The sequence below is a fragment of the Mucilaginibacter sp. P25 genome, from assembly GCF_050859465.1.
Taxonomy (GTDB): domain Bacteria; phylum Bacteroidota; class Bacteroidia; order Sphingobacteriales; family Sphingobacteriaceae; genus Mucilaginibacter; species Mucilaginibacter gossypii.
The window spans coordinates 3565437-3678661 of the sequence record NZ_CP193937.1 but is presented as its reverse complement, the minus strand read 5'-3'; the positions used below and the strand labels follow the sequence as shown (position 1 = coordinate 3678661).

Annotated in this window: 118 protein-coding genes and 10 pseudogenes (2 of these 128 cut by a window edge); 39 read left to right on the top strand and 89 right to left on the bottom strand. The window is 42.8% G+C overall.

Translation table 11 applies throughout. The features are described 5' to 3' along the window. Positions 1–903, bottom strand: a pseudogene (mgrA, locus tag ACRQ5D_RS18615) (L-glyceraldehyde 3-phosphate reductase) (it extends 92 nt beyond the left edge of the window). Positions 904–1033: 130 nt separating this feature from the next. On the opposite strand from mgrA, the gene ACRQ5D_RS18610 reads away from it, so the two are divergent. Next, positions 1034–1612, top strand: a complete 579-nt coding sequence (locus ACRQ5D_RS18610) for a Crp/Fnr family transcriptional regulator (RefSeq protein WP_091171000.1) — start codon at positions 1034–1036, stop codon at positions 1610–1612. Positions 1613–2037: 425 nt separating this feature from the next. Continuing rightward, complete coding sequence (locus ACRQ5D_RS18605; protein WP_431199432.1) at positions 2038–3336, top strand: IS110 family transposase; 1299 nt, start codon at positions 2038–2040, stop codon at positions 3334–3336. A 295-nt stretch (positions 3337–3631) separates the two neighbouring features. Here ACRQ5D_RS18605 and ACRQ5D_RS18600 read toward each other — a convergent pair whose 3' ends face one another. The 4 genes from ACRQ5D_RS18600 to ACRQ5D_RS18585 form a co-directional block, all read right to left on the bottom strand. Then, the gene (locus tag ACRQ5D_RS18600) at positions 3632–4492 is read right to left on the bottom strand and encodes a hypothetical protein (RefSeq protein ID WP_432326186.1); all 861 of its coding nucleotides are present in this window, start codon (positions 4490–4492) and stop codon (positions 3632–3634) included. 109 nt (positions 4493–4601) lie between these two features. After that, positions 4602–6188, bottom strand: coding sequence for a M56 family metallopeptidase (locus ACRQ5D_RS18595; protein WP_091163329.1), 1587 nt, complete (start codon positions 6186–6188; stop codon positions 4602–4604). A 15-nt stretch (positions 6189–6203) separates the two neighbouring features. After that, on the bottom strand, positions 6204–6605 hold the full coding sequence (locus tag ACRQ5D_RS18590) for a BlaI/MecI/CopY family transcriptional regulator (protein ID WP_091163328.1): 402 nt from the start codon (positions 6603–6605) through the stop codon (positions 6204–6206). A 130-nt stretch (positions 6606–6735) separates the two neighbouring features. Then, positions 6736–7542 (bottom strand): phosphatase PAP2 family protein, encoded by an 807-nt coding sequence (locus tag ACRQ5D_RS18585; RefSeq protein WP_091163327.1) that lies wholly within the window; start codon positions 7540–7542, stop codon positions 6736–6738. Between the two features lie 263 nt (positions 7543–7805). Between ACRQ5D_RS18585 and ACRQ5D_RS18580 the strand changes: the two genes are divergently transcribed. After that, positions 7806–9485 carry a GH39 family glycosyl hydrolase gene (locus ACRQ5D_RS18580; RefSeq protein WP_431200162.1) on the top strand — a complete coding sequence of 560 codons (1680 nt, stop codon included), beginning with the start codon at positions 7806–7808 and terminating at the stop codon, positions 9483–9485. Positions 9486–9596: 111 nt separating this feature from the next. Here the strand turns inward: ACRQ5D_RS18580 and ACRQ5D_RS18575 are convergent, their stop codons facing one another. From ACRQ5D_RS18575 to ACRQ5D_RS18530, 10 genes are all read right to left on the bottom strand, one after another. Continuing rightward, the gene (locus tag ACRQ5D_RS18575) at positions 9597–10739 is read right to left on the bottom strand and encodes a VWA domain-containing protein (protein ID WP_091163325.1); all 1143 of its coding nucleotides are present in this window, start codon (positions 10737–10739) and stop codon (positions 9597–9599) included. Further along, positions 10729–11940 (bottom strand): DUF5682 family protein, encoded by a 1212-nt coding sequence (locus ACRQ5D_RS18570; protein WP_432326183.1) that lies wholly within the window; start codon positions 11938–11940, stop codon positions 10729–10731. The genes ACRQ5D_RS18575 and ACRQ5D_RS18570 overlap by 11 nt, the downstream gene beginning before the upstream one ends. Then, the gene (locus ACRQ5D_RS18565) at positions 11894–12994 is read right to left on the bottom strand and encodes a DUF5682 family protein (protein ID WP_432326181.1); all 1101 of its coding nucleotides are present in this window, start codon (positions 12992–12994) and stop codon (positions 11894–11896) included. The genes ACRQ5D_RS18570 and ACRQ5D_RS18565 overlap by 47 nt, the downstream gene beginning before the upstream one ends. An 18-nt stretch (positions 12995–13012) precedes the next feature. After that, complete coding sequence (locus ACRQ5D_RS18560; RefSeq protein ID WP_091163323.1) at positions 13013–14089, bottom strand: ATP-binding protein; 1077 nt, start codon at positions 14087–14089, stop codon at positions 13013–13015. Between the two features lie 10 nt (positions 14090–14099). After that, the gene (locus tag ACRQ5D_RS18555; protein WP_091163322.1) at positions 14100–15581 is read right to left on the bottom strand and encodes a DUF5691 domain-containing protein; all 1482 of its coding nucleotides are present in this window, start codon (positions 15579–15581) and stop codon (positions 14100–14102) included. Continuing rightward, complete coding sequence (locus ACRQ5D_RS18550) at positions 15581–16585, bottom strand: SWIM zinc finger family protein (RefSeq protein WP_432326179.1); 1005 nt, start codon at positions 16583–16585, stop codon at positions 15581–15583. The genes ACRQ5D_RS18555 and ACRQ5D_RS18550 overlap by 1 nt, the downstream gene beginning before the upstream one ends. Beyond that, complete coding sequence (locus tag ACRQ5D_RS18545; RefSeq protein WP_432326177.1) at positions 16522–16890, bottom strand: SWIM zinc finger family protein; 369 nt, start codon at positions 16888–16890, stop codon at positions 16522–16524. The genes ACRQ5D_RS18550 and ACRQ5D_RS18545 overlap by 64 nt, the downstream gene beginning before the upstream one ends. A 310-nt stretch (positions 16891–17200) precedes the next feature. Next, a complete protein-coding gene (locus tag ACRQ5D_RS18540; protein WP_432326175.1) occupies positions 17201–17623 on the bottom strand; it encodes a hypothetical protein in 423 nt (140 codons plus the stop codon). A 102-nt stretch (positions 17624–17725) separates the two neighbouring features. Continuing rightward, positions 17726–18286, bottom strand: a complete 561-nt coding sequence (locus tag ACRQ5D_RS18535; RefSeq protein WP_091163540.1) for a dihydrofolate reductase family protein — start codon at positions 18284–18286, stop codon at positions 17726–17728. 148 nt (positions 18287–18434) lie between these two features. Next, positions 18435–19478 (bottom strand): NAD(P)-dependent alcohol dehydrogenase, encoded by a 1044-nt coding sequence (locus ACRQ5D_RS18530; protein WP_091163319.1) that lies wholly within the window; start codon positions 19476–19478, stop codon positions 18435–18437. 189 nt (positions 19479–19667) lie between these two features. Here ACRQ5D_RS18530 and ACRQ5D_RS18525 point away from each other — a divergent pair, with 189 nt between their 5' ends. Beyond that, positions 19668–20459 carry a carbon-nitrogen hydrolase family protein gene (locus ACRQ5D_RS18525; RefSeq protein ID WP_091163318.1) on the top strand — a complete coding sequence of 264 codons (792 nt, stop codon included), beginning with the start codon at positions 19668–19670 and terminating at the stop codon, positions 20457–20459. 104 nt (positions 20460–20563) lie between these two features. Beyond that, positions 20564–21328, top strand: coding sequence for an SDR family NAD(P)-dependent oxidoreductase (locus ACRQ5D_RS18520; RefSeq protein ID WP_091163317.1), 765 nt, complete (start codon positions 20564–20566; stop codon positions 21326–21328). Between the two features lie 115 nt (positions 21329–21443). On the opposite strand, the gene ACRQ5D_RS18515 is transcribed toward ACRQ5D_RS18520, so the two are convergent. The 3 genes from ACRQ5D_RS18515 to ACRQ5D_RS18505 all read right to left on the bottom strand — a co-directional run bounded on the left by ACRQ5D_RS18515 (position 21444) and on the right by ACRQ5D_RS18505 (position 23461). Next, positions 21444–22145 carry a hypothetical protein gene (locus tag ACRQ5D_RS18515; protein ID WP_091163316.1) on the bottom strand — a complete coding sequence of 234 codons (702 nt, stop codon included), beginning with the start codon at positions 22143–22145 and terminating at the stop codon, positions 21444–21446. A gap of 1 nt (position 22146) precedes the next feature. Continuing rightward, on the bottom strand, positions 22147–22668 hold the full coding sequence (locus tag ACRQ5D_RS18510; protein ID WP_091163315.1) for a hypothetical protein: 522 nt from the start codon (positions 22666–22668) through the stop codon (positions 22147–22149). A gap of 64 nt (positions 22669–22732) precedes the next feature. Beyond that, a complete protein-coding gene (locus ACRQ5D_RS18505) occupies positions 22733–23461 on the bottom strand; it encodes an intradiol ring-cleavage dioxygenase (RefSeq protein ID WP_091163314.1) in 729 nt (242 codons plus the stop codon). Positions 23462–23682: 221 nt separating this feature from the next. Between ACRQ5D_RS18505 and ACRQ5D_RS18500 the strand changes: the two genes are divergently transcribed. Together ACRQ5D_RS18500 and ACRQ5D_RS18495 are read left to right on the top strand one after the other, a co-directional pair. Continuing rightward, positions 23683–24681, top strand: coding sequence for a beta-ketoacyl-ACP synthase III (locus tag ACRQ5D_RS18500; RefSeq protein WP_091163313.1), 999 nt, complete (start codon positions 23683–23685; stop codon positions 24679–24681). 51 nt (positions 24682–24732) lie between these two features. Continuing rightward, entirely contained in the window at positions 24733–25116 is a 384-nt protein-coding gene (locus ACRQ5D_RS18495) for an acyl-CoA thioesterase (protein ID WP_091163312.1), read from the top strand. Between the two features lie 106 nt (positions 25117–25222). Here ACRQ5D_RS18495 and ACRQ5D_RS18490 read toward each other — a convergent pair whose 3' ends face one another. The 5 genes and pseudogenes from ACRQ5D_RS18490 to ACRQ5D_RS18470 form a co-directional block, all read right to left on the bottom strand. Continuing rightward, a complete protein-coding gene (locus ACRQ5D_RS18490) occupies positions 25223–26083 on the bottom strand; it encodes a YitT family protein (RefSeq protein WP_091163311.1) in 861 nt (286 codons plus the stop codon). A 78-nt stretch (positions 26084–26161) separates the two neighbouring features. Beyond that, positions 26162–27418, bottom strand: a complete 1257-nt coding sequence (locus ACRQ5D_RS18485; protein ID WP_091163310.1) for an aspartate kinase — start codon at positions 27416–27418, stop codon at positions 26162–26164. Next, the gene (locus ACRQ5D_RS18480) at positions 27419–28216 is read right to left on the bottom strand and encodes a DUF3298 and DUF4163 domain-containing protein (protein ID WP_091163309.1); all 798 of its coding nucleotides are present in this window, start codon (positions 28214–28216) and stop codon (positions 27419–27421) included. 10 nt (positions 28217–28226) lie between these two features. Beyond that, on the bottom strand, positions 28227–28745 hold the full coding sequence (locus ACRQ5D_RS18475) for a GNAT family N-acetyltransferase (RefSeq protein ID WP_091163308.1): 519 nt from the start codon (positions 28743–28745) through the stop codon (positions 28227–28229). Between the two features lie 392 nt (positions 28746–29137). Then, a pseudogene (locus ACRQ5D_RS18470) lies at positions 29138–29828 on the bottom strand (YggS family pyridoxal phosphate-dependent enzyme). A gap of 43 nt (positions 29829–29871) precedes the next feature. On the opposite strand from ACRQ5D_RS18470, the gene ACRQ5D_RS18465 reads away from it, so the two are divergent. The 4 genes and pseudogenes from ACRQ5D_RS18465 to ACRQ5D_RS18450 all read left to right on the top strand — a co-directional run bounded on the left by ACRQ5D_RS18465 (position 29872) and on the right by ACRQ5D_RS18450 (position 34700). Next, positions 29872–30447, top strand: coding sequence for a DUF4296 domain-containing protein (locus tag ACRQ5D_RS18465; protein ID WP_090523992.1), 576 nt, complete (start codon positions 29872–29874; stop codon positions 30445–30447). A 4-nt stretch (positions 30448–30451) separates the two neighbouring features. Continuing rightward, positions 30452–32814 (top strand): annotated as a pseudogene (locus ACRQ5D_RS18460) (endonuclease MutS2). Between the two features lie 160 nt (positions 32815–32974). Continuing rightward, positions 32975–33337: a VOC family protein gene (locus tag ACRQ5D_RS18455; RefSeq protein WP_208102442.1), complete on the top strand. Its 363-nt coding sequence runs from the start codon at positions 32975–32977 to the stop codon at positions 33335–33337. Positions 33338–33614: 277 nt separating this feature from the next. Beyond that, positions 33615–34700 (top strand): SGNH/GDSL hydrolase family protein, encoded by a 1086-nt coding sequence (locus ACRQ5D_RS18450; protein WP_091163305.1) that lies wholly within the window; start codon positions 33615–33617, stop codon positions 34698–34700. 146 nt (positions 34701–34846) lie between these two features. On the opposite strand, the gene ACRQ5D_RS18445 is transcribed toward ACRQ5D_RS18450, so the two are convergent. Continuing rightward, a complete protein-coding gene (locus ACRQ5D_RS18445) occupies positions 34847–35404 on the bottom strand; it encodes a hypothetical protein (RefSeq protein ID WP_091163304.1) in 558 nt (185 codons plus the stop codon). Between the two features lie 168 nt (positions 35405–35572). On the opposite strand from ACRQ5D_RS18445, the gene ACRQ5D_RS18440 reads away from it, so the two are divergent. The 4 genes and pseudogenes from ACRQ5D_RS18440 (at position 35573) to ACRQ5D_RS18425 (ending at position 38198) form a co-directional block, all read left to right on the top strand. Then, a complete protein-coding gene (locus ACRQ5D_RS18440) occupies positions 35573–35749 on the top strand; it encodes a hypothetical protein (RefSeq protein ID WP_218134365.1) in 177 nt (58 codons plus the stop codon). A 118-nt stretch (positions 35750–35867) separates the two neighbouring features. Beyond that, positions 35868–36565: pseudogene (locus ACRQ5D_RS18435) on the top strand (CoA transferase subunit A). A 227-nt stretch (positions 36566–36792) separates the two neighbouring features. After that, positions 36793–37449, top strand: a complete 657-nt coding sequence (locus ACRQ5D_RS18430) for a 3-oxoacid CoA-transferase subunit B (RefSeq protein WP_090523970.1) — start codon at positions 36793–36795, stop codon at positions 37447–37449. Positions 37450–37859: 410 nt separating this feature from the next. Further along, positions 37860–38198, top strand: a complete 339-nt coding sequence (locus ACRQ5D_RS18425; RefSeq protein WP_091163302.1) for a superinfection immunity protein — start codon at positions 37860–37862, stop codon at positions 38196–38198. Here the strand turns inward: ACRQ5D_RS18425 and ACRQ5D_RS18420 are convergent. From ACRQ5D_RS18420 to ACRQ5D_RS18405, 4 genes are all read right to left on the bottom strand, one after another. Further along, on the bottom strand, positions 38195–38731 hold the full coding sequence (locus ACRQ5D_RS18420; protein WP_431200154.1) for a uridine kinase family protein: 537 nt from the start codon (positions 38729–38731) through the stop codon (positions 38195–38197). The genes ACRQ5D_RS18425 and ACRQ5D_RS18420 overlap by 4 nt on opposite strands. 87 nt (positions 38732–38818) lie before the next feature. Next, a complete protein-coding gene (locus ACRQ5D_RS18415) occupies positions 38819–38980 on the bottom strand; it encodes a hypothetical protein (protein ID WP_431200153.1) in 162 nt (53 codons plus the stop codon). Positions 38981–39006: 26 nt separating this feature from the next. Then, a complete protein-coding gene (locus ACRQ5D_RS18410; RefSeq protein WP_431200152.1) occupies positions 39007–39831 on the bottom strand; it encodes a LysM peptidoglycan-binding domain-containing protein in 825 nt (274 codons plus the stop codon). Positions 39832–39852: 21 nt separating this feature from the next. Beyond that, entirely contained in the window at positions 39853–40638 is a 786-nt protein-coding gene (locus ACRQ5D_RS18405; protein WP_091163300.1) for a DUF4905 domain-containing protein, read from the bottom strand. A gap of 74 nt (positions 40639–40712) precedes the next feature. Between ACRQ5D_RS18405 and ACRQ5D_RS18400 the strand changes: the two are divergent. After that, positions 40713–41191: pseudogene (locus ACRQ5D_RS18400) on the top strand (Dps family protein). Positions 41192–41589: 398 nt separating this feature from the next. Here the strand turns inward: ACRQ5D_RS18400 and ACRQ5D_RS18395 are convergent. The 15 genes from ACRQ5D_RS18395 to ACRQ5D_RS18325 all read right to left on the bottom strand — a co-directional run bounded on the left by ACRQ5D_RS18395 (position 41590) and on the right by ACRQ5D_RS18325 (position 54416). After that, positions 41590–41874: a hypothetical protein gene (locus ACRQ5D_RS18395; protein ID WP_091163298.1), complete on the bottom strand. Its 285-nt coding sequence runs from the start codon at positions 41872–41874 to the stop codon at positions 41590–41592. A gap of 224 nt (positions 41875–42098) precedes the next feature. Beyond that, on the bottom strand, positions 42099–43046 hold the full coding sequence (locus ACRQ5D_RS18390; RefSeq protein ID WP_091163297.1) for a BT_3987 domain-containing protein: 948 nt from the start codon (positions 43044–43046) through the stop codon (positions 42099–42101). Positions 43047–43153: 107 nt separating this feature from the next. Then, positions 43154–43753 (bottom strand): hypothetical protein, encoded by a 600-nt coding sequence (locus ACRQ5D_RS18385; RefSeq protein ID WP_432326166.1) that lies wholly within the window; start codon positions 43751–43753, stop codon positions 43154–43156. A gap of 450 nt (positions 43754–44203) precedes the next feature. Further along, a complete protein-coding gene (locus ACRQ5D_RS18380) occupies positions 44204–44941 on the bottom strand; it encodes a RagB/SusD family nutrient uptake outer membrane protein (protein ID WP_432326165.1) in 738 nt (245 codons plus the stop codon). Continuing rightward, complete coding sequence (locus ACRQ5D_RS18375; RefSeq protein ID WP_432326163.1) at positions 44827–45969, bottom strand: RagB/SusD family nutrient uptake outer membrane protein; 1143 nt, start codon at positions 45967–45969, stop codon at positions 44827–44829. The genes ACRQ5D_RS18380 and ACRQ5D_RS18375 overlap by 115 nt, the downstream gene beginning before the upstream one ends. 426 nt (positions 45970–46395) lie before the next feature. Next, on the bottom strand, positions 46396–47265 hold the full coding sequence (locus tag ACRQ5D_RS18370) for a hypothetical protein (RefSeq protein WP_432326161.1): 870 nt from the start codon (positions 47263–47265) through the stop codon (positions 46396–46398). 62 nt (positions 47266–47327) lie between these two features. Continuing rightward, on the bottom strand, positions 47328–48977 hold the full coding sequence (locus tag ACRQ5D_RS18365; protein WP_431200817.1) for a SusC/RagA family TonB-linked outer membrane protein: 1650 nt from the start codon (positions 48975–48977) through the stop codon (positions 47328–47330). Further along, a complete protein-coding gene (locus ACRQ5D_RS18360) occupies positions 48929–49159 on the bottom strand; it encodes a hypothetical protein (protein ID WP_431200145.1) in 231 nt (76 codons plus the stop codon). Before ACRQ5D_RS18360 ends, ACRQ5D_RS18365 begins: the two co-directional genes overlap by 49 nt. 411 nt (positions 49160–49570) lie before the next feature. Further along, a complete protein-coding gene (locus ACRQ5D_RS18355; RefSeq protein WP_431200144.1) occupies positions 49571–50038 on the bottom strand; it encodes a FecR family protein in 468 nt (155 codons plus the stop codon). 26 nt (positions 50039–50064) lie between these two features. Next, positions 50065–50538 (bottom strand): FecR domain-containing protein, encoded by a 474-nt coding sequence (locus tag ACRQ5D_RS18350; protein WP_432326159.1) that lies wholly within the window; start codon positions 50536–50538, stop codon positions 50065–50067. A 141-nt stretch (positions 50539–50679) separates the two neighbouring features. Continuing rightward, complete coding sequence (locus tag ACRQ5D_RS18345) at positions 50680–51252, bottom strand: RNA polymerase sigma-70 factor (protein WP_091163292.1); 573 nt, start codon at positions 51250–51252, stop codon at positions 50680–50682. Between the two features lie 285 nt (positions 51253–51537). Next, a complete protein-coding gene (locus tag ACRQ5D_RS18340; RefSeq protein WP_091163291.1) occupies positions 51538–51870 on the bottom strand; it encodes a nuclear transport factor 2 family protein in 333 nt (110 codons plus the stop codon). An 11-nt stretch (positions 51871–51881) separates the two neighbouring features. After that, the gene (locus ACRQ5D_RS18335) at positions 51882–52799 is read right to left on the bottom strand and encodes a helix-turn-helix domain-containing protein (protein ID WP_091163290.1); all 918 of its coding nucleotides are present in this window, start codon (positions 52797–52799) and stop codon (positions 51882–51884) included. A 4-nt stretch (positions 52800–52803) separates the two neighbouring features. After that, positions 52804–53613, bottom strand: a complete 810-nt coding sequence (locus ACRQ5D_RS18330; RefSeq protein ID WP_091163289.1) for an SDR family oxidoreductase — start codon at positions 53611–53613, stop codon at positions 52804–52806. 467 nt (positions 53614–54080) lie between these two features. Next, positions 54081–54416 carry a winged helix-turn-helix transcriptional regulator gene (locus ACRQ5D_RS18325; RefSeq protein WP_431200142.1) on the bottom strand — a complete coding sequence of 112 codons (336 nt, stop codon included), beginning with the start codon at positions 54414–54416 and terminating at the stop codon, positions 54081–54083. Positions 54417–54618: 202 nt separating this feature from the next. Between ACRQ5D_RS18325 and ACRQ5D_RS18320 the strand changes: the two genes are divergently transcribed. Then, positions 54619–55341, top strand: coding sequence for a hypothetical protein (locus ACRQ5D_RS18320; RefSeq protein WP_091163287.1), 723 nt, complete (start codon positions 54619–54621; stop codon positions 55339–55341). Positions 55342–55662: 321 nt separating this feature from the next. Next, positions 55663–55842, top strand: a complete 180-nt coding sequence (locus ACRQ5D_RS18315) for a hypothetical protein (protein ID WP_432326156.1) — start codon at positions 55663–55665, stop codon at positions 55840–55842. Positions 55843–56027: 185 nt separating this feature from the next. Here ACRQ5D_RS18315 and ACRQ5D_RS18310 read toward each other — a convergent pair whose 3' ends face one another. From ACRQ5D_RS18310 to ACRQ5D_RS18255, 12 genes and pseudogenes are all read right to left on the bottom strand, one after another. Beyond that, on the bottom strand, positions 56028–56939 hold the full coding sequence (locus ACRQ5D_RS18310) for an SDR family oxidoreductase (RefSeq protein WP_256337348.1): 912 nt from the start codon (positions 56937–56939) through the stop codon (positions 56028–56030). Positions 56940–56945: 6 nt separating this feature from the next. Next, positions 56946–57637, bottom strand: a pseudogene (locus ACRQ5D_RS18305) (enoyl-CoA hydratase/isomerase family protein). A gap of 87 nt (positions 57638–57724) precedes the next feature. Continuing rightward, entirely contained in the window at positions 57725–59539 is a 1815-nt protein-coding gene (locus tag ACRQ5D_RS18300; protein WP_091163285.1) for an AMP-dependent synthetase/ligase, read from the bottom strand. 30 nt (positions 59540–59569) lie between these two features. Beyond that, positions 59570–60745 carry an acetyl-CoA C-acyltransferase gene (locus ACRQ5D_RS18295; RefSeq protein ID WP_091163284.1) on the bottom strand — a complete coding sequence of 392 codons (1176 nt, stop codon included), beginning with the start codon at positions 60743–60745 and terminating at the stop codon, positions 59570–59572. 27 nt (positions 60746–60772) lie between these two features. Then, positions 60773–63151, bottom strand: coding sequence for a 3-hydroxyacyl-CoA dehydrogenase/enoyl-CoA hydratase family protein (locus ACRQ5D_RS18290; protein WP_091163283.1), 2379 nt, complete (start codon positions 63149–63151; stop codon positions 60773–60775). A gap of 39 nt (positions 63152–63190) precedes the next feature. Beyond that, positions 63191–63643: a DUF2147 domain-containing protein gene (locus ACRQ5D_RS18285; RefSeq protein WP_091163282.1), complete on the bottom strand. Its 453-nt coding sequence runs from the start codon at positions 63641–63643 to the stop codon at positions 63191–63193. Positions 63644–63963: 320 nt separating this feature from the next. Further along, entirely contained in the window at positions 63964–64233 is a 270-nt protein-coding gene (locus ACRQ5D_RS18280) for an acyl-CoA-binding protein (protein WP_090523886.1), read from the bottom strand. A gap of 79 nt (positions 64234–64312) precedes the next feature. After that, positions 64313–64756 (bottom strand): acyl-CoA thioesterase, encoded by a 444-nt coding sequence (locus ACRQ5D_RS18275; RefSeq protein ID WP_208102441.1) that lies wholly within the window; start codon positions 64754–64756, stop codon positions 64313–64315. A gap of 12 nt (positions 64757–64768) precedes the next feature. Further along, positions 64769–65746 carry an electron transfer flavoprotein subunit alpha/FixB family protein gene (locus ACRQ5D_RS18270; protein ID WP_091163281.1) on the bottom strand — a complete coding sequence of 326 codons (978 nt, stop codon included), beginning with the start codon at positions 65744–65746 and terminating at the stop codon, positions 64769–64771. Positions 65747–65920: 174 nt separating this feature from the next. Beyond that, a complete protein-coding gene (locus tag ACRQ5D_RS18265; RefSeq protein ID WP_091163280.1) occupies positions 65921–66664 on the bottom strand; it encodes an electron transfer flavoprotein subunit beta/FixA family protein in 744 nt (247 codons plus the stop codon). 315 nt (positions 66665–66979) lie between these two features. After that, positions 66980–68776: an acyl-CoA dehydrogenase family protein gene (locus ACRQ5D_RS18260; protein ID WP_091163279.1), complete on the bottom strand. Its 1797-nt coding sequence runs from the start codon at positions 68774–68776 to the stop codon at positions 66980–66982. A 517-nt stretch (positions 68777–69293) separates the two neighbouring features. Then, positions 69294–70181: a helix-turn-helix domain-containing protein gene (locus ACRQ5D_RS18255; RefSeq protein ID WP_090523879.1), complete on the bottom strand. Its 888-nt coding sequence runs from the start codon at positions 70179–70181 to the stop codon at positions 69294–69296. Positions 70182–70490: 309 nt separating this feature from the next. Between ACRQ5D_RS18255 and ACRQ5D_RS18250 the strand changes: the two genes are divergently transcribed. Further along, positions 70491–71618 (top strand): OmpP1/FadL family transporter, encoded by a 1128-nt coding sequence (locus ACRQ5D_RS18250; protein WP_431200137.1) that lies wholly within the window; start codon positions 70491–70493, stop codon positions 71616–71618. A gap of 19 nt (positions 71619–71637) precedes the next feature. Then, positions 71638–72957, top strand: coding sequence for an SGNH/GDSL hydrolase family protein (locus ACRQ5D_RS18245; RefSeq protein WP_091163277.1), 1320 nt, complete (start codon positions 71638–71640; stop codon positions 72955–72957). A gap of 102 nt (positions 72958–73059) precedes the next feature. Here ACRQ5D_RS18245 and ACRQ5D_RS18240 read toward each other — a convergent pair whose 3' ends face one another. Both ACRQ5D_RS18240 and ACRQ5D_RS18235 read right to left on the bottom strand, forming a co-directional pair. Then, positions 73060–73464, bottom strand: coding sequence for a VOC family protein (locus tag ACRQ5D_RS18240; protein ID WP_091163276.1), 405 nt, complete (start codon positions 73462–73464; stop codon positions 73060–73062). A gap of 51 nt (positions 73465–73515) precedes the next feature. Further along, positions 73516–74235 carry a patatin-like phospholipase family protein gene (locus tag ACRQ5D_RS18235; RefSeq protein WP_431200136.1) on the bottom strand — a complete coding sequence of 240 codons (720 nt, stop codon included), beginning with the start codon at positions 74233–74235 and terminating at the stop codon, positions 73516–73518. A 312-nt stretch (positions 74236–74547) separates the two neighbouring features. On the opposite strand from ACRQ5D_RS18235, the gene ACRQ5D_RS18230 reads away from it, so the two are divergent. Further along, a complete protein-coding gene (locus ACRQ5D_RS18230) occupies positions 74548–75276 on the top strand; it encodes a DUF6896 domain-containing protein (RefSeq protein WP_431200135.1) in 729 nt (242 codons plus the stop codon). Positions 75277–75504: 228 nt separating this feature from the next. On the opposite strand, the gene ACRQ5D_RS18225 is transcribed toward ACRQ5D_RS18230, so the two are convergent. The 4 genes and pseudogenes from ACRQ5D_RS18225 to ACRQ5D_RS18210 form a co-directional block, all read right to left on the bottom strand. Beyond that, positions 75505–76161 (bottom strand): phosphatase PAP2 family protein, encoded by a 657-nt coding sequence (locus ACRQ5D_RS18225; RefSeq protein WP_256337347.1) that lies wholly within the window; start codon positions 76159–76161, stop codon positions 75505–75507. A gap of 213 nt (positions 76162–76374) precedes the next feature. Continuing rightward, positions 76375–76850: pseudogene (locus tag ACRQ5D_RS18220) on the bottom strand (cysteine hydrolase). A gap of 242 nt (positions 76851–77092) precedes the next feature. Further along, entirely contained in the window at positions 77093–78214 is a 1122-nt protein-coding gene (locus ACRQ5D_RS18215) for an MFS transporter (RefSeq protein ID WP_431200133.1), read from the bottom strand. Positions 78215–78241: 27 nt separating this feature from the next. Then, positions 78242–78679 carry a MarR family winged helix-turn-helix transcriptional regulator gene (locus tag ACRQ5D_RS18210; protein ID WP_091163271.1) on the bottom strand — a complete coding sequence of 146 codons (438 nt, stop codon included), beginning with the start codon at positions 78677–78679 and terminating at the stop codon, positions 78242–78244. A gap of 223 nt (positions 78680–78902) precedes the next feature. Between ACRQ5D_RS18210 and ACRQ5D_RS18205 the strand changes: the two genes are divergently transcribed. Next, positions 78903–79778 (top strand): glycoside hydrolase family 25 protein, encoded by an 876-nt coding sequence (locus tag ACRQ5D_RS18205; RefSeq protein WP_091163270.1) that lies wholly within the window; start codon positions 78903–78905, stop codon positions 79776–79778. Positions 79779–79950: 172 nt separating this feature from the next. Next, positions 79951–80136 (top strand): hypothetical protein, encoded by a 186-nt coding sequence (locus tag ACRQ5D_RS18200; protein ID WP_091163269.1) that lies wholly within the window; start codon positions 79951–79953, stop codon positions 80134–80136. Between the two features lie 14 nt (positions 80137–80150). Here ACRQ5D_RS18200 and ACRQ5D_RS18195 read toward each other — a convergent pair whose 3' ends face one another. Next, positions 80151–80510, bottom strand: coding sequence for a DoxX family protein (locus ACRQ5D_RS18195; RefSeq protein WP_091163268.1), 360 nt, complete (start codon positions 80508–80510; stop codon positions 80151–80153). A gap of 92 nt (positions 80511–80602) precedes the next feature. Here ACRQ5D_RS18195 and ACRQ5D_RS18190 point away from each other — a divergent pair, with 92 nt between their 5' ends. After that, on the top strand, positions 80603–81004 hold the full coding sequence (locus tag ACRQ5D_RS18190) for a winged helix-turn-helix transcriptional regulator (RefSeq protein ID WP_090523849.1): 402 nt from the start codon (positions 80603–80605) through the stop codon (positions 81002–81004). Between the two features lie 80 nt (positions 81005–81084). On the opposite strand, the gene ACRQ5D_RS18185 is transcribed toward ACRQ5D_RS18190, so the two are convergent. Together ACRQ5D_RS18185 and ACRQ5D_RS18180 are read right to left on the bottom strand one after the other, a co-directional pair. Then, on the bottom strand, positions 81085–81261 hold the full coding sequence (locus ACRQ5D_RS18185; protein WP_176844378.1) for a hypothetical protein: 177 nt from the start codon (positions 81259–81261) through the stop codon (positions 81085–81087). Positions 81262–81272: 11 nt separating this feature from the next. After that, positions 81273–82058, bottom strand: coding sequence for a mechanosensitive ion channel family protein (locus ACRQ5D_RS18180; RefSeq protein WP_091163267.1), 786 nt, complete (start codon positions 82056–82058; stop codon positions 81273–81275). A 197-nt stretch (positions 82059–82255) separates the two neighbouring features. On the opposite strand from ACRQ5D_RS18180, the gene ACRQ5D_RS18175 reads away from it, so the two are divergent. Beyond that, positions 82256–85291: a glycosyltransferase family 117 protein gene (locus ACRQ5D_RS18175; protein WP_091163266.1), complete on the top strand. Its 3036-nt coding sequence runs from the start codon at positions 82256–82258 to the stop codon at positions 85289–85291. A 62-nt stretch (positions 85292–85353) separates the two neighbouring features. Here ACRQ5D_RS18175 and ACRQ5D_RS18170 read toward each other — a convergent pair whose 3' ends face one another. From ACRQ5D_RS18170 to ACRQ5D_RS18155, 4 genes are all read right to left on the bottom strand, one after another. Then, positions 85354–86256 carry a metallophosphoesterase family protein gene (locus tag ACRQ5D_RS18170; protein WP_091163265.1) on the bottom strand — a complete coding sequence of 301 codons (903 nt, stop codon included), beginning with the start codon at positions 86254–86256 and terminating at the stop codon, positions 85354–85356. A gap of 211 nt (positions 86257–86467) precedes the next feature. Further along, the gene (locus tag ACRQ5D_RS18165; RefSeq protein WP_432329803.1) at positions 86468–89203 is read right to left on the bottom strand and encodes a thiopeptide-type bacteriocin biosynthesis protein; all 2736 of its coding nucleotides are present in this window, start codon (positions 89201–89203) and stop codon (positions 86468–86470) included. A gap of 26 nt (positions 89204–89229) precedes the next feature. Then, entirely contained in the window at positions 89230–89580 is a 351-nt protein-coding gene (locus ACRQ5D_RS18160; protein WP_432326148.1) for a lantibiotic dehydratase, read from the bottom strand. An 83-nt stretch (positions 89581–89663) separates the two neighbouring features. Further along, positions 89664–89831 carry a hypothetical protein gene (locus tag ACRQ5D_RS18155; RefSeq protein WP_176844377.1) on the bottom strand — a complete coding sequence of 56 codons (168 nt, stop codon included), beginning with the start codon at positions 89829–89831 and terminating at the stop codon, positions 89664–89666. 145 nt (positions 89832–89976) lie between these two features. On the opposite strand from ACRQ5D_RS18155, the gene ACRQ5D_RS18150 reads away from it, so the two are divergent. The 3 genes from ACRQ5D_RS18150 to ACRQ5D_RS18140 are packed head-to-tail and all read left to right on the top strand — an operon-like array spanning position 89977 to position 91791. Further along, complete coding sequence (locus ACRQ5D_RS18150; RefSeq protein ID WP_431200132.1) at positions 89977–90726, top strand: histidine kinase; 750 nt, start codon at positions 89977–89979, stop codon at positions 90724–90726. Beyond that, positions 90723–91067: a hypothetical protein gene (locus tag ACRQ5D_RS18145; RefSeq protein WP_431200131.1), complete on the top strand. Its 345-nt coding sequence runs from the start codon at positions 90723–90725 to the stop codon at positions 91065–91067. Before ACRQ5D_RS18150 ends, ACRQ5D_RS18145 begins: the two co-directional genes overlap by 4 nt. Further along, complete coding sequence (locus tag ACRQ5D_RS18140) at positions 91054–91791, top strand: LytR/AlgR family response regulator transcription factor (protein WP_090523820.1); 738 nt, start codon at positions 91054–91056, stop codon at positions 91789–91791. The genes ACRQ5D_RS18145 and ACRQ5D_RS18140 overlap by 14 nt, the downstream gene beginning before the upstream one ends. Position 91792: 1 nt before the next feature. On the opposite strand, the gene ACRQ5D_RS18135 is transcribed toward ACRQ5D_RS18140, so the two are convergent. The 5 genes and pseudogenes from ACRQ5D_RS18135 to ACRQ5D_RS18115 form a co-directional block, all read right to left on the bottom strand. Further along, positions 91793–92518, bottom strand: coding sequence for a thiopeptide-type bacteriocin biosynthesis protein (locus tag ACRQ5D_RS18135; RefSeq protein ID WP_431200130.1), 726 nt, complete (start codon positions 92516–92518; stop codon positions 91793–91795). A 2-nt stretch (positions 92519–92520) separates the two neighbouring features. Continuing rightward, positions 92521–93602 (bottom strand): annotated as a pseudogene (locus tag ACRQ5D_RS18130) (lantibiotic dehydratase). A gap of 8 nt (positions 93603–93610) precedes the next feature. Beyond that, positions 93611–94696, bottom strand: coding sequence for a lantibiotic dehydratase (locus tag ACRQ5D_RS18125; protein ID WP_431200129.1), 1086 nt, complete (start codon positions 94694–94696; stop codon positions 93611–93613). A 467-nt stretch (positions 94697–95163) separates the two neighbouring features. Continuing rightward, positions 95164–95861: pseudogene (locus ACRQ5D_RS18120) on the bottom strand (DUF2130 domain-containing protein). Positions 95862–96160: 299 nt separating this feature from the next. Further along, complete coding sequence (locus ACRQ5D_RS18115) at positions 96161–96412, bottom strand: hypothetical protein (RefSeq protein ID WP_432326145.1); 252 nt, start codon at positions 96410–96412, stop codon at positions 96161–96163. A 238-nt stretch (positions 96413–96650) separates the two neighbouring features. Here ACRQ5D_RS18115 and ACRQ5D_RS18110 point away from each other — a divergent pair, with 238 nt between their 5' ends. Next, positions 96651–97049: a hypothetical protein gene (locus ACRQ5D_RS18110; protein ID WP_129568859.1), complete on the top strand. Its 399-nt coding sequence runs from the start codon at positions 96651–96653 to the stop codon at positions 97047–97049. A 469-nt stretch (positions 97050–97518) separates the two neighbouring features. Here ACRQ5D_RS18110 and ACRQ5D_RS18105 read toward each other — a convergent pair whose 3' ends face one another. The 4 genes from ACRQ5D_RS18105 to ACRQ5D_RS18090 form a co-directional block, all read right to left on the bottom strand. Continuing rightward, complete coding sequence (locus ACRQ5D_RS18105; protein ID WP_090523809.1) at positions 97519–98094, bottom strand: YceI family protein; 576 nt, start codon at positions 98092–98094, stop codon at positions 97519–97521. 170 nt (positions 98095–98264) lie between these two features. Beyond that, a complete protein-coding gene (locus ACRQ5D_RS18100; protein WP_091163259.1) occupies positions 98265–98486 on the bottom strand; it encodes a YdeI/OmpD-associated family protein in 222 nt (73 codons plus the stop codon). 415 nt (positions 98487–98901) lie between these two features. Beyond that, a complete protein-coding gene (locus ACRQ5D_RS18095; protein ID WP_431200816.1) occupies positions 98902–99480 on the bottom strand; it encodes an alpha/beta fold hydrolase in 579 nt (192 codons plus the stop codon). Next, a complete protein-coding gene (locus tag ACRQ5D_RS18090; RefSeq protein WP_431200128.1) occupies positions 99480–99722 on the bottom strand; it encodes an alpha/beta fold hydrolase in 243 nt (80 codons plus the stop codon). Before ACRQ5D_RS18090 ends, ACRQ5D_RS18095 begins: the two co-directional genes overlap by 1 nt. Before the next feature lie 223 nt (positions 99723–99945). On the opposite strand from ACRQ5D_RS18090, the gene ACRQ5D_RS18085 reads away from it, so the two are divergent. Both ACRQ5D_RS18085 and ACRQ5D_RS18080 read left to right on the top strand, forming a co-directional pair. After that, a complete protein-coding gene (locus ACRQ5D_RS18085) occupies positions 99946–100866 on the top strand; it encodes an N-acetylmuramoyl-L-alanine amidase family protein (RefSeq protein ID WP_432326142.1) in 921 nt (306 codons plus the stop codon). 138 nt (positions 100867–101004) lie between these two features. Then, a complete protein-coding gene (locus ACRQ5D_RS18080; protein ID WP_091163256.1) occupies positions 101005–101652 on the top strand; it encodes an outer membrane beta-barrel protein in 648 nt (215 codons plus the stop codon). 53 nt (positions 101653–101705) lie between these two features. Here ACRQ5D_RS18080 and ACRQ5D_RS18075 read toward each other — a convergent pair whose 3' ends face one another. The 8 genes and pseudogenes from ACRQ5D_RS18075 to ACRQ5D_RS18040 form a co-directional block, all read right to left on the bottom strand. Beyond that, the gene (locus ACRQ5D_RS18075; RefSeq protein ID WP_091163255.1) at positions 101706–102104 is read right to left on the bottom strand and encodes a GNAT family N-acetyltransferase; all 399 of its coding nucleotides are present in this window, start codon (positions 102102–102104) and stop codon (positions 101706–101708) included. A 167-nt stretch (positions 102105–102271) separates the two neighbouring features. Beyond that, positions 102272–102594: pseudogene (locus ACRQ5D_RS18070) on the bottom strand (DMT family protein). A 207-nt stretch (positions 102595–102801) separates the two neighbouring features. Beyond that, positions 102802–103353 (bottom strand): hypothetical protein, encoded by a 552-nt coding sequence (locus ACRQ5D_RS18065; protein ID WP_431200127.1) that lies wholly within the window; start codon positions 103351–103353, stop codon positions 102802–102804. Positions 103354–103661: 308 nt separating this feature from the next. After that, the gene (locus tag ACRQ5D_RS18060) at positions 103662–103877 is read right to left on the bottom strand and encodes a hypothetical protein (protein ID WP_090523794.1); all 216 of its coding nucleotides are present in this window, start codon (positions 103875–103877) and stop codon (positions 103662–103664) included. Between the two features lie 126 nt (positions 103878–104003). Next, complete coding sequence (locus ACRQ5D_RS18055) at positions 104004–104219, bottom strand: hypothetical protein (protein WP_091163252.1); 216 nt, start codon at positions 104217–104219, stop codon at positions 104004–104006. A 108-nt stretch (positions 104220–104327) separates the two neighbouring features. Continuing rightward, positions 104328–104552, bottom strand: a complete 225-nt coding sequence (locus ACRQ5D_RS18050; RefSeq protein WP_431200814.1) for a YciI family protein — start codon at positions 104550–104552, stop codon at positions 104328–104330. A 95-nt stretch (positions 104553–104647) separates the two neighbouring features. Beyond that, positions 104648–105031, bottom strand: a complete 384-nt coding sequence (locus ACRQ5D_RS18045) for a VOC family protein (protein ID WP_229701616.1) — start codon at positions 105029–105031, stop codon at positions 104648–104650. Between the two features lie 169 nt (positions 105032–105200). Then, complete coding sequence (locus ACRQ5D_RS18040; protein ID WP_432326140.1) at positions 105201–105680, bottom strand: TetR/AcrR family transcriptional regulator; 480 nt, start codon at positions 105678–105680, stop codon at positions 105201–105203. A gap of 252 nt (positions 105681–105932) precedes the next feature. Between ACRQ5D_RS18040 and ACRQ5D_RS18035 the strand changes: the two genes are divergently transcribed. The 3 genes from ACRQ5D_RS18035 to ACRQ5D_RS18025 all read left to right on the top strand — a co-directional run bounded on the left by ACRQ5D_RS18035 (position 105933) and on the right by ACRQ5D_RS18025 (position 108594). Beyond that, on the top strand, positions 105933–106154 hold the full coding sequence (locus ACRQ5D_RS18035) for a hypothetical protein (protein ID WP_129568850.1): 222 nt from the start codon (positions 105933–105935) through the stop codon (positions 106152–106154). A gap of 204 nt (positions 106155–106358) precedes the next feature. After that, on the top strand, positions 106359–108185 hold the full coding sequence (locus tag ACRQ5D_RS18030) for a tetratricopeptide repeat protein (RefSeq protein WP_432326138.1): 1827 nt from the start codon (positions 106359–106361) through the stop codon (positions 108183–108185). Positions 108186–108192: 7 nt separating this feature from the next. After that, positions 108193–108594, top strand: coding sequence for a tetratricopeptide repeat protein (locus tag ACRQ5D_RS18025; RefSeq protein WP_432326136.1), 402 nt, complete (start codon positions 108193–108195; stop codon positions 108592–108594). A gap of 108 nt (positions 108595–108702) precedes the next feature. On the opposite strand, the gene ACRQ5D_RS18020 is transcribed toward ACRQ5D_RS18025, so the two are convergent. Next, positions 108703–109065 carry a helix-turn-helix transcriptional regulator gene (locus ACRQ5D_RS18020; protein WP_091163248.1) on the bottom strand — a complete coding sequence of 121 codons (363 nt, stop codon included), beginning with the start codon at positions 109063–109065 and terminating at the stop codon, positions 108703–108705. Between the two features lie 171 nt (positions 109066–109236). Further along, positions 109237–109572 carry a hypothetical protein gene (locus tag ACRQ5D_RS18015; protein WP_143020700.1) on the bottom strand — a complete coding sequence of 112 codons (336 nt, stop codon included), beginning with the start codon at positions 109570–109572 and terminating at the stop codon, positions 109237–109239. 197 nt (positions 109573–109769) lie between these two features. On the opposite strand from ACRQ5D_RS18015, the gene ACRQ5D_RS18010 reads away from it, so the two are divergent. Beyond that, positions 109770–110108, top strand: coding sequence for a hypothetical protein (locus tag ACRQ5D_RS18010; protein WP_091163246.1), 339 nt, complete (start codon positions 109770–109772; stop codon positions 110106–110108). Positions 110109–110241: 133 nt separating this feature from the next. Further along, the gene (locus tag ACRQ5D_RS18005) at positions 110242–110538 is read left to right on the top strand and encodes an alpha/beta fold hydrolase (RefSeq protein ID WP_091163245.1); all 297 of its coding nucleotides are present in this window, start codon (positions 110242–110244) and stop codon (positions 110536–110538) included. Positions 110539–110640: 102 nt separating this feature from the next. Here the strand turns inward: ACRQ5D_RS18005 and ACRQ5D_RS18000 are convergent, their stop codons facing one another. Next, positions 110641–111057: a hypothetical protein gene (locus ACRQ5D_RS18000; protein WP_091163244.1), complete on the bottom strand. Its 417-nt coding sequence runs from the start codon at positions 111055–111057 to the stop codon at positions 110641–110643. A gap of 67 nt (positions 111058–111124) precedes the next feature. Then, complete coding sequence (locus ACRQ5D_RS17995; protein WP_431200124.1) at positions 111125–111319, bottom strand: hypothetical protein; 195 nt, start codon at positions 111317–111319, stop codon at positions 111125–111127. Between the two features lie 204 nt (positions 111320–111523). Here ACRQ5D_RS17995 and ACRQ5D_RS17990 point away from each other — a divergent pair, with 204 nt between their 5' ends. The 3 genes from ACRQ5D_RS17990 to ACRQ5D_RS17980 form a co-directional block, all read left to right on the top strand. Continuing rightward, the gene (locus ACRQ5D_RS17990) at positions 111524–112225 is read left to right on the top strand and encodes a S24 family peptidase (RefSeq protein WP_091163242.1); all 702 of its coding nucleotides are present in this window, start codon (positions 111524–111526) and stop codon (positions 112223–112225) included. Between the two features lie 209 nt (positions 112226–112434). Further along, positions 112435–112947, top strand: a complete 513-nt coding sequence (locus tag ACRQ5D_RS17985; RefSeq protein ID WP_432326133.1) for a GNAT family N-acetyltransferase — start codon at positions 112435–112437, stop codon at positions 112945–112947. A 218-nt stretch (positions 112948–113165) separates the two neighbouring features. Continuing rightward, positions 113166–113225, top strand: partial view of a hypothetical protein gene (locus ACRQ5D_RS17980; protein WP_091163240.1) — the 5' end (the start) only. It continues 288 nt past the right edge of the window; only the first 60 of its 348 coding nucleotides appear in the window; its start codon is at positions 113166–113168; its stop codon lies off the right edge, out of view.

Sequence of the window (113225 nt, the reverse complement as noted above, 5' to 3'; positions counted from 1 at the left end):
TACTTGCACCGATCAACACCGAAGTGATGCGTTTATCTTTCAAGATCCACGATAAGGCCATCTGCGCCAGGTTTTGGCCCCTCTGCAATGCAATTTCGTTTAGCTTGGCTGCTTTGGCTATATTTTGTTCGGTTATGGCATCTTCGTCGATAGCGCCGTTACCACGATGGGCAGCTGCCCGCGATCCTTCCGGAATACCTTTCAGATATTTATTGGTTAATAACCCCTGTGCCAGCGGAGAGAATGGTATACAGCCTACACCTTTGTCTTCCAGCACATCAAGCAAGCCACCTTCAACCCACCTATCGAACATGGAATATTTAGGCTGATGAATGAGGCATGGTGTGCCCAGCTCTTTCAATACGGCAACTGCCTTTTCAGTTTCGGAAGCGCTGTAGCTTGAGATCCCAACATACAGGGCTTTACCCTGGCGTACTATCAGATCCAACGCGCCCATAGTTTCTTCGATGGGGGTTTCAGGGTCAGGACGGTGATGATAGAAAATATCTACATAATCAAGCCCCATACGTTTAAGGCTTTGATCTAAACTGGCTACCAAATATTTTTTGAGCCCCAGTCGCCATACGGGCCTTCCCACATACCCCATCCGGCTTTGCTTGAAATAATAAGTTCATCGCGGTAGTTTTTAAAATCATCTTTAAAAATACGGCCAAAACTTTCTTCGGCCGAGCCCGGCGGCGGGCCGTAGTTGTTGGCCAGGTCAAAATGGGTGATGCCTTTATCAAAGGCTAAACGTAAAATGTTACGAGCATTCTCCAGGCTATCGATACCGCCGAAATTGTGCCACAAGCCAAGCGATACCGCCGGCAACTTTAAACCGCTGTTACCACAACGGCGATATTCCATGCTTTGGTAACGGTTTGCATCAGGTAGATAAGTCATATCTTAAATAATTAGTAAAGTCCAAAGTTGGCTTATCTGCCACAAAAATCCATTGAACTGGGACAAGAAATAAAATTATTTACAGGCGCATATTTGTGGGTATCCCCCGCTCCGGGCTTATATTTGAGCCATGTTTCAAAATATCAATCATTACGCGGCGCGGTCGGTTAGTTTAACTACAGAAGAAACCGCGCTGTTTAATGAGATATTGGAATACCGGAAAATACCTAAAAAAACACGTTTACTTGCAGCCGGAGATATCTGCAATTTTGAAGCCTACGTAAACAAAGGCTGCATCCGCGAGTATATCATCGACGAAAACGGCGCCGAAGTAACCCTGCAATTTGCCATTGAAGACTGGTGGGTAAGCGACCTGGCCAGCTTTGAGGATCAAACCCCATGCAGTATGTACATCGAAACGTTAGAAGATTGCGAATTGCTCATCCTCACCCGCGCCTCAAAAGAACGCTTACTTAATGAAATACCCAAGCTTGAGCGCATGTTCAGGCTCATGCTGCAAAGGCATTTAACGGTAGTTCAAAAACGGCTGTTTAAAACCATAGCAACCACAGCCATGGAAAAATACATTGAATTTATTAACCGCTATCCCAGCATCCCGCAACGGGTGCCGCAGCATTATATAGCTTCATATTTAGGAATCTCGCCCGAGTTTTTAAGTAAATTGAGGACGAGGAGTTTGAAGAAGTAAGATATTCATTTGCCGTCTGATTTTTATACTAATTAATATAAGAGGCATCATTGAGGAACGAAGCAATCCCAAATAGGCAGGAAGAATCTGCTAATCGGGGATTGTTTAGTTCTTACCCTTGATATGTTTAAAAATGAGTGTCATGCGGAGTGTTTAAATCCGGGGCCTCTGAAGGATGTATGACATTAACGCTTATTGTCATCCTGAGTGTTTAAATCCGTGGCCTCTGAAGGTGAAATGACATAGATTTGCTGAACCGTGCAGTGTGGCCGACCGAGTTATAGTGCTTATTGCCTGTTGCTGAGTATGGTTCCGAAGCAAGAGTCTGAAGGTATGGTACGATCCCTTGTGTGGGTGATTTGTCCGATGGGTAGCCTGTCTTTTCTTTAAACTCCTTCGGGCACGGTTTAAAAAGCGTTATAAGTATGGAAAAGATGCATTTTCATGCGGCAGGTATAGATATTGGAGCCCGCAAGGTATTTGTGGGTCTTGAAGGCCAGCCGGTTCGTTCGTTTGAGACTTTCACCAGTGATCTGGTATCACTTAAGAACTATTTATTGGAGCATAAGGTAAGTACAGTGGCAATGGAAGCCACAGGAGTATACTGGTATGTACTTTACGATATTCTTTTAGATGGGGGATTGGATGTGTGGCTTGTTGACGGAAGACAGACCCGCCAGTTACCAGGCAGGAAAACAGATGTAAAAGATTGTCAGTGGATACAGCAATTGCATAGTTATGGCTTGCTGAACCGCTGTTATGTATCCGAAGGTCATATCAAAGAATTGCGTAGTTATCAGCGCCTTCGTGAAGATCATCTTCGGAGTGCGGCCATGCATGTGCAACACATGCAGAAGGCCCTGATAGAAATGAATATCCGTTTGCCGGAGGTATTAAGCCAGGTCCATGGAGTAAGCGGGATGGCGTTAATCGATGCGATACTGCAAGGCGAGCGAGATCCTGATAAGTTGTTTTCACTTTGCCATAAAAAGATCAGGGAGAATAAAGGGGAAGAGCTATTGAAAGCCCTGCAAGGTCATTATACAGCGCAAGGGCTTTTTTCATTAGGTCAGGCCTATAAGGCTTATGGTTTTTATCAAGGCCAGATAATGGAATGCGACAGCCAGATTGATAGTGTTTTACAACGGATCAACAGGGATAAGAACCTGCCGCCGGGAATAAGCGAAGGAAAACGCAAGGCGATCCGTCACAACAAACCTCATATCAACAACCTGGGAGATCATCTGTTAAAAATATTTGATGGTAAGGATGCAACTAAACTTCCGGGTATTACAGATTACAACTGGTTACAGTTATACACAGAGGTGGGTTCGGATCTTAGCCGATGGCCAAGTGAAAAACATTTCACAAGCTGGCTTGGTTTATCTCCCGGCCAGGACCGTTCAGGGAAAAAGAACAAAAGTAAAAGTAAGGGTAAACCGGCCGTTGGGCAAATATTCAAACAAATGGCCCATGGATTATTGAACAGCAAGTATATCGGCTGGGGTTCATTTGCAAGAAGATTAAGAGGCAGAAAAGGTCCGGCAATAGCTATTAAAGCAACGGCCAGAAAACTGGCCGCTCAATACTGGCGTTTAATTGTAAAAGGAGCCGACTTTGTGGAAAAAGGGCTGCAAGCCTATGAAAATATCATTAAGGAACAGAAACAAAGGCGATTAGAAAAACTCGCCTTTGAATTAAATAGGGAACTTGTACCTGCTTAAATTATTATGTCATGGGTAGGAACGAAGGATCTTCTTCGCCCTGCTTAGCGGCTCTGTATCTTGCAGAAGATTCTTCGCTACACTCAGAATGACAGGCGTTTTTTAAACTTGTCATGGGTAGCTTGTCGAAGCATGGTGGTTAGGGCATCTGCGCGCGACCCTTCGACAAGCTCAGGGTGACAGGCCATCCCGCCTAATGTCATACATCCTTCAGAGGACTCGGCTTTTACCTACTTGCAATGACGCTTTGGCTAACACTAACAGCTTTGCGGCTACAACGTACACACACCACTACTTAATTCCTATGAATATGCAAGCCGTTAAATTGCTTTTTACCATTTTCATAGGATGTGTTGCCCAGGGCAAAGCGCGGATATTTTTTGCTGTATTTTTTAAACACGCTGTCGGGCTGCTTTTCACCGTTTACAATCAGTTCTTCACCGTTAAATGAAAGCTCATGCAAAGCTTCCTCATTGGGAATAATATGATCAGCTACCAAATCACCTGTCATCTGTTTTAGCAGCCGTTGATCTTCGGCGGCGCGTTCCTGATCTTTTTTGGCCTGAATCTGATCTAAGTGCGCCTGTTCCTGGTCGTGTTTAGCTTGTACCCGATCTCGACTGGCCTGTTCCTGATCACGTTTGGCTTGCTCCTGATCGCGGGAAGCCTGCTCCTGATCGCGTTTGGCTTGTTGCTGGTCGCGCGAGGCATCTTCCTGTTCAACTTTTGCTTGTCGCTGATCTCGCTCTGCCTGTTCCTGATCGCGTTTAGCTTGTGCCTGATCTTTTTTTGCCTGGATCCTGTCTTTCCTGATCTGCTCGCGGATAGCCGCTATAACCGTACTATATTCGTTCCATTGGGTTGATGGGATAATCTCAGCGTCGACTGCCAGGGCCACCAGCTTGTTGTTCGCCAGCTCCATTTGGTAGGTTTTACCCTTCCAGTTAGTTTGGATGCGTTCGCGCCCCTTACCATCAAAAGTATCGTAATTGTTATAGGCGTTGAAGGCCGTTTTTTTCCCGGTTTCTGCGCATTTGCCGCAGTTGTTAACGCCGTTGCTGCTATCAGCAACAGGGCACTCCTTAAATAATTGGTTTTCATTTTTCTGTTGATTTAATAGTTTAAAACTTGGGCAATAGATTTCCCTTCCGCCCAAGGGAAGGGCAGTTTAAAAATTGATTGTTAACATAATTGATTATTACATAGTCCGGCCAATAAAGCAGGGTGCACCTCTGCTCTAACTACCAAATAAGAAATGTACCTGCTTAATTCTGAACGCTTACTTTGCTTTTTATAGGTTCTGTTTGGGGTTTACTTACCTGTGCCTGGTCACGGCGCGTCTGCTCCTGATCGCGCTTAGCTTGTACCTGGTCCCTTTCGGCCTGTTCCTGGTCAAGTTTAGCCTGCGCCTGATCCCGCATGGCTTGTTCCTGATCACGTTTGGCCTGCTCCTGGTCGCGACGAGCCTGGTCCTGATCTACTTTGGCATGTTCCTGATCCCGGCGGGCCTGTTCCTGCCCGCGGTTATATTCGGTTTTATCGGCCGAAACTTGCTGGCTTTCTTTTTCGGCCCGTTGTTTTGCGAGCTTCGCATCAGCTTCAAGCTGCTCCTGTGGAGAACGCGGCTCAGCATTAGCCATAATCACATTTTCATTTGCAGCAACAGGCTTTTGAGCTACCGCAATGTTTCTGTACTTTGGGTGTTTTGGTTTATCGACAGATTTAACGGGTGCAACCGGCTGTACACCTGCAGATGGTGTGATATGCCGCTCCTGTTTATACACATAAGTTTTATCATTACCGGGATTATTAACTTCCCGGATCTGTGCGATGGTCGCCGTAGCTATTATTGCCGAAAGGATAACAACACCGCTTATCAAAAATGCTTTATCACCCTGGCTTACCGTTTTGTTTTTATTACCAAGGATGCGGCTTACCCTTTGCAACAGCTGGTTCTTTTTACCGGGGAACGCAACCGCATAATTTGCTCCGTAAAGCGAATGTTCTTTAAAGCTGATCAATGCCTGTATAAAATCGCGTTTGTTTTTTGTTTGGGCGAGGGCGATATCATCGCAGCAGTTTTCCCGCTCATCCCGAAGCAGGGACGAGATCCACAATAAGCCGGGATTAAAGAAAAATACGGTTTCGGCAATGGTTTGTAAAAAGTTAACGAAATAATCATGCCTGCGGATATGGGCCAGTTCATGCAGCAACACCGCTTCAACCTGTTCGGGCGGCAGCCCTGCCAATAAACCCGCCGGGATCAGGATTACCGGTTTCAGGTGCCCGATAACCATGGGTATTTTCACATAACCCGATTCAAGCAGCCGAATAGCCCGCTTCAATTGCAGTTTTTCGCAAAGCAGCTCAACCCTGTTTTTCCAATACCCGACAGGTTCGGATACCTGCCTGTGTTTGGCGGTATGGATAAATATGAGCCCGCGCATCATCCTTACAGAGCGGAACAGGAAAAACACAAACCACAGCAGCACAACCATTGGTGCATTGACGGTAAAATAACCGATACAGGTATTGGCAAAATTCCGGATCCCATCAGCATTAAGGTTTAATAGCTGCGATGCACGATTACCTATAGCATTACCAAACGCCGCAGTTACAGGTTGCCTGTTCCATTCCCAAACAAAAGTGAACAGACAGCTCCCTATAAACAGTAAAAACAGTACAAGCACCAGGTTGTACCTTACTGCCGCGCTTGCTTTTTTGGTCAGGAACATCACCACCGCACTCATAACCGACAACAACAGCCCCTGCCACAGCGAATGGATCAGCATCCAGCTAAAAGCCTGTATCAGGCTGTGGGAAATGGTGTTGGTGTTAAGGAGCAGGTACATATCTGTAAAGTTTAATTATTGATCGTCCATGTTTTTGAGCAGCTCTTTTATTTTTCTGAGTTCTTCGGCCGATGTTTTGTCGTTGCCCAACAGGGCTACAATCAAATCGCTCGGCGAACCATTATACATCGAATCAACAAAACGGCCAAGCATATTACCTTTCACCCTGCTTTCCTCAACCGCGGCGCTGTAAACGTGCTTCATATTGGTTTCATCGCGATTAAGCATCCCCTTCTCTTTCATTACCTGCATCAGCTTAAGGGTGCTTGTATAAATTACCGCTTCCTTTTGCTCGTTAAGCTTATCATGCACAAACCTCACTGTCGACGGGCCATGGTGCCACAACACCTGCAAAACGTCCATTTCTGTTTTGGTTGGCGTTAAATCAGCAGTAATATCCTTTTTAAACAAACTCATAAACCAAAGGTATGTATTAAAAACGTACGTTACAATAGCTAAGTTATTTTTCTTGAAAAAAATTCCTCTAAAACAAAACAACCACCCTAATATTAAGGTGGTTGCAAATTATAAATATAAGATCAGTTGTTTAAAAACTCTTGGCGAAGGTTAATCCAACCCTTCCGTCCTGGTAAGTTGGCAACAATAAAGAGTTGTTGTTTTTCCCTTTCTCATTTCCCCCACGGAATACGCCATTACGGATAAGCGGGTACAGGTAATAAGCCGCTTTGGTTGACAGGATACCAAAACCAGCTCCTGCTATGATGTCGCTAAACCAATGCTTGTTGTTATATACACGCAAAATAGCAGTGGTAGTTGCAAACGCATAGCCCACACCACCGTATATGGGCGACCGGTCGCCATATTCCTGGGCCATAAACTCGGCAGAAACAAAAGCGTTACCGGTATGGCCTGAAGGGAACGAAAACTTATCTGAGCCATCGGGCCGCTCACGGTGGGTAACACGTTTTAAGCCAAAAGTGGTACCGGCAAATATGGCTTCAGAAAGCACGAGCAGCATAGTACGGTCTATAAATGTATTTTTACCATGAACACCAGCCAGGTTAAGCGCATAAACGGACACTATAGGCGCGTATTGCATGTAATTATCAACCTTGGTATGGAAGCCGGGATGATCCTTGTTCATATCATTCCGTACGCGATAATCAATATTACGTATAAATCCCACTTTAAACGATAACAGGCCATAAGTGATAAAAGCCGCGGGCGGTATGTATGACGGAAACCTACTTTGAAGATGCTTAACCGTATCGGGCAATGTCAGGATATTCCTGGCCGAATCTTTCTGCAAAGAATCCCTTTTTACAGCATCTTTTTGTAATGTATCCTTAACCTGGGCATATGATGACAGCGAGAACGAAGCTGCCAATAGCATCGAAATAAAATAAAACCTGAACTTTTGCAAAGAAATCCCCCTTATTAAGCGCTGATAGCAGCAATTATACAATTTAATTCTGTAGAATTTCTGAAGCGCGTAAACAATAAATTAACACGCTGTTAACGTAAATTAAGTTAAATATGTTGTACGTGATTTAAAATTGATTGAAAGGCCATGCCCGCATTTTAATTGTTCTTTTTACAATAAATAAAATTACCTATGTTTGATCTATACTCCTTATAAACCACCAAACTACCTGAATGAAGATCATCAAACTTGTCCCCTGCCTTTTATTATTTATCAGCGGCCGCATTTTTGCCCAGGACCAGGCCAATATCACCATCAGCCTAAATAATAAAATTGGCGATATGTACCCCTTTTGGGCATGGTTTGGCCACGATGAGCCTAACTATACCTACATGAAGGATGGCCGTAAACTTTTGTCGGAGTTGGCCACTTTGAGCCCGGTACCGGTACGCATGCGTGTGCACAACCTGCTTACCACAGGCGATGGCACAGCCGCGTTAAAGTGGGGATCAACCAATGCCTATACTGAGGATGCCAGCGGCAAACCTATTTATAACTGGCACCTGGTTGACAGCATATTCGACACTTACATTAAACTGGGCATGAAACCTTATGCCCAGATAGGTTTTATGCCCGAGGCCTTGTCAACCCACCCCAAACCTTATCGCCATTATTGGAAACCCGGCGATAACTATGATGATGTTTACACAGGATGGGCGTACCCTCCCAAAGATTATAATAAATGGGAAGAGCTTATTTATCAATGGGTAAAGCATTGTGTACAGCGCTACGGCCAAACCGAGGTTGAAAGCTGGTACTGGGAAGTGTGGAACGAACCAAACATAGGCTACTGGAAAGGTACTATGAAAGAGTTCTTTAAACTGTATGATTATGCTGCCCATGGCGTAAAACGTGCCCTGCCTACCGCGCACGTGGGCGGACCAGAAGTTGCAGGTGGCTCAAGTCCCGGCGGGATGAAGTTTTTGAACGCATTCATTAAACATTGCATTGCCGACACCAACTATGCAACAGGCAAAATAGGTTCGCCTATTGATGTGATCTCTTTCCATGCCAAAGGGCAGCCTACGCTGATCAATGGCCGGGTGCGTATGAACATGGCCCCGCAGATCCGCGATATCAGAGAAGGCTTTAAAATTGTAGCATCATATCCCGAAACTAAAAACACCCCGATAGTGATAGGCGAATCGGACCCGGAAGGTTGCGCGGCCTGCGGTATGGCTACCAATCCCTCAAATGCTTACCGCAATGGCACCATGTATTCGAGCTATACAGCAGCTTCCATAGCCCGCGAATACCAACTGGCCGACTCATTAGGTATAAATTTTATGGGCTCCGTATCATGGTCGTTCGAGTTTGAAAACCAGCCCTGGTTTTATGGCTTCCGCGATTTGGCTACAAACGGAGTTGATAAGCCGGTACTTAACGTTTTCCGGATGCTGGGCATGATGAAAGGCAAACGCCTGAAAGTAACCGGCGACCAGATGTATTCGCTTAAAACCGTAGCTGATTCAAGCATCAGGGGAAATAATACAGATATTGGTGCTTTGGCAGCCGCAGATAAAAAAGAAATGACCGTATTGCTGTGGAACTACCATGATGATGACCTGCACGATGCAGGGAAAACCGTAAAGATCAAGATAGGACACCTGCCACCCACCTTTGTAAAACTAACTCAATACCGCATAGATGATGAGCATAGCAATGCCTACGAAGTGTGGAAAAAGATGGGTTCACCGCAAAAACCTACAGCTACGCAAATTAAGGAACTTGAAAAAGCAGAGCAATTACAACAGTTTGGCAAACAGGTTACGCTACAAGCTAAATCAGGGCTGGCAGGTGCCACTGTATTGTTACCAAGGCAAGGGGTGGCTCTTTTAAAGTTTAGCTGGTAAGCAAACAGCATCTATCAAACTATAAAATTGTTCCAGCCTGCCTAACCGTAATACTTTTGATAAAGTATCGAGCGTATAGGTGGGTGGTTTATCGGTAAAATCGCCAATCCTCTACTTTTTTATAATAAGGTCTTCCCTGGCCGCCCACATACCAATATCCTGTTTAGTGAGCGCGGCGGCCATCAGATCAGGAAATTTATCGGGTGTGCAGGCAAAAACGGGCACACCCATATCGGCCAGGAACTGTGCATTGCCATGATCATACGATGGTGAGCCGTCATCGCTTAAAGCAAGCAATACTACCAACTGCACACCTGCCGCAACCAGTTCTATCACACGACGGCGCATTTCGGCAACGTTACCTCCTTCGTAAAGATCGGTAATGAGCACCAATACGGTATCCGTAGGCCGGGTAACTATTTGCTGGCAATAGGTTAAAGCTGCATTGATATCCGTGCCACCACCTAATTGCACGCCGAATAATAACTCAACCGGGTCGGTCAATTCTTCAGTTAAATCGGCAACGGCGGTATCAAAAACCACCATTTTAGTTTTTACAGCTGGGATAGAAGCCATAACGCTTCCAAAAATCCCCGAATAAACCACTGATGATCCCATCGATCCGCTTTGGTCAAGACACAGGATCACATCTTTTAATGATGAGCGCTTACGACCGTAACCAATCCTCGTTTCGGGAATAATAGTTTGATATTCGGGTTGATAATGCTTAAGATTTTTAAGAATAGTTGCCCCCCAGTTTATTTCATTATGCCGCGGCCTTGTATTGCGGACACTACGATTTAAACTACCGGTTATGGCCTGGCGCGTGGGCTCGGCTAACTTTTTTACCAGTTGGTCAACAACTTTACGTACTACCTGCCTGGCGGTATCTTTTGTTTTGTCGGGAATAACGCGGCTCAATGTCATCAAAGTTGCTACCAGGTGAACATCCGGCTCTACATTTTCCAACATCTCCTTTTCAAACAGCATTTGGGTCAGGTTCAAGCGCTTTAATGCATCCTGCTGCATTACCTGTACTACGCTTGATGGGAAAAAGGTACGGATATCCCCCAGCCAACGGCTTACATTCGGTGATGATGCACCGAGGCCTCCGGTTCTATCGCTGTCATACAAAGCTTCAAGTGTGCGGTCAACCTTAAGGTCGGCATCATCAAGGCTAAATCCGGTGCCTTCATTTTGATTACCGCCCAGTATTAACCGCCATTTGCGCAGGTGCTCCGGTTCAATTTCCATTTGTGTCGTTAATATTTATGGTTAAACCCAATAATTGCATTATAACCGGCAAACCTTGCTTAGCTCTTTCGGCATCAAAATTAGCGCTGATATTTGTATGCTGATGCCCCGTCCCACCGCCGGATCTGGCCTTTTCGCCAAGCTTTCTCCTTTCAGGATTGGTAAAATTGGCAAAGGTGCGGCGCAGTAAAGGCAGCACTTGCATAAAGACCTCATCGGCAAGGCTGGCTACCCAATTGTCGATCACCTGCCAAAGGTCCTGATCAAGCAACAATAAAGTACCGCTGCCTTTCAAAAAGCCTTCGAGCCAGGCTGCGGCGATGACCGGAGCCGTGGCCGATGACATAGCAAAACTGAAATACTGCATCAGTTGATCGCCCTCCAATTTGCGGGCGTCATGCAGTAAACGGGTACTATATCCTCCTATAACCGGCGAGGTGTTTTTATTAGCTGCTATAGTCAACAGCGTTTGCTGCCACATGCTAATTATGCCCATATCCTGCAATAGGTTAATGCCATCGTTCAGTTTAAAAAACAGTTCCAGCAGCTTTTGAGAGGCATCTTCATCAATAGCGATACAGGCATTGGGCAAACTGATACAAACGCGGGTAATAATGCTATTGATAATGCTGATCACCAATTCGGCATCTGTTTTGCGTACATTGCCGTACCTTGCCACGGTTATCAGGCCGGGCACTACTTCCATCATTTCGATAACGTCTGCAGAGGCTGCAGCCAGATTATTAAGCTGACTGATCAGCGCTTCAATGGCTCCCGGCAATTCTGCCGGAATCGTTTTTTCAAGCAGATCGCCTATAACTTTCAGTTCCCTTGCTTCTTTTGCCTGGTTGAGGACGCTATTCGCGGCCGCTTCAGCTACGGTATTGCCCAAATTGCCGCGTTCAATAATCTCCACCGAATAGCCGGGGTCCCATTGCAGGCGCCATTGCTCTTTAAAAGTACCCTTACCGCTGGTGTATTGCTGCCTGCCCCAATTAATGTCCAGTAATTGCAGGCGGTGCAGGAAGATACTCCGCTCCAGGTCGGTATCTTTCCTCAGGTCGAGTGTATAATCTTTGTAATCAGCTGTTGCGGGCAGCCTTAATTTCTTTTGTTGTTTTTCGATATCGAGTTGCAACGGCGGTTTCGGAATCTCAACCGGCACCTCGCCTATCTGGTGGCCAACTATTAATCTCGTCATGTACCAGTTTTAGCAAAATGCTCTCGCCGTTACAAAGCACGCTCAGCGTGGCCTCATTCAGTTCCTCTAACCCTACTTTGGGCAAACCCCGCAGTGAAGCGAGCGCACCGGCCAACCTTACCGCTTCAATAATATGGGCAACGGAGGTATCCATCTGCTGCTTACGGAAAAGTTGTGCCACCTCGGCCATCCACAAGGTACCATCATCATGCGGATGGTTCCAGATATGGTTGTACCACCCCGGCGAATTGATACCAGCACCGTAACCGCTACGGAAGCTTAAACGGTTAAAAGTCCAGGGAATCCAGGTACACTCTGTTTTTACCTTTGGCAGCCCTTTCAGTATTTCATTATCATCTTTTTGCGATGATTTCCATTGCAAGGCAGGCGCATGCCAGGCACCACAGATTACCGCTATGGTATGAAACATCTCCTTTTCGGCCTGGCGGATAGTACGGCGCATGTATGCTTCGCGCATCTGTTCAAGCTTTTTATCCTTTTTAGGAAAACTCTCGCGGAGCGCCTGCATAGCTTCAGATACCGCATCAAAAACCTCATCGTTATTATTGCGGTACTCAAACGTATGCTCCCACCATTTTTCATCGTCGGCAAAGCTGGCGGCATCTGCCAGGTAACTTATCGGACTTTTATAGAGTTGCTCAAGGCTTTGTCCCTCGCTATTGATCTGATCTGTATCCGGCTCTTGTTGTTGTTCAACAACCTTTTGCTCCTTTTCAACAAGCATCTGGTTACCGGCAGGGAGATCCATAAAACGCACGTGGATATTTTGCCTGCGGGCATAAACAATTGCCTGCCATTCGGGCGAGAAATCGGCAAAGGGATAAAATACCGAGCGTTGCGGGTCATCCGGCTGATAGCAAAGCAGCGCTACTGGTGGTTTCAAACCTTCGTTGCTTACCCATTGCAGCATGGCATCAGCTTCCGGCGGCCCCTCAACCAAAACAATATCGGGCCTAACCGTTTCCAGAAAAGCTTTCACGTTACGCGCCGAACCCGGCCCGTGGTGCCTTATGCCTAAAATATGTACTGCCATTGGCTTAAGGTTTTTTGATTACAGATCGCGGCAGGCACGGTAAATGTCGGCCCAATCGGTACGTGGTTTTACTACAGTTTCCAGGTATTCCTGCCAAACCAGTTTATCCTGCACCGGGTCTTTAATTACCGAACCGATAATGCCCGCGGCAAGATCTGCTGCCTTCAATTGTCCATCGCCAAAATAAGCAGCCATTGATAAACCGCTGTTGACAACGGAGATAGCTTCGGCAGTACTTAAGGTACCTGACGGCACTTTGATCTTGGTTTTGCCATCAAGCGTAACGCCTGCACGAAGTTCACGGAAGATGGTCACTATCCGGCGGATCTCCTGCAATGCCGGCGGTTCGGCCGGCAGTTCCATTACTTTTTCAAAGCTTTCAACCCGGCGGCGTACGATGTCTATCTCCTCTTCCACCGAATCAGGCAAGGGAAGGATGACGGTATTGAAACGGCGCTTTAACGCGCTTGATAATTCATTTACACCTTTATCACGATTATTGGCTGTGGCTATGATATTAAAACCTTTAACGGCCTGCACTTCGATATTAAGCTCAGGCACGGGCAGCATTTTTTCAGAAAGAATGGTGATCAGTGTATCCTGCACATCGGCGCCGATACGGGTAAGCTCTTCTAAACGAACTATCTTGCCTTCTTTCATCCCGCGCATTACTGGCGTTTCTACCAACGCATCCGGCGATGGGCCCTGTGCTATCAGACGGGCATAGTTCCAGCCGTAGCGAATAGCCTCTTCACTGGTACCAGCTGTTCCCTGGATAATCATGGTTGAATCGCCACTTACAGCCGCTGCCAAATGCTCACTCACCCAGCTTTTTGCTGTACCGGGCAAACCGTATAATAACAGGGCACGATCTGTTGTGAGCGTAGCTACAGCAATCTCCATTAAGCGGCGGTTGCCAATATATTTTGGCGAAACCTCAAAGCCATTCTTCAGCTTTCCGCCAACCAGGTAGGTTACTACCGATTGAGGAGAAAGTACCCAGTTGGCCGGACGCTTATCACCGTCCTGCTTTTTCAATTCTTCCAGTTCGTGTGCAAATAATTGCTCTGCATGCTGACGTAATATCTGTGACATGTTAAAGTTTTTATGCGTTAAAGGCTTTAAGCGTTTGCTGTTTTAAGTCGAGTAAATTAATTAAGTGATTGCGGGTTTTGTCCCAGGTTGGCTGGAGGTTAACCTGCTGTGATGTTATGTTTTCGACATGTTTCAAAGCCCCGACAGGGACCAGGCTGATATACCGGGTAAAAAAACCACGATTATATTCGTAAGGCCAGTTAGCCATTTTAAGCAGGGCTGCAACCGCAAACTCGGTGCCCCATTCATCACTAATGCGGATGGCATGTGCGATTGTATTTTGCGGATCGTTGCTCAAGGCTTTCAGCAGGTATTTTTCCTGTTCCCTGCCGCTTAGCATTTCAACAAAATCCGGGTAGAACATATTTTGCCCGAGAAAAAACGGCACCCAATTCTTTTGCCCAAACTTTGCTACCGCATTGGCCAAAGCCGGTACCATAGCAGGTGCATATTTTTCAAAATATTCAACTATCTGAATGGGCGTTGCTTCAAACTGATCTTCCCAAAACGCAGGCGGCACGCTGCTGATGAGCTGATAAACAACATAGTTTTCGTCAGTTACCGTACTTTTAGGCCCCGATAATTTTTCGATGCCCGATTTGTAGATGCTTTCGTCAACTACGGCGGGAAGTTTTATTTGGATGGAAGTTTTGGTAGTTAAACCTAATAAGGCCTTTTCTTTTTTTAGCGATACAGATTCACGTAGCAACTGCTGATACTGTTTAACAACCGACGAACCAGAAATACTTTTGAGCAGGGCCAAAGCTTCATCTTTAACCTTTTGCCCTTTTTCGTTGAGCAAGCCCTCCAACCATGGCAGGTCATTAGCATTACTATTCACTTTCATGGCTTTAAGCAATTCCAATTTACCGGCTGCATTCTCCTGCTCCCACGTTTGCTGCAGCCATTCTAAAGCTTTGGCGGGCTCACTCAGCCTTAAGCTTTTCAATATTTCTGAACGCTGGGCTGGCGTACCCATTTGCCATAGTTCCTCATCGGCTATAGTAGTAAACCAGTTCCACATAAGGTTCATTTTGCTAAGCCAAACTCCCCTGTTACCACTGCATTCAATAACAACTTTGCGCAATGCCATCTCCTTTTGTGCTTTTTCAAATACGACCGGCAATACATCAGGCAATAGTAATTGCCCTGATTTACAGCATTGCATTAACCACAATTGTAGTAATTGATCGTTCTCCTCGCCCAATATGGCGTTCAAAACCCCGGCGGCTTCGGGTGAACAGTACGGTCTTGTTTCTGCAGGCGCTTTATTAGCCGGCAGATCATTTTTTTGAAAGGGTACAAAACCCGATTGCCTGTAATTGTAGATCACAGCAGCTTTTTGCAGGTAGCGTTCTTCTTTATCTAAGCCTGCTGAGGCCTCTATCACATTAGCGATCAGGGCTACTTCTTCCGGCAAATCAGCAATAGCAGGTGTAGGTTTATCAGTACCCAGCATTGCGGTGTTTATGATACTTTCCCAGGCCTTCATCAGATACTTTTGTAATTATTTTGATGCCAAACGCCAATCGGGCGATATTCATTTTCTCTACCGATGACGGCCATGTTTACCGGGTCGCCTCCGCTTATGGCAATCAGTTGCCAGATGTTGGTATAACTTGCTGATATTTTACAGAGGCAGCCTTCGCTATCCTGTAGCCACCATTGCTTTTGGTAAAAAACCGGTGTTAGCGATGCTATAACAAGGGGCATTTCGCTGCGAAATGGCAAACGACTGTTTAGTATGGTTTCATAACCGGCAACTTGCTGCCAGCCTGCAAATGTTTTTATGTTAACGTTATCGATTGGCCTTATGATATTATAATCCTTAACGATAGCACGATACGGCAGGGCCGACGGGAAATACACCAGGGTAGCATCCAGGTATATTCCCGGCGAAAAGTTAAGCGGCGGGAATTGCCCTTTAACCGTAAATTGCAGCACCAGCGCATACCTGTTGGTTTTTAAACCGTAAAGCCAGTTTTGCTCAATGGTTAGTTGCTGCTCATCGCGGCTTTCCTTTCCAATAACAAGCCAGGTATCACTTACACCTGTTTGCGCCCGCAGCTCTTCCTGGTTGGTGGTGAAACCTATGACAGCGCGTAAATCCTGCTGCAAATCCGGGTCAATATTTTGAATGTTATTGTACCCCTCTGCAACTAAATATAATTGGAGTAATTTATCTATGAAGCCACTTTGCCAGCCTTCGTTCCAAAAGTTGGTAGCACCAAGGTTCCTCACCATACCAGCCAATCCCGATGCCTGGGCATCAACCATACGGCGGGCCATGTTATCCCAGTAAGCCGGCGTTTTTTCGGGGATGGTTAAAATTCCGCCGCGTACAATATCCTTGATCCAAACCATTAGTTCGGCTATCCCTGCACTTACTTTTTCTTCACGTGCCTGTACACGTTTAGCCTGAGCGCTTTCATCTACAGGTTTTTCGTCCGCCTTTTCAACTTTTTTTCTTCTTTTTCGGCTCGTTTGTTTATCCAATCGCTTACCCAGGCAGGCATTGTTGATTTGGCAAATAAGCCTGGTTGCCTCGCACATAAAAGCATTAAGCCTAAGCCATGCTTACATGGAAATTTACGACTGGGGCATGAACATTTAAAGGCGATAGCTCCAAGATCAACCTGAGTTTGGTAAGGTTTGCTGCCGCTACCCTGGCATTCGCCCCAAAGGGCTTCTTCACTAATACCTTTACTTCCCCATTTGGCCGGGTTAGCCAAATCACGACCTGCTTTTTTTGAAGCTTCATCAGGTGCGAGAGCGTATATCTGATCTTCTGTTAGCTGCAAAACTTGTGATGTTTAGTAAAAAAACGGGTTAGGTTTCTCGTTCCTAAAATCAGGATAAAATAATTAGCTGTCAACCCGAAAATAAACAAAAACCCTCCTCCGGTAATAACCGAAAGAGGGCCAGTCAACCTAACATAACCTGGGTAACCCGGGTGTTTGTTAGTTCATATTAGTTAATCGTTACATTAAGTGCGAAATTATAAAGCAAACCCGTAGGCTAAACGCAGGCCAACCATACCAAAATAATCCTGATTAGCACCCGAAAAGTTTTCATAGCGTACACTTACATCCCAGGTTTTATTGGCCCAGCCTATACCAGGCGAAAGATCAAGTCTGTGCGGGCCCCAGCCTTCTTCCAGTTTTTCGTAAGCGATACCTGCTTCGCCGGCAACATATACACTTGGTACAAAAAACTCTTTGAAACCAAATTTAATCGGAATTTCGCCATAGCTTGGATAGCGTTTACCCGTAGCAGGATTTTCTTTCTGAAAAAATGATACCCGCCCATAGTATAAGTAAGCGCAAAACTATTGCTTATACCATATTGTAAACGGGCTGTACCACCTAAGGTAAAAGTAGTGCCAATTTTTGCTACACCTGTAGGCAAGCCGGTTTCAATTCCTAAACCTAAACGGAACGCATTTGCAGGAGTGGTTTGCGCTTTTACCGTATTTGAAAAAAACAGTGTTCCTGTCACAAGGGCCGCTGCTGTTAGCTTTGATAGTAATTTCATGTAGTAATATGTTTGTGTACATAATGATTACTACCATTTTAGCAAAGGCGTTGCCTCGGGTTGCAGTTTTTTTATAACGGTAAGATATCTACCTGCAAAACACTACTCTTTTATATAATGCACCCCGAGAACACCATCGGCGAAAGTTGTGCTTTTTTCCAGTTTAAGTTTTATTTCCGCATTAGGAAACAACGGAACACCGGCGCCAAGCACTATCGGGTTTATAAACAGCCAAAATTCATCAATCAATCCTTCCTGCATCAAATAACGGGCAAGGCCGGGGCTGCCGAACATGATGATCTCGCTGCCTTCCTGTTTTTTGAGGTCTGAAATCCGCGCCTTTACATCGTCACTGATAAATTTAATCTTATCGGTATTTTGCCCGGCAGCATTTTCAGACACTACATACTTAAGTGTATTATTATACCATGTAGCGTGTTCAATATCATGTTTTGAGGGGTTTGGCCCATCGGCTGCTGTTGGCCAGTAGGCATCCATCATTTCAAAAGTTCTACGACCATACAGGGCGGTGTCAGCTACCTGTGTGCGGGCGTTGGCATACTCAAACAGCTCATTGCTCACTTTGATCCAGTCCATAGCGCCATCAGTGCGGGCAACCATACCGTCGAGTGAAATGTGCATAAACAATACTAAATTTCTCATAATATCAGTGGTTATATTTTTTATATCAAAATTAAACTGGTGCTCGTTCGTATGCAGGGGGCTAAAGCGACTTTTGAAGGGTGTAAATATGACTATAGTAAAAAGGCCATGCTCCCGCACGGCCTTCTGTTATCAATTATAAATTACTTTACAACGTAGCCATATCAATTACAAACCTGTAACGCACATCGCCTTTTTCCATACGGTCATAAGCAGTGTGAATATCCTTGATATCAATCATTTCAATATCCGAAACAATGTTATTTTCGGCACAGAAATCAAGCATCTCCTGGGTTTCTTTGATACCGCCAATACCCGAACCGGCTAAACTTTTACGGCCACCCAATAAACTGAACGCAGCAATCTCAGCCGGTTTAGGGGGAACACCTACGCAGATATGAACACCATCGGTACGTAATAACGATAGGTACATGTTAAAGTCATGCTCGGCCGATACGGTATCCAAAATAAAATCGAAGGAGTTTTTAGCTGCTTCAACCTGTTTTGGATCGGTAGTTACCACAAAGTGGTGAGCACCTAATTTTTTAGCGTCTTCTTCTTTCTTGGGAGATGTACTTAATACCGTAACATCGGCACCAAAGGCAACACCAAATTTAACCGCCATATGGCCTAAACCACCTAAGCCAAGCACGGCAAGCTTATGGCCTTTGCCTACTTTCCAGTGCCTTAGCGGCGAGTAGGTTGTGATGCCGGCGCATAATAGCGGGGCAACGGCGGCCAGATCAACCCCTTCCTTAAGGTGCAGCACAAAATCCTCATTAACAACAATGGTGTTTGAGTAACCACCATAAGTAGGTGTTTTATGATCCTGTTCAAGGCCATTATAAGTTTGCGAGTTGCCATTGAGGCAATATTGCTCAAGGTCGCGTTTACAGTTTTCGCATGTACGACATGAGTCAACCAAACAGCCGGTGGCGGCAAGGTCGCCAACTTTAAAACCTTTTACATGCTCGCCAACTTTAACTACGCGGCCAACAATTTCATGTCCGGGCACCATAGGAAAAATGCCGGGGAACCAGTCGTTTTTGATCTGGTGCAAATCGGAGTGGCAAACGCCGCAGTACAAAATATCAAACTGTACGTCATGAGCACCAACTTCGCGCCTCTCAAAAGTCCAGGGGGCAAGCGGTGTATTTTCATCTTGCGCAGCATACGCTTTAGTTTCAATCATAGTAGTAAACGTTAAGTAGTGTGAATGATGATTTATTGAGTTTGGAGAGGATCTCCTCTACAAATGTACAATGATAATTTTATAAATATCGGCCAAGCATGGGTTGAAATAAAAAAGTGACACATGAGGGGATAAATATTAACCACAGATATTCGCAAACCTTTAATTTAGCATATAGATTAACACCGCATGAAGATAGCCATTGCCACCCCACCTTTTCCGAAATCAATTAATGATGGTCTGCAACAAGCCGAAAAGCTGATTAAAGATGCAGCGTCACAACAGGCAGAGGTTATCTGTTTCCCTGAATCATATATACCTGCATATCCGGGTATGATAGCCGATCCGGAGCCAACATCGCCGGCAATATTGCGATCGGCGCTGGATGAAGTATGCAGGATGGCCGCCGAAAATAATATTGCGGTAATTATGCCTATGGATTGGTACAGCGAAGACGGGCTTTTAAACATTGCACATGTAATATCCAAAACCGGCAACGTGCTTGGATATCAAACTAAAAATCAATTAGACCCATCGGAAGACGCCATTTGGGTTCCGGGCACCCAGAGAAGTATTTTTGAAGTGAATGGCTTAAAATTTGGCATTACCATTTGTCATGAAGGGTTCCGTTATCCCGAATCGGTAAGATGGGCGGCACGCAATGGCGCGCACATTGTTTTCCACCCTCATTTTTCGGGCAGTAATACTGATGGGGTATTGCTTACCGAATGGGGCAGTATGGCAAACCCCTATTACGAAAAAGCCATGATGATGCGGGCGCTGGAAAACACCATCTACTTTGCCAGTTCTAATTATGGTTCGCTTTACCCGGAATCAGCAAGTTCGGTCATAGCGCCGGATGGTACGTGTGTGGTTTACCAGGCTTATGGAACAACCGGTGTAATTATAGCCGATATTGACCCGCAAAAAGCTACCGGCTATCTGGCTAAAAGATTTAAACCACAGTTATACAATTACTAAAAGCGCCGATATCTTACCCATTATTTGAATTTTGTAAATAATGGATTGATTTATCCAAACCCTTCCTCTCCTATCTGTTTTACTTTTGTATCAAAACAAAAGAAATGGAAAACAGAAATAAAATTGCCGTGGTTACCGGCGGCAGCCGTGGCTTAGGCCGGGACATGGCCTTAAGGCTTGCCGAAAAAGGAATAGATGTTATTATAACCTACAATACCAATACAGAGGAAGCAGCAAAGGTGGTTAACCTTGCAGAACAAAGCGGCGCAAAGGCTGCTGCATTGCAACTCAATACTGGTGTAATTAAAAGCTTTGACGCATTTACCGAAAAACTGCGCGAAGTTTTGACGGATAAATTCGGCACCGATCATATCGACTTTTTAATTAATAATGCCGGGCAAGGCGGTTACAGCGCCATTAGCGATGTTACCGAGGAATTTTTTGATGATTTATTGAACGTGCACTTTAAAGGTGTATACTTTTTAACTCAAAAACTGATCCCGTTGATGGCAGATGGCGGTGGGATTGTCAACGTATCATCCGGGCTGACGCGGGTATCAGTTCCGCGTTCTTCGGCGTATGCATCTATGAAAGGCGCGGTAGAAATTTTCACCCGTTACCTGGCTAAAGAACTCGGCGGAAGAGGTATCCGAGCTAATGTGGTTGCCCCCGGCGCCATCATGACCGATTTTGGCGGCGGCCATTTGCGCAATAGCCAAGAAACCCAAAAAATGGTAAGCAGCATAACTGCATTGGGCAGGCCAGGTGTTGCGGAAGATATCGGCGGCGTAGTAGCTTTCCTTTGTACTGAAAATGCGCGTTGGGTTAATGGCCAGCGTATTGAAGCATCGGGTGGTATGGCAATTTAAATGAGAAATATCTTGATTAGCCGGGTACCTCGTTAAATTAATGAGGTACCCTTTTTGTAAGGGGTTGGCTGTATATTACAGAAGGTGCCAATAATGCGCCTCTACAACAGGTGATTTATTTTAATATTTCCAATATCACAATCACCGCGTTATTGCTTAATGCTTCCATGTCAGCCTCTTCCACCTGCCATAACGCCAATCCGTCACGCTCATGCATCAGGCGACCCTGCAGCTCAAAAGCCCCGGCAAGCACAAATGCGTAAAACAATGAACTACTATTTTGCAGTTGATAAAAGGCATCTATCCTGCCACCAAATACCCCGATATGTAATCGAAACGGATATATTCCGCAGGTTGGAACCAAGTCAATCAATTCGTTTGCCCTGCCCGTAAAATCAAACTTAAAAACCGTATCACGATGCGGGTTTATTATATCATTATCCTTTAGCTGAAAATAAATGTAATTGATCCAATCGCTTTTATAAAGATTAGTTAATTCAAGACGCTCACCGGCAACAGCATAACCTACAAACAGCTCTCCAACATCAATCAGGCGGATATCTCCATTTACCCTTTTTAACAACAACTCACCGGTTACCGGCATTAAAACAAACCAGCCCGAGTTTTCGACAGCTACATCAATTGAACTACTACCGGCCAGCATTTCATCATTCCATATCTCCAGCCTGCCAAAGGGCTTACGATGCTCGTTAAAATAGTTACCATAATTGAAATTACTGTAACGAAGCAGAGTTGCGGTTTTGCTGAAACCTCTCTGGTCGGCCAAATGTATTTGTCCCGGTGAGATCTTTTCCATGTTAATTGTGATATTGCAATGAAGTTATGTTTATATACGGCTGCAATTGCATAAGGTTGGTAGATATGCAATTATTTTCGACATTTAACTGATTTTCGGCCTGTTGAGCGGATATGAGCAGGTAATTATCTATGGTATCATGCCAAAACAACGGTTCGGAATAAAAATTAACCGCGACCTGGTGTTTATCCTTATCATTAATATCCGAATTGATGATCTCCAGCTGAAACTTGCTGAACGCAAGAAACCGCCTGCCAATATTATTTAAAATATCGGGCATAATACTGCCAAGCTGCTGAATATAACCTGTAACCGATGGTGCAACCATACCGGTTAAACGCTGGGCATTGGGCACATTTCTTAACAATTCGGCATAGGATGTATAGGCTGTTCCCTGGCTAAAGTTCTGGGCCTGCATTTTAAATTCCAGGTAGGTGCTTTCAAAAACCAGCTTATCCCATTGCTTAACCGAGCGGATATCGATGATTTTACGATAACATAAAATGATGAGGCGTTTTTGCATATGATGGTTCAAAAAAACAAACACCGGCTTGTCGCCGGCGCCCTGTTACAAACAAAATGTTTTTTTAAGCAGGTACACTTAAGCTGATAGCTAATACAAAACCGGCGGTGGTACTACCGGTAACAGTAGCGGTTTCAAGCGTATACCCATCGCTAAACACATTATCACTCGCATTATACGTATATCCGCTCATGCCTTTAGCATAACCATTAACAGCCGCCAGGGCCGTGCCGGCACCTTCCGGAAAAGCAATCTGTGTTACTTTCAATGATGTACCCGATGAGTTATACACATGTACATGAATATGCGTTGCCCTGCCGGTATACCATCCCGGAAATATAGAGGTAAAAGTTACCAGGCCATTTGAATCGGTAGTTTGCCTGCCGCGTAAAAAATGTACGGAAGTATAATTTGTTGATTGTGTGCCGCTGCCGCCATATTCAGAATAATTGCCTTCCGCATCGCAATGCCAGATATCAACTAATGCTGACGATAGCGCGCTACAGCTATTATTGCTATTGTTGATTGTAATTTTCACGGTAAGCTTATACCCGGTACGGCCATCGGTAATATCGCTTCTTATATAAGATGCAGGTGAATGTGTTGGATAGGGGCCTTCGGTTTCGGTAGGTGCAACACTGCAGGTGCCTGAATCGGTTGACCCCGAAGTACTGCCGGAAGATGAAGTAGTAGTTGCTGTGGCGGTATCAGCATCCTTTTTGCAGGCTTCAACCAATACCGACGATGACACTGCGCCGATTACCAGGCTTTTTAAAAAGTTCTTTCTTTCCATTGTATGTTCTGCTTTTAAGTTTAACCTAATCTGTTGATTCAAAAGTAAAAGCAGTATAGTCTGTGTTGAAACATGTGTCGGCTAGCTGCCTTTTTGTGTCGATAAACAGCAAATTATCGGTGCGCAGGCAGATAAGATTGTATAAACATACAGTTGCATGACAACTTTAAACCGTCAAATTTCTCTATCTTTGCATGTTTTTTTGAGAGTATATAATATTTATGGCATTAAAAAGCAGTGCGGTGATTACCGGTGTAGGCGGCTATGTTCCCGACAACATTTTAACTAACAGTGATTTAGAAAAAATGGTTGAAACTAACAGCGACTGGATAGTTTCACGTACAGGGATCAAAGAAAGAAGGATCCTCGCCGACAGAACACTGGCTACTTCAGATATGGCTACCTTTGCAGTAAAAAATTTACTTGAAAATGCCAAAGTTGATCCTTCTGAAATTGACTGTGTTATTGTAGCCACCTCAACTCCCGATTACCTGCTTATCTCCACCGCCAGCATCGTTTGTGATAAATGTGGTTTAAACAATGCCTGGGCGTCTGACGTTAACGCGGCCTGCAGTGGTTTCCTTTATGCCTTTACCCTTGGCTCGAGCCTGGTTGAAAGCAACCGTTATAAAAAAGTAATAGTTATCGGTGCCGATCAAAACAGCGCCATTGTAAACTATGCCGACCGCAACACCTGTATCCTTTTTGGCGACGGCGCCGGCGCGGTATTGCTTGAACCATCTACCGAAGACATTGGCGTTATTGACAGTGTATTTAAAACAGATGGGCACGGCAGGGAACATTTATATGTACCCGGCGGAGGTTCTATGAACCCGGCATCTGAAGAAACTATTGATGGCAAACTACATTATATACGCCAGGATGGCCGTGTAGTTTTTAAAGCTGCTATAAAAGGGATGACTGAAAGCTGCACATCTGTACTGCAGCGTAACAACCTTACCATAGATGATATCAACTGGCTAATACCCCACCAGGCAAATTACCGCATTATCCACGCCGTAGGTGATGCTTTGGGCCTACCTGAAAGCCGTGTTAAGATCAACATCGACCGTTATGGTAACACCACAGCTGCCACTATCCCGCTGGCGTTGTGGGATTATAAAGAAGATTTTAAAGAGAACGATAACATGATCCTGACAGCATTTGGTGCTGGGTTTTCATGGGGCGCTACTTATTTAAAATGGGGTAAATTGAGATAAGCAACCTCACCCCAACCCTCTCCAAAAGAGAGGGAGTTAAAATTCAACTCAATGACTACTGAAGAACGAATTAAAGAAGCTGAATCACGGATATTCAAAACCGTGTTCCCGAGCGACACCAATCACTACGACACGCTTTTCGGAGGTTCGGCAATGGCCATGATGGACGAGGTAGCTTTCATTACGGCCACCCGCTTCACCCGTAAAAAAATGGTTACCGTATCATCCGACAGGATAGACTTTAACCGCCCTATCCCGGCAGGTACCATTATTGAACTTGTTGGCCGTGTATCCCATATCGGCAATACCAGCCTAAAAGTTTTGGTTGAAATCTATATTGAAGAAATGTACTCTTTTGTGCGCGAAAAAGCTATCACCGGCACTTTTACGTTTGTTGCCATTGATGATCATAAGCACCCGGTAAGCGTTTTGTAAGCTGAAGGCTTAAAGCGGAAAGCTAAAAGCCAGAAAATGCTATCCTATTGCCATTATTTAAAGATGTTTGCTTTCAGCCTTCGGCCGGCTTTAAGCTTTAAGCTTCTTAATGTAGTTTCTTGCGCTTCAACAACCCGCCTGTTGTATCGTCAATACTTTGTTGTACAATAAAGGCTTTGGGATCGATACGAAGAATAGTTTGTTTTAATGATGGGATTTCCAAACGGGTAGCAACAGTGAATACAATATCGCGGGGATCATTGACATGACCGTCTTTTCCGTAACCGCTTTTCCCCTGATAAATAGTAACGCCACGGCCAAGCGTAACTGTTATCGCTCTGCGGATAGCATCACTTTTAGTTGAGATAACGGTAACACCCGAATATTGCTCGATACCGTTCAGCAAAAAATCGATCATTTTGGCGGCAGCCATATAGGTTAATATTGAATACATGGCCGGTTCAACACCCAATACCGAGGCTGCAACCCCAAATATCAAAACGTTAAGAAGCAAAATAAAGTCGCTCACTTTAAGCAGCTGCGTTTTTTTACTTACCAATACGGCAGCTATTTCAGTACCGTCAAGCACAGCTCCGCCACGCATGGCCAACCCGCTGCCGGTACCGATAAACACGCCGCCAAATACCGCGGTAAGCAATTTATCATGAGTAACATCCGGAAACTGAACTACTGCAAGGCATAATGAAAGCAAAGCTATGGCCACAGTACTTTTGATAGCAAACCAAAGTCCAAGCTTCCGGTAGCCTATCCATAAAAAAGGCACGTTGATAACAAAGATCAATATGGATATAGGAATAAGCGTTATATCAGATATCAGCATGGATACCCCGGTAGCACCTCCGTCGATAAAGTGGCTGGATAATAAAAACCCCTTAAGACCAAAAGCTGCCGATAAAATCCCGAGGCCGATATTTGCTGAATCCCTGATCGTGTTGATTGCCTTCATGCCCAAATATAGCTTTTTGGCGCTAAAAGCAGGTATTTGAACACTGACGAGATGTTGATAAAGTGAGATTTTTGACTTTTACCTAACCACCACCTGTATTGTATTCCTGCTAATTTGCTCCAGCAAAATGGTTTTGCCTTCGGTTAGTTTCTTAACGGTATTCGCCCCGTCATGGCGTACAGTAATGAGCGTTAGCCCATCGTTATATTTCACTTTAAAATCTTGTTTTAGGCCGTTCAGCAACTTTTCAAAACGCTCTTCGTTCAAATCAAAGCAAACCGAAAAACTTAATGCTGATGTTTGCATCACATTTACCTTAACATTGTTTTGAGCAAACAGGCGAAACACATCGCTAAGGTGATCTTCCGTTATAAAAGAGTAATCCTTACCTGATACTGACAGTAATACCTGGTTTTGTTTCAGGATGATCACCGGCTTGGTAAACTGATTATGTCCATCTTCTTTAATTACTGTACCTGGCGCAGATGGGTCTGTAAACGGCTTTACCAGCAGGGGTATTTTAGCATTTTGTAAGGGTTTGATGGTTTTGGGGTGGATGACACTGGCCCCGTAATAGGTCATTTCGATGGCTTCCGTATAGGAGAGCTCATCAAATTTAACCGTATCAGCAAAAAATCTCGGATCGGCGTTCAGGATGCCCGGAACATCTTTCCAGGCAGTAACCGATTCGGCGCCTAAGCAAGCCGCAAATATTGATGCTGTGTAATCAGACCCTTCGCGACCAAGTGTGGTGGTAAAATTTTCGGAGGTGCCGCCCAAAAAGCCCTGGGTTACAACAATACTTTTTTCAAGTAAGGTTGGAAGATCCTTGCTGATACTTGCTTTAGTTTTATCCCAATCTACTATACCCTCTCTGTAAGTATTATCGGTATGCACATATCCGCGTACATCAAGCCATTTACTTTTGAGCCCAACCTTGTTCAGGTAGGCATTAACTATCCGGGTTGACACCAGTTCGCCAATGGATACGATCTGGTCATAAACAAAATCATAGCTATCATGTGGCTCATCCTCAATGGCCCAGTCAATTTCCACAAAAGTATTGGCAACTTCATCAAATACAGGGTGGCCCGGTTCAAATAATCCGCTCAGGATGTTGTAATGATATTCTTTAATTTCGTTAAAGATCCCGTGCATATCATCGGTTTGCTCCATGTAGGCTTTGGTAAGCTTCTCCAGCGCATTGGTGGTTTTGCCCATGGCCGATACCACAATGAGCAATTGTTGATTAGTATATTGTTTTACAACGTTAGCAAGGTTGGTAACACCCGCAGCATCTTTAACCGACGCTCCTCCGAATTTAAAAACAAGCATTTATTTAATGAATTGACTTACAACCGAACCCGGCTGTACTAATGATTTGATCTGTGCGTATGGAATAAACAATTCGGTAATACCGGCCGCATATGGTTTAATATCATACTGATTGTACAAAAATTTAATCCCGAGTGGCGTAATGGAAAAATTAGTATTGAGCGCGAATTTGTTATCCTTAAAAAAATAATTGGTGGCGAGTGATGCGGTATCACTTAATTTTTCATTCTTCCTGAAGATCTTTTCGGCAACGGCATTTAATTTATCATGATACCCGTCAACAAGAACATCATCAAGTTTAAGGTCTTTACCGGCTTTGGTATCCCAGTTTATAAAGCCGACAGATGTGCTGCCATGAGCGCCGCCAGTATATGAATAACCCCGAACTTCGAGCGTTGTTAAGCTCGAATCCTGGTGGATCACCTTAACGGAATCATCCAGCGTAAAAAACATTCCCGGCCGCAGGTTAGTCTTCCTGAATTCATCATATGATTTCAGGAACTTTTTGGTCATCAGCTCCAGGCTGGTGTCGGGCCTTCCATCCATAGCAAACATCGATGTAAGCTTACGGATTATGGTATCATTTAAAATTTTGTCGCTGTCAAACAACGGGTAATTAATTTTCACTACCGTACAGGCGCTATCGGCTTTAGCACCGCAATCTGCCGCCCGTGCTTTGATTACTTTATAAGCATAACGCAGGGTATCAAATGACCTCTCGGGGATTTTATTAGGAACACCCCACTGACACGATGATAATCCCATCGCCAGAAAAAACGCCAGGCACAGATTTTTCATAGGTATAGTATTAGTAGTTTAACAACTGCTCTTTTGAAAGCGAAGCATTTAACCAGCCCGCCTCAATATTCGCGCCGTACTTATTGTAAAAGTTAATGGCCGGCTCATTCCAGTCAAGTACCTGCCAAACCATACCGCTGAAACCTCTTTCTTTAGCTTCCTGGATCAACCTGTCGAAAAGTAGTTTGCCGATCTTTTTGCCACGCATATCTTCAGTTACAATGAGATCTTCAAGGTACATGCGGGAGCCTTTCCAGGTGGAGTATCGGATATAGTATAGGGCAAAACCAACCACAAGGCCGTCAACTTCGGCAACAAAAGCTTTCCAGACCGGGTTAGGGCCAAACCCGGCTTCTTCAAAATGCTGCAGGGTTACGGTAACCTCGTCCGGGGCTTTTTCATAGAGGGCAAGCTCATGCACCAGCTCCATCAGGCGCGGACAGTCGGTTTGAATGGCTTCCCTTATAATTAGCCCCCCGGCCCCCTGAAGAGGGTGCTGACTTTCAATTTTATTTTCTGTATTATTCATTTTTATCTTTTCGCTTCGCAGTTGTTGGTGTTGTCACCAACAATTTTATATTTATTTTAACAGGTGTTCAACTTTTTTAGGTGTGAACACTCATAGTTACCTTCAAAACAAAACTAATTGATAATCAGATATTTAATTTACCACCCACTGCACATTTAAGCAACAATGAACGCATAATAACTGACAATCAGCCACTTAACTTTTTGCAACTTTAAAAGTTGAACACCCGTTTTTGAAAAATTGAACACTCAAATTTCATTGCAAAAAACATGTTGCTGGTAACAACACCAACAACGGCCATAGCAAGAATGACGAAGCAATCGCATACTACACGAGGCGGCTATGCCTCCATGCGATTGCCACGCTGCGCTCGCAATGACATGATGTGCTAATTAATTATTCTTCCAGTGCTTAATTACCCTGCCGCCAAATATGGTACTGCCCAGCCTTACCATATTACTGCCCTGCTCAATAGCCAGTTTATAATCAGACGACATGCCCATCGACAGGATATCAAAGCTTTCCTCTTTCCGGAAATAACTCACTTTTATGCCCTCGAAAAAGGTGTTCAGTTCGTAATATTCTTCTTTAATCTGCTTTTCGTTATCAGTATTGGTAGCAATACCCATCAAGCCACGGATCCGGATATTTTTCATTGCAGCAAACTCTTCAGAGCGCAGCAATTCTATTGCTTCATCAAAGCCCAGTCCGTATTTGGTTTCTTCTGTCGGCTATATAAATTTGCAAAAGGCAGTCAATTATTCTTCCGGCTTTTTCAGCATGTTTGTTGATCTCGTGCAAAAGCTTCAGGCTATCAACAGACTGGATCATACTTACAAAAGGCGCTATATACTTTACCTTATTGGTTTGCAGGTGACCAATCAAATGCCATTCGATATCTTTAGGCAGTTGCTCATACTTCTCAACCATCTCCTGCACTATGTTTTCGCCAAAAAGGCGCTGTCCGGCATCATATGCTTCCTGTACATCTGCAACAGGTTTTGTTTTTGATACGGCCAATAATATTACCTTATCTGCTTCCGTTTCCTTTTTTAAGCTTTTGATGTTATCTGCAATGCTCATTTATCCGTAAATTTGCTTAATTAATCAGCCGCTAAATTACTGAATGCATAAATATATAACCTTGTTTTTTTCTGCAGCACTTTTTTTATGTGCCTGCAATGGCAAAAGTATTCCCAACGACGTCCTCAAACCCGACGCTATGGCAGCGGTGTTAACCGAAATGCACATCATCGACGGCAGCCTGTATAATACCACGCAGATACCCGATAGTTTGTATAAATACGGCGCGGGTAAATATATTGCCATGTTTCAGCGCCTGCATACCGATACCGCGCATTTCAACCGCAGCATGCGGTACTACGCCATGCAGCCCGATAAACTGCTGGCCATTTATGACCAGGTAGATATTAAAATTAAAAGTAAAACCGATTCGCTTGCCAAAGTGCAAACAGAACAGAGCAAGGCTACGCGTAAGCTCGATTCGCTAAAAAACTTAAATATTAAAACTAAAATAGATTCGGCAAGAAAAATGCATCCGCATGAAAACACGGAAGCCCGCAAAGCCGACTCATTGAAAAATTTAAAAACTAAACTAAAAACCGACTCGGCAAGGAGATTCCATCCCCGCAAAAGCAAGAAAGCCCGCAAAGCCGATTCGTTAAAAAACTTAAAGTCATAACCTGATGCTTTACCCCCAAAACAGTGTAGATAAGCTGGGTTTTACCGAGATAAAAGAACTGATAAAAGCACATTGCCTGAGCGAAATGGGTCAACAAATGGTTGACAAGATCCAGGTGATGAGCAATTACGACCAGATCCATAAATTCCTGAGCCAGGCAAACGAGTTTAAGAATATCCTGGTTAATGATGAGGTCCTGCCCATCCAGCATTTTTTCGATATAAAGTCCCTTGCCAATAAAGCCCGTATAGAGGGCGTTTTTTTAAGCGAAGAAGAGTTTTACCAGGTTCAGGCTTCGTTAACCACGGTATTTGCCGTTATTGCCTATTTTAACGAGCGTGAAGGCTTGTACCCTAACCTTGAAGCCCTTTTTGAGCACCTGCCTATTGAAAAGGCAATCCTTAAAAAGATAGACGCCGTAATTGATCAGAAAGGCAAGATCAGGCCCAATGCTTCGCGCGAGCTGATGGAAATTACCACAGGCATTGCCAAAGCCGAGCAGGAAGCCCGCAAAAAAATTGATATGGTTTTTAAAAATGCCACATCAAACGGCTGGGCTGCCGATGGTTCGTTAACAGTACGCGATGGTAGGCTGGTGATCCCCCTGCTGGCCGAAAACAAACGCAAGCTGAAAGGTTTTGTGCATGACGAATCAGCATCGGGCCAAACAGTTTATATTGAACCCGAAGAGGTATTTGTACTCAACAACCGCATCCGCGACCTGGAGTTTGAACGCCGCCGGGAGATAGTAAAAATTCTGACCGCCTTAACTACCGAATTAAGGCCTTATGTGCCTTTGCTACTCTCCTATCATGGTTTGCTAACCAAGCTTGATTTTGTGCGCGCCAAAGCCCTGTTTGCCATTGATATTGAGGCCGAAATGCCGCAGGTGATAAACGAGGCCAGGGTTAAATTATACAATGCCCGTCACCCGCTATTGTTCCTGAATTTTAAGGCAGAGAAAAAAACGGTTGTCCCACTCAATATGCAGATAGACGAAGGTACCCGCATCATCGTGGTATCGGGTCCCAACGCCGGCGGTAAATCTGTTTGTATGAAAACCGTTGGTTTATTGCAAATGATGGTGCAGGCTGGCTTACTGATCCCTGCCGATGAGGCCAGCGTTGTAGGTGTGTTCAAGCAACTTTTTGTTGATATAGGCGATGACCAATCGATAGAAAGTGATTTGAGTACGTATAGCGCCCACCTGTCCAAAATGAAAAACTTTGTGGAGCAGGCCAACGGCAAAACCCTGATCCTGATAGATGAATTTGGTACCGGTACCGATCCGCAATTTGGCGGGCCGATTGCCGAGGCCGTGTTGGAATCGTTGAATCAAAAAAAGGTTAAGGGCATGGTAACTACGCACTACTCCAATCTTAAAATATTTGCCAGCAACACCGAGGGCATTGAAAATGCTTCGATGTTGTTCAATAATATTGAGATGAGGCCGCTGTACCAGTTGGAGATCGGCAAACCCGGCAGTTCATATGCTTTTGAGATTGCCCAAAAAATAGGCTTGCCGGCAAACGTGCTTAACCTCGCCAAAAACAAAATAAGTGAGGGGCAAAAAAGGTGGATACCCTGCTTGTTGACCTGGAGCGTGAAAAGCGCTCTATTTTTGAAACCAAACAAAAACTGGATAAACAACAACGCAAGGTTAATGAGCTGCTTGCAGAAAACGAGAAGTTAAAAAGCTATCTCGAAGAAAATAAACGCACACTGATTAAGGAAGCCAAGGATCAGGCTAAGAACATTATCCTGAACGCAAACAAGCTGGTTGAAAATACCATTTCCGAAATAAAGAGCAGCAATGCCGATAAAGAAAAGACAAAGCAGCTGCGCGAAAATCTGAATGTTGAGCTTAAAAAGAACACCGTTAAAACTGAGGCCCCAAAACCTGCTGCTCCTGCCGATGAAGAATTAAAACCTGGCGACTGGGTGAAACTCATCGATTCGGAAACTACAGGCCAGGTGATAGAGATCATTAAAGAGAATGTAGTAATTGCCATTGGCGATTTACGCACGGTTGCTAAAAAGAAACGCGTGATCAAAGTTTCCAAATCATCGGTACCTAAAGAGATCAGGCGAAATTTCAGTTCGCACACCAATGACATGGCCAGTTTTAGTCCGGAGATTGACGTACGTGGCCAGCGTACCGAAGATGCGCTTCACGCCATTGAAAAACTGTTTGATCGTGCACTGATGATGGGTTTTAACAACCTCAAGATCATTCATGGTAAAGGCGATGGAATTTTACGCAAAATGATCAGGCAATACCTCAAAAAATATGAACAGGTTGACCGCATGGAAGATGAGCATGCTGATCGTGGCGGAGATGGAATAACTTATGTATATTTGAAGTAACCATAACGTTAAAATATCATAAAAGCCCCGTCATTGCGAGGTACCAAGCAATCCCCGATTAGCATAGCCGCTCTGTAAAGTTTGGGATTGCTTCGTACCTCGCAATGACGGCTTTAATTGAACTACGTTTTTACAATTTGCGCCCTAACTTATTTCAAATATGTCTTTAAAATCTATTGCTCCCATGTTATACACCCGGCAGGTACGGGAAAGTGTTGATTTTTACATTAATAACCTTGGTTTTACCTGTATTGGCTATGATGAAGACTGGGGCTGGGCTACGGTAAGCCGTGATGATATTGAGATCATGTTAGCTTTGCCTGTTGATAATGCATCGTTCACCGTGCCCAAATTTACCGGCTCGTTTTATATCCGGACAGATAAAGTTGATCTATTGTGGAGCGAACTGAAAGACAGGGCAGTAATTTGCTACCCTATTGAAGATTTTAATTACGGCATGCGCGAATTCGGCGTTTTTGACTATAATGGTTACCTGCTGCAATTTGGGATGCCAATTGAATGATAGTTTCTTAACAAATATTTGCGAATAGGCTAATAACTTATCCGCGTTTTGCATAAGTTTCCTATTTTTAGGGCAACCCCGCCGTTGTTGGTGTTGTCACCAACAAAATTTGTTTACCAGTTTTATTAACGGTAACGTAATTAAAAAACATAATTTATTGAAAGAATAGAAGTTGTTGGGGACAACACCAACAACGGCATAGGCATAGAGGAGATTTTTTTGCTGCATTGATTTTGCATAAGTTTCCTATTTTTAGGGCGGCCAAACCCTAATAAAGATGCGCAGATTATATTTTCTTGTATTTTTCATTGCATTTACCGGTTCAATAACAAGCTGTCTTGCTCAAAATATTATTTTAAAGAGCAAAGATCAGCGCATCCGCTACACCGGTCGGATCAATCAAACTGATGAAGCTGCCGAACTGTACTGGACGGGCTCATCATTAAAAATTAGTTTTGACGGAACCGGCGCATCGGCTGTGATGCAGGATGAACGGGGCGAAAACTATTTTACCATCATTGTTGATGACAAGGTTGTAAACACCATTCACCTTGATAATACCAAACAGGCTTATACACTCGCTGAGAACCTGCCGAGCGGTAAGCACACCCTCGAACTGTTTAAACGTACCGAATGGGACAAAGGCAAAACCCTTTTTTATCAGTTCACCTTGGCCAAAGAAGCTACTGCATTAACTGCACCAGAGGCTAAAAAACGTAAGATCGAATTTTTCGGCAACTCCATTACCTGCGGTTATGCCGATGAGGACACCACCGGGCAGGATCGTGGCAGCGCCCCTTATGAAAACGGCTACCTTAGCTACGCGGCCCTTACTGCCCGTCACTTTAATGCACAGTATGTTTGCACCTCTAAAAGCGGTATCGGCATTACCGTGAGCTGGTTCCCGCTCATTATGCCCGAAATGTATAACCGCCTTGATCCAACAGACCCAACAAGCACCTGGAATTTCAAAAAGTATACGCCCGATGTAGTAGTGATCAACCTGTTTCAAAATGATTCGTGGATTGTAAACCAACCCAACAATCCACAGTTTAAAGAGCGCTTTGGCAGTAAAGCCCCCGAGCCGGAGCAGATCATTAAAGCTTATAAAGAGTTTGTAAAAAGTATCCGCAAGGTATATCCTAAAGCACAGATCATTTGCGCGCTGGGCAGCATGGATGCAACCAAAGCAGGTTCGCCATGGCCTGGTTATATCGAAAAGGCCGTTGCTGCTTTAAATGATAAAGGCATTTACACGCACTTTATTCCTTATAAAAATACACCGGGGCATCCGAGCCTGAAAGAGCAGCAAGCTATGGCCGATGATTTGATCGCTTTTATGGAAAAGACGGTTAAGTGGTAAAATATAAAACCATGTCATTGAGCGTAACGCGGCAATCTCGTAGCAATACAGGGCAAATATGCTTTTCGTATTGCAAAACGACGAGATTGCCACGTCGCCCCAAGGCTCATTCCGACTCGCTCTTCGCAATGACATAAAATTTCACCTTACTCCCCTACCTTCTGCTGATCAGGCAACTCATTAGGTCCTGGAATATTGGTTTGTTGCTTTTTGCTGGCATCCCCGTCATCATCGGCAGTTCCTTCCTGGTATTGCTGCTGCGGGTTGGGCTTGCTATTACTGGTTTCCGTTTGTCCATTGTCCTCATCCGAACGGCCGTTTTGTGATACGTTGATCACATTGCCGTAGTTGGCGTTACCTGCCTGGTTAGGATCTTTAAAATTGCTGTTTTCGGGATGTTCCTCGGCAGGCTGGGTGCGGTTAAAGTATTCGTTATTATTGCCCGCCATTTGTGACGGATTGTCTTTATCGTTACCGGCCGGGGTGATATTGTTTTGACCAAAATTTTCGCCTCCCATACCGTTTCCTTCCATACCTGGGTCATTGGGGCTGTTCATTTCTGAGCTACCAAACAGATAACTTCGCTTCAGGTCTTTTTCGTCCTCATTATTGTCGTCGTCCACCCGGTAAGCATTGGGTTTGTTTTCTTCATGTTCGGGGCGTTTAAGCTCGTCGCTCCTGAACTCGTCATCTCTTAATTCCATAGGTTTTGATATTTGGTGTATTAATTAATAATAAAATTAATTTCTATTTGTTTTATAAAACCTATAAAACATCATTTATAAAAACACAGTCGTGCGGTAGGAAGTTATCTACATAACAATAAGCATTAAGCTTATTTTACTTAAATTTATAGCAACCAATTATAATATATGAATAAAGTAGTTAGTGGTGCCGATGAGGCCATCCGCGACATTTCCGATGGTATGACCCTCATGCTGGGCGGCTTTGGTTTATGCCTCTTTTGGCGCAAGTCTTGTGTGCAGGGTGGTGCAGAGCTGACTTGTGGCCCCGATCGCCCATTTCCATTCCATCCTTCAAAAGCTTAAGTTAAAACAATGTAATACGCTTACATTCATAAAACACAAACCTGCCCTAATAAGTTATCTACATAACCATAAGCTTCAGGCTTATTTTACTTAAATTTATAGCAACCAATTATAATATATGAATAAAGTAGTTAGTGGTGCCGATGAGGCCATCCGCGATATTACCGACGGCATGACCCTTATGCTCGGCGGATTCGGATTATGCGGATTGCCCGAAAATTGCATTGCCGCCCTGGTAAAAAAGGGGATTAAGCAACTCACCTGTATCTCCAATAATGCCGGGGTTGATGACTTCGGCATCGGCCTGATGCTGAAGCAGCGCCAAGTAAAAAAATGATCTCATCGTACGTGGGCGAAAACGCTGAATTTGAACGCCAGTTACTAAGCGGCGAGCTTGAAGTGGAACTGATACCACAAGGTACGCTGGCCACCCGCTGTATGGCCGCCGGTTACGGCATGCCCGCCATATTCACCCCCGCAGGTATTGGCACCGAAGTGGCCGAAGGCAAGGAAGTGCGCAACTTTAACGGTAAGGATTATTTAATGGAGATGGCTTTTAATGCCGACTTTGCCATTGTAAAGGCCTGGAAAGGTGATACTATGGGTAACCTGGTATACCGGTCAACCGCCCGCAATTTTAACCCGGTAATGGCTATGGCCGGTAAGGTAACCATTGCCGAAGTGGAAGAACTGGTACAACCCGGCAAACTTGATCCGGATCATATCCATACACCGGGTATTTATGTACACAGGGTTTTTAAGGGGGCCAACTACGAAAAACGAATTGAGCATGCAACGGTGAGAAGTAAACAATAAATATCAAACACCACGTCATTGCGAGGCACGAAGCAATCCCCGATTGGCAGAGCGACTATACAAGTCTCTCTGTATAGCAAGCGATTGCCTCGTTCCTCAATGACATAATTAATAAAACGCAACATGTCATTGCGAGCGTAGCGTGGCAATCGCACAGAGGCATAGCCACCCTGTATAGCATGCGATTGCTTCGTACCTCGCAATGACATGATTTAATAAAGAAAATCATGCTTGACAAACAAGGCATCGCAAAGCGAATTGCAAAAGAAATAAAAGACGGTTATTATGTTAACCTCGGCATTGGCATCCCAACGCTGGTAGCCAATTATATACCGGATACCATGGATGTGGTATTACAATCCGAAAATGGTTTATTGGGGATGGGACCTTTCCCTTTTGAGGGGGAGGAAGACCCGGATACCATTAATGCAGGCAAACAAACCATCACCATGCTGCCAGGATCGGCCATATTTGATTCGGCCATGAGTTTTGGGATGATCAGGGCTAAAAAGGTAAACCTTACCATCCTTGGCGCTATGGAAGTATCCGAAAATGGGGATATAGCCAACTGGAAAATCCCCGGTAAAATGGTTAAAGGTATGGGTGGCGCTATGGATCTTGTAGCGTCGGCCGAAAATATCATTGTAGCCATGCAGCACGTAAACAAAGCGGGCGAATCAAAGTTGCTGCCCCAGTGTACCCTTCCCCTCACCGGCGTACACTGCGTTAAAAAAATCGTGACGGAGCTGGGTGTATTTGACGTTTTGCCCGAAGGTGGTTTCAGGCTTATTGAAAGGGCTCCGGGAGTAAGTGTTGAAGAAATAAAACAGGCTACGGCAGGGAAGCTCATTATTGAAGGCGACGTGCCGGAAATAATTCTGTAGTCACGTCATTGAGTAACCATCAAGGAAATCCTGAAAAACACCGTGATGACGTATAAAATATATCTTAGCGATGGTGTGTCTGGCGCGTTAGCGATAGCAGCGGATACCGGCCTTGTGGCTAATGCCCGTGCAGTATGAGCGTATAGCGCGGGCCACAGGCAACGCCCATATCACAAAACAGGCCCAAAAAACCAACTTGATAATCAATTATTTACAATGACGTCATCATAAAGCACGAAGACAACCGACCGTAGGGAGCTCATTAATACCTATAAAAATCAAATTACAATTATTAATAATCCTCAATAAGCAAGTCCGCTCTGTATAGCTCGCGATTGCTTCGTTCCTCGCAATGACGATTTAGTAAAACGCTATAGCATCCCTCTCAAAGAAACTCCTATCTTTAAAACATGAATTTCATATTTGGCATTGCTGGAATGATGGGCATGGCAATTGGCGCACTGCTGTATTTTATACCCGCTATAATTGCCCGCGAAAAAGCCGACTTTAAATTAATCTTCCTGTTAAACCTGTTTCTGGGCTGGACTATTATCGGCTGGATTTGGGCGCTTATCTGGTCGTTTGAAAAGGAAAAAGCGCCTTTAGATTATTATAAATCGGGTTATCCGGGTTATACCACCGAAAAAGCGCTGAAGCTGCATGAACTATACAAACAATTTGATGCCGGGGTTATTACCAAAGCCGATTACGACAAAGCACTTAAAGAGATTTTAGGCGATCTGTCTTAAAATAAACGTCCCCTCAAATCAGCCGAAATCTCTTCCGTTATCACCATAATGTCCTCAGCAACGTGGGTGTTATTGGTGATCACACGGTCGCATTCATCTTTGTAGGGCAGCAGGTATTCTTTGTAGGCCGGCACCACGTGGTTGATCCATTTGTACATCACGTCATCGTGCGAATAGCCGCGTTCTATCAGGTCGCGTTTAAGGCGGCGCTGCAGGGCGATGTCTTCATCAGCATCAATAAACACTTTCAAATCAAGCAGCTCCGATATATCTTTAAAATGCAGGATAAACAAGCCCTCCACTATCAAAATAGGTGCAGGCTTGATCTCTATCATTTTGGGGATAGCATCGGGGTTATTGAAAGTGTATTCTTGTTTCAGGATAGCTTCCTTATTTAAAAGCTTGCTGATATCCTGCTGAAAATGTTCATGATCAATAGTTGAAGGAAGATCAAAATTATATTCTTTGTTCTCCTCCTTGGTCATGTTATGTGCTACCGGGATGTAATAATCATCCTGCGATACGAGGCTCACCTCGTCGGCAGTAAAATGTTCTAAAAAGCACTTTAAAAAAAGGTTTTGCCTGAGCCGCTTCCGCCGGCAATTCCAATAATATAAGGTTTATTCATTCGGGCTGCCGTAGCTGATATTTACCTGGAAACGTTTATCTAAAGCACCTAAAGCATCGGCAGTGTTCTTGGTCATGATGATCAAAACATTTTTGTTTGTTTCGTTATCGGTAAAACGGCCAACAACCTTTGCAAAGGTGGTATGATTGTTCATAGGGTTGGTAATTTTAATGATGGTGCCTATTGGTGCTGTACGGTGCAGCACCAACTCCTTTTAGGATCTAAACCGGCGTCATCCATCCAGGTAGCCACGCCTTTTTCAACTTTCTCGTATAAACCAAAACGGTTAGCTTTGCCATGGTCGCCGGTGGTGTCCTGCTGCGCAGCAACAGAAGTTGAATCGCGCTGCATTACTGGCTGTTTAACCTCTTCGGGAGGTAAACCGCTGCGCACATTAATCACCTGGTTAGGTGCTAATGAATCAGAGCTTAGTTTATTAAGTGCTTTGATATCCTCAACAGATGTATTAAAACGCTTGGCGATAGAAAACAAGGTTTCGCCCGCCGATACTTTGTATTGCTGCACATTAAGCATGCTTACTTTTTTAACGGTATCGGCAGCTGCTTGCTGTGTTTTATTTACTGTAGCTTGGGCTACAGGCGCAGGTGAGCTAACCGGAGCTTGTACCTGTGGTTTGTTTTGCTGAACAGGGGCCTGGGTAACCGGCTTTTGTTGTACAGGCGCAGAAGTAGTTGCTACCTGTTTTGCAGGCGCAGTTACGGCAGGCTGTGCAGCAGCTTCACCTGAAAAAGGTAATTCGGTAGGTACTTTAACAATGCCGCCAATTTTAAGCGGGGCGTTATTATTAAACTGTATAATAGCTTTAGGGCTGACGTTGTAGCGACGGCCTATAGAGTAGTAATTGTCTTTGGGATCAAGCTTGTGAACGATCACTTTTTTGCCGTTCAGGTTTTCAACACCAATTGAATCAACAACTGGGTTTGCAAAAAGCGATATGGAGAGTGTGAGTAAGGGAGCGACCAATAATAAAATCTTAAATTTCATAATAAATTATAATACAGTAATTTACAAGTTCAACACTATTAAGCCCGATCTGTTTTTTAAATAGATGAGCTGATTATTATGTAGTACAAACGCCTCGGGCTGCATTTTTTGTATAGCGTTATGTAACAAATCGTGATACAAAAGGGTACCCTCCTCGTTAAATACAAACAAGTGCTGTTCAAGATGCTCCTGCAAAAGCGTGTGCAAAGATACAATTCTGAATCTATTGTAGCTGATATAATGAACCGCATTTGCATATACGCTGAGCGGTAAATATAAACTATTTACTTCCGCTGAGGGCAACAGTTCAGGGCTAATGATCTGATTATTCAGCGGTTGATCAGGAACTGGCTCGTATCCTCTTAGTGTATTGCCGATTTTAACATCAAGTAAAAATAATTTCTTCGGTTGTAATTGGGCATTATACACTACAGGGCCATTAACCGACAGATGATCAAAAGCTAAAGTAAAATTATTCCATAACTCTTTGCCCGAAGCGGCTTCAATTGCAGTGACGCCTTTATGTACCGGCCCTGTGGCCGATTGGTAATTATGCAGCAATAATACGCCATCATAAGCAGCTTCAATACCGGTAAGCCAGCGCTCGGGGGTAGTTAAGCCTTCAAAATAAACCTCACCGTTTTGCAGGTTCAGGGCCGAAAAACTAACCTGCTTATCGGCATGGTCCCTGATCTCGAGGAACAGCGTTTGGCTGCTTTCGTCAATTTCCATACGCCAAACCGGGGACTGGTAAGTTTTGCTGATGAAGGGTAAAAGCGAAGTCATAGAGAATGCAAATATGCTCATTAAAATTAAAACTGTTTACCTTTGCCAAACATTGCCCGTAAAGGCATGTTACAACTAAAACATCACTATTATTTATGGACGCAAAAGAAATAAGCCTCGAAGAAGTTAAAGTAAAACCGGTAGTTGACCACCTGAACGACCTGCTGGCTAATTACCATATCCACTACCAAAAACTGCGTGGCTGCCACTGGAACGTTAAAGGCACAAGCTTTTTTACCCTGCACCTGAAATTTGAAGAGCTGTACACTGCCGCGCTGGTTACTATTGATGAGCTTGCCGAAAGGATCCTGAGCCTTGGCAAACCTCCTATCAGTACTTTTAAAGATTATATTGAAACATCAAGCATTAAAGAGATCCAGACCATCGGCCTAAAGGATACCCTGATGGTGAAAGCTATTATTGACGATTTGGCTGCGCTGATAAAAATGGAACGCGAGATATTAACCATCACCGCCGATGCCGGAGACGATGGCACTAACGACATGATCAACCGCTTCATGCAATTCAACGAAAAAATACATGGATGCTGCGTTCATTCGTGAACGAGGACTAACCCGCACATAATCCTACTGTAAAAAAAGCCACATCAGGAACAATCCGGATGTGGCTTTTTTTAAAACGGGGTTTTCACCGGTTTGCATATTTCGTATATTTGCACGGAACGAAACGCCGTCTCTTTAAGCGGCAGATGTTCTGTTTATTTTCCTATGGTGTAATGGTAGCACGTCAGATTCTGGCTCTGAAGATTGAGGTTCGAGCCCTTGTAGGAAAACTTGTTTTGAAAAGCCCTTAGCGCATTGCTAAGGGCTTTTTTTGCGTTTAAAGGCTAAAAATGCGTCTTTTAAAAAACTTTCAAAATCCAAATTACTTGCCCCCGTTAAGTTGAGCAGCTTTTTTTGTTGAATTTATCGAAAATGTTTTTACCACCATTCAAAACTTTTAAATCGTGGGTCAGTTACCCGATCGGCCGCATCGGTAACCCGAACGTTTGAAAAAATCGTCCACTGCTACCGGGTTTGCGTAATCTAATTCGATGATTTCCTTTAGCGCTGCTTTTTTATCTTTTGCCTGGTCATAATATGCCTGGCATATCCGGTAACCGATAAAGTAGCCCAGGTCGGGCGCGGGCAACGCCGGGTTAAGGCCGGTACTCACCCAGTTATCATTATTTTGAGTATACATTTCCTGTCGGAAAGAGTGCCACACTTCCTTTTCATGCAGGGAACCGTAAGCCAAAAACGAAGGCCTTTAGAGGGTATCTAAAGGCCTTTCAACCTGTTGGTTTCAGTCAAGTGGGTAATATCAGAGTCGGACCGATAACCTCTTGCATGCCAGCGTTTCGGGCTAAACGAACATGTTCACATAGCTGGCATCCTGGCATTTGCCTTTTCTAATCAGGTGTTTTCACCGAATAACGTTTCTGATGAAAGCGTTTGGATTATCTACTGCATTTTTAAGTATCAATTCAACTTGATGCTCTCACTGATTCGCCGATCGCCGGTGCCACCTACGTATTTGTAATTTAGTCTAAAAGTTTTTGTAACCGGATCATACATACATACACCATTATTTTGGATAGTTTGGTTAGCGGCTTCAGGAGCCGATTTAACAGTTACCGAATTATCGGCGTTTACCGTTAAATACATGTAGTAATTACTTCCACTAAGGTCTGCCGCTTCTGAACGTACAGTTGTTCCGTTAATGGTTGTTAAAGTTTTAGTTCTGTTAGTCCATGATCTGTTTATTGAAGGATCAGGAAAAGCGATAGAACCATTTGCTGTATAGGTGCCTTCATACTGACTTTTTATCCCAATAATATAGTATACTGTTTTATAGTAATTGATAGCCTGGCCCTGCGCATCTGTAATAGATAGGGGCAACATATAATTAGTACTAAGCGAAAGGCCCGAGGTAATCAGGTTGATATTATGATTGGCCGATAAAAGTCCGGCCCCGATAGTTACGGTTGAAGCTGGCACATTATAAGCGCTTGATGGCAAAGGTACAAAGGTGGCGTATTGTGCGCTGTTACGATCAGGCAGATCAGTACCGTTTTTTACCGCCTCGGTACTATCGGCAACAAATAGGGCTCTGTGTGCCGCGTTAAGACTGGTAACGGCATTCATATCAACCTGAAGGGTAACTGTTAAGGCCTTTGTAAGCGGTTTTACTGCAGACAGTAACACAGTAGTGGATAAGGACTGCGGCTGCGCGCTGATGCTTTCAGATATTTTATACTTAAAACCGCCATTATCAAACGATGCGGGGCCTGCATGCGCCGCTATAGGCAATTCAACCGAAGTTGGCATCTTCCGGTAATCGTAATTATCGTCGTTTTTTGAGCATGAACTGATTAATACTACCAGGGCCATCAGTACCGGGTAATATTTCACTAAGATCTTTTTCATTTTTTAATTGAGTTAATGATTAATGTTTTTAAATGTCTTTACAACCAGGCAGCGGTCTTTTCTTAAAAAAATTGGCCAGCGGTCTATCAGCATTTTCACTGTTAAACTTATTTGTATTTAACCTGCGGAAAATCGTGCTGCGCTTTAATAAACTGCGCTTCCCATTCATCACTCCATCCAAAGGCTACAGATGCCTGCGTCTTGAGGTTTACACCGGCGGCACCGCTCCAAAAATGTATAAACTCGCCCCAGTTCAGGTCCCTGGTGTACTCCTTATTTTTTTGCGGGAAATAATCGGCAAGCAAACCAAAATATTTATTCAATACCGCTGCTTCGCCATAGTTATGATAAATTGGGTAGAACCAGTTTTTAAACCACTGCGACCGGGGGCGGGGGAAATCATCATACTGGGTTTGCATTTGTTTATAAACCCTGCCTGCTTCATCTTCCCTACCAATATGTTTCAGTACATCATAGTTAAAAATTTCCATAAACTTGCTATCACCCCATAAAGCATCCGATGGCGAGCCTTTTACCCCGTGGCTGGCACCGCTAACAATGTGCCCTACCTCATGAACAGGCATCCCAATTTGCTGCCCTTCAGAGCCTGTCCAGTCATCAAGCCCGCAATCAATGGTATTGTGATGATCATGACTGGCATCAAAGTACGATGCAGGGTGCCCGCCGCCCAGCTTATTGTTAACCACACGGTGCAACACCACGTACAGGCGGGGATCAGTACCGAATGCTCCGTATGTTTTTTTACATAAGCCCAAACAGCCGACATGGTTTTATAAGGCCATGTTACTGAAGGGTACATGTTATCATCATAATAAAAAACCACGTTAGCATCGGCATAAGTGCGCGAAACTATAAGGTCGTGCTCAAACCAATGCTCTTTCCAGTTTTTGGCAGGGCTTTTCAGCGTGTCGCCGGAGCTGAACTGAGTTGCCGAACTGATTAAAATATGTGTAAAGAAAAACACCACCAGTAATGATGCATATTTGATAAATTTCATAACAATGTGCTAACATCCTGCGCTGCGGCGCTTTTGCACGGCAACCAGGATTTGTTTATTTAAAACAGGATGATTTGCTTTTTATACCGGCAAAAGCCAATTTCAAATGGCCTTTACCGGTATGCTTTTTTCAATGAGTTTACCAACCGGTATTTTGCACCAATAGTTTATCACTATTAATATCATTTTGCGGCAATGGATAGAAGTAGTGTTTTTTAGAAAAAACACGATTTTCGAACGACACCACTTTATAAAAATCGGGCAGGTCGGCACTGATATTTAATCCGTAAGTTGGTCCGCTTTCCGTAGTTTCGGCAATTTTCCAGCGCCTTACGTCAAAAAAACGGTTGTTTTCAAATGCCAGTTCTATCTGCCGTTCCTTCCTGATGGCCAGGCGCATGGCTTCCTGCCCTACCGGTGCAGGGACACCTTTGCCATATTCGGGGATGCCGGCGCGGTTACGGATCAGGTTAATATAGGTCAGCACATCGGCGTTGCCCGGATTGCTTTCATTTAACGCTTCTGCATAGTTGAGGTAAATTTCGGCAAGCCTTAACATTACCCATGAGCGGTTGCCTTGTGTCCTATCGCTTGGTGGCATATTTTTTCGCACCACGTATCCGGTGGGGCAATAATCATTACCACCGGTGTTGCGGCCCGAGTTACCGGTATTCCAGAGTTGTGTAATCACATTGCCTGAGTTTTTATTAAGCCACTCGCTGCCGTTATAGGTAATGCCTACATAAAACCGAGGTTCGCGCCCTACCCATTGATTGTAGGTACTTCTTGACTGATCATCATAAGGTGCCTTAAAATCTGAGAAGCCAGTTTTTTGATAGCCAGATGCGGCATCATCAATAGCGCGTCCATTGGCCATAAAATAAGCATCAACCATACCCTGGGTAGCGCCCAGACCTCCGGCCCCCTGTCTTCGTCAGCTGCACCCTGATGGTATGGGGTTGTTTCGTACTGCCGGTTCGTAACGCCTGCGCCAATATTGGCGTATATAACTTCTTTGTTCCAATCTTTTAACAATACATCACGGCATGATAGATACGGGCTATAATTGCCGCTTGGGTCATTTACACGATAAAGATCATACACCGCCGGAACAAACTGGTCAATAAATTCCTTAGCGGCATCTGCAGCAAGCTTCCATTTATTAGCATCGGGCTGCTGAGTGATCAGTTGTTTGCCATCGGCATTTTTCATAGGGGCATAATCGGTATTGCCATTGTAAAGCGGGCTGGCAGCATACAACAACATTTCAGATTTGATGGCCAATGCAAAACCTTTGGTAAAACGTCCATAATTATTATCATTAGAAGGCAATGCAGGAAGGTCTTTGGCCGCCTGATCAAGCTCGGCAGTAACATAACTTACGCACTCATCATATGAATTTCTGGGTAACTGAACATCGTTAAAAGATGCATCCGGAGCGATGGTTTTATCGCCGATAATAACCACAGGCCCATAAATGCGCAAAAGATAAAAGTAATATAAAGCACGCAATGCCCTCGCTTCGGCCTTGTACTGCGTTTTAAGATCGGGCGTAAGGTCTGGCACCTTATCTATATTATCCATAAATACTCCGGCATTCCTGATCCCCTGGTAAAAATAAGTCCAGAAGCCACTGATCAGGCTGCTTGAAGCATCATAAGTACCATTATTGATGTTATTGCTGGTTACAAAGCCCCATACATATTCGGCCTCATCGCTGCCACCCGTCCACTGGCCTACGGTATTCCCGAAACCGGCAAAACGCTGCGAAGCCTCATCGGGCATATTAGAGTATATATTTGCCAAAAATTTCAATGCCGTATTACGGTTATTGAACGTTTGATCAAGGGTTAACCTATCATCCGGAACCTGGTCCAGATATCCCTTTTTACAGGAAAAGTTCATGCTTACCAAGGATAGTAAGAAAGACATTATTAATATTTTTTTCATACCTGACTTTTAAATACAGTTAGTATTAATTGAACTGCGCGCTAAGGCCTAGCGACAACGTTTTAGTATTAGGATAAGACGTTCCATTGCCTGTGTTAAGCTCTGGATCCCATAATTTAAACTTACTGAAGGTGAACAGGTTATACCCCATTACATATACCCTTGCTCCTTTTAAACCCAGGTTATTAAACAAACCTTTAGGCAGCGTATACCCAACATCCAATGTTTTAAGCCTTACAAACTGAACGTTTTTGATCCAGAATGAACTGGTTTGGGTATTGTTGGTGTTCGCGGCATCGCCAAAGGCCAGGCGTGGATAAAACGCGTTGGGATTGGGGTTTTCGGGTGTCCATCGGTCGGTAATATTGGCATAGGCATTGCTTACACCGCCATTGGTTGAAAACGGCTGGATAGCATTACCTGAAATATACCTGTCAGCCCGGCCTGTACCCTGAAAAAAGCGCCCACGCTGAAATTCAGGTACGATACCGTAAAGCCGGCTCCGTAAATTAACGAAGGCACATCGCCGCGGCCAATTTTAGTAACATCATAAGCGTTAATCACACCGTCGTTATTCAAGTCTTTATACTTGATATCGCCGGGCCTTATGCTGCTTTTATCACCGGGTACCGCGCTTTTGTTAACTTCATCCTGGCTGGTAAAAAAACCCTCGGCTATATAACCGTAATTAGCCAGTACATTGTTACCGCGACGGTTCATCCATGGATACGGCGGTATGGGCTGATCGTTTTCTATCACCTTATCCTTGTTATAAGTAACGTTTGCACGGATGCTTAAATTAACCTTGCCAATAGTCATGTTATCCTGTAGGCTGGCATCAATCCCCTTATTATCAACAATACCCAGGTTACCGTAAGGCGAGTTTGCAAGCCCTACAAAACTTGGAACGGCCTGCCTTTGCAATAAAATACCCGTGCGGTGTTCTTTAAACAAATCAACAGTAAGTGAGAGCTTATCATTCAGCGTTCGTATATCAAAGCCGAGATCCTGTTTGTGTGATTTTGCCCAGGTCACGTTTACACCATAATTGGTAATATTGATTCCGCTTACACCCTGTCGGTTAAGACCGAATGTATAACCATCGGCACCATCTGTTAAAAAAGTAAGGTAGTCAAAACGCGGACCGCCGTCATCAGCACCCGCAAAACCATTACTGTAACGGATCTTAAACATGGAGAACGCTGTTTTCAGCGGCTCAAAGAATTTCTCTTCGGACAGAAGCCAGCCCACGCCGAAGGCCGGGAAAAAGCCGTAGCGTTTTTGGGGCGAGAAGTTTTCAGATCCGTTGTAGCCTACGTTAAACTCGGCAAAATACCTGTCTTTATAGGAGTAGGTAACCCTGCCGGCCAGGCCCCTGTAACGGTAAGGAATTGAGTTTGCAAAGGAGCCCCCGGATAATTGGTTTGATCCTGCTGGTTAAATAATAGCAGGCCGCCGACATGGTGATCGCCAAAAGTGCAGTCATAATTCAGCGACGATTCGGTATAGGTTTTATAGTAACCGCCGCTTGCTTCCGAAAAGTTAAGATATGTACTTGTGCCCGAATATGTTTTGATCAGGTTAAGCGATCCGTCGGCGTTATAGGGTGTTGTTGCATCAGGAAAATAGGTATCCAAACGCTTGCTGCGGTTAACGCTGTGTGATGTGTTGATATCATAAGCAAACATGGTCGTAAAACTCAGGCCCGGCGTAATAAATTTCAGGTCCTGCGTAAGCCTGGCATTTGAATATAACTGGCTCGAATACGTGGTGCTGTAACCCCGTGTAGTTAAATCAGCATATGGATTTCGCTGATCGCCGTTGGGGTTTACACCCGGAACAAAACCGCCAGGATACATAATGGGGAAAGCCGTAGGCTGTACGATCATGGCCTGCACAAAAATATCGCTGGCCGAAACTGAAGGATAGTTCCCTTTGCCCACAAAACCCTGTACACCTAAATCAAGTTTGGTGGTTTTTGTAAGCTCAAGGTTTAGATTACTGGTAAAATTGTATCTGTTATAATCAATAGTTGAATTGTATTTGGCCAGCTCATCTGTTTTAAGCAAGCCGGTTTCATCATAATAACTTGCCGAAACGTAGTAACGGGCACTTGGTACCCCGCCGCTGGCATTGATATTAGCGCGCCTGTTGTGGCTGTATTTATTAAAAACGGCATCTATCCAGTTAATATCCGGATACAACAGCGGATCAACCTGGTTTTTGGTGTTTTGGATATAGGTTTGCGTGTATTTGGCAGGCTGATCCCGGGTGGTTAATGACTCATTAACCATATTCATGTAGGTTACGCCATCGGCCATTTTAGGGATACGGGTAAATGAGTTTATACCCTCATAAAAATCGACGTTTATTTTGGGCTTACCGGCTACCCCACGCCTGGTTTGTACAATGATAACACCGTTTGCACCACGAACACCGTAAACCGCAGTGGCCGACGCGTCTTTTAAAATCGTGAAAGATTGAATATCCTCAGGCTCGATATTATTGATAGAGCGCTCAATACCATCAACCAATACCAATGGATAGCTGCTCGTAAAGGTTGATATACCACGAATCCAGATATCGGCACTGCTACGGCCCGGTTCGCCGGAACGTTGTACGCCGATAACGCCGGCAACCTGCCCGGCCAGCAGGGTGGTAACATCCGAAACAGGCTGTTTCAGGTTTTCAATATCAATAGTTGACTGTGCGCCTACAAGGCTTACCTTTTTCTGCGTGCCATAAGCTACTACCGCTACTTCTTTTAGTTCATTATCAGCCGCGGGCTGCATTTGTATATCAATAACCTTTTTGTTCGTAACGGCTACTTCCTGGTTCTTATAGCCAATGAAACTGTAAACCAAAATTTCGCTATCTGCATTAACCTGGATCTGGTAATTTCCCTTAGCATCGGCTATACCACCCCTGTCTGTTCCTTTAACTTTAACGGAAACGCCGGGCAGCGCAATGCCTTTTTCATCGGTGACCCTGCCTGTAACAATTCGCTGAAAAAACGTTTTACCAGAATTGGTATTTTTTTAGCATCATCATAGCGAACAAGAATTTCGCCATCGTCGAGTACGATAAAAGTAAAATCGGTTTTAGCCAGCACCCGTTTAAGTACAACGCCAAGTTCAATATTCACCGCTTTTTCCGATACTTTTTCGGTACTGTTACTTACCGCTCCATTATAAGTAAACTTAACCCCCGATGAGGCGGAGATCTTCTCGAGCGCATCAGAAACCGGACTATTTTTAACGTTTACAGTGATCTTTTTTTCAGGACCTCCTGCCCGTTTGCATCAACGCGAGTCATAGAAAACGCAGTGCTGCATAATAAAAGCATTAATGTGCTCAATTTCATAAAAAGCGTACACTTGCGGCCCCATTGGCAGGGCACATTATTTTTCATATATTCACTAAATAAAATGTTTAAAAAAATTGCAGATACTTTTGGCTCCAACCTTTCAAGTACTGCTTTAACGAATGACATTTTTTGATCTTCAGGCAGGCCTTGCCGGGCCTGCTGAAGATTGTTTTAAAGTAGATGACTTAGCTCAACGGCAACCTCCTCCCTTTCCTTTGATAACATAACCGCCATTTTTACCGGTTACTGTAGCATCCATAATTATTCCTAACTTGTTAAGAAACTGCTCCGGACTTTCGCCCTCTTTAATACGGCCAAAAAAGGTGCAGTTTTTAACAGCGCCTATTACAACGGCGTGAGTATTAAAGTTTCGGTTCAGATCTTCAATTACCTGTTCAAGCGGGGTGTTCTTGTATTCAAATGAGCCTTTATGGCGGCCAATAAGCGCTGCCGAATCCGGAATTGTTTCAATCCGTGGCAGTTTTTTTGATTTATTGTATACTACCTGGAAGTTGGGCTTAAGTACAGCTTGCGCATTTCCGTCAGAAAACATTACCCTACCGCTTATAAGTGCCACGGTAACATCAGGGTGTGACAGGATAGCATCCACATTAAATGATGTACCCAACACCTTTGTAGTTAACTTACCGGTATGCAAAATGAAGGGTTTTGATTTGTCTTTAGCTACCTCAAAAAAGCTTCTCCTTCTAAAATCACCTCGCGGGTATTTCCTTTAAAGGCAACGGGATATGAAAGCTTTGATTCCGAACTTAAGTAAATTAAAGTACCATCGGTAAGTTCAATTTTTTTATGCTCGCCGCTTTTGGTTGTTACAAGCCGTAGTTGCCCGCCAGAGTGGTATATGTTAAGGTAATAAAACGACATGGCAATACCCAGCAACACGATAGCCGCAGCAGCCAGCCTGAATTTAAGTGTTTTAGGTCGGTGCTGTTCACCATCGGCATCATCCATTTTTTGCTTCAGGTTTTTATACATCCTCTCTCTTGCTTCCGCTTCTTCACGCTGATCAAGATAAGGCAATATCAGATCTTCCCCTTCCTTAAGTCTATACCAGGTATGCAACTCGGCCTTTTCGGCTTCGGTAGCCGTGCCGGAAAGATATTTTTTGGCAAGCGACTGCAGGTGTTCGTCTTCCATCTTTGTTTTTTATAACAGGATGTACAACAACTATGAAGTTACCCTTAGTCAAAAAACAAAAACTTTAATATTTATTTAAAATAACTTAATGAACAAACCTTTGGTAAGACGCGGATAAACAACAAAATTAACTGGGCGATGTTAAATTTTGTGAAGAAATATGGCCAATACCATAAATTCTTTCAAATTGAGGCGGAGCACTTTAAGCGCTTTAGACAGATGTGCTTCAACCGTTTTTTCGGCAATGTTCATTTTTTGCGAGATCTCGCCAACGTTTAACCCTTCTTCGCGACTTAGTTTATAAACCAGGCGGCATTTTTCGGGCATCTCCTCTACCACGCCGCTTATATATTCCTTCAAAAAGCGGGCATGCACAAGCTCATCCGTCATTTCCACTAAGCTTGCGTTCGGCATGGCCGATAAAATTCTCTGACGGCGGTTATTGGTTGCAATATGTTTAAATATTGAAAATTTTATGGCTGTTGCCAGGTAACTACTTACCGTATCTATTTTTAGTTCATTCCGTCTGTTCCAGATACTCAGAAAAACCTCCTGTACAATTTCTTCGGCTAAAAACCTGTCTTTAGTATGACTATAACCTATCGCAACAAGTTTTCGCCAATACCTGTTGTAGATAGCTGCAAATGCGTCTTCACTACCATTAATCAATAATCGCAACAGTTGTTGATCATCAAGTTTAAGATACATTGACATAGATTCCAGCTAGTTCCCGAATCTATCAATAAAAAAGCACAAGTAGTAACAACACAATTTTTTTATTACGTTTCATGCGTTACTGCCGGCTTCCTTAGCGTGTTTTATACAACCATTAAATTAACCTTACCGGTGTTAATTAAACTACACACCAGTAAACCTCGATCCTCAAAACATACCAGTTCAATCAGGAAATATTAAAAATATCGCCCGGGTTGGTAAATGACGCTTAAATCAGCCTGATCACAGGTTTGCAGCCGAAATCGCAACTTATTGTTTTACTGCTTAAATAAGCGCTGCTTTTACTGCTGCGATTTTTTCATCTTTGAGTATAATATCAAAAGTACCGCCGATTTTCCCCTCGGGAAATTCCCCGGTAAATTCCACTTCCAGATGCGCTTCGTTACCGTGGATGTCCAACTTCATTAACCGGGTCTGAGTTTTATATCCTATAAAATAAGTGGTAAAATAATCCCGGATGCCTTTGTGACCGATAAATTTCCTCCCAACAGAAGGGTCGTCCAGAATTGCATCGGCCCGGTACTTTTCCAGGTATGCATCCGTATCGAAAGCATTGCCCAGTTTAATCCACTCTTCTATAAATAATCTGATATCCATTTACTGGCTGTTTAATTGAACGAGGCCCTGAATTCCAGGGGCGTTACATTGGTTTTTCTTTTAAATATTTTATTGAACGATTGCGGATGCTCAAAACCCAGCTGGTAGGCTATTTCTGCAACTGTTAAATGGGAAACCGAAAGATATTCCTTTGCTTTTTCTATCAGTTTTTCGTGTATATGCTGCTGTGCATTTTGGCCGGTAAGGGAACGCAGCATATCACTTAAATACCGTGGGGAGACATGTAAATGCTGCGCCAGGTATTCTACCGTCAGTAGTCCCTTATCCAATCCCTGTTCTTTTTCAAAGTAGTCATTTAATACATCTTCCATCTGCATAAGCATATCATTACTTACCGCCTTGCGGGTAATAAATTGCCTTTTGTAAAAACGGTTGCTGTAATTGAGCAGCACCTCGATGTAAGAAATTAGCAAGTCCTGGCTGAGATCGTCAATAGCTCCGTTTAATTCCTGCTGTATGTTGTCCAGAACGCCTAAAATAATCGTCTTTTCTTTATCAGAAAGGTGCAGGGCCTCATTCGTTTCGTAAGAGAAGAATCCATACGACCTGATTTTTTTATCCAGCGGGTAGTTCCTGATAAAGTCCGGGTGGATAAGCAATGAGAAGCCTTCATACTCTTCGTCGTTACTAATAATTGAGAGCAATTGATTGAGGGCGGTAAATACCATACCGCCCTCATCAAAATCGTAATGGCCCTGTCCATAGCCGATGAGCCCTTTCAGCGTTTTCTTAAAAGAAATTTTATAAAAGTTGAAGAGAAAAGAACTGTTCAGCTGCGCTTTATTTACCACCATTTTTGTATTATCCACCAGACTTATTAACGGATGTAATGGCTTGGGTAAGCCCAGCATCCTGTGCAGTGCTGAAATAGAATCTATCCGCAAAGGGTTGTTGGCTTCTTTCCTCATTTGGCTAATTTACTAATTCTCCGAAGACCATTTTGTTCATCTCCTGTACTGCTACCTCAGAACCGATTTCCAAACGCCTTTCATACAACTGCCTGGCAAATGCCCCTACAACATAGCGCAGCTGCTGCTTACCATCTGTAGCAGCTTCATATACCACATCTGCAATCCATTCCACAGGTTCAAAATTGGCAGGATTCATCAGGTTAAACAGCTTTTCCAATCCTTCTTCATAGGCAGGGTGGCGGGCAACATCTAATGGCTCACCCGCGAAGTTAGTTTTGATACCACCCGGCGCAATGGTTTTGATACCGATGTTGTGAAGCCCCAGTTCATAGGACATACCCTCGCTCCAGCCTTCCAGCGCCCATTTTGTTGCGTGATAGATCGAGTCGAGAGGGAAGGTCACCAGGCCGCCGATAGAAGTTGTGGTAATAAACAACCCGCTTTTCTTTTTTCGGAAATAGGGTACAAAAGCCTGCGTAACGCGGATGACACCGAGCAAATTTGTGTTTATCTGCCTTACCACCTGTTCATCTGAAAAAGCTTCCAGCGCGCCAACGAGGCCATAACCGGCGTTATTAAATACCACATCGATATCATGTTGGCCGGTTGCTTCTTTTACGGTACTTTGAATTTGCTCCAAATTGGTAACGTCTAATGGCAGCAGGGTTACATTTTGTAATGCAGTAAGTTCTGTTTCAAGGGCGGGATTGCGCATTGTCGCGATAACGTTCCAGCCTTTACTTTGAAATAATTTGGCAGTGGCTTTACCCAGCCCTGAAGATGCCCCGGTAATAAAAATTGTCTTTCCCATTTTTTGCTTAAATATTACCGTACAAAAATCGGCAGGAGTTATTTGCGATGTGTGGCCGTATTGCAGTTTATAGTAGCCAAAATGACGCGATGCCGCTGTTCCTTGTGGATTTTCTCTTTAAAGGCATACTGTTTACACTTATCCCGGCACAGGAAATGGATTTTATTTCCTGATTTTATATAAAAAGCACTGCGGAAGATACATTATCGAGTAAGTGTTCAGGGAAGGCAGGGGTCTGAATAACAAAACTGATAAAAAGCAAAATGATCACGGCCGGTTATCCAACTAATGAAAACGTACTGCCAATGGCGGAGGAGTGAAAATGACTGCACTGCCCAGGATGCTTGATCGTTAAACGTTTACCTGATCGGGTTCAATCCTTGATTCTTTCCTTTGTTCGTATATCGCCAGGTGTTTCTTTGCTAATCCTGATAAGACGGCCTCCTTATCGTTCTTAAGGGCTGCCGTTAACTCTTTTTTATTTCCGTGTTATTCTCTGACACTCCCCATATTGCCATTTCCATAATAATCGGGATAAGGGCAATGCCTCTTTCTGCAAGGCAATAGGCCACCCTGGCCTTGCCAGGAACGGGGTATTTCATGATGAAACCTTCGGTTTCCAGCATTTTTAAGCGATCTGTTAATACGTTGGTTGCGATACCTTCAGCCGACTGGAAAAACTCGCCAAAAGTATTTTTATTATTAAGCAGTATGTCCCTGACGATCAGTAATGTCCATTTATCTCCGAGAAAGTCCAGGCTAAAACTTATCGGGCAGGCAGAACGTTTCTTTATCTTTTTCATGATATCGTCATAAACTTCACAAGCATTTCACTTGCTGATTACAAGTGCAAATTTAAGCATAAAAACCCATTAGTAAGAGAAAACCCACCACCATAAATCTTTCTACTTGCAAATAACAAGTAGAAAGATTTATATTTGCACTTGCAAAAAGCAACAACGAAAAAATAGCTTATTCAGATTGCAAATTAAATTAACTCACGATATGAATGATCTCTTAAAATTTACGATTGATGCCCATGGCGGCTTGGATAACTGGAAAAAGTTTGAATATATTTCTGCACATCTTAAAATTGGGGGCGTTACCTGGGCATTTAAGCAGGTCCCAGGTATTATGGATGACATTAATGTCTTGTTGAGCACTACAAAACAGCATGTGTCGTTCTCTCCTTTTATAAAAGAAGGTTGGCATAATACCTTTGAAACTAACAAAGTCGCCATCATAGATGAGAAGGACGCACTGGTCGATCAATTGTATTTTCCACGACACAGCTTTAAAGACTATGTAACAGAAACACCCTGGTCAAAACTTCAGGTAACCTATTTCACAGGCTACGCCATGTGGACTTATTTGAACACACCGTTTTGTTTAGCGGAACCCGGATATAAAGTGAAAGAACTGGAGCCGTGGACTGAAAATGGTGAGGTATTAAGACGGCTGCATGTCACTTTCCCGGAAAACATTGCAACACACTGCAGGGAACAGGTATTTTATATCGATCAGTCAGGCCTGTTCAAGAGGCATGACTATAATGTTGAGATTCTCAACAATGCGGCATCTGTTCATTATTTGGCAAATTATGCCGAAGTTCAGGGCATCAAATTCCCAACAAGCAGGCATGTTTACAAAAGGAATGAAGATAATACCGCCCTTGTTCCTGCCCCGCTGTTTATCTCTATCGAATTAAGTAATATAAAATTGTTTTAAGCATCAATATATGCTGCATTATTGGAAAGTCTTCGATGGCTTTATTGTTTCATACTGATTTTAACCGATCTCAATGTATGTTTTCGACACCATACGAAGTAGTACTGCTGCCTCTTCGCTTTTTTCGATCTATATCTTCCAAGCGCGCCGTAGAAAAAACAAAAGGAACATCCATCGCAAGACAGCTTAAGTGGACGAAAAAACCACCTCATAATATCCGCATGAGGTGGTTTACTACAGTTTGATGACCAGGCAGCGAAGGCTTTAAAAAAGAAGTCGCTTGTCGTTGACGCCGGAAAAGACTGCTATGATGATCCGATAGTGAATGTTAATGATGTTGTTTTAAATGGTAGATTGAAAGTAAATATTAAAGGTATTGCTCCATATACCTTTACAGATACCGCTTCGTTTAGAAAAGGGATGCAAATCAACAAGGCCAGCTTGGAGAGGTTAGTAATGGATATTCCCGATACTAAAAGTATTTTGGTTACAAATACTTAGGGGCTTGGTGTTACTATACAACAACAAATTAAACCACAGCCCTCGGCATACAGGAAGAAAATATCTTAAGTTTCAACCTGGACAGAGGAAGACCTAAAAGCTTTTGAAGAGGGCAAAAATGCATTTGAAAACTTCACTTCTTCAGATCGGTAATTAACACACTCAATTACTAATCGATTACCACCCTACGCCGACCTTGTAGCTTTCTCAATATCATCCCACATTTCATCCGGTATCATTTCGAGCCCGCTGAACTGACCGGCACCCTGCAGCCATTCTCCCCCATCGATGGTAATCACCTCGCCATTAATGTATCCTGAATAATCAGACACCAAAAAAGCGGCCAGGTTAGCCAGCTCCTGGTGTTCGCCTACCCTTTTAAGCGGCACCCTGTTTTTAAAATCAAACTTTTGGGCCATGTCTCCGGGCAATAATCTTTCCCATGCGCCTTTGGTGGGAAATGGGCCCGGCGCAATTGCATTGGCGCGGATGCCATGCCTGCCCCACTCAACGGCTAAGGACCTGGTCATGGCCAGCACACCGCCTTTTGCACAGGCCGAGGGCACAACATAAGCCGAACCTGTAAAAGCATAAGTGGTTATGATATTCAGGATATTTCCGGGCATTTTCTCCCTGATCCAATATTTGCCCAAAGCCAGCGAACAATTGGCCGAACCTTTTAAAACAATATCAATGATAGCCGAAAACGCGTTTGCCGATAAACGCTCCGTAGGCGAAATAAAATTACCCGCCGCGTTATTCAATAGTGCATCAACCTGCCCAAATCTTTCGATAGCTTTCAGCAACATTGCTTCAACCTGGTCATACTTCCGCACGTCGCAGGCTATTGGCAATACTTTACGCCCGGTTTCGGCTTCCATTTCGGCAGCGGTTTGTTGCAGTACGTCCAATTTGCGACTGGTAATTACCAGGTTAGCGCCCAAATGCAAAAAGTAAGTCCCCATTGCTTTACCTAAACCTGTTCCGCCGCCGGTTACAATGATGGTTTTTCCTTTTAAAGCGTCATCTCTTAACATTCCACCGACAGTTGCGGCGTTTGGATTTGCAGCATCATTTGAAGTTTTAGGATCTGTCATTGTCAATTATTTAACAGCTGTATTTTTTGATTTTAAATTCTGGATCATCATTTGAAGGCCTTGCCTGGTTTCGGGTGCCCACCATTGTTTTAGCATTTTGTTCAGGGTATCGGTTTGGTCGGCTTTGAGTTTCCCTATCAACTCCTTTCGCAAATTCAATTTACTTTCCGTCCAGGTAACCGGGTTCAGTTTTATATAGGCCATTACCTTTTCTATTGCAGCGCTCATTAACTTATCCGGCGCAGCAGTTTCATCAACGAGCCCGGCTTCCAGTGCTTCGTTTACCTTAAGCAGCTTACCTTCTATTAAATACTGATATGCCTTACGCTGGCCAAGCCAAAAGGCATACAAGCTAAAAACACTGTCAGGTACGATAATACCAACCGGAACTTCATTTAAGCCGATGATAAATGCGCCTTCGACCATCACCCGATAATCGCAGCAAATAGCTAATATACAGCCGCCAGCCGGGCTGTGACCACTAATGGCAGCTACCAAAGGTTTCCTGAAAGCGGCTAAAGTATTTTGCAAGGCTAAAAAATCCACCCAAAATTGGCGGCTTTGCGCTTCATCATAATCATAGGCCTCAATCAGGTCGATACCGGAAGAGAAAAGCCTTCCTTGCCGGTTAAAATAACCCCGCCCACGTTGTCATCATGCTCCAATGTTTTGATACAGGCCGCCAGTTCTTTAACCATTTCATGATTAATGGCATTTGAGCGGCCCCTATCAAGCGAAATTGTAACCAGCCTGCCCTGTATTGTTGTTTGAAATGTATTCATCAATTAATTTACAAGAGTTGGATCCTCACTTACTTGGCAGAGATACATTTTATCTATCTCGGCTTTGTATTTTTCGGTGATCACTTTCCGTTTCATTTTACCTGTCGGGGTAAGTTCACCGCTATCTATCGACCATTCGTTGGGAAGCAAGGTGATCTTCTTCACCTGTTCAACATGGTTAAATTCGGGATTATAGTTATTAATAATGGATTGATACAATTCAATTACCTTCGCATCTTTAACTAACTCATTGTTAGTTGTAAAAGCAATACCATTTTCCTTGCACCAGGGTTTTAAATGAGTGTAGGATGGTACAATGAGCGCCGCGACAAATTTCTTTTCCGCACCAACAACCATCATCTGCTCAATAAAATAATTTTCCTTCATCTTATTTTCGATGGGTAGCGGGGCCACGTATTTACCGCCCGAGGTTTTAAAGATCTCTTTTTTACGATCTGTTATTTTCAGGAACGAATCGTGGTCCAGTTCGCCTATATCCCCGGTATGGAACCAGCCGTTTTCCAATACCTCTGCCGTAAGCTCAGGATTTTTATAATAGCCCAGCATCACATTAGGGCCTTTGCAGAGGATCTCTCCATCGGCGGCTATCTTCACCTGCACACCGCTCAGCAAACGACCTACGGTGCCAAATTTCCTCCCGCTTTTTTCATAACAGTTAACAGCAATTACAGGCGATGTTTCGGTAAGCCCATAACCTTCCATAATAACAATATTTGCAGCTGTAAAAACTCTTTCCAGCTTAATGGGGCAGGCCGAACTGCCAACTACTATAGCCTTTATATTACCACCTATAGCAGCACGCCATTTGCTGTAAACCAGTTTATCGGCTATGGCCAGTTTAATTTTATACCGAAGGCTGGTATTATTAATTTCATAAGCTTCGGCCAGTTTTACCGACCAGAAAAAGATCTTCCTTTTAATACCGGTTAGTTTCTGCCCCTGCACCATAATTTTCTCAAACACTTTTTCGAGCAAGCGGGGCACAGCGGTAAAAAGTGAAGGCTTTATTTCTTTCATATTCGCGCCTATGGTGTCCATATTTTCGGCGTAATAAATAGAAAAGCCATAATACAGATAAACATAGGTACACATCTTTTCAAAAATGTGGTTCAGAGGCAAAAAGCTCAAAACACGTTTTTCTGTAACCGGAATCCGGCTAAGAATATCGCCGGATGCCGAGGCATTGGTCATAATGTTTTTATGCGTAAGCATTACCCCTTTTGGCCGGCCGGTAGTGCCCGAAGTATAAATGATGGTTGCCACATCGTCTTCGGTAATCTGATCATTTATCTGCTGTATTTTTTTCTGATAACTTTCTTGCAAAGGCTTAAGCAATGTACCCCAGTAATCACAGCCATCGATGTTATCGAAAGTAAATATGCCTTTTAACGAGGAGATATTTAAATGAACTTCCTTAACCTTTTCGCATAAATCTTTGCTGCTTACAAATACATATTTAACTTCTGCCTCGTTCAGGATCTGCTCAATTTCTTTAGTGCCTGTATTAGGGTATAGCGGGACCAGTATGGCTCCCGTTTGCTGTACTGCCAGATCGGTTATAATCCACTCGGGCCTGCCATTGCTTATCAAACCTATTTTATCGCGGCCTTCGGTAGTGCCGTCACCGCCCGAAACGCCCAGGGCCAACAGGGCTGCGGATAGCTGGTTGATCATGGCATGCACTTCTTGGGTGCTGTATGACCGCCAGGAACCATTCTCCTTCGCATTCAAAAGATCCACCTTAGGCTCCTTAGCCTGGGTAATCATGCAATCAAACAATCTTGTCGCCTTTTCCATGCTTGCAATGGTTTAGATAAAGGTAAATTCCTACAACAGTTCAAATACACCCGCCGCGCCCTGCCCCGTGCCTACACACATGGTAACCATACCATACTTTTTCTCCCGCCGTTTTAATTCGTTAAAAAGCTGAACAGAAAGTTTAGCCCCGGTACAGCCAAGCGGATGGCCGAGCGATATAGCCCCTCCGTTTACATTTACAATTTCGGGATTAAGCTCCAGCCCTTTTATTATCGCCAATGATTGCGAAGCAAAGGCTTCATTCAATTCTATCAGGTCAATATCCTGCTGTTTCATCCCGGCCATTTTCAACACTTTTGGGATCGCCACCAGCGGGCCTATCCCCATGATCCGGGGCGGAACACCTGCAACCGCGTAATTAACCAGCCGGGCAATAGGTTTAAGGTTGTTCTGTTTCATAAAACGTTCGCTAACCACCATGACAAAAGCAGCCCCATCGCTGGTTTGCGACGAATTGCCTGCGGTAACCACTCCTTTTGCATCAAATACCGGTTTAAGCTTTGCCAACGCGTCAATTGAGGTATCGCTGCGCGGGCCTTCATCTGTATCTACCTTAAATTCCCTTTTCGCTTTTTTGCCGCTCTCATCTACATAGGTTTCCACAATATTTACCGGCGCTATTTCATCTTTAAACTTACCTTCTTTAATAGCATTGATGGCTTTTTGGTGGGAATTATAAGCAAACTGGTCCTGCTCTTCGCGGCCAATATGATATTCTTTAGCAACAGCTTCGGCAGTAAGGCCCATGCCCCAGTAATAATCGGGATGTGCAAGGGCAATATCGGCGTTAGGAACAATGCGCCAGCCCCCCATCGGGATCAGGCTCATACTTTCTACACCACCCGCGATAATACAATCGGCAATGCCACTGTGTATTTTTGCAGAGGCAATGGCAATTGTTTCCAGCCCCGACGAGCAATAGCGGTTCACCGTCATGCCGGGTACTTTATCGGTATCAAGCGCCATTAATGAAATCAGCCTCGCAACATTCAATCCCTGTTCGGCTTCGGGTGTAGCATTGCCCACAATTACATCATCAATCTGCTCTTTATCAACATTAGGCACTGATGCCAGCAGATGCCTGATCACATCTACCGCGAGCGTATCCGGACGGGTAAACCTAAACCCGCCCCGGGTAGCTTTTCCAACAGCGCTGCGGCTGGCTGCCACTATATATGCGTTCATTTTATTGAGATTTTATATTTAAAAAAATTAGTTCCTTAACACTTTTCCGCCGGTTAAAATGGATTGAATGCGTTCAAGCGTTTTCTTTTCGGTGCAAAGCGAAACAAAGGCTTCACGCTCCAACCCCAGCAAATATTCCTCGCTCACCATTGAAGGCTGGGACAGATCACCGCCCGAAAGCACATAAGCCAGTTTCTGCGAAATTTTCACATCGTGCTCGCTTATGTAATTACCACTGTACATGGTATTGGCCCCTACATAACCCAAACCCAGGGCCTGCTTACCCAGCACCCTGATATCTCCGCGCGGAATAGGCTGTATGTACCCTTCGTTCGCCATCTGCAGGCATTGCTGTTTAGCTTCGGTAAGTAACCCGTCGCGCGATACTACCACTATGTCCCTGCCCTTTTTAAGATAGCCAAATTCAAATGCCTCATAAGCCGAAGTGGATACTTTTGCCTGGCCGATGGTTAAAAAACGATCACGGAAATTATTGAGTTCTACGTCACCTTCCTGTAGTTCGTCTGAAAGGCGCAGGGCAAATTCCTTTGTGCCCCCACCTCCGGGAATCAAGCCAACACCAAACTCAACCAAACCCATGTATAGCTCGGCATGTGCCACTACCTTATCGGCATGCAGGCACATTTCGCAGCCACCACCCAGGGCCATTTGATGAGGCGCTATCACCACCGGGATCGATGAATAACGGATGCGCATCATCGTATTTTGGAAGGCTTTGATCACTATATTGAGCTCATCAAACTCCTGCTCAACGGCCATCATGAATATCATGCCCACATTGGCCCCTGCGCTGAAATTTGCACCCTCGTTTGATATAACCAGGCCTTTGTAACTTGCCTCGGCAAGGGTGATGGCTTTATTGATGCCTTCAATCACCTCGCCGCCTATTGTATTCATTTTGGTATGAAACTCAAGGTTCAGGATACCATCACCAATATCGGTAATGGTAGTACCGCTGTTTTTCCACACCGTATTTGTTTCCCGGATATTACTGAGCAAAATAAGGCCTTCGGTACCGGGAATTACCTTGTGGCTTTTCGACGGAATATCATAATACAGGCGTTTGCCATCTTCTATTTTATAAAAGCTTTTTGCACCCGCCGCAAGCATGTCATATACCCATTGGGCCGGTTTGTTTCCCACGGCTTCCATGGCTTTTACCGTATCCTCAACACCAAGCGCGTCCCATTTTTCAAATGGGCCCAGTTCCCAGCCGAAGCCCGCATTGGTGGCAGCATCTATTTTATAAAGTTCATCGGCTATTTCGGGGATGCGGTTACTGGCATAAGCAAATAACTGATAAAAGGTAGCCCGGTAAAAATCACCTGCCTTGTCTTTTGCTGCAACCAGGATCCTGAGCCTATCTTTTAAGTTATCAATCGCCTTTGTAGTTTCAAGCGAGGCGAATTTTACCTTTTGAGAGGGTTTGTACTCAAGCGTTTTCAGATCGAGCGCATAAAACTGGTTTCCACCTTCACCTTTTTCTTTTTTATAAAAACCCTGGCCGGTTTTACTGCCCAGCCAGTTATTTTTTAGCATTCCCTCAACAAATGAAGGAATTTTAAATAGTTCCCTTGCCTCATCATCGGGTGCGTTTTTGTAAAGACCGTTGGCAACGTGCACCATCGTATCTAAACCCACCACATCATTGGTACGGAACGTAGCCGATTTAGGATGCCCTATTACAGGCCCTGTCAGTTTATCAACCTCTTCAACCGTCATACCGGTTTGCTCCACATAATGCAGCACACTCATGATGCTGAAAACCCCGATGCGGTTACCGATAAATGCCGGCGTATCTTTAGCTAATACTGTAGTTTTCCCCAGGTATTTTGCGCCATAGTCCATCAAAAAATCCACAACGCCCGCTAAGGTGTCTTTTGTGGGAATGATCTCCAGTAATTTTAAATACCGGGGAGGGTTAAAGAAATGGCTTCCACAGAAATATTTTTTAAAGTCATCGCTCCTACCTTCGGCCATTAAATGTATCGGGATACCGGATGTATTGGAAGTGATCAGTGTGCCGGGTTTACGGTACTTTTCTACTGTTTCAAACACATGTTGTTTAATATCCAACCGTTCCACAACTACCTCTATAACCCAGTCGCAATCCGCAATTTTGGGCATATCATCTTCAAAATTGCCGGTTGTAATACGTTTTGCGAAAGATTTGAGATAGATGGGCGAAGGGTTTGACTTTAACGCGAAGTCCAGCGCGTCATTAACAATTTTATTCCGCGCTTTTTTATCTGCCGGAGCATCCTTGGGTACAATATCAAGCAACAGTACCTGTACGCCAATATTTGCAAAGTGACAGGCGATACGACTGCCCATTACTCCCGACCCCAATACTGCAACCTTTTTTATAATTCGTTTAGCATTCATTAGTATCTGCTTGTGTTATTAAAACTCTTTATCTTTATTTTACTCTGCCCGCGACCAGGTTGTTGTCCGCCCGAAAAGCGAAATACCAATGTATCCGCGGATATCCAGGGTTTTACCTTTATAGGTCATTTTACAGGAATACGTTTTGCCGTTATTAGGATCGTAAATTGTTCCGCCCGAGTATTTGTTATCGCCATCTTTCACAAAATCAGCCAATACGGGTAAGCCCAGCCTGGGCCTTGAACGCAATTTTTCGTCACTATTCATTTCGTCAACTTTCGGCTTCCCATCTTTTAATGGTTCCTTAAGCCATACCACCTTACCATAAAACTTACCGTTGCTTTCTTTAGTGATCTGGATTTTGGCGGTTTTTACATCGTTGTACCATAAACCTTCAATTTTATCGGTTTGCGCTTTTGCATTGATGCTTACCGCCACAATGGCTAGCAGGATTAATACAAAACGGGTGAAATGTTTTTTTGATGCTGACATTGACTTAGGTGTTTTTTATAGTTAAAAACAAGTCGGTTTTTAGGGCCTCTGTCGCATTTACCTAATATCAATACGGGTATCAGAAGCCACCTAAAAAGAGACAGAGTAGAATTATAAAATGGTTTATATAAAGCTAAAAGCAGAATGCACAAGGCTTAAAGCTAATAGCCTGGTTATTACTATTTAATTATCTATGTGAACTAATAGATTCTAATCATATCCCCGATACCGGGATGGTTTATAAAAACAAATATCTATTTCTGCGGTGCTTTATAAAGGTCTAAACGGCGGAAACATTTGTCAATATTTCGGAATTAAAGTTAGCTGGTTTTATTTGATAATTGCGTTACAAGCTGAATATATTGCTGCATCGCATTATCAGCGGTAGTGCCCTTCTGTTTTAACCAGGCATCATATTTTGCTTTAGCTACAAAATCAAACATGCCCGGAGGGTTTTCTGTATTTATATCGCCTTCCGTTGCCTGCTTATATAAACTGTACAGGCGTAATAATGTTTCATTATCAGGTTTTGAGGGTAGTTCCTTACTCTCTTTAACGGCCCTTTCAAAAGTGCCTTTCAGATCGGTCATAGATAAATTATTTAAAGCTAAAAGCAGAAGGCATAAAGCCCAAAGCTTATAAACTGATATTCAACACTATTTAATTATTTCAGGCTGGATTGGCCTCTTCCACATAATCGCTGCTGCGGGGCGCCTTCATAAACATCTGGCTTAGCTCTGACGGCAATACGGCCAGCTTACGCTTTTCCATATCTATCCATGAACCTTCGGCATTTATGATTGCAGCTTTGACGTCGTCGCCCCGGTACAGCTCATGCCTGATTGCCCAGCGGGAACCATCAGGCCGGGATTTAGTAAGCTCACAGGTTACCCTGATCTGCTCATTGATCCCGATCTCTCTCAGGTAAATCATTTCTTCCCTGAATAATACAGGCCCTATTTTGTATTCATAAAGTGTAGGCAGTTTTAAACCCAGGCTTTCAAGCATGGTGATGCGTGCCTGTGCTGCAAGATCGGCATATGCAGAATGCCGCATATGTTGGTTCGAGTCTATCTGCGACCACAGCACCTGTCCTTCATAAAAAAACTCCATAGCCCTGATTATTTATTGATGATGTTCTTTAAACTTTTTGACTGCTGCCGTTAGTCGAGGCAAAACCTCCAGCGCGTCACCAACTACCCCATAATTGGCTGCTTTAAAAAACGGAGCTTCGGGATCTTTATTGATCACTACAATAGTTTTTGAACCATTAACCCCGGCCAGGTGTTGGATAGCTCCGGATATTCCTACCGCTATATACAGATTTGGACGAACGGTGCCACCTGTTTGGCCCACATGTTCGTGATGCGGTCGCCAGTGCGAATCGGCTACCGGGCGCGAGCAGGCCGTAGCAGCGCCCAGCTCTTTCGCCAGGTCTTCCAGTATGCCCCAGTTTTCCGGGCCTTTTAAACCTCTGCCACCCGAAACAACCAGCTCGGCATCCGCAAGCGGTACTTCACCTGTCACTTTATTTACCGATTTTACTTTCACACTAAAATCCTTTTCGCTAAAGCTTACATCCAGTTGCTCAACAACTGCTTTACCTTCCTGCTTTTGAGGTGGAAATGTGTTAGGCATCAGCATAATCACCTTTACGTCGCTTAAAATGTTTACATAGGCAAATGCTTTTCCCGAAAACACGGCCTTTTTAATTACAAAGCCTTTTTCCGTATCAGGGTATGAAAGCGCCCCGGCTACCAGGCCTGCTTTTAATTTTACAGCTATCCGCGGCGCTACCGCCCTGCCCCTGATATCATGAAGGGCTACAACTACTTTACTATTCTCCTTTTGTGCTGCGGCTATTAACGCGCTGGCATATGCCCTTGAGTGTAACTCGTCCAACCGGCCATCGGCAACGTGCAGCACTTTTTGAGCACCGTACTGGCCAAGGTTTTCCATTTCAGCTTCGGTAACGCTGCCTAAAGCAACGGCAGTTACCGTAGTGCCCATTTTTGGGGCTATTTGAGCGGCATATTGCACAGCCTCAAAGCTTTGCTTTTTTATAATTCCTCCGGTATGTTCTACCAATACTATTACAGACATTTTTTTGTTTTTTTAGTTAGAAGTTAACTGTTTAAAAACTATTTAAGTTTTTTCGGGTAGAGACGCATAATTGCGTCTCCCGCAGGACAAGCGGCTTTACTTATCTTTTTCAATTGCCATAATTTGCATTCGGGAGACGCAATTATGCGTCTCTACATTTAATAATAATTGACATTATATAACCTTAGCCTCGGTATGCAGCAGCTGCACCAATTCATCCATATCATCCGGGCTTACCAGCTTGATACCGGCCTTGGCAGGCGGCAATTCATATGACAGTATTTCGGTTACAGCAGTTATTCCTGAAGGCGTAATTACCTTTAACGGACGCGTACGTGCCGCCATGATGCCGCGCATATTGGGAATGCGGGCTTCGGCAACACCTTTCTGGCAGGAAATAACCAGCGGTAAATTACAGGCATCTGTTTCTTCACCGCCTTCTATTTCACGATTTACCGCAGCAGCATTGGCCTCTATGCTGATCCCGGTTGCAAAACCAATATAATCGAGGTCAAGTAACTCGGCCAGCATGGCGCCTGTAGTTCCATTATTGTAATCGATAGACTCTTTGCCGCATAAAATAAGATCATAACCAACCCCGGCAGCATATTCGGCTATATAATGAGCGGTTTCATAAGGATCATTGCTCTCAGCATCAATACGGATAGCTTCATCGCCGCCTAGGGCTAATGCTTTCCTGATCACGGGCTCTACATCGGCCTTACCTACGGTTATCAAATGAATTTCGGTGGCGATACCGCTTTCTTTTAATTCGATAGCCCTGATCAACGCGTACCATTCATCATATGGGTTAATCACATAAGTAACTCCATCACTATTAACAGAAGTGTTATTATTTTTTAATACAATTTTAGTACTGGTATCCGGCACCTGGCTTATACACACTAATATTTTCATTATCAGAATTTTGTTTTTGGTTGATATTATTTAGGGAAAATAAACGCGGGGATCGTGAGATTTTCCTCTTCGTACACGTCTTTAATGACTTAATTATTAATGGAAAAATAATGTCATTTCGAACGAACCCTTGAAGGGCGTGTCCCAGCCGGTGAGGAGAAATCTTCTACGCCCTGTTTTAACCCGCACAAATCTGCATCTCGTAGGAGATTTCTCACCCTTGCCTCGCTATTTCCCGCCCTTCAAGGGTTCGAAATGACATTTTCTTTTGTTTGAAGTGATGTGTTACCACAACATTAAAAAAGTGATGAAGCACTAAAAGCAATATTTATTTTCAGCAATCAATTTGGCTGCAATATTTCTGCGTGCCTGGGTGGTATTGATGTCTTCGGTTTTAGTGAAGCGCTTTAGTCCCATGAGCATCATCCTTCTTTCGTCGCCTTCGGCAAATGAGTTTAATGCTTCTTTACCCGATTTCGCAATATGTTCGGCCGCGTCATTGATGTACACCCGCATCATATCCAATTGTTCCTTACACGCTTCTTCTCCTCTTAAGCCAACCAATTTCTCTACCCTCAATTGCAGCGATTCGCTTACATAAAGCTCTATCAGCATATCGGCCAGGTTCATCAATACTTCCTGCTCTTTGCTCAATTGCATCATTAGTTTTTGAACAGCGCTACCGGCTACCATCAATATGGCCTTTTTAAAATTGGCTATGTATTTCTTTTCTTTAGTAAACAGGCCATCTTCTTCGGTTGCGCCAAAATCGGGGATGCTCATCAATTCACCGGCTACTTTCTGAGCCGGTCCCATCAGGTCAAGCTCACCCTTCATGGCGCGTTTCAGCATCATATCAACAGTTAACAACCTGTTAATTTCATTGGTGCCCTCAAAGATCCGGTTGATTCTGGAATCGCGGTACGACCTATCCATCGGCGCCTCTGCGCTATAGCCCATGCCGCCGTAAATCTGCACACCTTCGTCAGTTACATAATCTAAAACCTCTGAAGCATGAACTTTAAGGATCGCTGCTTCGATAGCAAATTGCTCAGTCCCCTTCAGTTTGGCTTTATTTTCATCAAGGCCGGAGGCAATTAACATTTCTGTAGCCTCCTCCATATTCTGACTGGCCCTGTACACGGCCGATTCTGCCGCATAAGTACGGATAGCCTGTTCGGCCAGTTTATATCTTATCGCCCCGTATTTGGAAATAGCGCGACCGAACTGCTCCCGCTCATTGGCATAACGTACCGATGAGGTGATCACATCCTTACTGGCCCCAACGGTGCCGCCGCCTAATTTGATGCGGCCGAGATTCAGGATGTTGACTGCTATCTTAAAACCATTCTGCCTTTCGGAAAGGAGGTTTTCAACCGGCACTTTACAGTCGTTAAAAAACACCTGGCGTGTCGAGCTGCCTTTTATCCCCATTTTATGTTCTTCGGTATTTAACGAAAGACCTTCAAAATCCTTTTCAACAATAAACGCGCTCAGGTTTTCATCATCATCTATTTTGGCAAAAACCGTAAACACATCGGCAAAACCGGCATTGGTGATCCACATTTTTTGCCCGGTGATAAGATAATGCTTACCATCTGCAGAAAGTTTTGCCCTGGTTTTACCCGAATTAGCGTCTGAGCCTGCGGCAGGCTCTGTAAGGCAATAAGCCCCTTTCCAATCGCCGCTGGCCAGCTTGGGGATGTACTTTTGCTTTTGGGCATCATTACCGTAGTATAATATAGGCAGGGTACCTATACCTGTATGCGCCGAAAAAGCAACCGAAAATGAGTGACCGGCACCTAATTTTTCAGTAACCAGCATGGCAGTTTTAAAATCTTTACCAAAACCGCCATATTCTTCGGGCACGGAGATGCCTAACAATCCAAGCGCACCTGCCTCGTCCATTAAATGGCGCATTAACCCCTCCTCCTGCTCGTCAATACGCTGAAGGTTTGGTGTTACCTGCTGTGCCAAAAAATTGGTACATGTTTCGGCGATCATCAACTGCTCTTCATTCCATTCTTCAGGAATAAAAACGCTTTCCGCGGAAGTCTCCCTGATCAGAAACTCCCCTCCTTTTATGGCTTTCATCGGTTCTGTGGCATTCATAAAGTTTTATTGGTTTATAATTAGGAGTAAAATTAGAGGCATTATGAAGCCAAAGAAAGGGCAGCAATGCGGAGATATTAGTCAAAAAGTCGGAAAGAAGAGGGAATGTGGGAGGGTGGAAAGACTGCCATTGGCTTAAATATATTACGGAAATAACATTTCATGTATTCGAAAAGCCACGTCATTGCGAGGAGGAACGACGAAGCAATCGCATACTATACAGGGCCGCTATGCTACCGTGTGATTGCCGCGCTGCGTTTATAATGAAATAATCGTAAATTACTGATTATCAATAATATTTTAATCGATTTTATAATATAGGCATTGCCTGCGGCCCGGGCTTTCCGTTACAAGTCCTCGCCTTTCCTGACCACAGTCCCAACCCGCGCTGTGGGCTTTACACTGCAATCCCTAATGCGGCCCCCGCACAACACCGCTAAAATATATTTTACAAGTCGTTACAATTTTTTTCGGGGATTCCCTGGCGCTTACTCGCTATGACATTTTTTTCAAACAATCAATGCGCAGATATCGCTCTATAGTCAGAAGGCGACATGCCGGTATGCTTTTTAAAATATTTGCCAAACGATGATTGGTCGGGGAAATGGATGCTCTCGGCGGCGCGGGCAATGCTGATCTCGTGGTTTCTTAGTAGTACTTTGGCTTCCAATATTACCGCATCGTCTATCCATTCGCCCGCGGTCCTCCCGGTTACTTCCTTAATGGTTTCTGTTAGATGTTTGGGAGATACATACAGCGCGTCGGCATAGTATTGCACGCTGCGATGTTCTTTATAATGATGGAAAATGAGGGACTGGAAAAGCACGTTTAGTTCCTGTTTCCTGGTTTGTTTACCTTTTATTATCAGGTGTTGCTTTTCGTAAATGGCCTGTATTTCATAAAGCAGTGTCATCAAAATGCTCCTGGATATTTCAACATCGTAAGGATGCCCTTCGCGCGCTAATTTGCGCTGGATCAATAAATAAATTTCCAGGATCATTTTGGCATCGGCATTGCCAGGATAAATTACCGGGATAGACGCGCTGTTGAAATAACTGAATGATTCAAGGAAATGGCTATTAGCATTATTTTCGATTAGAAAAGCTTTGCTGAAAACAACAAACCTGCATAAAAAATCGGCACTGCTATCGTAGATCCTCAAAACATGAAAGGGGGTTGCCAGAAGCATGGCATCCGGCCGGGCATCATAAACCTGCAGGTTTACTTCTACTTTGGCTGTGCCCCGGGTACAAATGCCTATAATATAACCGTCCGAACGATAAGGATATTCGCTCAGGCTCAATAATTGCTTTTCGTCAACAACAAAAAAATCGGCACCAGCCAGCTTGTCTGCATAAAGATCTGCAAATTTTGACAGGCTTAATTGTCCAACTTTATTATTCATATAGTTTAGATATATAATTTTAACTATTTATTTATTAAAGACGGTTGTAAAGCAACTTTTCTTATCTGGTATTAAAAATAAGCTTTATCCGACTTTTTGACTAATATCTCCGCATTATAGCCCTTTTTTCTTTTTAATCCAAACTAATTTTATCCCTGACAGTTTCAAATTGTAACCTACAAGCAATTTCCTGTCACGAACCAATTATATTTTTATGAGAAAAATTCTACTATTGGTGCTCACCGCAGCACCGCTGTTAGCTTTTTCCCAGGGTTTCCAGGTGAACCTGGGGGGCAAAAGCAAATAGGAATGGGCCATACAGGTACGGGTATCGTACAGGATGGCGCTTCCGTATTTTTTAACCCGGGCGCGGTAGCCATGCTGCCCGAAAATTACATACAGGGAGGAATAAGCCCTTTACTGTTCAAATCTGTTTTCAACCCCGCCGGAACCTCAATACAGGACCATACTTCCAATAAAGTTGCTACCCCGTTCCATGCTTATGCGGTATGGGGGCCCAAATCTTCCTTCTGGAAACTGGGACTTGGCGTTTATACTCCTTTTGGCGGCTTAACCGACTGGGGCAATACCTGGCAAGGCAAATATGTACTGGAAAGCCTCGACCTGAAAGCCATTTATGTTCAGCCAACAATAAGTATAAAACTGGCCGACTGGGTGAGCATTGGCGGAGGCTTTGTTTACAACCATGGCAGCGTTGATCTGACGCGGGCCATCCCACTGGCAAACAGCAGCGGCGACCCAGGACAGGCCCGGTTGAAAGGCGGCGGCAAAGGCTACGGGTGGAACGCGGGCGTTTACTTCAAAACGGAAGCAGGTATTACCATAGGGATCACACACCGCTCGCAGGTAAATACCACAATTTCGGCAGGGAACGCTATTTTTACTGTGCCTGCATCGCTGCAAAGCAGTTTCCCTCAGCCCAATACCTTTAGTTCAACCATACCCCTACCAGCCACTAACTCCATCGGTTTCGGCTTTTACCCCAGCAGCAAATGGATATTGGCCCTGGATGTTAACCTGGTTAACTGGGATAGTTATAAAACGCTATCGTTTGATTATAAAAACAATACGGCTGTATTACAGGATACCCACTCCGCCCGGAATTATCAACAGGCATTTAGCTTACGCGGGGGCGCTCAATATAAGGCTACCGATAAACTGGCCCTGCGTTTTGGCGGTGGCTATGGCGGCACCGCTGTTTTAGATGGCTATGTAACTCCCGAAGCTCCGGATGCTAACCGGGTTTATGGTACCCTGGGCTTAGGTTATACCGTAGCCAAGCACCTCGATATAGATATCTCCTTTGAGTACGAGCACCTGATGCAACGCACCCAAACCAATATCGAATCGCAGCTATCGGGAACATTTAAAACCGATGTTTATATACCAGGTATCTCATTAGCCTATCATTGGTAATCCTTAAAGAAATCAGTTCATGAAAACGTTTAAATTACATATTTATATTGTTGCAGGGTTACTGTTATTAGGTGCCTGCAAGCCCGAAATCCATACGCCAAAGCCGTCCGCAGGTTCTGTTGATTTTTCAAGATACATTGCGTTGGGTAACTCGCTCACTGCCGGTTATGCCGATGGGGGCTTATACCTTGCAGGTCAGCAGGTATCCTATCCCAGCATCATCGGCAAGCAAATGCAATCGGTTGGCGGTGGCGCATTTACGCAGCCGCTATTCAGCACCGCCCAGGCAAACGGATCGGGCTATTTATCACTCACCGGGTTTAATGCCGATGGCACACCGATTACAACCCCGGTAACTACTAACCTGGCAATACGTGGGAAACTTACAGTACCCGGTTTTGGAGATGTTACTCTCTATACCAAATATACGGGCGATATTAATAACTATGGCGTACCCGGCATTAAGCTGATGCACATCACTTACGCTCCCTATGGTAACCTTAACGGGTATTTTGAACGCTTGCTGCCGGGCAACGCGCCAACAAACTCCACCACCTATCTTGGTTTTGTTATGGCCAAGCCCTTTACCTTCTTCTCTAACTGGCTGGGAAATAATGACGCTTTAGGCTATGCCACATCCGGAGGGACCGGCGACGTGCTGACAGACAAAAATACTTTTGCTGCTCTGTATAATGTATTGATCAACACCCTTACTGCCAAGGGACAGAAAGGCGTAGTTGCAACCGTACCCGATGTAACCTCAATACCTTATTTTAATACCATCACCGTTTCTGCAATACTGGCCGGCGTGCAAAAAGCCAACCCCAATGCAAAAGCATTGTATATTAACGCTCTGGTTTCGGGCAGTACTTATGCGCCGCGCGCAGCAACGCCTAACGATCTTATCGTACTTACCTTTCCGACGAGCAAGATCGGGCAGCCGGTCGCAACCCCTGTTGGCAACCTGCCTTACGGTTTAACGCCGTATACGCCGATAGATAACCAATATGTACTTGACGAAAAGGAGGTTGCCCTTACCGAGGATTATGTGACTTCTTATAACACAACCATAAAATCTATAGCGGCAGCAAAAGGCCTGGCTGTATTTGATGCATATACCTTTCTGCAAAATGTTAAACTGAACGGGATGGTGGTTGACGGAGTAAGCGTTAATTCCAACTATATCAGCGGCGGCCTGTTTTCGCTGGACGGGGTGCACCTTACACCACGCGGATATGCCATTGTTGCCAATGAATTTATCAAGGCTATTAATGACAAATACAACTCATCAATACCACAGGTGAATATATCTGATTATAACGGGGTTAAGTTTCCCTGATCGTTAGTCAGAAGTCAGAAGTCTTAAGTCGAAAGTCTTGAGTTCTAAGTCGATAGGGATAAATCCTAACTTAGAACTCAAGACTTTCGACTTAGAACTAAATTATCCCGCAGCACTATCCGGCTCCGATTCATCGCCTGGCTCCCAAAGCTCAATAATGTTCCCTTCCGGATCGAGAATGTGAACAAACTTGCCATAGTCATACTCGGCAATCTCGTCAATAATGGTTACCCCATCTTTTTTTAATTCGTCTACCAGTGTAACAAGATTTTCTACCCGGTAATTAATCATAAACGGCTTGGCCGACGGATTAAAATATTTGGTATCCTGCGGGAACGTACACCATGAGGTGGACCCTATTTTTGACGGATCATCTGCATGCCGCCACTCAAACGTTGTCCCGTATTCGCCGGAAGGCAGCCCAAGGTTTTTGACATACCATTCGTTCATACCTTTCGGATCGTCGCATTTAAAAAATACACCTCCAAGGCCAGTTACTTTTTTCATAGTTATATCTTAATTTTTACGTCACATTGTAATACCATTTCCAAAGCAGTTTTACCTTTTTTGTGAAAGGGTGATCTCCTTTAATTTTTCGTTAGCACGGATGGTTTTTAAGCCTTCCTCGTAGCCTATCATATAAATTTCCTCGGCCGCGTCGGTATCAAAAATACCATACCCTCCCAAACCATGCGGTTCAATAACTATATCGCACAGCATTTTATGTGAGCTAAGGTTCGCGTTAATTCCTATCATAGCGGCCCTGTCAACCAGGTTCCCAAATGATTTGATAGTTGTAACTACCGGCAAATGGTTGCAGCATGAGCCAATAATCAGGTCGCAATTGCCTACCAAGGGCTCAACCGGGAAATTATTGAGGATCCCGCCATCAACATACATATGATTATTAATCATAATGGGCTTAAAAATACCTGGCAAACAGCAGGAAGCCAAAATTGCGATATCCAGTTCGCCCTCGGTAAAGTAAACCAGCTTTGCTTCGCCCAGGTCAACCGCCGGAATGGTAACACGTGTTTTGAGGCTTTGAAAGGAATTATGCGGAATATATTTATTAATCAATACCCTGGCATGTGTTATTGAGATCAAACCGTTGCTGCCAAATGCCGGGCGCAGCAATTTAAGCAGGCTGTTGTCTTTGATGACGCGTAAAATTTCTTTTGGGGTATATCCCTCTGCAAAAAAAGCCGCAGCTATTGCGCCTGCACTTGTGCCCGAGATATGCGAGAATTTGATACCATAATCGGTTAGGGCCTGCATCACCCCCAAATGGGCCACCCCTCTTACCCCCCGCCAGACAACACTAATCCTATCTTTCTTGAGCCGTTTTGATCAATATTTGTATTCATTTTTTATAGTTTATCATTCGCCGTTGTTTATGGCAAGCTATGAGAATGATTGAGGTCAAGATATCACTTTATTCAAATAAGGAGAAATTTCCCTTCAAATTATATCTGCATTACTAACACTATGAGGTTATTTAAGTGTGCGACGTGCATCGAACAAATAACTTATTTTAGCTACCTATAAGTGCAGATAATTAAATGTTACTGCAGTTCATTTATAATAACAGTGGATAGGATAACCCAAACGCTAATAATAGGTTCAGTCAAACAGATTCCTTCTTTAGAGGTAATAAGCAAAATACCTCGTGAAAAAAGACTAAGGTTGATTTTTGAACAAACTTTGCAATACCAAAGAGAAGAAATTGGCAAAAAACTAAAAAATGATCTTAAGGGATTTCAAGTTTACATACATGCAACTCAGCCTGAAATAAATATTGCAAAACTGCTAACGGATAAAGAAATCGACGACAATCAGCTATTTTTCGAACAATGCGCAAAAGATTACCGCGCCTTATCTGAATTATTGATCAATAAGTTAGCTTCAAAATTAGGTATTGAGATCAATCCACAGTTCCCGCTTAGTTCATTTAACCCGTTTTTTGCTAATAAAAAACAAAGTGGAATAATTAAAGAATGGCGTTATTTTTTACATGGTTTTCATTGTGGCTTCGAGCACAAAAGGTCCGGCCAAATAATAGAAGTCCCGCTTGTGTTTGGATTGGAATTTGGCGATTTAGATCCTTATTTTTTCACAAGGTTCATTAAATCAACTCAAAACTACTTTCCCTTACCTATAGACATTTATGACGAGTACGCAGATGGTGTAAGGATAATTGAAAGGATGCTTGCTCTTAATAAGTTCGAACGCATAACTTCCAATATTGAAAACCATACGGGTGTAGTTGTCAATGACAGAAAAAAATTCACATTGAAGTTTATCAGGAAGATGCCTTGATTGATACCAAAAAGAAATTCAACGTATTGCGTTTTTTTGGATTAAAATAATCAGAATGAAAAACTTCCATCTAATCTTTCCGGTTCCATTTAAGCCTGCGGATACGCCTCCAGTCGGTGAGTAATAATCCAAACAAAAAATCAAGTATAGCAATCATATATCCGGCAATTTGATAACTAAAGATACCAGTTAAATCATAATTAAAAAATTTTCAAACATAAATTACCTCTACTTCTTCAAAAACGACATAACCGCAGCACTGCCCACACCCAACGTTAATCCAGCAGCCACATCGGTAGGATAGTGAACACCTAAATACATTCTTGAATAACTTGTGGCCCCCGCCCAAAAGAAAGATGGCGCAATGACGTACCACTTAGGATAGGCAGCCGATAAAGCTGTAGCTGTGGCAAAGCTTGATGAAGTATGCCCCGACGGGAATGAGGTACCACCTGCCCTGTAAACAGGTGTAATATTGATATTTTGAATAAATGGCCGCGGTCGCTTCACCAAATGTTTTATCAACAACATAAAGCCGTATGATATTGCCGTACTGCTTGCCACATAACCTGCGTTTTGGCGCATTTCTTTGTTATTGCTTGCAATACCTCCTACCAGTAAGCCCGCCGGGATCCCGATATCGCCATACAAAACATTTTTGCTCAGGAACATGAAAAAACCTGTTTGGCCAGTTGTGCGTTGATTTTGCAAATCGATCATGACACGGTCGTCCCAACGCTGAACAGCAGGTGAGATAAATGCAGGACTATTTACGGTGACTTTCGCCGAATCCGCCTGGGCAAAAGCTTTGTTTGTTAAGCAAATAAATAAGCCCTGCAAATGAATTAAAACTACCAGGAATTTAAGCGGGGAGATCTTTTTCATAGGCGGTTTAGTAGCAATATCCACACTGCTAATTTAACTATAAATGCCTATTGCATGAAGATTGTTTTTTCGCCGAAATAGTAGAAGCACAAAGAATGGATGACCAGAAGAATAAGACTTACGAAATTTTTGAAGCTTCGTAAGTCTGGGTTCTTCAACCTACTAAGGGTAGATACAAAGCAAAGGTGCGTCCTATTATACACTTACCCTTATCTATCCCAACTTCTCAATAATCTCGGCGGTAGTCCCCACCTCCCCTATCCTCGGGAAAATGTATTTGAAGCTGTGGGCATGCGCTTGGGGAAACATATCGGTCATGGCATCACTGGCAAAAGCTATATTGTAGGCATACTCGTTGGCCGAGCGGGCAGTAGCTTCAACACCGATACTGGTAGCTACACCTGCCAGTACAATTTGTGTAACGCCTCTTTTTTGCAATTCCTGGTGCAGACCTGTATTATAAAAAGCGCCCCAGTTTTTTTGGTGATAAAAATATCCGTTGGCTCGGTTTTAATTTCAGGAGCTATTTCGTTCCAATCGGCAGGGAGTTCGGTCATGCTGTTTCTATTGTTATCACGCCTTGTTTTAAAAGCCGCACCTATAGGTTCTACATGAACAACAACAATGGGTTTACCTGCTTTACGAAAGGCTTCGACAAGCGCTGCCGATTTTTCAAGGATGCCGGCCATGGGGTGCGCGCATGAAAGCTGTACAATATATTTTTGTAAGTCTATCAGTACGAGTGCCGTATTTTGATCAAGTGCAGTTATCATGATAATTTGATTGTTTTAATGGTTAAGAAATTGCTTCGGTAGATTGCTGCACGGCAGCCATCGCTTTCTTTTAAGCCTGCTGCGCCGTAAAAAAGCAAAATGTAAAACACCCAACAGCAGTGCTACCATGCCTTCGGCCATAACAGTATCGGGTACGCCTATTTTTTGCGAAACTGCGCCAATGAGCAAACCGCCAAGCGGCTGCATCCCAAAAAAGACATGGCGTAATAACTGATTACCCGGCCTCGCATTTCGGGAGTAGCAGTAGTTTGGATAATGGTATTACCAATGGTAACCTGCGACATCATACCGAAACCGATAATAGCCGAAAAAAACAGCGCCACGGGATAGTTGTGCATATGTGAAAATGCGATCAGCCCCACCGCAAATATTACTGTATTAACTGCAAGGATCTTTTTAAGATCGGTACCGGCACTTAATGAGGCCAGCAAAATGCCGCCGCCAAAAGCACCAAGCCCTATCACACTATCTATAACCCCAAAAGTTGACGCCGTTCCCTTAAATATATCCTTAGCATAAACCGGTATCAGCGTACTAAAAGGCAGTACAAGCAGGCTTATTGAAGCAAGCATCAGTAACATAAACTTTATAGTGGGCGTTTGCTGAATGTATTCAAAGCCGTCTTTCAGATCGGCGAGCACGTTTTTACCGTGGGGCTTGGGAGTAAATTCGGGCAAACGCATCATCAGCAATGAGCCAATTACCGCAATAAAGCTTAATGCATTAGCCCCAAAGCAAACCGAATCGCCGAATTTTTCAATAATCAGGCCTGCTATCCCCGGCCCTATTAACCGCGACAGGTTCACCATGGAAGAGTTAAGGGCAAGCGCATTAGGCAGGTCGGATTTATCATCAACCATTTCGTATACTAACGATTGCCTTGCCGGAACATCAAATGCGTTAATCAGCCCTAAAACAGCAGTCAATGCCATGATGGCCCAAACCGAATAATATCCGAAAAACACCAGCACAGTGAGTAAAACAGCCTGTACCATTGAAGCCACCTGTGTAAATAGCAGCACTTTAAAACGGTTATACCTGTCAGAAACCACACCACCCAAAAACGAGAACAGGAATGAAGGGAACAAACTTGCAAACAGAGTTAAGCCCAACATAAACTTGGAATGCGTTTGCGAATAGATCACCCAACTAACAGCAGTTTTCTGCATCCAGGTGCCCAGTAACGAAACTGACTGCCCGGCAAAATACAGCCGATAGTTGCGGCTTTTAAAAGCGTTGAATGTACTTATCTTACTCATCTATCTCTTTCTGTCAGTTTTCATTAATTAATCAAAGTCAACAAGTTTGGCCAGGGGTGCCAGGGCTTTCTTTAAAACTGCCTGCTCTTCGGCAGTACAGGTAGTTTCAAGCGCACGGTTAAGCCACTCGTCTTTTTCACTCCTGGATTTGTGGATGAGGCTGATCCCAGCTTCCGATAGTGAAATAATAACCTTGCGCTTGTCCAATTCGGAAATGCGCCTTTTGATTAACCCGAGATTGAGCAGGTTACTCAATATCTGCGACATGGATTGTGTGGTGATCTTCTCCATAGCCGCCAACTCGTTAGGCAGGATCTCTTCATGCTGAAAGATCAGTGCCATGGTCGACCGCTCGGTAAGCGAAAGCTTTTCGGCAGTAGTCGAAGTCTTCCTGATCTTTTTACTAAGCCTACCTATAATAAACCTCAATTCCGAAGCCAGTTGAATCTCTTTTTCGTCGCCCATATAATTAATTAGTTAAACTTGTAAGTTTACCTTACAAATATAGAGATTGTTTTATCAGCACAATGTCAAACCTGACCGTTGATTTTTTTATTTCGCTGATTGTGTTGATTTTGATTAGCTTACTTAACACAATTAGATTCGAAGACCGCTTTGATCATCAAAAAAATCAGCGCAATCAACGTAATCATCCCTAATCAACGGTTCGTTTTCGTAATTTTACCCCGTGCCTGCTCCTGAAAAGAAAACACCTGTAAGAAAGAAAGCTCCTGCCCGTAAAAAGCCGGTAGTTAAAGCAAAACAGCAGGCCAATTTCTCCACACAGTGGATAGTGGCTGTAGGCGCTTTGCTGCTCATCCTGTTTTCGCCTTTTTATTATGGCTATATTTTAAAATTTGGCAGCGCTACCTGGCGATGGATCATGGATGCAGGAGAGGATACGCATTATCGTAAATACAAGGATTTTGCCATTCATATCCCCGATGGCTATACCGTATATGGCATTGATGTGTCCTCATACCAGGGCCGTATAAACTGGAAACAGGTAAAAGCCATGCGCGAGGGTGATGTCCATATCAGCTTCGCATTTATCAAGGCTACCGAGGGTGTATTAAGTGTTGACCCATATTTTCAGCGTAATTGGCGAGAAGCGCCAAAGGCAGGCATCATGTGCGGCGCTTATCATTTTTTCCTTCCGCAAAAAAGTGGCGTATGGCAAGCTAAGTTTTTCCTTCAAACGGTAAAAACCGAAAAAGGCGACCTGCCCATGGTGGTGGATATAGAAAGGTTGTATCGTACCAGTCCTGAAAAGATGCGCGAACAGCTGGAGAGTTTTATCAAAACCATTGAAAACCGTACAGGGATTAAGCCCATCATCTATACTAACCTTAAATTTTACCAGGATTACCTGGAAGGTTATTTTGATGGTTATACCCTTTGGATTGCCCATTATTACCAGCCCAAGCTGCTTGTATCTAATAAAACTAACTGGAAATTCTGGCAGCACTCAGATAAGGCCCATGTTAACGGCATTAACCATGTTGTGGATTTTAATGTGTTTAAGGGCGATAGTACGGAGTTTGAGAAATTGCTGGTGCCGTAGGAATTGGGAAATAGGATATAAAATCCGTCATTGCGAGGAACGAAGCAATCCCCAATCAGTAGAGCAGGCCTGCAAATCGACCGTGTACAGTTAAAGATTGCGTCGTCCCTTATAATGACGAGATCGTAAGTTATTGATTATTAATTATATTTTTCCGATAAATTTTTATAACATGGGCGTTGCCTGCGGCCCGGGCTTTCCGTTGCAAGTCCTCACCTTTCCTACCCGCACCCCCTTTGCGCGCTCCGGGCTTTACACTGCAATCACTAACGCAGCCCACGTGCAACACCGCCAAAATATATTTTACCTGTCATCACGCTTTTTTGGCTACCTGATGGTTACAGCAATGACGTGGTAGAAACATATCTCACATTACTTCTGCTTCTTATAATATAACACATACGATCCTCCCAAAATCGCCAGAAACACCAACGGCATCACACGGTTTGCTACCGGATCGCCGGATGCGGTATGTGCGATAAACGCAGAAACAAATACAAAAGTAAATCCCGCATAAGTCCATTCTTTTAACCTGGCAGGCACTGGTACCAATAGTAATATTGCACCGATAAGCTTGGCTATTGCCAGTTCAACTCTAAAATAATCAGGGAAGCCTAAATGATGAAAGGCTGCAGCCATTTCGGGCTTCGTTAAGTATGAATAGCATGAAAAAGCCATCATCAATGCTACAATAGCGCTCAGGATCCAGTAAAAAATTTTAGTTGCTTTCATCTAATGAATTATTTACCGCAAACTTAGCTACCTTTGCTATTAAAAAGATACTACTATCCTAAAGGATACCGGTATCGTTAAGGATAGCGAGTATGAACAACGAACAAATCATTCACAATAAAGAGACCTGCAAAGCTTCTGTAACCGCAGTACGCGATACGCTTTATGTAGTAAACGGCAAATGGAAGCTGCCAATGCTGGTAAGCCTAATGACCGGCCCTAAACGGTTTAAGGAACTTCAGCGCGACCTGGAAAGCATCACGCCTAAAATACTTTCGAAAGAGTTAAGGGAGCTTGAACTAAATGGCTTTGTTAAACGGACTGTTTATGATACCACACCGGTAACTGTAATTTATGAACGTACCGAATATGCCGATACGCTTGGTAAGGTTGTTTCGGAATTACGCGAATGGGGCATGAACCATCGTGAGCATATTAAACAAATGAGCCGGGCTGAAGCCGATGCCAAAAAAACAATGGCAGTTTCATTATAATGTAGTAAATAGCTCTTCAGAATTTAGAAGCGCAAAGCGCCTTTGCCTGGTAAGCAAAGGCGCTTTTATAAATGATAACATTACGCTTTTTTCTTCTCGGGGCGATGAGCGCTATCCCTGCTTGATGTAAAAACCATACTGGCCGGCAGTAGTTTTTTAAGCCTGAACTGAATGGTGATGGCATCATAATCATGCTTATGGCCGCAGCCTTTAGGCGTTTCAACAATCACCGTGATCTTATTTTCTAAATTATCCATGCGTACATATTTTATAAACCTGGTATTTTAACCCCGGAAGCTTTCAAATCCTGCAAAATATTTTCCTGTACGGCCAGCTTGGTATCCTGGAAACCATGCGCATGAACCCAAACATTAACTCCTACACGATAACCATCAGGATCTAAACTGGCAATACCTATCCTCCTGTCCGGAGTTTCCAATATATTTTTTGATTTATCGATAGAAGAGTTAATGACCGACTTCACCTCATTAAAATCAATATTATTGGTAAACTTCAGCTCGATATCAAGCCTGCGGGTGCCTTCCCTGCTGATGTTGATGATCACCTCGTTTGAGAGTTTACTGTTAGGCATAATAACTATTCGGTTATCAAAGGTTTTAACAATGGTATAAAAGATCTGGATAGCGATAACCGTTCCTTCAAGGCCTTGAGCTATGATATTATCGCCCACAACAAAGGGCTTGAGCAGCAGTATCAACACACCGCTTGCAAAATTTTGCAAAGTACCTGAAAGCGCTAAACCAGCGGCTACACCAAAGGCACCCACGAGTGCAGTGAACAAAGTAATGGGCACACCCATGATCTGCACAACTCCTAAAATTAGCAACACACGCAATACAACCCCTACAAGGCTCTGCAAAAAGGGTTTAATAGTAGGATCTATTTCCTTTTTTTGCATATGGCCCTGCCACCATTTCAACAACATATTAATCAGCCAAAGGCCGATGAATAAAACTACCAGCCCAATCAAAAAACTGGGTGCATAGCGAATCACCCATATATAAACCTGGTCATAAAACTTTTCAATCTTCATAAAACAAATCGTTTAGCTTCCGCATAAAAACCACCTATGCTTAACGCATATTTGGGGGAAGGGTTTGTTTTAACAACCATTTAACACTTCAACCCTCCAAGTGTTAACAAATGTTAAAAGTGTTAAATTTCAATACGTTACCAATTTTAAGCCCTAATTTGGTATTAACTACTTGAAAAAAACTTTTACACTTTATCATGAGCTACAATAAGATCAACAACCTTTTGGCCTGGCTTTGTTTTACCCTTGCATCCGTAACTTACGTCTTTACTTTAGAGCCCTCCGTAAGTTTTTGGGACTGCGGCGAATTTATTTCCTGCGCCTATAAACTCCAGGTATCGCACCAACCGGGCTACCCTCTTTTTGCCATGATAGGTAAGGCCTTCTCGCTGCTTTCGATGGGCGACAGGACAAAAGTTGCCTACTTTACCAACCTGGGTTCGGCATTGGCCAGCGGGGCTACCATTATGTTTTTATTTTGGAGCATAACCGCCCTTGCTAAAAAACTCCTTGCTACAAAAAATACTACTGTTAATACAACCCAAACCTTACAAATAATGGGTGCCGGGCTAACCGGCGCCCTTGCATTTACCTTTACCGACACCTTTTGGTTTTCGGCAGTTGAAACCATTGTTTTTGCATGGTCGTCATTATGTACCGCAGTAGTATTTTGGGCTATTTTAAAGTGGGATGCCGTTGCCGATGAACCACGTGCCGACAGGTGGCTGGTTTTTATAGCTTATGTAATCGGCCTTTCTATCGGCATTCACCTGCTTAATTTATTAACCATACCTGCTTTGGTAATGGTTTATTATTTCCGCAGGCATAAAAACATCAGTGTTAAAAGCGGGCTTTTGGCATTCGCTATAAGCATCCTTATCCTGGCCTTTGTTCAGTTTGGCATCAGGGGATATACCATAGGCCTCGCCGCCCGGTTCGATCTATTTTTTGTAAACAGCCTTGGACTTGGTTTTGGCAGCGGCGTATTGTTCTTTTTCTTGCTGATCATCGGCTTGCTTATCGCCGGGATCCGGTACAGCATCCGCAAGCAGAAACATCTTTTAAATATAAGCCTGCTTTGCGTTGTGTTTGTTTATTTTGGTTACAGCTCTTTTGTTTACATCCCTATCAGGGCATCGGCGGGCACCAACCTTAACAACTCACACCCCAGCGATGCCTTTACGATGTATGAATATCTTAACCGTACCCAATATGGTGAAACACCATTGCTTAAGGGCCCTTACTTCGATGCCAAAATAACAGATGTTACCGACGGTACACCGCTTTATCGTAAAGGAAAGAGCAAATACGAGGTAGCTTACAATAAGCCTAATTATGTTTATGACCACACCAGCATTCTGCCCCGCATGTGGTCGACAGAGGAGAATACCACCTACGCCCAGGATGCCCAGTTTTACCGCAACTGGCTGCAATTGAGCGATAACGCTACGCCTACCTTTTCGGATAATTTAAGATGGATGTTCAGCTGGCAAATGTACCAGATGTACTGGCGTTATTTTATGTGGAATTTTGTTGGCCGCTATAATGATGATGATATGGAAGGCCAAACCAACATGAATGGCATCGGCGGCAACTGGACATCGGGCTTGTTCAACAATGCCTCCAATACGCCTAAGTTTGTATTGAATAATGTTACCTATACGCCCCTTTATGCGCTGCCATTAATGGTTGGCTTGTTAGGCATGCTCTACCATTTCAAGAAGCGAAAGAAAGACGCGCTGGTAATAACGTTGCTGTTCTTTTTCACCGGGTTGGCTATAGTATTATATGTTAACCAGCCGTCTGTACAGCCCCGTGAACGCGATTACTCGTACGTGGGCTCGTTTTATGCCTTTGCCATTTGGATTGGTTTAGGATTGATAGCGCTGATTGACATGGTGCCTAAAAAGATCAGCCCGAGGTTTGCCACTATTGGCGCTTTTATTATTTGTACAATTGCTGGCCCTGTTTTGCTGGCAAGTAAAGAATGGAAAAACCACGACCGCTCAACCAAAATGGCGGCGCATGACATGGCTTACAATTACCTCATGTCCTGCCCTAAAAATGCTATTTTATTTGACCTGGGTGATAACGACACCTACTCGCTATGGTATGACCAGGAGGTAGAAAACATTCGGCCTGATGTACGCATCGTAAACCTGAGCCTGTTAAGCGCCGACTGGTCGGTAAGGCAAATGCAACGCAAAATAAACCAGGCCGACGCACTGCCCATCACCATGAGCTTTGATAAATATAAACTGGGCACCCGTGATGTGATCAGGTATAATGATGCCAAAATACCGGGCTATGTTGATGTAAAAGAGATATTTGACTTTATTACTTCGGATGATAAACGTACGCATGTTGAATACACCAACGGCACAACCGAAAATTATTTGCCTACCAAAAACTTCAAGCTGGCAGTTAATGCTGATGGTGTAATGAAAAATAAGGTGATCACGCCCGAGCAAAAAGGCTTACTTACGGATACCATGAAATGGAAATTCCCTCCCAATTATATCACCAAAGAAAACCTTGCCATGATAGATATACTTGCCCATAACGACTGGAAACGGCCAATTTGTTTCACTACATCTATTGGGCAAACAAGCATGGTTGGCTTACAGCCATATTTGTACCAGGAAGGTTTTACCTATCGCCTATTGCCTTTCAAAACTGATTCATCGTTAAGAGATCAGCTTTCAAAGATCAACAGCCTGGTGATGTACAGCAACATGATGGATAAGTTTAAGTTCGGCAATTTCAAAACAGCCAAATACCTTGATCAGCAATCAACAACTATGTTTTTCCCTCAAATGGTTTCTGCTTTTTCTGATCTGTCGGCGACATTACTGAAAGAAGGCCATCGTAACCTGGCACTTAATACCCTGCACAAATATGAAGAGGTAATGCCCGACATCAACCCTAACTTTATGACGGCACAAGGCAAAATAACAATGGCCGATACCTCGTATAAGTTGGACTATGCCAAGCTGGGTAATAAATTGATCAAAAGTGTTAACAGCTACCTAACCGATCAGCTTGATTATAACTACCATCAGTTGCAAAAAGATACAGGCCGGTTAAGTCCGCGCGATGTGCAGATCAGTATGCAACTTCTCAATAATATGGCAGCCATTACTCAAAACGGCAACCAAAAAGAACTATGCGGTCAAATAATTACACAGCTTAATGATTATGCCGAAAAGTTTAAAAGTATTCTCCAGCTCTAAACAACCAACATATATATGCTATGGGGCAGGCTATTTGATTTAGCCTGCCCCTTTTTTATATTTTAATAATTCACATACTTTTCTTCAAAAGTACCATCGGCATACAGGTCTATCAAACCATAGCCGGGGGCTGTTTCCCGGCGGTTCCCCTCCCACCAGGCACCGGAAACGGCGCCGTTACACAGGTAAGTAACATTGTTATAAACCACCTTATCGCGCATGTGCAGGTGACCGCTCACACATAACTTTACGTTGGGGTGCTGGTAAAACAGGTTAATGATCTTAGCCGTATCGGTATGCATATCGCCGCCAAGCATTGTCCACTTGTTTACAATATCATCCTCTATCATCAGTAAAGCCGTCAATATCGGTATGTGCGACATAACCATTACCGGCATATTGGCGTCCGTAGCTTTCAGCTCATCGTTGAGCCAGTTAAGCTGTTCCTCGCCCAGCTTACCTATATACCAGGTATTATCAATATCTAAATGCACACTATCCAGCACAATAACCTTCCAGCCATTCTTAACCATACTGTAGTAGGGCTTTACAAGCTGTAACTTATCCAAAGCGTATTTTTTTCCGTAGATGGCCTGTCCCTTGTCGTCCTCGTACCACCAGATATCGTGGTTGCCCAAACAATAATGAACGGGCAAACTGCATTCATTTTTCATGATGTTTTGCACCAGCTTCCATTGATCATTGATGGTGCCGATGTTTTCCTTGTTCATATCAAAAACAATGTCGCCGCCATTCAATACCATGTCAACCTTTGGCGTTTGCTGCTGCAGGTGATGGAGGCACCTGGTAAACCTGGCAGGGGCATCAAACTTATCCTTAAGGTGCACATCGGTAATGTGGGCTATTCGTAATGATGGCTTTGCAGCTGGTGTTGTATTGCCAAGTGCTAATGAAGGCGCCAGAAGCAGGCCGCCTATATTTTTTAATGCTGATCTTCTTTCCATAATGTAAAAGCTACCTCCCGGGTTCAGGTAATTTTGGGGTTAAAAATACATTTATAATATTGGTAGGCCGCTGGAATTTCTGTTAAACTTTTATTAAGAAAATAATGACCGAAACATTTATATAAAACAAAAAGCCTTCCGCGTTAGCAGAAGGCTTAATAGATTTGTGTAGGGAAGGTTAAAATAGTATTTCAGGGTACTTAACCATTATTTATTGAAGATACGGCCTGCCTGTCATGTAATCATTTACAACCCCGCCAATATATTTATTGTTGTAATCCGTTTCTTTGTTTTGCAAAACTGATTTATAATAAAGCAGCAGAAAATCGTACACGCCCAGTTCGTGAGCCTGCTGCCTGGTTTTAAACAAGCGGTTCATACTCATTTGAATAAGGCTGATCACAAGCAGGTTCAAATCCTGCGGTACCGTTTCGGATGAAATAAGCTCGGCGAGCAATAAAGCTGCCGGTCTGTTGTTTAAACTCCGGTACCTGAGCAGGTCGTTGCCTGCAACCGCGGCACCTTCGGCAAAAAGGCCCTCAATCTTGTTGCGGTAATGCCTGTATTTAAAAGTCAGTTGCTTTGAAAGCAGGTTATCATAATTAACGTCCGGATATGATGAGGCTACAAGCAGCTCCATAAGCTCGTTTTTTTGTTCGATCTGAAAATCAAAATCATTCAACAGCCTGTCAATTGATAACAGCCCCCAGAGCCACCTCACCTCTTCAAAGTTTTCGGTCACATCCGCTCTTGATATGAGGCTGGCTATGGCAAGGCTATCGTTAAAAAACAACTGTTCAACAAGTTCAATCGACGCCTCCCCATAGCGTTCCAGTTCGCGCTCGTAGGTATCAAACTGCACCTTCCAGATCTGCTTTGATTTAATTAAGGCCGAAAAGCAATTGTTAATATTTTGAATGACCCTGCCCAATGCAAATACAGAAGCCAGATGGACCCTGAAACGAATATGAGGTTCAGGATCAGCATATCGTACATAAAACCATTGATCAATCAGGTCTTCGTGGTAAAGCTTTTTGCTTAGCTGTATCAGCTCATTGCCTATCACATGTTCGGCAGTGTTTATGCCGCAATACAGTTTTACATACAGCCATTCATCACCCGGGAAAAACTGGCGTTTGGCCACGTTTGTGCTAAGCGGCCCCATACTGGTATACTTGCCGGCTACTTTTTCGTCCCGCTTTAAAACAGCGACAAACTGGTTACCGATAAGCTTTTCATCCTTCTTTTTAAGCATGACATTATCGCGTTCGCCAATGTATTCCTTTAAAATAATTTCATTCTTTTTCTTGCATGACGAAAGCCATGCAGCAACCTCAAGCCTGCTGTTGGTATGTACAACCAATTCACTATCAATATCTGTAAAAACGAAAGCCTCGGGCAAATCCCAGTATCTAACAAACTTCGCCCATGCTTCGCTGTAATCAATAGCCAGTTCTTTTAACAGCTGCTGTAAATCAGCATTGTTTATGTACCAGGTTTTTAAGGCTAATATTACGCCTTCATAAACTACCCTTGGCGTTTTGGTTACCCCAAGTTTAGGTAATATGTCAAGATTAAACCCAAGCTCGTATTTTAAATCCTGGCATTGCAGATCGGCCAGGAACCGGTACACAGGTAAAGCTGTCATTCCGTAATTATATGCTGTATTTAAGCGGGGAATAATCCGTTTACCTAATTTGGCCGAACGCAGCACAACATTATTTCCTTTAACAGATACGAGCAGATCTGTTATATTAACTTCCTGGTCACCAGCGCTTACCGGTGTTTGAAACTGGTAGCCCCGGTACGGCGCAGAGGTAAAGCTTCCTAAGCAGTCATCAGGCGAGTGTACAATTTCGGCAACTATAGCCGGCTCATAAATACGGGCTTCTGTTTCGGCTATTTCATCAAGGATCTGGCCAAAATTCCGCTCGGCATTAGCCAAACGGCCAAACATGGAGGTACCGGCCGGCCACCCGCAATGTTCAAGGTACAGCAAGGGCTCATCATGGCCCGAAATTCGGAACATTACCGAAAAACTTGGGGGCAACTCATCATCGTAAGCCTTAACGTTTTCAAACTGTGACTTTTGCAAATGGATAATTTCCTGCCCGGGGTTATTAACAATTTGCCCGATAAGCCACTTCACGGCGCTGGTATATTGCAGATCTTCCTTATCAGCTGCAAAGCCAGATGGTTCTGTATAACAGTTTATGGCATAACCGATACCTTTTTCAGGATCAAGCGCTTCTGTTAGCAAAATCTCCCGCTCATGATACCGGTCGCGGAAGCGTTTTATAAACGTTTCCAGGTTTTTACTTTGATGCCTGGGTGTGATCCGGTTAAGCAGATCAATGGCATCGAGCAATTTATCAGCATAAGCTTTATCAAGCGTAGCCGAATCTGCCTGCCTAAAATAATCAACCTGCAGCAATGTCCCCTGTGAGGCATCACCTGGTAAATCTTTCAAAATCATAGCAACCTTATTATTTTTTGTAATTACATTATCGGTGCCTGTTAGCACCTGCTTAACGGTATTCAGTTTTGACAAATAGCTTTGTGCCTGTGCACTTTGGTATGCCAACCGGGTAAAAATGCCAATGGCCTGGTCAAGGTATTCCCCGCTGTCAATACACGGTTCAAGCTCACTCCACAAAACCTGGTTTTTAATCAATTGATCCAAAAAAGCAGCGGCACATTCCGGATTTTTGCCAAGTTTTTGCGTTATAAATAAGCCTATCGAATTGTATGTCCTGGCGTTTTCACAAAACCCGATAACCGCCTGCAGATCGTCAGATATCTTTACCGGCGATGCTTTGTATTTACCACGGTTTACAGTTTGACGGTCAATTTTACGGTAGGTCCCGTTTAAGGTATACATTGTTTTATTTACCTTGTAACTTAACAATGTCCGTATGAGGCGATTATTTAAAATCTGGCCGTTCAAATTAACCGCTACGGCAACATTAAGCCTTACATGCTGGTAAGCATTACCAAGCTGTAAATCGGTCGTATTCCCCAGGTAACAGGAGCGCAACCTGCAAATAACCCTGATGGATTGGTGCCGGTGGCGCTCCTGTTAATAAATTTGGCTAAGGTTATTTCAAGCTTCTCCAGTTTTTTCGCATCTGTAATATCATCTATATGCAAAACCGCTTCATACAAGTCTTTAGAGGTAAGCCAAAGCGCCTGCATAAACAATTCATCTTTTGTGAATGCCCTGATAGTTTCTTTATCAATTGCTTCCACGCAATCAAATGCAGGAAACCTGAACATCAGGCCTGATGAAAATTTATATTGCTCGGATAATTTTGTCGCTTTCATGACAGCTGGCTATTGATAATAACCTCATTGATGAAAAACACTCCGTTCATTTTTTCCTGATACCAGCATCCGGGGCGACTAAACTAAATAATGCCTGTTGCAGTAGCCGTTATAGTACCTGTTTCGGTAGTTGTTTGCATGAAACAGGCTTGATTGGCATATTTTGCTACGTTATTATTTAAAACCCTATTGAGTATCTGTACCTGTTTAATTTGGATTTTTGGCAAGGTTGCTTTGTCGTGATTTTTCATAATTTTAAACTTTTAAATGGCTGTAAATGGTTAATTATTTAACCCAGATAGTATAAATTTGGTTAACAGGCTTTTACCGAGAAAAAATTTAGTACCAATGCCCCTTTCCGAATGACCAAAACCGCTTTTAAGAGTGACGAAAAAAATGACAGAGGACTTTATCGTGAATAAGGAAAATCTAAAAGCAATATTTCAGCATCTACTTTTTTGGATTACTTATGTACTTTATGAAGAAGTGGTTGTTTATTTTGCCGGCGTGGAAGTTGAGTTTCTTAACACCATTGTTGCCTTCATGGTTAATGCCGGAGTATTTTATGGTATTTGGAACTTTTATAAATTCCTCAATAAAAAAACCAACAACAAATTGTTATTAGTAACAGCAACCCTTGTTGTTTCCGCAGCTATCATTGTAGTATCCGCTTACTTAAAAGCATTTTCGCTCATCATTTTCCAGCATAGTTCACTTAAGGTTTATGGAACCCCCGCCAGGATTCTGACATTTGTTATGCGCTCTATTTACTTTGCTGTAATGGGCGTAGCTTATGGTTTTGCCAAAGAGGTAATATTAAAAGAGCGCGAGGCTGCACAGCACAGATTGGAAAAGGCTCAAATGCTTGAGGAGCGGCAAAAATTAGAAAAGAAAGCCCTTCAAGCCGAACTAAATGTAATAAAATCACAGATCAATCCGCACTTTGTATTTAATACGCTCGGCTTTTTATATGCTGAAACTTATAAGAAACTCCCGGAAGTAGGGCAGTCAATCATTACACTTTCAAACATTATGCGGTATGCATTAACCAAAAATGAGGACGGGTTTAGCAGCCTGGAAAGTGAGCTTGCCTATATCAAAGACTTCATAAAAATTCATGAAGATCGCAGCAAAGCTTTTTTATGAAGATAAGTATCGAAAGCGGTGTTATTCCGTATCAGGTAGTATCATTGGTTTTAATTACCCTCATCGAAAACATGTTTAAGCACGGCATTTTCAATCAAAGTACAAAGGAGGCTGTGTTGAGCATTACTGTTGAAGATAGGAAGCTGCATTTTTATTCGCTTAATTATAAAAACAATAACAGCGTTAACAAAATACAGTCGAACGGGATAGGATTAAATTATATTCGCGACAGATTAACCGATGAATATGGCCGGGACGGATATGAATTATTGGTGGATGAAACGCACAACAGCTATGAATGCAAACTTACCATGCCTTTAAAGTATCATGAAAGTAATTAACTGTATTATAGTTGAGGACGAGCCTTATGCCATTGATATTTTAAGCGATTTTATATCAAAAGTGCCTTTTATTAACCTTACCGAAACGTTTACCAATCCTATTGAAGCACTATTATATTTAAAAGGATCAGCCACTGACCTCATTTTTCTTGATATAAACATGCCTGAGCTTTCGGGTATCGACCTGATTAAAATGCTACCGAAAAGCACGGAGATCATCATAACATCAGCCTTTAGTGAATTTGCGCTGGCGGGGTTTGAAAACAATGTGCTCGATTACCTGCTTAAGCCCTTCGCTTTCGACAGGTTTTTACAGGCTTCACAAAAAGCCCTTGACAAGCTAATACTGCTTTCATCTAATAAGCCAGCGCCGGTAATTGACCTGCAGCCAAAGCCCGACTCATTTTACCTGAAAACCGATCACGGTAAAATTGTACGTATCAACTTTGAGGATATCATTTATATAGAAGGACTTAAAAATTACTGTTCGGTTTTTACAGAAAATGAACGGCATATCTCATTGGTGAGCATGAAAACCTTGGTTGACACCCTGCCCCAGGAAAATTTTGCGCGGACCCATAAATCCTACATTATCGCTTTAAAACGCATTAAAGCTATTGATGGCAACATGGTGATCTTTGATAAGATCAAAGAAAAGATCCCCATAGGTGTTACTTACCGCGACAGCTTTTTCGCACTGCTCAATAACAAGATGTTTAAGTAAGCTATACTTTCCCGTTCCGGGCTTTTTCCGATTTAAGGAACTTTAAGAGCATCCCGTACAAGATGCATTCATGCAGGCGCTGCCGGCTGCTAAAATAGCGGTTAATTGCCATGTGGATCACGCTGCTCAAAAACTTCGCATTCCAATCAATAGTGTAGTTTTGCAGCAGTAATTCTACCTGCATTCTTTTTTGCCGAAGCAGGTCATCATATGCTAAAAGCAGGTTATTGAGGCTGCCATGATATTTTCTATATAACTGATCAATCTGTATTTTAACCGCCTTATCATCAAATTCGGCAAAAAAATAAGCCTGCTGCCTTTCAACAAATTGCAGTTGGTCGTTTAGGTTATTGCTCATCAGGTTTAGGTAATCTTTGATCAGCCAAAAAATCAGGAGCCAGTCTTCGGTATCATAGCGGTTGCTTTCAAGCAGCCTGAATACGCTGCAGCAAAACGAAGTTTCAATACAAAAAAGGCCCTCGGCTTGTTCAATTTGTTGCCCGTAACGTTCCAGTTCGCGCACGTAGGTATCAAGCTGTACAACATGAAGCTGCCCGCTTGTCAAAAATGGCGACAACACCTCGCGCACAGCCAGGTAAACATCCTGAAAATCACCGTCCTTAAGCAAATTAATCCTAACCCGAATGTGATTATCCGGGTCATGGTACCGGATAAAAAACCATTGTTTTATTTTAACAGTACCCGAATAATTTAACAGTTCATCCAATTTTAACAGCACCTCGTTGGCGATATTACTGCTGAGATATAGCTTGATAAATAACCACTCGCTGCCGGGAAAAAATTACGCTGAAGCGTATTTTCAATATATTGGAAATATGGGGGCTTCAAAGGCCTATCGAAATGGAAGGGTGCAACAAACTGGTGCATGTAAGGATCGCCATCCACATCTTGTACAATAGCCTCATGCTGAAGGTGAATACACTCAGATAAAATCAAAACCGGGTCCTGCCTTGCTATTTCCTTTGCAAGTACCTGTATACTAATCTCATTTTCAGTATCAATCAGTAATTCATTATCGCCCTTTATTATATAAAATTTATCGGGCAGTAACCACTCATTCCTAAAGCTGTTAAACAAATCGCCGAATTTATCCATGAATTTTTCAGCCTTGCAAAGTTCACCCAAAATAGCGGGCGTAAACTTCCAGGTGGCACGGTGCAGGATAACGCCAAAGCTGGTTTCAACGCGTGGAAAAAACACAAAATCTGTAGAGAGTGCCCCCCAGTTAAAACTTAAGCTGCCATTGCCCCGCTGATGCTGGATATCGCACAAAAAGGTGTAAATGGGGTGCTGCGACCTGTTATAATTATAAGCACTGCTTAAGCGCGGAACTACTTCCCGCTGATGTTTTTTGAAAACAATTTAAAAACGCCCTGCTCAAGCTTTATGTAGATATCGTCAAGCCTCAAAACTGAACTTCCCTTGGCATCATCAATATAAGCCAGTTCATGGGGCCAGAAAGGCGGGTGCATCATGACGTTTAAGATCCGTTCTTCGGGCATATGGATCACTTCGGCAAACATGGCATCCGGGCAGTTGGCGATCTCCTTTGCCGCTATCTCTAAACCTGTTTTATAAATTTCGGCATCCCCAACTGCAAACCGCGCTATCATGCTTAAAGCGCCGGGCCCGGTAACTCTCTCCAGGTATACCATATCGTTTTCAAAAAGCTGAAAAACCGCCGACATGGAAAATGGCAAATGATCCGGGCTGCGTTCCCTGGCAAAATTATCAGGTATAATAACTTTATACTGTTTTTCAATTTTGGCGCGGTTTAACAGATTAAGCATTTTAAAATCTATCTCTGTATAATCCACCCATGAAGGCCCCCTTCGCTTCCGGTATACAGCCCTTCTGTAAAAAGGGTTTCATGCTCATACCATTGCCCGTATTCAATTCCCGTATCGGTGTCAAATGCCTCCAGGAGCGGTACGCTCTGCTCCTCATACCTTTTCCCGAACCTGCCTTTAAACTGCTCAATCCTTTTATTGGGAGCCACAGCACTCACATTATTAAGCAATGCAATCGCCTTAGTTATTTTCCATTGCAATGATTGACCAAGCTCCCGGCTTTCCAGCTCGTTAAACCTGGTTACATGCACCTGGTCTTTAAGTTCCCTGCCGGTTATGTGATTAGTAATTTGTTCAATAGCAGTATATAACGAAAACCAGTTTGAGCTTTCAACATCTCCATTATTAATTTTATTAAGCAAATCGACCAATTCATTAATGGTATCCCTTAATCCCGGATCATCAGTCTTTTGCAAAAAGACTGGAAAATCATACCCTATTGCCGGCTCAAATGCCGGTTTTAGCAGTTGCCCTTCAATAAGGTCATTAATAAACACAATGAAATCATCAGGCTCAAAATCCGGGAATTTTTCGAGCAGTTGTTGTTTATTCCATATTTTATCACCAACAACGGTAATTATGTCATCAAGCACCTCATTGCAGGCAATGGCGCTCACCTGGTAAACCCTTTGGTTATCAATAATTTGATAAGTAATAAATCGTAAATCGCCCCCAACTTTATAAAGGGTATTATTTAGCTTATATCCTGCAGATATTTGATTGGCATTTTCAATTTGTTTGGCAAGCGAGAAACTCACCACAGCGTCGGGCACTGCATGTCTCCTGAACTTTGCCGTAAGTTTTACTTTATTTGCAGCCCCCCAGTAAACCGATGAACAACCCGCAAACAGCCCAAACGGCGTAGCCCGGTTTGACATACGGGCCATATATTTATAAAAACTTGATAGTAATTGAGCTTCTTTAGCTTTCGTTTGCTGCCCGTTTGCAAAAAAAGCATCCAGTTCATTATAAAGCGATTTACTTGCCAGGTAAATACTTTCTTTGATTAACCTGTCATTCCATAATGTAAGCAAGTTTTTTTATCAAGCTTTTGCCTGTACGACAAAGCAGCCGAGCGTAAAATTAAACCGTTAATAAAATTAACTTTCATTTGGATGTACAGGCAAGGTTCAGTATGTAAACAGCTAATTTAAGTAAAAGCTATTTTTATTAGCAGGTTTGTTATGAGTGTTGTCTATTTCTTTGTTTATAATATGATTAATTGAGTTAATATCGCCCTGCTTCATGCCTTTGTATTTAGCGCAAAAATTGATATACTGACAAGGCGATCAAAATAATTGCCATGCAAGTGCACTATCCAAAATAGGGCGGCAAAAACTCACAAAATATCATCCTTCGGTAATTAAGAACATTTGATTCCAGGCCTTCACTTATAGCCGAGGTTCAGGTTATCAATTTGCAAGCAATCCGCATGACACTGCATGATAACCACAAGCGGCGACGTTTGCGGTAGTATATGGACCGACTGAAACTACATTAATTACTCCAACAGCAACGCATCCTCATCATCGGTAAGGTTAAGCTGAATAGTATCACTCCCCGCAATCCCTTCAATACTGCCGCGGATGTGAGCGGCACTTAGCAGCACTTTATCCAATTGCTTTTCGCGGGCTTTCCAGAGTTTTTCCATGGCATCGCGTTCGCGCTGAATGGATTGGCGCATGCTCATATATCCTTCACGAATAGCCTTCCATTGCTCCGAAAACTCGCTGCTGGTAAGGTAATCATACAACAGGTGCATTTTATCACCTTTATTATCCTGTGATTTGGCCAGGTTTGATAATTTCATCACCCCATCTCTTAAAATGTAGGATACTGCCTTCACCTCATCAAAACTACAAATCCAAACCCCGTCACGCTCGCCAAAACAATCCATGCCTTTTGGGTAGCATTGGGTTACAATAACGGCTACATCAACCCCCATGCTGCGCATGTCTTTTTAAGCTTCTCGATCCAGTCTGCCGAAAAAGCATTGGTACGCTTGCTTTCATAAATAATGCGGCCGCACTCCTGGCCAAACTGGTTACGCACGGTTTGTACGCAGTCGGCACCGCGTACGCCCTTACCTACTTCGCTTATGATATCGAACGGGAAATAATTGCGTAATAACTCTTCCAGTATCAACTCTTGGGCTTCGCCCTGCAGCTGCATAGAACCCTGCTCGGCTTTGCGCTTCATTTCATCAGCCAGTTTCTTCTGGTCGTCAAGCTGTTTTTCAAGCTCTTTTACCTTTAGCTGGTATTCGGTATCTTTTATGCTGTGGCGTTCTGCTTCCTGCTTGCGGATCTGATCGGTAAGTTCGTTCCGCTGCTCCTGCAGCTTGCGCTGCACTGCAAGCTCCATTTCCTCTTCCTTTTGATGCAGTTGTTTCTCGCGCTGCAAAAATTCCAGCTCTTTCTGGCGTGATAGTTTTAGTTTTTCCTCTGTTTCAGCGGCTGAATTTTTGAGAAGTACAAGCTGGTTTTCAAAATCCTGGCTTATGGTTTTACGCAGGTTGTCTTCAAGCGTTTGCTGCAATTGCTTTTTTCGTTGTTAAGCCTTTGTTCAAAGGCTGCCTGCTGCTGGCGCTCCTTATTTAAAAACTCCTCATCCTTTTTGCGGTATTCTTCTTCTTTTTGACGGGTATAATCCATCATTTTAACCCTGAGCTCTTTTTTATACTCCTCGGCCATTACCTCCTCTATCGGAAAACCGAAACCACAACTTGGGCACTTAACTTCTGTAGCCATATTATTTATATAAAAGCTGAGAGCTGAATGCACAAAGCTTTAAGCTAATAACTTGATTATTGATATTATTCAATTACTTAATAAAAGGAAAATATTTCCTGTAAATCAAAGATAGGGATTTTACTGTTTAGCACATGATATGGTAACCCATAAGGGGTATTAACATTATTGTAACAAAATGAAACTACAATGATAACAATCTGTTGTAATTGCCGTTTAAAATACCGAAGTTTATAACATGCAGATATTGAGAATTGGAAAGGTAATGTGGAGTCACGATTATGACCTGGCCACATTAGGGTTGGCAAATGACGGAGGAGCATTATTTGCATTTACCCCGCCACCACACCATTACAACGGCGAAATTATACTTACCCCTAAAAGCCTTGTACTTGACGGCGATAGCTATGAACATATCCCGCTTGATAGTCTTGAACAGTTATATTTAGGTTTTGACGAGCTTTACAAACGTTCGATGGTACGGAACAATGGTTTATTCTGGCAGCCGTTAAGATTACGCTACAGGCTAAAAGAAGAGCTTATCACCTTATATCTTATTGTTGATCATACCCTTTTTGGAGCTAAAAATCAATTGTGGTTTAATACCCTAAAACAACTGCTTTCCCGCAAGGCCTAAGCGGACTTTCTTTTTCCCTCGTTTTACCGGCGCTTCTTTCAAAGCTAAGCAGTTACTCAGCAAATTACCAATTCAGGTTGTAAAAATACCGTGTAACGGGTATTTTATAAAAAGAAACATAGTGGCATATTTACAGCGCATTAGTTGCGCTAAATACCATTATCACTTTTATGAAAAAACTTGGTTTCCTGAGGCTATTCTCCTGCTTACCCCTCATCGCCATCATCATTCCTGACATAACCGAAACGCTTATCAATCCGGAGTTTAAAGTACCCTTTACACATGTCATAGCAAGCGCGGCCCTTATTTCAATAATTAGCATTTGCACCTTAATAATCCGCTATCAAAAAAAGCAGGGATTAAAAATGCAATATCTGCCTTCCCAAGCATAGATCTTCCACTGCCTGTATCATAAAACAAGAAAACGGCGCGGGTTATCCGCGCCGTTCCTGTTAATATATTTTTGCAATTATTTGGCTTTGCCAAACTCACCATTTGCTTTAATAGCAACTTCGTCGCTTACCATAGCGTTGCCAAATTTTGAACCGAAGTTAAAATCAGAACGTTTGATGGTGCCGGTTAACTGGAAACCTGCATCATCAGCTTTGCTCATTGGGTTTTGGATAGTACCACGGTACCATAAATCAAATGAAGCCGGTTTGGTTACACCGTGTAAAGTTAAGTTACCGGTAAGTTTGTAGTGCTTATCAGATGTTTTGGTGATACCGGTGCTGGTAAAAGTAATAGTTGGGTAAGTAGCAACATCAAAAAAATCAGGGCTTGTGATGTGTTTATCGCGCTGATCATTATCTGTAGTTACTGAGGCTGTTTGTATGCTGATCTGAAATTTAGCGTCGCTGAAATCAGGTTTAGCGGCAGTGATGGTTGCATCATAGTTTTTAAAAATACCATCAACATCAGATACCATTAAGTGGGTTACTGTAAATTTAACGTTTGAGTGAGCTTTGTCTACAGTCCAGGTAGTTTGTGCTGATGCCGCCGTGTAGGTGAATGCTGCTGCTAACAGGATAAAAATCTTTTTCATTGTTTTAATTTCTTTTTTTGTTTTTGATTTATGGCTCAAAAGTATGTAAATGATCCGGACTTCAAATAAAATAAATGTTTAAACATGTTTTTATTGAAATCAGATGACAATATACTACCATTTTAGTAGAACTTACAAGAAAAACAAACTATTTCCGGGGAGATTTATACTTAGGTTTTTAAGGTTTTTTGTTTGTTACGGAGCATGATCAATGCCTTATCGGCCCTTACTTTACGGGTAGCCTCCTGCTTAGCCGAACCTACCCAATCACAATAACCTTGTTTATATGATTTGGACAGGCTTTCAAAAAACGCACGGGCGTCTGCATCGTTGTCAAGCAGAGCCTGCAGTTCGGCAGGTGTATCTTCAATATGTTCACCGGGTTTAAGCATGTTTTTTTATCTGGGTTTACTTCCCAATAAAGATAATATTAATTGGAATAAACACCGGGCTGAAAAACCATAATAACGGCAAGTAAAACTATTAAAAGAAATGAGATGGTTAAAAGCGTGTCGATAAGCAGCCTTTGGTTTTTTGATTCCATATTACTTTACTTAAACAGTAAAAGCTGCAGGTTAGCTTACGGTTGAGTTATTGTGAAAACGGCATCAGGCCGTAATTAGTATAGTGAAATTGCCCCAAAAGCATATGTAACGCAAATTTTATAAAACCTAAGGCAAAAAAATTGTTACCCAAAGCAATTGAGATTTTACTAAATTAAAGTAATCATGTGAGATAGCCCGGCGTACCAACCGGGCCATCTTTTTAAATACCTTGTAACCAATTACATCCCCCTTTTTATATCCCTTAACGCCGGTGAAACGGTTGCTCAAAAAAATCATCCACTTTTTTATTAAACTCATCGGTATGTTCAACCAATGTGCCATGACCCGAGTTGGGCAGGATCCATAAATACGCGTTCGGAATATTTTCGGCTATCTGAACAGTGTGCGTTGTTACTATAAGGTCATGGTCGCCGGCAATAATCAGCGACGGGCATTTAATAGCTTTCAATGCCGAAAGTTTAATATGGGGTTCTTTATAATCAAGCATAAACACCTTCCTATCGTTCTTTTCTTTGGCGGTGATAAAATGATAATCCTTTTTGGCGGCATATTCTTTTTCCATATCCTTCCATAAGGAAGGTATAAGGGCTGTAGAATCGGGCCAGAGGTTGGCACCGGTCGAGGCCAGTTTTATTACTTTGTTGGGATGGCGCATAGCCATCACCAGCGCGTTAATGCCGCCGTCGCTCCATCCTATCACATAAGCCGAATCGATATGCATTACATCGAGCAGGGCAGCAAAATCATCGGCCATCATTTCAAAAGTAAGTGAATCGCGCGGATCGGTGGACTTGCCATGTGCACGGCTGTCAACAGCTATTACCTTGTACTTCTTTGCAAAATAGGGTATATTTTTTTAAAAGCATTGATGCTGCTACTGTTGCCATGTATCATCAGCAGGGGTTTGCCTTTACCATAAACTTCGGCATACAACTTTATTCCCCTAATATCATAATATTTACCGGCAACGGCATTATCGCCATAAACTACGCCTTTTTGCTGACTGCAGGCCAAAAATGCCTGACATACCAATACAATTAACAACAGCTTTTTTAACATCATGATCACACCTGTTTAAGTCATTAAATATACATACATAATGCAAAGTTTAAACTTCTGTTACGGACCCGGGCTATTATTTTTTAGATAGTGCTGTAAATCAAACATGTATTATATTTGCGCACTTTAACAAATGCGCTTTTTAAACCATACGGTTAAAACAATATCATACCTATAATTATTTGTTATAGAATGAATGTTTATAAACCTGTATACATATATGTTCATGCCTGCTTCCTTTCCCAAAAAATATAAAATATTTATTTCGCTTTTTCCCTTACTATGCGTGATGTTCACCGCCAGGTGTTTCGGGCAACAGTCTGCAACAGCAAGCCCCAATCGTTTCAAATTTAAAACGGTTATTATCGATGCCGGACACGGAGGCAAAGATCCGGGATCGCACGGGACTTATTCAAAGGAAAAAAACGTTTCTTTAAGTATCGCCAAAAAGTTAAGGGATGCTATAAATGATGAAATGAGCGGCATTAAAGTAGTAATGACCCGCAGTACCGATGTTTTTATTGAGTTGCACAAACGTACCGATATCGCTAACGACAATCACGGCAACCTGTTCATTTCCATTCATTGTAATTCATCGCCCCAGCGAAAAGGATCATCGAGGGGAACATTGTTGCTTGTATACGGCTTTCACCGCAGCCAGGAGCAGCGTGAAGCCTTGCGTGAAAATGCTTCGATATTTATAGAAAAGGATTACAAAGAAAAATACAATGGCTATGGTGATGATGCTGCGGTAAATACTATTGTACTTAACGCGTTTCAGCAAAAATACCGCAAGCAAAGTATACAGTTTGGTGATTTGGTTGACAATCAGTTCCGTAAAACCAATGGAAGGCATAGTTTGGGCGTAAAGGAACAGGGTGTTTTGGTATTGGCACAAAGCGGTATGCCTGCCGTACTGGTTGAAACCGGGTTTATCAATAATCCATCTGATGAAGCATATCTGAACTCGACCAGCGGCCAAAACGAAATTGTACGATCAATCCTAACAGCGCTAAAGCAATACCGTAATAATTTGGAGGGAATTAACAGTAACCCACCTTACATCATCACCCTAATTAAACATTTATGCTTCGTTCTGATATTTATTTTATTGAATATTAGCACAACTATAAAAAATCCGTTATAACGAGTTTTTATAACTTATATTATCTATTTCAGCTCAAATTAAATTTATTTTATAAATATTATTAAAAGCCTTTCTCGGGCAAAATATCTTTTGTGTTTTTCCGTTTCAATAGCTCAACACACCAAAACGTTAACACAAATGAAAAAAATCCTAATCTTAATCCCCGTATTTTTATTGGCTTTTCAAATATCAAAAGCCCAAACCGAAAAAGGTTCACAAACATTAGGTATCGATCTGCAATTTATGTATCAGAAATCGACGCAAAACGCTTTTCAGTCGGTCCCCAACCCTTACGAATCTGAAGTTAAAAATACAAATTTCAGCATCGGTCCTAACTATAGTTATTTTATAGCAGATAAACTTGATATTGGAGTAAGTCTTAATTACGCCCACACCTCACAAAACGGTAAAAACAGTAATTATCCCAACAACGTAACTTCACATCAATATGGGGCTGCACTATTTCTGAGAAAATATTTTATGTTCGGCGATAAATTAGGGCTTCGCGCAGGACCGTATATCGGATACAGTCGCTACGATTTCAGATCAGCTGATACAAGTACTCCAACTAAAACTGACAGTTATGTAGCAGGAGCAACAATGGGTCTTGTTTATTACCCTACAAAAAAACTTGGCGTAGCCGCCACATTGGCCAATTTCTCTTACAATCACAGCAAGATCAAAGACGATTATAACAGCCAGATTGGAAGTACCAATAACGTTAATTTCAATATAATTAACAATGGCGTATTGCTCTCTGTATTTTATATATTTGGCGGTAAATAAACGCTAAATCACGGCAGGATGAAAAGATATAAACTTATCGTCCTGCCCTTATTTTATTTTACCCTGTGAATGATAAAGCCGTTACGAACAGTTTCCATACCTACTTTAGGATAATACTCCATAGCTGTTGCGGCCGAAAGCAATAAAAGCATAGTTTCATCGCCAATAGCTTCTTTAGTTAGTTCAATCAGCTTTTTGCCTATTCCTTCTTTTTGATAAGCTTTAGTAACCGCCAGGTCTGAAAGATAGCAGCTGTAACAAAAATCGGTTAGCGCGCGAGATATGCCTACCAGTTTATCACCATCCCAAGCGCTTACCACAAGGTTTGAGTTTTGGTACATCCTGGCAATCCGCTGCTCGTCATGGGTTGGGCGTTTCAGCCCGGCTGTATCATAAAGTTCTATCACTTGCCGGGCGGATGGTATTGTACCGGTTTTATAAGTTATTTCCATATTGTTATTGAGTTGTTTACAAGCTATTAATCAAATGTAAACAGCATCTGCGTTATCCCAATAAGCCAGGATTAAGAAAGCAGGTAGTCCAGCAAATATGAAAACGGGAAGCGGGCGGTAAGTTTTACAGCGTATCATTCAGACCGCTTTACCTAAGTGTTAGTTAATTACCATTTTTTAAAAATAACAAATACCGCCAGCACAATTAGTCCGAAACCTACTAAATGGTTCCAGCCCAGTTTTTCATTTTTGAAAAGCAGGGTTGTGAAAATCATAAATACCGTGAGCGTAATCGCTTCCTGAATGGTTTTTAATTCAACCAGGGTAAAGGGGCCGCCGTTTTCCTTAAAGCCTCCTTCGTTAGCAGGTACCTGGAACAGGTATTCAAAAATGCCAAGCCCCAGCTTATAAGTATAATGGCTATTAAGCTTAGGTTTTTGCCCCATTCGTACTCTTTAAACTTAAGGTGTCCATACCAGGCAAATGTCATAAAGGTGTTGGATATAAACAGAAATGTAACAGTGCGCAAGCCTTTCATCAATACAATTTTTTGTGTAAATATCAATAAATTGAGATTGATAACACCGGCGGCTGTAAATTGTTATGCTATTATTTATAACAATTTAAAATTTAAAAACCAGCTCGGCCCCAAGCGAAAGAGAATTCCAGTTTTGTTTTGCCGAAACATCGCCCAAAGTTAGTTTCTGGGAAAAAAATTATATTTTGATTCGATGCTGACCCCTAACTTAGGAGTTATCGGAAATATCACCCCTACTTTAGGAGCATAATATAATGATTGCGACCATTTATCATAAACAAATGGATCTACGCCGTCAATTTCATAACCTACAGCAAAATCAGTAAAATATACCCCTAAGTTCACACCGCCATATACCCGGAAGTTATCGGCTATATCAATATTATAAGCAGCACCACCATACGCGGCAATTACGGGCATATCCGCATAATACGTATTAGCAGTTGAGCCGGTGCCTTCAACTTCCTCTGAAATTAAATATTCATCGGGCTTAAAGTTCATGTACCCTACGCTCAGATTTGCGGTAAAAGGGCCTAAGAACCTGTAAACGCTGGCATTAAAACTATTGGCAGGCTTAAAGGTATAATTAAAATTGCCCTGCGGAATATCAACACCTGTACCTGCGGCTATGCCCCAGCCATCGCTAAAATTAACGGCGCCACTGCCTCCGCCACCATACGTTAACGCCCGGCTTGAATGATGCTGGGCCATAGCAGTATTAAAACAACAAAACAGTATAAATATTAAAAATATCTTAAAACAGATAGCTGATTTTTTCATGAGGAGTAAGTGCGCCTTACGGGGAGAAGTTAGATAATGGTGTTTAGGGTTCATTTACCCGTAAAAATAAAAAAATAAAGTTAACCCCGAACACTAAATTAATTTCATAACATGTAAAGCCACAAAAAAGCCCGGCCTAAATAAACCGGGCAACAGGGCTTTAAGGGTACTAAACAATATATTGGGTTTATAATGATTAATGTTAAAAACTACTGTAACTGGCCGAGGCCAGTAATTTATTATTGCAACTGTGAACCTGGCCTGTCGCCAAGTTTCCGGATATAGGCTATGCCCAATGTACAAGCAATTATAAAAAGAAATAAAAAGCATTCAATGTATATATGAAACGGCGAAATATCTTGAAAACGGCCAACTATAAAAGTAGAAATATCAGGCAGTAATAAGCCGAACAATGGAAAGCCGGCAAACATTCTTAAAATTGCTAATTTTTCCATAATATTTTAAGGTATCAGTTAATACGTCTAATTTAACACTTTAGAGAGTAATTAAAATAATATTTATTAAAAAGCAATAAATATTTTCGATATGGTTAATGTGAGTTTTTATAGATTTAAACAGCATCAGAGTTTATAATATTCCTCAATTGAGCGGCCTATTTCCTGCAGAGGGATTAGATGATCTCCAAAACGATGCTCGATAATTTCCCAGTAACCTTTTGTTAACCTGGTTATGGTGTAAAAAGCCGAGTAGTTTAATACACTGAAAGTGGTTTCATTAACAACCGAAGGTATGATTTTATAAGTCCGCTTATTAACTCTTAGTTTAAAAGGCTCCATGGGCAATCCGTTTACCCAAAAATATTGTGTAGTATACAGATATACAAGCGTGACGCACCCCGTATTTTAACCCATTTTACACTACGTATTTTCACCCTGAAAAAAGGGTTAAAAAGGCATTGCTTTTACCAATTCAAGTACATTTTGTTTTATCGCGGGATCGTTTTCAATAATCTGCACAAGCTCATTATCATCTGAAAAAGAAACTATTACAAAGTTTCTATCCTGGTTCCAGAAACTACCGCTTATAACAACTTTGCCATTGCTTTTAAGATCATCGTAATAACCATTTCTATCAACTAAACATTGTTCGTTATCCGCAAGGCTGTCAATCTCTTGAAAAAAAGCATCACGTGATGCGGATCTTTATAGGCTGATGCATGTACCATAAGTTGATTATTTAATTTAATACTTAATTATTACACTCATTAAGCTAAACAGGTAACTTCCGTTAATATATTACCCGGAGCATTAAAATAAAACCCATAACCGCCACGCAAAGGCGCAGGGGCTTGCGTTACAGCTACTCCCCCTTTTACCAGCCGGTCATAAACTTCGGCAACCTGTTCATGACTGTCAACCAAAAAACCGATATGAAAAGCATCGGGGTAACTGTTATTGCCATTCCGGTTAAAGGTATCAGCCATAAGCACCAGGATAAAACCATCCTTGCCTTCCATTACGGCCAGCATATTATTACCTTTTACGCCAGTACATTTAAAATTAAAATATTGCTCAAAAAATTCAGAGCAGGCGGCAACATCGGTCACCGGCAAATTAACATGATTAAGTTTAATAGTGGTTGCTGACATACTGATCAAGGCTTTAATGCTTTTAATACCAGACCCAATGCTTGCTCCATCAGTTTATCATCCAATTTAAAACTGCTGTTCACATAGCTGTTGCCCTGGTTATGAAATTTGATAAGCTGATAAAGAGGCGCATATGCTACCGCCCAATAAACCTCAAAAGGCAGTGGTATCAGTTGCTGCTTTTTTCGGCATTACGCATAAATGCTCCCAGTACCTGCCCAAAATTAACGGTAAGCATGGCGGTTACCTTTTCATAAAAATGGGTATAGCGCATAATTTCAATAAACTCCATATCTAACGGACATTGCATGAAATACTCAAGACGGTTGCGCCATTGTACCCTCAGCCCATCTGCAAAATCCATATCAGGCGAAAAATTTTGAAGACTAAAAGTCATCATCTTTTCAGCTACGCCAACGCAAATACTGCTTATTAATTCTTCTTTATCTTTATAATAAATATAGATAGTAGCGGGTGATACCCCTGCCGACCGCGCAAGCTTGTTCACTCCAAAACCGTCAAGGCCTTCAGCCACTATCAATTCTATCGCCTTCTGGCGTATTTTGTATTCTTTATGTTCGTCGCGTGGCCTCATTTCAACGCAAAAATAAGTGAGCATTCGCTTATTTAAAAATTTATTTTTATTCATTTTGGATATGGGCTAAAAACCTATATCACCCTAAAAAAATCTATAAAAAAACACGGAAGTTAAAACAATAACCGCAATGTAATGTTCTATCAACACTTAATTAACTAAAAATTGCAGAGGCTTTTTGTAAACGATGCCTTCGAAATTGTTAGCCGGCTGATTTTGAGGGTTTCAATGGAATGAATGCAATTTTATTTAAATTACAAAGAAATAATACGTACCTTAGCATTGTCATACTAAATGTTAATAATTATGGAAAAATTAATAATATTAAGAATGTTCTTTTGCTTCCCCCTTGTTGGTCTATTGGTTCCGGATGCAGGTATTTTGTTGTCAAACTTCCCTGGCAAGGTTCCGGTAATTCACGTTGTAATTGAGGTAGCATTATTGGTGTGCATTGCGCTTTGTACAGCCGCGATAGCATATGGAAAAAAACGGAATCAGGACAGGACAAACGAAGCTTCTTTTTCCTGATCATTGATAAAAAAATAAAGGAATATTCCTGCCCGGTTGTAATTAAACTCTTTAAAATTGGGGCTTTTACGCCCCAATTTTATCCCCAATGCCCATTACCCCCCACTCTTTTCTTATCAGTTATAAGATATTTCATTATGGTATAAGTTTTGCCATAGTCAATAACAGTTTTTTATTGATATTTGATAAACCGCTGCCGTGTTCATGAAAAAAATTCTATTTCTGCTTTTTTTGCCGCTATGTTCACTTGCCCAAACAGCAAGTAAATATATCCAGGAGGGAAACTCAAAAGCCAATGTAAGGAATTACAAAGATGCCATACAAGATTTTACACGTGCTATAGAATTAAACGACAAAAACGCAGACGTTTTTTATTACAGGGCCAATGCATATGGCAACCTCAAAGACTATAAAGCAGCTATTAATGATTATGCTCAGGCCATTGTCCTAAAAGCCGATTTAACCAACGCCTACCTTTATAAAGCCAATGCAGAGGCTGCCATACAAGATTATCAGGCCGCCATTATTGATTTTGACCGCGCGATAGCGTTAGGACCTAAAACTGCAGACATGTTTCACTACAGGGGCAATGCCAAAAGTAATATGAGCGATTATACCGGCGCTATTGCCGATTTTACCACAGCACTTCAATTTACACCAAATAACGCCGATCTTTACAAGTACCGGGGCCTGGCCAAAAACAATAACAACGATTTTACCGGAGCCATTGCTGATTATAATATGGCTGTTAAACTAAGCCCTAACAGCGCCGAAATCTATCAATACATGGCAGGCAGCAAGGCCAGCATAAACGATTATAATGGCGCTATTGCTGATTATACCAAAACACTATCGCTTAATCCCGATAACGCTGAAGCTTATTTTTACCGGGCAAATACCAGGGCAAAACTAAATGATTTTAAAGGTGCGGTTGATGATTATAAAAAAGCGGCTGCTATCAACCCCAACCTTAAAAACCTTTTGCTTTACATGGCCAATGCCCAAAGCAGCCTGGGCGATTCAAATGGCGCTCTTGATTATTTCAACAAGGCAATTGCTCAATTCCCCCGGAATGCAAATCTGTACCTATATCGTGGAATTATTAAGAGCGACAAAAAAGATAATAATGCCGCGTTGGAAGATTTTAACAAAGCTATTGCCCTTGAACCCAAAAACGGCGATGCATACCAAAGCCGTTCATTTTCAAAGCTGGCATTAGGCAATTACGAAGGCGCCAGGGCTGATGCCGATTCGGCAATTAAAATAAACCCTAACAGCATAAGTGCTTACGTAACCTTAAGCAAAGCTAAAATGGCCATGAAGGATACCGCGGGAGTGATTACCGATTTAACAAAAGCAATCAACCTGAACAGTAAAAGCGATGAAGCTTACCTGTCGCGCGGCGATGCTTATCGCGATTTAGGAGTTCCCTTAGCTGCTATTAACGACTATACCAAGGCGATTGCTATAAACCCGGTTTATACTTATGCCTTTTTAAACCGGGCCATTGAAAAAACCAAACTGGGCGATTATGCCGCAGCTGTAACTGACCTCGAAAAACTGATCAGTATTGCCCCGCAACAACAAAATGGTTATTCACGATTGGGTAAAATCAATAATTTTTTTAAATACACTAACAATGGCGTACAAATATTTAACAAGGCTATAGCACTTAACCCTGCAAATGCTGATTTTTACCTTTATCGGGGTGAAGCAAAAGCCGCCACCGGCGATGCCAAAGGGGCCATGGCCGATTATAATACCGGTGTACTAAAAGCCCCTAAAAATATAACGCTATTATTGAAGCGGGGCCTGGCCAAAGCAGACGCTGAAGACAACAACGGAGCTATAGCCGATTTGAGCAACGCACTAAAAATTGACTCACTATCAGATTCAACCGCTTTAGTATGGCAAGCGCGGGGCTTTGTAAAAGCCAAACTTAAAAACTATAAAGGCGCCCTGGCTGATCTCGACCGTGCTGTGTCAATTTACTCAAACGACGAGAACCTTTTTAATCAGGGGCGATACTAAAATGGCTATGAAGGATTATGCCGGCGCTGCCGATGATTATCATAATGCCATTTATATGAACGATACCAATGTAAAAGCTTACTCGCATAGCGGTATTGCTAAAAGTAGTCTCGGGGACGCCCAGGGAGTGAAAGAAGATTTTGCAGCCGTGTTTAAACTTGCCCCTAACAATCCTGATCTATATATTGACAGGGCTGCCGCCAAAATAAATTTAAAAGATCTGAACGGAGCAATTTTAGACTGTAATACCGCTATAAGCCTTGACGCGAAAAATGGCCGTGCTTATCTACAAAGGGGGCTTGCAAAAATAGCACTTGATGATAAAACCGGCGGCTGCGCCGATATGAATAAAGCTTTAAGTATGGGCGCAAAAGAAGCATCTGATTTCATTATAAAATATTGCAAATAACAATAACTTTTTATTTACAATACTCGTATAATAAGTAACTATTAACTGATCTATAAATAACAACCAAGCCCCGAAAGGGGCTTTTACATTTACGCGGACTTGGAGTGGCTATACCGCCTTCTTATCTTCTATATGTAATTGCGCGCGTAGCTCTTTCAATTCCATTTCGTAGGCGCGCATACGGGCCTGTAAAATATCAACCTCGGTACGCATCATTTGTATTTCGGTAATAAGCTTGGCCGATTCGGGTTTGTTGATTATTTTTTCGCCTGTACCAAGAATAAGCCATTCGGGCGAGTATTTAAGCTGGAAACAGAGTTTGCGGATAAGATAATAGCTAATATCCTGCTTTTTGTTGATCACCTTGCTAATGAAACCCTGATCAACACCAATGGCCCCGGCAAGCCCCAGCTGGCCGCCGTGCTCTTTAACAACTACCTTTAACCGTTTTATAATCGCTTCGTCAGACATAAGTGACTGCAATAATAATCATTTTGTTTATCCATGCAATATATAATTGCTTTATTGAACAAGCACCCAAAACAAAAAAGGTCAAATGCCCCAACAGCAGATGACCTTAAAGTAAAACTAACCAACAAAAACTATATATGACAATAAAATAAACTCAGGTTAAACCATAAATTATTTATTTCCTAAATTTTCAAGCAGCTCGCCAAGCTTATCATTATAAACCGGCAAACTGATCTTTCCTGCATGGTACTCATCTGCTATCTGTTGCAGGTTTGCATCTATTTTTTGCTTCGCATCGTTACGAATATTCGTATGACAGGTATCAGCACTGAGCCCGGCATTAATTTTACTTATTTTTTGATCCATGCATCGTTTCATCAGTAACGGCTGCACATCATTCGCGTTTTTCAGCAATAAGTTAACCCTGCTGCGTTGTTGCTTATCAAACTGTAAAATAACAAATACCAGTCCGAGCCCCGCTATCATAAACAAATAAAAATAATCCATATAAAGCTCTGATATTAAACATTCATTATACATTTTAATACGAAGCCAATAAAATAAGGTTGCATAATATTTAAAACTTTTTTCGAATATTTTTCTAACACAAAAATCCCCGCGCACAAATTTTAAAATATGTATAAAAAGCCGACCTTTACATTCACAATCTCTTAACAAAAGAAATACATAAAATTGCGATCATTATGAAACCGGGCGATAAGGTAATTTGTATAAATGACAAAATAGATCCTGAAAAGATGGCTGAAATACGGCAGGACTTTGAGATTTGGATCACCAAAGATAAGGAATACACCATACGCGAAATACTTGATAACAATGGTATTGTAACCGGCCTGTTGTTGGAAGAAGTACACAATTTCCCCAAATTTTTTAAACTGATAAACCGCTTCCAGGAACCTGCTTTTGCCCAGTGGCGTTTCCGCAAACTAAACTACGCAAGTCCGGAAGCCGAAGCTGTTAGCGAAGATTTGGAGCTGGTTGAGCATATTGAAAAAGAACAACAGCTGGTAAAAGTAAAATAGCGTCGGGACCTGCATCCCGGCCCTCCTTCAGGCAACAATGATCGCTTTGTTAAAATAAGTTAAACATTTGCTGCAACCTATTCATAAACGGATATTTATATAGCGAACCTGCTGCATATAATTATCTGTCTGTATGAAAAAGTTACCCGCATTGTTTTCACTGGCAACCTCAATTGGATTGTGGTATGCCTGTACCCAGCACCCGCAAAACAAAAACGCTATTGATAAGTCTGCCGTAAAAATCAGCAACCATGGCGTTAACATTGCCTATACAGATACAGGCAAAGGTGATACCACATTGCTTTTTGTACATGGACGACGCATTAACAAAAGTTACTTTAACAATCAGGTAAAATACCTTGGTAATAAATACCGGGTTATTACGATTGATTTGCCTGGTTATGGCCAATCAGGTAAAAGCCACAACTAATAGACGGTGAATGATCTCAAGCCTGTAAAACGGTATTTAAAGCAATTTTAACAACACGGTCAATTATGAATTAAATGCCAAACAGCATATTTTATAGCTAATTTAATACGCATAATCACTTGCAGCACCCTCTTCTACAAGTTGTGTAAGCAAAGCTTTCAATACAGCTTCGCGGGTCCATTGCTGTTCGGGTGACGAGGCGTCCTCTTTATACCATTGCAAGGGGGTGTTAATTTCGATGCGGGCCTTGTAGGCAAAGTTTTTGGTTGGGTGTAATTTGGTACCCTCGTAACTATTCAGATTTTCGGCTTTAATGATCCGGGCAAGGTCACGGATCCGGATATCTACCTGAAGGCATTCATCAATTGAGTTTTTAAAATCCTGTTTATCCTCCAGCCACAAAGTAAGCACTTCATCGGTAATATCGTGTTCGGCAATAGTTATCCGGCTGTAATCATAGTCAACCGATATAATAAGCCACCAAAGCTGGCTTTTAAGTTTTTGAGAAATTTTTATCATGATAATTAGTGTATTGATTTCGTATTATTTTAATTGAGAATTTAAGGCCGTAATACCTGCAACCAGGTTATGACCGTTTAAAAGCGGGCATCCATCCCGGCATATACTTTTGGATAGCAGCAATTTCATCTCTATATTTTTCACATGCAGTTTTGTAACCCTCAAAGCGCTGCAAAGCCTCATGTTCATTCAAAGTATCTCGATTATGTTGATTGCTATTACTTCCTGTCAATTGCCGCAGGGCCGAAAATACTATATGCATGGTGGTATGATATTGATTATTTATTGATATTATTTCTTGATTTTAAATTACAGAATATCGTACTTAACAAAAGAATACTCTTTATAAAACGAAACGAACATTTTGATTTGTAAATAATTTGACTTACATTAGCATTTATCAACGAAACAAATATACAGAATAATCTTTATTATAATCAAGAAAAATATTTAAATTATTTTCATCATGGAAGACGACATAAAACCAAACAAAATAAAGATTGTACGGCCCGACACATTGGAGTTTATCATACTTTACAATCAGCTTAAGGGAAAAGCTTTTAATGGAAATGCTCAATTAGCTGAAGCGTTAGGCTTTAACTCGCCAAGCTCAATCACTGAAATAATAAAGAGCCGACAGAACATAGATCCAGAAAAACTCCGTATTTTTAAAGAAAAATACAAAGAATACATAATCGGAGACAAAAAACAGAATTTCTCTGAATCAAAGCCTGTATCCAAACACAGTGAGGGCATACCTATGTATGAAATTTCTGCAACCGCTTCAGGCGTAGAAGTATATAACGACATTAATGATTCACAGCCGGTTGGTCATATGAATTTCCCGGGCATTGAGGATTGCGATTTCGCACTTCCGGTTTGGGGGCACAGTATGTACCCATATCTTGAAAACGGCTGCTGGGTTGCACTAAAAATAATTCATGACAAAAAGATCCTGCCCGGCGAGGTTTATTACATCGAGTGGGGAGATTACCGAATGTATAAACGCCTGCTTGCAGGGGATAGCCCTGATGAAGTAATTGCACATTCAGATAATACAACCGAAATGGTTGGCAACCGGCTCAAATATGCCCCATTTATTATAAAAGTAGTCGACATCAAAAAACTTTGCCTTGTTAAAGACATCCACAAAAAGCATAACCATTAACCAGCGTGGCGGTAGAATTTATTAAAAGAACAACAAATTCCACCGCCATTGTTGCCTGCCCGGTGAGCGGTTATCATACCTATAAATTAACATCCAAACAGTATTATAAAACGGCCCACAGCGAAATAAGCCGATTATTTATTACAAAAATCAAGCTATCATAGCTTAAAACTTCGTTATTTTTAATTACAATTTGCTTGACAGATAAAATGACAATCCGGCTGGCTACCCTCAATGATATACCCCAGATATTAGCTTTTGTAGCTGAAGTAATACCTGGCATGAAAGCAGCAGGTAATTTTCAATGGAATGACGACTATCCCAATAAACAAGTATTTACAGAGGACATTAACCTTAACCAACTTTGGGTCGCCGAAGTTACAGGAGCAATTGCGGGTGTGGCTGCCCTAACTACCGATCAGGATGCAGAATATGCGCAGGCCGGGCTTGATATCGGTGAAGCTGCTATAGTTACGCATCGGCTTGCTGTAAACATTAACTACCAGGGCCGGGGCGTCGCCACAGCACTTCTCAAGCAGGCCGAACATGAAGCTATACAGCGAGGAATAAATACATTACGAATTGACACCAATATTGCGAACATGGCAACGCAAAAGCTATTCCCAAAGCTGGGCTATGTTTTGGCCGGCGAAATTAGCCTGGATATAAGGCCGGGTTTAAGTTTTTTGTGCTACAAAAAGCGGCTCAATAGCAAACAATAACAAATTACAACAGCTATCCGGTATGGCTAACCTGTTTCCATCTATTTAAAGCTTCACATATTTACACAAAACTTACAACCATTTCTCAATAGTTATTCACAAATGGGCATTTTATCAACAATAGCTTTTTAGTTTATTTTTTATTCAATTATATTTATAGTAATTATAAACCGCAGGCCTCTGCCGGAGTGATAAAGTTGTAATAAAAAGAGAAGAAGATGGAACCTATCATGATACTGGTAATCGCGGCTATTATTGCTGCCATAATTTTAGTTGAA

Bases quoted from the DNA above. Each gene is read 5' to 3' on its own strand.
- ACRQ5D_RS18100 (WP_091163259.1), bottom strand. From the start codon at position 98,486: ATGCTTAAACCCGGTGAACATATTGAAGATACACCTGCCGAACTGCAG.
- ACRQ5D_RS18215 (WP_431200133.1), bottom strand. From the start codon at position 78,214: ATGAGTAAGATAAGTACATTCAACGCTTTTAAAAGCCGCAACTATCGG.
- ACRQ5D_RS18475 (WP_091163308.1), bottom strand. From the start codon at position 28,745: ATGAATAATACAGAAAATAAAATTGAAAGTCAGCACCCTCTTCAGGGG.
- ACRQ5D_RS18335 (WP_091163290.1), bottom strand. From the start codon at position 52,799: ATGAGGAAAGAAGCCAACAACCCTTTGCGGATAGATTCTATTTCAGCA.
- ACRQ5D_RS18585 (WP_091163327.1), bottom strand. From the start codon at position 7,542: ATGCTATTGGCAGCTTCGTTCTCGCTGTCATCATATGCCCAGGTTAAG.
- ACRQ5D_RS18015 (WP_143020700.1), bottom strand. From the start codon at position 109,572: ATGGATTATTTTTATTTGTTTATGATAGCGGGGCTCGGACTGGTATTT.
- ACRQ5D_RS18140 (WP_090523820.1), top strand. From the start codon at position 91,054: ATGAAAGTAATTAACTGTATTATAGTTGAGGACGAGCCTTATGCCATT.
- ACRQ5D_RS18540 (WP_432326175.1), bottom strand. From the start codon at position 17,623: ATGAAATTACTATCAAAGCTAACAGCAGCGGCCCTTGTGACAGGAACA.
- ACRQ5D_RS18260 (WP_091163279.1), bottom strand. From the start codon at position 68,776: ATGAATGCCACAGAACCGATGAAAGCCATAAAAGGAGGGGAGTTTCTG.
- ACRQ5D_RS18535 (WP_091163540.1), bottom strand. From the start codon at position 18,286: ATGAGAAATTTAGTATTGTTTATGCACATTTCACTCGACGGTATGGTT.
- ACRQ5D_RS18515 (WP_091163316.1), bottom strand. From the start codon at position 22,145: ATGGAAAAGATCTCACCGGGACAAATACATTTGGCCGACCAGAGAGGT.
- ACRQ5D_RS18465 (WP_090523992.1), top strand. From the start codon at position 29,872: ATGCATAAATATATAACCTTGTTTTTTTCTGCAGCACTTTTTTTATGT.
- ACRQ5D_RS18285 (WP_091163282.1), bottom strand. From the start codon at position 63,643: ATGTCAGCATCAAAAAAACATTTCACCCGTTTTGTATTAATCCTGCTA.
- ACRQ5D_RS18145 (WP_431200131.1), top strand. From the start codon at position 90,723: ATGAAGATAAGTATCGAAAGCGGTGTTATTCCGTATCAGGTAGTATCA.
- ACRQ5D_RS18530 (WP_091163319.1), bottom strand. From the start codon at position 19,478: ATGATTGAAACTAAAGCGTATGCTGCGCAAGATGAAAATACACCGCTT.
- ACRQ5D_RS18410 (WP_431200152.1), bottom strand. From the start codon at position 39,831: ATGAAATTTAAGATTTTATTATTGGTCGCTCCCTTACTCACACTCTCC.
- ACRQ5D_RS18510 (WP_091163315.1), bottom strand. From the start codon at position 22,668: ATGCAAAAACGCCTCATCATTTTATGTTATCGTAAAATCATCGATATC.
- ACRQ5D_RS18450 (WP_091163305.1), top strand. From the start codon at position 33,615: ATGCGCAGATTATATTTTCTTGTATTTTTCATTGCATTTACCGGTTCA.
- ACRQ5D_RS18020 (WP_091163248.1), bottom strand. From the start codon at position 109,065: ATGTCTGACGAAGCGATTATAAAACGGTTAAAGGTAGTTGTTAAAGAG.
- ACRQ5D_RS18105 (WP_090523809.1), bottom strand. From the start codon at position 98,094: ATGAAAAAGATTTTTATCCTGTTAGCAGCAGCATTCACCTACACGGCG.
- ACRQ5D_RS18500 (WP_091163313.1), top strand. From the start codon at position 23,683: ATGGCATTAAAAAGCAGTGCGGTGATTACCGGTGTAGGCGGCTATGTT.
- ACRQ5D_RS18300 (WP_091163285.1), bottom strand. From the start codon at position 59,539: ATGGAAAAGGCGACAAGATTGTTTGATTGCATGATTACCCAGGCTAAG.
- ACRQ5D_RS18075 (WP_091163255.1), bottom strand. From the start codon at position 102,104: ATGGAAATAACTTATAAAACCGGTACAATACCATCCGCCCGGCAAGTG.
- ACRQ5D_RS18380 (WP_432326165.1), bottom strand. From the start codon at position 44,941: ATGGCCAATGGACGCGCTATTGATGATGCCGCATCTGGCTATCAAAAA.
- ACRQ5D_RS18225 (WP_256337347.1), bottom strand. From the start codon at position 76,161: ATGAAAAAGATCTCCCCGCTTAAATTCCTGGTAGTTTTAATTCATTTG.
- ACRQ5D_RS18060 (WP_090523794.1), bottom strand. From the start codon at position 103,877: ATGGAAAAATTAGCAATTTTAAGAATGTTTGCCGGCTTTCCATTGTTC.
- ACRQ5D_RS18005 (WP_091163245.1), top strand. From the start codon at position 110,242: ATGAAAAAGTTACCCGCATTGTTTTCACTGGCAACCTCAATTGGATTG.
- ACRQ5D_RS18150 (WP_431200132.1), top strand. From the start codon at position 89,977: ATGACAGAGGACTTTATCGTGAATAAGGAAAATCTAAAAGCAATATTT.
- ACRQ5D_RS18245 (WP_091163277.1), top strand. From the start codon at position 71,638: ATGAAAACGTTTAAATTACATATTTATATTGTTGCAGGGTTACTGTTA.
- ACRQ5D_RS18250 (WP_431200137.1), top strand. From the start codon at position 70,491: ATGGGCCATACAGGTACGGGTATCGTACAGGATGGCGCTTCCGTATTT.
- ACRQ5D_RS18110 (WP_129568859.1), top strand. From the start codon at position 96,651: ATGCAGATATTGAGAATTGGAAAGGTAATGTGGAGTCACGATTATGAC.
- ACRQ5D_RS18605 (WP_431199432.1), top strand. From the start codon at position 2,038: ATGGAAAAGATGCATTTTCATGCGGCAGGTATAGATATTGGAGCCCGC.
- ACRQ5D_RS18480 (WP_091163309.1), bottom strand. From the start codon at position 28,216: ATGAAAAATCTGTGCCTGGCGTTTTTTCTGGCGATGGGATTATCATCG.
- ACRQ5D_RS18610 (WP_091171000.1), top strand. From the start codon at position 1,034: ATGTTTCAAAATATCAATCATTACGCGGCGCGGTCGGTTAGTTTAACT.
- ACRQ5D_RS17990 (WP_091163242.1), top strand. From the start codon at position 111,524: ATGGAAGACGACATAAAACCAAACAAAATAAAGATTGTACGGCCCGAC.
- ACRQ5D_RS18185 (WP_176844378.1), bottom strand. From the start codon at position 81,261: ATGGATAATTTAGAAAATAAGATCACGGTGATTGTTGAAACGCCTAAA.
- ACRQ5D_RS18045 (WP_229701616.1), bottom strand. From the start codon at position 105,031: ATGTCAGCAACCACTATTAAACTTAATCATGTTAATTTGCCGGTGACC.
- ACRQ5D_RS18560 (WP_091163323.1), bottom strand. From the start codon at position 14,089: ATGTCACAGATATTACGTCAGCATGCAGAGCAATTATTTGCACACGAA.
- ACRQ5D_RS18565 (WP_432326181.1), bottom strand. From the start codon at position 12,994: ATGGCAGTACATATTTTAGGCATAAGGCACCACGGGCCGGGTTCGGCG.
- ACRQ5D_RS18520 (WP_091163317.1), top strand. From the start codon at position 20,564: ATGGAAAACAGAAATAAAATTGCCGTGGTTACCGGCGGCAGCCGTGGC.
- ACRQ5D_RS18590 (WP_091163328.1), bottom strand. From the start codon at position 6,605: ATGAGTTTGTTTAAAAAGGATATTACTGCTGATTTAACGCCAACCAAA.
- ACRQ5D_RS18090 (WP_431200128.1), bottom strand. From the start codon at position 99,722: ATGATGTTAAAAAAGCTGTTGTTAATTGTATTGGTATGTCAGGCATTT.
- ACRQ5D_RS18555 (WP_091163322.1), bottom strand. From the start codon at position 15,581: ATGAAGGCCTGGGAAAGTATCATAAACACCGCAATGCTGGGTACTGAT.
- ACRQ5D_RS18280 (WP_090523886.1), bottom strand. From the start codon at position 64,233: ATGACCGATCTGAAAGGCACTTTTGAAAGGGCCGTTAAAGAGAGTAAG.
- ACRQ5D_RS18485 (WP_091163310.1), bottom strand. From the start codon at position 27,418: ATGCTTGTTTTTAAATTCGGAGGAGCGTCGGTTAAAGATGCTGCGGGT.
- ACRQ5D_RS18190 (WP_090523849.1), top strand. From the start codon at position 80,603: ATGAACAACGAACAAATCATTCACAATAAAGAGACCTGCAAAGCTTCT.
- ACRQ5D_RS18270 (WP_091163281.1), bottom strand. From the start codon at position 65,746: ATGTCTGTAATAGTATTGGTAGAACATACCGGAGGAATTATAAAAAAG.
- ACRQ5D_RS18170 (WP_091163265.1), bottom strand. From the start codon at position 86,256: ATGGAAAGAAGATCAGCATTAAAAAATATAGGCGGCCTGCTTCTGGCG.
- ACRQ5D_RS18155 (WP_176844377.1), bottom strand. From the start codon at position 89,831: ATGAAAAATCACGACAAAGCAACCTTGCCAAAAATCCAAATTAAACAG.
- ACRQ5D_RS18290 (WP_091163283.1), bottom strand. From the start codon at position 63,151: ATGAATGCTAAACGAATTATAAAAAAGGTTGCAGTATTGGGGTCGGGA.
- ACRQ5D_RS18310 (WP_256337348.1), bottom strand. From the start codon at position 56,939: ATGACAGATCCTAAAACTTCAAATGATGCTGCAAATCCAAACGCCGCA.
- ACRQ5D_RS18375 (WP_432326163.1), bottom strand. From the start codon at position 45,969: ATGAACTTTTCCTGTAAAAAGGGATATCTGGACCAGGTTCCGGATGAT.
- ACRQ5D_RS18425 (WP_091163302.1), top strand. From the start codon at position 37,860: ATGAATTTCATATTTGGCATTGCTGGAATGATGGGCATGGCAATTGGC.
- ACRQ5D_RS18330 (WP_091163289.1), bottom strand. From the start codon at position 53,613: ATGGGAAAGACAATTTTTATTACCGGGGCATCTTCAGGGCTGGGTAAA.
- ACRQ5D_RS17985 (WP_432326133.1), top strand. From the start codon at position 112,435: ATGACAATCCGGCTGGCTACCCTCAATGATATACCCCAGATATTAGCT.
- ACRQ5D_RS18295 (WP_091163284.1), bottom strand. From the start codon at position 60,745: ATGAACGCATATATAGTGGCAGCCAGCCGCAGCGCTGTTGGAAAAGCT.
- ACRQ5D_RS18030 (WP_432326138.1), top strand. From the start codon at position 106,359: ATGAAAAAAATTCTATTTCTGCTTTTTTTGCCGCTATGTTCACTTGCC.
- ACRQ5D_RS18055 (WP_091163252.1), bottom strand. From the start codon at position 104,219: ATGGAGCCTTTTAAACTAAGAGTTAATAAGCGGACTTATAAAATCATA.
- ACRQ5D_RS18200 (WP_091163269.1), top strand. From the start codon at position 79,951: ATGGGCGTTGCCTGCGGCCCGGGCTTTCCGTTGCAAGTCCTCACCTTT.
- ACRQ5D_RS18325 (WP_431200142.1), bottom strand. From the start codon at position 54,416: ATGAAAAAGATAAAGAAACGTTCTGCCTGCCCGATAAGTTTTAGCCTG.
- ACRQ5D_RS18195 (WP_091163268.1), bottom strand. From the start codon at position 80,510: ATGAAAGCAACTAAAATTTTTTACTGGATCCTGAGCGCTATTGTAGCA.
- ACRQ5D_RS18580 (WP_431200162.1), top strand. From the start codon at position 7,806: ATGAAGATCATCAAACTTGTCCCCTGCCTTTTATTATTTATCAGCGGC.
- ACRQ5D_RS18275 (WP_208102441.1), bottom strand. From the start codon at position 64,756: ATGGAGTTTTTTTATGAAGGACAGGTGCTGTGGTCGCAGATAGACTCG.
- ACRQ5D_RS18235 (WP_431200136.1), bottom strand. From the start codon at position 74,235: ATGCAGGCCCTAACCGATTATGGTATCAAATTCTCGCATATCTCGGGC.
- ACRQ5D_RS17995 (WP_431200124.1), bottom strand. From the start codon at position 111,319: ATGCATATAGTATTTTCGGCCCTGCGGCAATTGACAGGAAGTAATAGC.
- ACRQ5D_RS18340 (WP_091163291.1), bottom strand. From the start codon at position 51,870: ATGGATATCAGATTATTTATAGAAGAGTGGATTAAACTGGGCAATGCT.
- ACRQ5D_RS18210 (WP_091163271.1), bottom strand. From the start codon at position 78,679: ATGGGCGACGAAAAAGAGATTCAACTGGCTTCGGAATTGAGGTTTATT.
- ACRQ5D_RS18490 (WP_091163311.1), bottom strand. From the start codon at position 26,083: ATGAAGGCAATCAACACGATCAGGGATTCAGCAAATATCGGCCTCGGG.
- ACRQ5D_RS18525 (WP_091163318.1), top strand. From the start codon at position 19,668: ATGAAGATAGCCATTGCCACCCCACCTTTTCCGAAATCAATTAATGAT.
- ACRQ5D_RS18180 (WP_091163267.1), bottom strand. From the start codon at position 82,058: ATGAAGATTGAAAAGTTTTATGACCAGGTTTATATATGGGTGATTCGC.
- ACRQ5D_RS18320 (WP_091163287.1), top strand. From the start codon at position 54,619: ATGAATGATCTCTTAAAATTTACGATTGATGCCCATGGCGGCTTGGAT.
- ACRQ5D_RS18575 (WP_091163325.1), bottom strand. From the start codon at position 10,739: ATGGAAATTGAACCGGAGCACCTGCGCAAATGGCGGTTAATACTGGGC.
- ACRQ5D_RS18445 (WP_091163304.1), bottom strand. From the start codon at position 35,404: ATGGAATTAAGAGATGACGAGTTCAGGAGCGACGAGCTTAAACGCCCC.
- ACRQ5D_RS18345 (WP_091163292.1), bottom strand. From the start codon at position 51,252: ATGTCAATGTATCTTAAACTTGATGATCAACAACTGTTGCGATTATTG.
- ACRQ5D_RS18350 (WP_432326159.1), bottom strand. From the start codon at position 50,538: ATGGAAGACGAACACCTGCAGTCGCTTGCCAAAAAATATCTTTCCGGC.
- ACRQ5D_RS18010 (WP_091163246.1), top strand. From the start codon at position 109,770: ATGAAACCGGGCGATAAGGTAATTTGTATAAATGACAAAATAGATCCT.
- ACRQ5D_RS18455 (WP_208102442.1), top strand. From the start codon at position 32,975: ATGTCTTTAAAATCTATTGCTCCCATGTTATACACCCGGCAGGTACGG.
- ACRQ5D_RS18495 (WP_091163312.1), top strand. From the start codon at position 24,733: ATGACTACTGAAGAACGAATTAAAGAAGCTGAATCACGGATATTCAAA.
- ACRQ5D_RS18175 (WP_091163266.1), top strand. From the start codon at position 82,256: ATGAGCTACAATAAGATCAACAACCTTTTGGCCTGGCTTTGTTTTACC.
- ACRQ5D_RS18405 (WP_091163300.1), bottom strand. From the start codon at position 40,638: ATGAGCATATTTGCATTCTCTATGACTTCGCTTTTACCCTTCATCAGC.
- ACRQ5D_RS18040 (WP_432326140.1), bottom strand. From the start codon at position 105,680: ATGAATAAAAATAAATTTTTAAATAAGCGAATGCTCACTTATTTTTGC.
- ACRQ5D_RS18570 (WP_432326183.1), bottom strand. From the start codon at position 11,940: ATGACGAGATTAATAGTTGGCCACCAGATAGGCGAGGTGCCGGTTGAG.
- ACRQ5D_RS18025 (WP_432326136.1), top strand. From the start codon at position 108,193: ATGAAGGATTATGCCGGCGCTGCCGATGATTATCATAATGCCATTTAT.
- ACRQ5D_RS18505 (WP_091163314.1), bottom strand. From the start codon at position 23,461: ATGGAAAGAAAGAACTTTTTAAAAAGCCTGGTAATCGGCGCAGTGTCA.
- ACRQ5D_RS18415 (WP_431200153.1), bottom strand. From the start codon at position 38,980: ATGAACAATCATACCACCTTTGCAAAGGTTGTTGGCCGTTTTACCGAT.
- ACRQ5D_RS18255 (WP_090523879.1), bottom strand. From the start codon at position 70,181: ATGAATAATAAAGTTGGACAATTAAGCCTGTCAAAATTTGCAGATCTT.
- ACRQ5D_RS18035 (WP_129568850.1), top strand. From the start codon at position 105,933: ATGGAAAAATTAATAATATTAAGAATGTTCTTTTGCTTCCCCCTTGTT.
- ACRQ5D_RS18160 (WP_432326148.1), bottom strand. From the start codon at position 89,580: ATGAAAGCGACAAAATTATCCGAGCAATATAAATTTTCATCAGGCCTG.
- ACRQ5D_RS18065 (WP_431200127.1), bottom strand. From the start codon at position 103,353: ATGGCCCAGCATCATTCAAGCCGGGCGTTAACGTATGGTGGCGGAGGC.
- ACRQ5D_RS18595 (WP_091163329.1), bottom strand. From the start codon at position 6,188: ATGTACCTGCTCCTTAACACCAACACCATTTCCCACAGCCTGATACAG.
- ACRQ5D_RS18000 (WP_091163244.1), bottom strand. From the start codon at position 111,057: ATGATAAAAATTTCTCAAAAACTTAAAAGCCAGCTTTGGTGGCTTATT.
- ACRQ5D_RS18085 (WP_432326142.1), top strand. From the start codon at position 99,946: ATGCCTGCTTCCTTTCCCAAAAAATATAAAATATTTATTTCGCTTTTT.
- ACRQ5D_RS18080 (WP_091163256.1), top strand. From the start codon at position 101,005: ATGAAAAAAATCCTAATCTTAATCCCCGTATTTTTATTGGCTTTTCAA.
- ACRQ5D_RS18430 (WP_090523970.1), top strand. From the start codon at position 36,793: ATGCTTGACAAACAAGGCATCGCAAAGCGAATTGCAAAAGAAATAAAA.
- ACRQ5D_RS18440 (WP_218134365.1), top strand. From the start codon at position 35,573: ATGAATAAAGTAGTTAGTGGTGCCGATGAGGCCATCCGCGACATTTCC.
- ACRQ5D_RS18265 (WP_091163280.1), bottom strand. From the start codon at position 66,664: ATGAAAATATTAGTGTGTATAAGCCAGGTGCCGGATACCAGTACTAAA.
- ACRQ5D_RS18240 (WP_091163276.1), bottom strand. From the start codon at position 73,464: ATGAAAAAAGTAACTGGCCTTGGAGGTGTATTTTTTAAATGCGACGAT.
- ACRQ5D_RS18115 (WP_432326145.1), bottom strand. From the start codon at position 96,412: ATGGCTACAGAAGTTAAGTGCCCAAGTTGTGGTTTCGGTTTTCCGATA.
- ACRQ5D_RS18390 (WP_091163297.1), bottom strand. From the start codon at position 43,046: ATGAAAAAGATCTTAGTGAAATATTACCCGGTACTGATGGCCCTGGTA.